Below are 115,343 nucleotides of genomic sequence, written 5' to 3'. Positions count from 1 at the left end.
CGAAGCGGGATGAAAACGGAGCGCCGCGACATCGCGCATCGCGCTGCCAAAAAGCAGGGTTAACCCATCGGCCCGGGCGCTGGCCCGCTGTCGGCCCGGGTGTGGCGAAGCATCGTTCGCCGGTTGTCTCCATGCACCGTCGAGGCAATCGCGTCTCCCCTTTGGAATCGTGGCGCGCACCGTGCGGGTGCGTGCCCATTGGAATGCCGAAACCGCTACAGGTTCCAGTTCGCATTCGATCGCGTCGATCGCATCGCTGTCTCCCCGTCGCGGTTGCCCGCGCGGCGGCATCCGTCGGCCACCGTTGTCGGTACACCAGCAAATTGCGGGCCACATGCGACGGGGCGAGCGGAACGATGGTCGGACGGTCGACGAAGAAGGCGGTGGACGAACGGCATTCACCGACGACAGCCGACGGCGATGAGGGGAAACCGCAATGCGCGAGGACGTGCGCGCGAGCGACAATCGATCGAAGGAGGAGAGGCGAAACGGCGAAGGAGAGGAGAGGAGAGGAGAGGAGAGGAGAGAGCGGAGAAGAGCGAGACAATGAAAACGCCGGGCGTCAGCACCCGGCGCGTCGTGCTGCCAGCGCATTGCCGGCAGCGGCATATCTCGGATCAGATCGTCGGAAGCGAATCCTCAGATCGGATCCCAGTTGATGACGTCGGGCGAGCGCTCCAGCGGATAGAAGCTGTTGCGCATCGCCGGGATCGCGATCTCGGCGATCGACTCCGGCGTCCACCCCTCGCTGGCATGCACCGAGCGCACCGGCCGCGGCTGGCTCATCAGCATGATCTCGTTGGCGCGCACCGCGAAGATCTGCGCATTGACCTCGCGCGCCGCCTCGCTGGCGAGGAACACCGCCATCGGCGCGACCTTGCCGGCCTCCATCTTCTGCAGCTTGGCCACGCGCGCCTGCTCCTCCGGCGTCTCCGACGGGATCGAGCTGGTCATCCGGCTCCAGGCGAATGGCGCGATGCAGTTCGAGCGGACGTTGAAGCGGGCCATGTCCAGCGCGATCGATTTGGACAGCGCCGCGATGCCCAGCTTGGCGGCGGCGTAGTTGGCCTGGCCGAAATTGCCGATCAGGCCGGAGGTCGAGGTCATATGGACATAGGCGCCGCTCTGCTGGTCCTTGAAGTAGGGCGCGGCGGCGCGGCTGACGAAGAAGGTGCCGTGCAGATGCACGTCGATCACCGCGCGCCATTCCTCCTCGTTCATCTTGAAGAACATGCGGTCGCGCAGGTTGCCGGCGTTGTTGATCACGGCGTCGATGCGGCCGAACCGATCGAGCGCGCACTGGACGATCGCGTTGGCGCCCTGCCAGCTCGACACGCTGTCGGTGTTGGCGACCGCCTCGCCGCCGGCGGCCTGGATTTCCTCGACCACGCGCTGCGCCGGTCCCGCATCGCCGCCCTCGCCGCTCAGCGACACGCCGATATCGTTGACCACCACGCGCGCGCCCGCGGCGCCCAGCGCCAGCGCGATGCCGCGGCCGATGCCGCCTCCCGCGCCGGTCACCACCGCGACCTTGCCCGCCATCGTGCCAGCCGTCGAGTCTGCCATCGCGCCTGCCGCCGATCCTTCCACCTTCGCCGTCATCATCGGTCTCCTGTCCCACCTACGAGGTTCTATTGAAGCGGCATATACGATAAATTGCCGGCAGCGAAAGGGGAATTCGCCAATCCCAAAAGACGCCTTCCGCCTGCCGAAACCCTCCGTTCGATCCCGCCAAACCCATCACGACACGATGCATTACGACCTGACCGACCTGCGCCTGTTCCTGAACGTAGGGGAAACCCATAACCTGACGCGGGCGGCCGAACGCAGCTTCCTGTCGCTGCCGGCGGCGAGCACCCGCATCAAGCAGCTGGAGGAAGCGTTCCAGACCCAGCTGCTGATCCGCCAGGTCAAGGGGGTGCGCCTGACGCCGGCCGGCGACGCGCTGCTGCGGCACGCGCGCGAGGTCTTTCGCGAGCTCGAATGCCTGCATGCCGATCTGCGCCCCTACGCCAAGGGCGTCAAGGGCAAGGTCCGGCTGCTGGCCAACACCACCGCGACCAACTCGTTCCTTGCCAACGCGCTGTCGCGCTTCCTGTCGGAGAACCCGGACGTCGACATCGAGCTGGAGGAACACCTGTCGCAGGAGATCGTCTCGGCCATCGGCGCCGGCGCGGCGGACCTGGGCATCGTCGCCGGCGAGGTCGCCACCGAGGACCTGGACGTGATGCAGCTGTGCAGCGACGAGCTGATCGTGATCGCGCCGGTCAACCACCCGCTGCCGCAGTTCAAGCGGCTGCATTTCGCCGATCTGCTCGATACCTGCCGCTTCGTCGGCCTGAACCAGTTCAGCGCGATCCAGTCCTTCCTGGACCGCATCGCCAGCGGCATGGGCAAGCGCATCAGCCTGCGCATCCAGGTCGGCAGCTTCGACGCGGTCTGCCGCATGGTCGAGGCCGGCGCCGGCATCGCGATCGTGCCCAACAGCTGCGCGCGCCGCTACGCCAGCCGCAAGGTGCTGCGCTTCATCACGCTGGAGGACGACTGGGCCAAGCGCGAGCTGCGCCTGGTGCGCCGGCCCGGCCGCGAGCTGCCGCAGTTCGCCGAGACCCTGGTGCACTACCTGATCGACGCGGCGCGCGAGCCGGTCTGAGCGGGCGCGTCCGGCATCGCGGACCGCCGGGGGCCACGACGTGCCACCCGCATGCCACCGCCAGCCATCGCTGGCCACCGAGGCCCCGGCGGGTCCCAGCGCGCCACATCGGCCCACGGCGGCCAGGGCACCGGCAAGGTAAGGCCCGCCCTAAGCCGCTCTTTGGCAAATGCGAATGTCGGTCCGTGGCGGGCTCGGGAATAATGGCCGCATTCCCGTGATTTCCCGCAAAGGCCCCTTGATGACGATCGACCAGGCGCACGATGCGCATTACCCCGAAATCCGCGAGGCCGTGCGCGATCTGTGCGCCGGCTTCGATTCCGCCTACTGGCAGCGCGTCGAGGAGCAGGACGCCTTCCCCGAGCAGTTCGTCCAGGCGCTGACGCAGGCCGGCTGGCTGTCGGCGCTGATTCCCGAGAACTACGGCGGCTCCGGCCTGCCGCTGACGGCCGCCTCGGTGATCATGGAAGAAATCAATCGCAGCGGCGGCAATTCCGGCGCCTGCCACGGCCAGATGTACGTGATGGGCTGCCTGCTGCGGCACGGCTCCGAGGCGCAGAAGCAGCGCTGGCTGCCGGGCATCGCCGCGGGCGAGCTGCGCATGCAGTCGATGGCGGTGACCGAGCCGACCACCGGCACCGACACCACCAAGCTCAAGACCACCGCGGTGCGCCAGGGCGACCGCTATGTCGTCAACGGCCAGAAGGTCTGGATCTCGCGCGTGCAGCATTCGGACCTGATGCTGCTGCTGGCGCGCACCACACCGCTGGACCAGGTCAAGCGCAAGTCCGAGGGCCTGTCGGTGTTCGTGGTCGACCTGCGCGAGGCGATCGGCAACGGCCTGACGGTCCAGCCGATCCGCAACATGGTCAATCACGAGACCAACGAGCTGTTCTTCGACAACCTGGAGATCCCGGCCGAGAACCTGATCGGCGAGGAAGGCAAGGGCCTGAAGTACATCCTCGACGGGCTGAACGCCGAGCGGATCCTGATCGCCGCCGAATGTATCGGCGACGGCTACTGGTTCGTCGAGCGCGCCAGCCACTATGCGCGCGAGCGCGTGGTGTTCGACCGGCCGATCGGCCAGAACCAGGGCATCCAGTTTCCGATCGCCCGCTCCTACGTCAACGTCGAGGCCGCCAGCCTGATGCGCTACAAGGCCGCCGAGCTGTTCGACGCCGGCCAGCCCTGCGGCAAGGAGGCCAACATGGCGAAGCTGCTGGCCGCCGATGCTTCGTGGGAAGCGGCCAACGTCTGCCTGCAGACCCACGGCGGCTTCGGCTTCGCCGCCGAATACGACATCGAGCGCAAGTTCCGCGAGACGCGTCTGTACCAGGTCGCACCCATCTCGACCAATTTGATCCTGTCCTATGTGGCCGAGCACGTGCTGGGACTGCCGCGGTCCTTCTAGGCCGGCGTCTTCCTCAGCGCCGTTGCCACCGCCTTGCGCCAGGCCTTCCGCGCCAGACCGATACGCACCAAGCCGATACGCACCGAGCCGATACGCACCAAACCGATCCACGCCAAGCCGATCCCCGCCAAACCGATGCCAAGCTCCTATCCCACGCGCGAACTCTGCGAGTTCCTTGCCCGCTTCACGCTGTCCGACGTGCCGCCGCACGTGGTCGAGCGCACCAAGGACCTGTTCCTCGACTGGATCGCCTCGGCCCTCGCCGGCAAGGACGCTCCGGCGATCCGCCGGCTGCAGGAGTTCGCCGTGGCGATGGGCCCGCAGCAGGGCCCGTCCGAGGTACTGGTCGACCGCCGCCGCACCTCGCCGTGGTTCGCCGCGCTGGTCAATGCCGCGGCCTCGCATGTGGTCGAACAGGACGACGTGCACAACGGCTCGGTGCTGCATCCGGCCGCGGTGGTGTTTCCCGCCGTGCTGGCCGCGGCCCAGGCCGAGGGCAAGAGCGGCGCGCAGCTGCTGACCGCGGCGATCGCCGGCTACGAGGCCGGCATCCGCATCGGCGAATTCATGGGCCGCTCCCACTATCGCGTATTCCATACCACCGGCACGGTCGGCACACTGGCGGCCGCGGCGGCGGTGGCCAAGCTGTACGGGCTCGATGCCGAGGGCATCAACCAGGCGCTGGGGTCGGCCGGCACCCAGGCCGCGGGCCTGTGGGAATTCCTGCGCGACGCCGCCGATTCGAAGCAGCTGCATACCGCCAAGGCGGCGGCGGACGGGCTGATGTCGGCCCATCTGGCGCGGGCGGGCTTCACCGGCGCGCGCCGCATCCTGGAGGGCGCGCAGGGCATGGCGGCCGGCATGTCGAGCGACGCCGATCCGGCGCGGTTGACCGACGGCCTGGGCACACGCTGGGCCACCGCCGAGACCTCGTTCAAGTTCTTCGCCTCGTGCCGCCACACCCATCCGGCGGCCGATGCGCTGAAGGCGCTGATGCAGCGCGAGCGCCTCGACCCCGAGCAGATCGCCAGCGTGACCGCGCACGTGCACCAGGGCGCGATCGACGTGCTCGGCCCCGTGGTCGATCCGGTCACGATCCATCAGGCCAAGTTCTCGATGGGCACGGTGCTCGGGCTGGTCGCCTGGCACGGCCACGCCGGCCTGGGCGAGTTCGAGCAGCATGGGCTGCGCGATGCGCGCGTGGCGGCCTTCCGCGACAAGGTGACGATGGCGCTCGACGCGGAGATCAACGCCGCCTATCCGCGCCAGTGGATCGGCCGCGTGACGGTGGCGACCACCGACGGCCGCACGCTGGAGGCCCGCGTCGACGTGCCCAAGGGCGATCCGGACAACACGCTGAGCCGGCCCGAACTGGAAGCGAAGGCGCTGCAACTGGCGGCCTTCCGCCAGGGCGCCAGCGAGGCCGAGATGCGCACCATCATCGCGCGCGTCTGGGCGCTCGAACACACGGAAAGCATGGCGGACTGGTTGCCGGCCGCAGCCTGAACTCCTACGCTCGCAGAGACGGCGCGAAGACTGCCGTCCCTGCCGTTCCCCAAACCATAAGAGGATTCCCAACCGTGGCCCAACAACTCACGGCCGATCCGGCCGCCTCTGAAACCCATCTCGATACCGATACCAGCCTCGAAGCGCTGCGCCGGTGGATCGGCCGCAGCGAAAGCCGTACCGAAACGCTGGCGCTGCAACCGGTGCTCGGCCTCGCCGCCACGCTGGATCTGGACGGCGAGGCGATCGCGCGCGGACCGCTGCCGCCGCTGTGGCACTGGCTGTATTTCCTGCCGCGTGCGCCCCAGCACAGGCTGGGCCGCGACGGCCACGCGGTGCTCGGCGGCTTCCTGCCGCCGGTGCCGCTGCCGCGCCGGATGTGGGCCGGCAGCGAGCTCGAGTTCCAGCGTCCGCTGCGCGTCGGCGACACCGTGACGCGTACCTCTACCATCGAGGAGGTGCAGCAGAAAACCGGCCGCAGCGGCGAGCTGTGGTTCGTCTCGGTCCGCCATGTGCTGACCGTCGACGGCGAGACGGCACTGAGCGAGCGCCACGACATCGTCTATCGCGCGATGCCGGAGCCCGGCCAGGCCCAGCCGGCGCGCCCGCGGCTGCCGCACCAGCCGCAATGGCAGCGCCAGCTGCATGCCGATCCGGTGCTGCTGTTCCGTTTCTCCGCGCTGACCTTCAACGGCCACCGCATCCATTACGACCATGACTACGTGCGCGACGTCGAGGGCTATCCCGGCCTGGTCGTCCACGGTCCGCTGCAGGCGGTGCTGATGGTGGACCTGCTGCGGCGCGAACTGCCGCAGGCGAACGTCAAACGCTTCGGCTTCCGCGGCATGGCGCCGCTGTTCGACCACGACCTCGTCACGGTCGGCGGCCGCCGCGATGACCAGCAGCCCGGGCGCGTGCTGCTGTGGACTGGCGACGATGCCGGCGGCCAGGCGATGGAGGGATGGGCGGTGGTCGAGGAATAACCGCCTGCCCTGCGCCACCGCCTGCGCTGCACCGCCACACGTGCCTCCGTCGTTCCCGCATTCGGGGAACGACGGAACTGCATCACTCCACCTCGATCTTCGCCGTCTTGACCACCCCGCCCCACAGCCGCAGCTCTCGCTCGATCCGCTCCGCCAGCGGCTTGGGGCCGGTGATGTTCAGGTCGTAGCCGCCCTGCGTCATCCGCTGGCGAAAGGCCGGATCGTCGCCGACGGTCTGCTGCGCCTTGACCAGCGTGTCGACCACCTCGGCCGGCAGCTTCGGCGGTCCGATCAGCGCGTACCAGCCGGTCACCGCATAGTCCTTCAGCCCGGACTCGACCATGGTCGGCACGTTCGGCAGCGCCGCGTTGCGCTCCTTCGACGTCACCGCCAGCGGCCGCACCTTGCCGCCCCGGATATGGCCGATCGCGGTGCCGGCGATATCGAACATGAAGGCGATCTTGCCGCTGATCACGTCGGTCATCGCCGGCGAATTGCCCTTGTACGGCACGTGCAGCATCTTGACGCCGCTCATCTGCGCCAGCAGTTCGGCCGACAGATGGTTGGACGCACCGACGCCGGCCGAGCCGAACGCCACGCCCTGCGGGTGCTTGCGGGCGTACTCCACCAGCTCGCCGACATTGCGGGCCGGGAAGTCCTTGTTGATCAGCAGCACGTTGGTGTAGTCGGTGATCAGCCCGATGTGGCTGAAATCCCGGCTCGGATTGAAGTTGACCGCCTTCTGGATCAGCGGCGTCATCGTCATGGTCGGGCTGGCGACGAAGTACAGCGTATAGCCGTCGGGCGGCGCCTTGGCCGTGATCTCGGCGGCGATCGCGCCGCTGGCGCCGGCACGGTTGTCGACCACCACCGGCTGCTTCAGCACTCGTCCCAGGTGATCGGCATAGACGCGCGCCGCGGTATCGACGGGACCGCCCGGCGTATAGCCGACGATCAGCTTGATCGGCCGCGACGGATAGGCGTCGGCCGCCGCGGCGCCATCGCTCAGCGCCAGCGAGGCCACGCCGGCCAGTGGAACCAGCGCGCCCAGCACGGTCGCCAGCATGCCGGCGGGCCGCCATCGTGTTTGCTTCGTTGCCATGCGTCTCCTCCTGTGGTGAACGGTCTGGCTCGGCCGGCGCACTTTCTTGGTTTGCGCAGGTCTTTTCCGCATACGTCCGTATACATATAGAGGGAAGCCCGGGCGCTCCCGCCGATGCCATCACCGCAGTGTGTGGGCGCGCCGGGGCGCTCGCCATTTGCATTTGGCTAAGGCGGCCTTTTGCACGGCCGTGGGTGCGGTGCGGCAAATCATGGATCGCGAGCACGGATCGCGAGTACGGATCCGGAGCGCTGATCAGCAGCGCAGCCGGGGCGCCCCGATGGCGCGCAGGGACCTCGCGAAAGGATGGGGCACACGGACGGGGGGCACGAAAGGAGAGCACGGTAGCGCGCTACACCATGCCTCCGCGGCTCAATAGCAGCGCACCTCGTCGTCGCGCACTGCCGGCTCCGGCTCCGGCGGGAGTGCCGAGAGGAGGCACCGCGGACCTTCCAGTTCCCGCCTGACCGCTTCGACGCCGTGAGTGGCCGCCCGGTATCCTTCCCGGCGCTTCCCCTCGCCGCTCATCCGCACGACCACCGCCGCGCGCCCGTCGCGCGGCATCGGATAGACCTTCAGCTGCGCCCTGCCGGCGATCTCGCCGCGGCGAGGCATCGGCAGACGAAACAGCCGGGTCAGCAGCATCAGCAACGCGCCGCGCCAGTCGCCGGCGGCGAGCCGATCACGTACACCGGGGCCGGGTATCGGCACGGCCTCGTGCATGCGCCGCGCATCCCCGACGCGCACCGGCCGGATGCGGCAACGGAGCAGCACACGCCGTGGATCGCCGCGGCGCGGGCGCACCGTCCGGCGCCACGGCTCGATCCGGAAGGCCAGGCACGCGTCCATCTCGGTAGCCTGTGTCACCGGACCATCCGCACCGTCTGCACCCGCACCAAGGGCACTGTCGGCGCTATCCGGCCTGCCGGTGCCACCCGTGCGATCGGTCCCCCGCTCCGGCTGCCGCTGCCAGCGTGTGAACTTGTGCAGGCGAATCTCGCCGCCTGCGCCCGCGCAAATCGACAGGCAGCGCTGCACCGGTGCAGCGTCGGCCTTTACGGCACGCTCGTCGCGGCAGATCAGCGCCTCGTCGGCAATCGCCGCCGCGCATTCGAGCAGCGCGGCGCGGCGGGCGATATGGTCGCCATGCGCGTCGCGCTGAACGTCGGGCTGTGCGGCGCCCCCTGCGTCGTCCCGTACGTCGCTCCGTACGCCGTTCCGTACGCCGTTCCGTACGCCGTCCTGCGCCCCGAACAGGGCGCCGAGGCAATCGCTCAGCCGCATCAGCACCTTGATGCCCATCTCGAGCTCCAGCGCGGCATGGGCTGCCTCGGGATCGGGTGCGCGGTCGCAGCTGCGTCCGCCGATGCGGTATTCCCGCTCGATGTCGGCGAAGACCGAACGCAAGCGTCCGCCTCGATCCGCGGCCAGCGTGACGTCGATGCTGCCTTCGCCGAGAAACAGCGTGGCCGCGGTGCGCGCCACCTGCGCGGCATCGCGCGGCCGCAGCGGCGCCTGCCATGCGCGGGATCGCGGGTCTCCGATACGTGGCGTCGGGGGAAGGAACGATGGGATGGGACGGGCGGACAGCGTCATGATGCGGGCAGGCTCAAAAGGACAAGGCAGGGGCGTGGGCGAACCACAGGCCGAGCGGCAGCGTGAACGATCCACGGGCCGAGCGGCAGCGCCTTGCCGGTCCGCGATTCGCCCTCGCACTCTCTAGACGAGTGGCGCGGCGCCATCGTTGACGGCCAATGCCGACTTCGCGAGTCTTCGACGGGACCTGGTGTCGCAAACGAAAAAATGCGGACGAACGCGTTAATCGTCCGTCCGCATTGCCTTGCGCGCTTGCGTACCTGCCTGACGCCTGCTGCGGCATGTCGTCGCAGCATCGGTTCGGCAGTCGGGGCCGCTACAGCGCCGCCGCGGTTCCCAGAATCGCGGTCGACTGGCTCGACAAGGTGCCGCCGTTGCCGTGCACCAGCGCGATCTCCGCACCGCCGACCTGGCGTTCGCCGCATTCGCCGCGCAACTGGCGCACCGCCTCGATGGTGATGAACATGCCGTACATGCCGGGATGCACGCACGACAGTCCGCCGCCGTTGGTATTGACCGGCAACCTGCCGCCCGGCGCGATGGCCCCGCCGCTGACGAAGGGGCCGCCCTCCCCCTTGGCGCAGAAGCCAAGATCTTCGAGGAACAGCAGCGTGTTGATGGTGAAGGCGTCGTACAGCTCGAGCACGTCGACATCGGCCGGCTTGACGCCCGCCATCGCGAACGCGCGCTCGCCCGATTCCTTCGCCGCGCTGACGGTCAGGTCCGGCATGCTGGAGATCTGCCGGTGCCAGGTCGCGGTGGCGTTGCCGAGCACATAGACCGGCGGCTTGGCGAGGTCCTTGGCGCGTTCGGCGCGGACCATCACATAGGCGCCGGCGCCGTCGGTGACCAGGCAGCAGTCGCGCACCGACAGCGGGTCGGACACCATGCGCGCGTTCAGCACGTCGTCGATGCTCAACGGATCGCGCATCAGCGCATCGGGATTGAGTTGCGCCCACTTGCGCGCGGCCACCGCCACCTCGGCCAGATGCTCGCGCGTGGTGCCGTACTGGTGCATGTGCCGCGCGGCCGCCAACGCGTACGAGGTGATCGGCTGCATCGGCTGGTAGGGGTTCTCGTACGGCTGCGGGTCCAGCACCGAACGCACCTTGGCGATGCCGGCGCGGCCGACCGTCGAGGTGCGCTGATTGCTGCCGTAGCAGACCAGCACCGCGTCGCACAGGCCGGCCTCGAGCGCCAGCATCGCGGGCAGCATATGCGCGACGAAGCTGGAGCCGCCGATCATCGTGCTGTCGACGAACTTCGGATGGATGCCGAGGTATTCGGCCACCGGCATCACCCACATGGTGGCGCCGACGCTGGCGGTGGCGATGCCGTCGATCTCGCGCATCGACATGCCGGCGTCCTTGACCGCGGCCTTGGCCGCCTCCGCCAGGATTTCCATTTCGGTCTTGCCGTGTGCCTCGCCGAGTCCGGCCTGGCCCACGCCGACGATGGCGACGCCACCGCGCAACGATTGTGCTGGCATCGCGTCAGCCCTCCATCGGATCGAACACCACCATCGCGGGAACGCCGTCGCCGGCGGCGGGCGCCACGCGCGCCCTGACGCGCATGCCGATGCGCACCGCCTGCGGCGCCACGCCCTCGACCCGGCTCATCATGCGCACCCCTTCGTCCAGGTCGATCAGCGCGACGTTGTAGTCGCCGCCGGCGTCCGGCTTGCGGCGCACGACGCTGGTCGAATAGACGGTGCCGGTGCCCTTCGGATCGGCCCAGTCCAGCGCCTCGCCGCCGCAGTGCGGGCAGAGATTGCGGGGATAGAACACGTGGCGGTCGCAGTCGCGGCAGTGCTGGATGCGAAAGCGCCCTTCGTTCAGCAGGGCCGCGTAGAGGCGGTCCGGCCCCTGCTCGGCCTGCGCCTCGGTGGTGGGTGTTGTCATGCTGTCTCCTGGCTCGGTGCCTTCCGGGGGCAGCTTGCCGCAGTCATTGGCGGCTGCACAATTCGCTTGTCCGGAAGGGTGGATTATTCAATCGCGAATGGGGCCGCCCTTGCCCTCTCCCCGGCCCTCTCCCGCAAGCGGGAGAGGCAGAACACCACCGGTCGTTCGTCGGCGCGGCGGTTTGCTCCCCTCCCGCATGCGGGAGAGAGGCTGGGGGAGAGGGCAAGCGGCGCCTCATCGCCCCTGTCAAATCACCAGCTCGATCAGGAACGGCCCCTTGCGCTTGTTCGCCATCGCGAACAGGTCGGCGAAGCTCTCCATATCGACCGCACGCGCCCCCTCGACGCCCATGCCGGCGGCGAGCTTGACCCAGTCGAGGTCGGGATTGCCGATATCGAGCATGTCGAGCGCGGTCTTGCCGGGGTTGGCGCCCACGCCGGCCAGTTCGCCCAGCAGGATCGCGTACTTGCGATTGGCCAGCACCACCACCGTGACGTCGAGCTGTTCGCGCGCCATCGTCCACAGCGACTGCACGGTGTACATGCCCGAGCCGTCGGCCTGCAGCGCGACCACGCGCCGATCCGGCACCGCCACCGCGGCGCCGACCGCCAGCGGCAGGCCCGCGCCGATGGCGCCACCGGTCAGCTGCAGCCAGTCGTGCGGGGCGGCATGCACCGTACCGGGATAGAAGGCACGGCCGAAGCTGACGCTCTCCTCGACCACCACCGCCTGCTCGGGCAGCAGCGCGCTCAGCGTCTGCGCGACGGCTTCCGAGGTCACCGCGCCCTTGGCGATGCCGGCGGGTGCGACGGCGTCCGGCACCGGCACCGCGGGCGCGCCGAGCGCGTCGGCCAGCCGCGCGAGCGCATCGGCCAGGTCCTGCTCGGGGCGCGCCAGCACATGGACCTGCGCGTCCTCGGGATAAGGGCGCGGCGACTTGCCGGGATAGGCGAAGAAGGTCACGGGCGGCGGCGCGCCGACCAGGATCACCTGGCGGATGCCGGCCAGCCTGGCGCGCGCCGCATCGCCCGAGTAGGGCACGCGCTCGACCGCGAAACGACCGCGGCCGCGCGACACGCGCGCATTGGACATCGGCGTGATCAGCCGCGCGTCGGTGGCGGCGGCGATGCGATGCGCGTCGGCCAGCGGCGCCTCGCGCAGCGCCGTGCCGGCCAGCACCAGCAGCGTCGGCTGGCCCGAGCGCAGCCAGCGCGCGGCCTGCTCGATCGCGTCGGGCGAGACCTTGGGCGCGCTCAGCGGCGGCAGCGGCGCGGCAACCTGCCCGCCCTCGTCCCAGCACACATCCGACGGCAGGATCAGGCTCGCCACGCCGCCAGGCGCGGCGCAGGCGGCCTGCACCGCCGCCGCGGCATCGGCGCCGACCTGATCGGCGCGCTGCGCGGTGCGGGTCCACACCGAAACGGGACGGGCCCAGCCCTCGGTGTCGGCGGTCAGCGGCGCATCGAGCGGCCGGTGATAGGTGGCCTGGTCGCCGATGATATTGACGATCGGCGTCTGCGCGCGCCGGGCGTTGTGCAGGTTGGCCAGGCCGTTGGCCAGACCCGGTCCGCAATGCAGCAGCGTCGCCGCGGGCTTGTCGGCCATGCGCGCATAGCCGTCGGCCGCGCCCGTCACCACGCCCTCGAACAAACCCAGCACGCAGCGCATGCCGGGGATGCGGTCGAGCGCCGCGACGAAATGCATCTCGCTGGTGCCCGGGTTGGCGAAGCAGGTATCCACCCCGCAGGCGAGCAGGGTCTTGACCAGGCTCTCGGCGCCGTTGAGCGTCTGCCCGGGTTGCTGGGATTGGTTGGTCTGCATATGCGCGCTTCCTTGGTCTGGGGTCGGTCGATTCGAAATCAGGTGGGGTTCGGTTGTGCCAGCGCTGGCGATGCGTCGGCGATGGTTCGTGATGCCTTCGTGATGCGCCGCCGTTCAGCCCGCCGGCCCGCCCGGGTCGAGCAGGTCGAAGTCCAGGCAGACGTATTCGGTCGGAAATTCGATGCGGGCGTAGTAGACGATCACGCCGTCGGCGCAGGCATGGCGGCGCAGTTCGGCGACCGGCGCGCCGACCGGCAGCGCCAGCGCCGCGGCCGACTCGGCACCGGCGGCGATGATCGACAGCCGCTGCCGCGCGCTCGATACCCGCAGCCCGGGAAAGCGGTCCAGCACCGGCACCGACGCGCCCTGCCGGAACGCGCGCGGATTGCGCGCGAACAGGCCTTCCTCGATATAGACCTCGCCGATCGCGAAGGGCCGGTCGTCGAGCCGGTGCAGCCGGCGCAGGAAATGGTAGGCGGGCGCGCGCTCGGCCTCGCACGGCATGCCGAGCTCGTCCGGCAGCGGCACGCTGCCCGCCGACTCGACCAGCGCCTCGGTGCCCAGCTGCTCGCCGACCTCGACCGCCTGGCCCCAGGTGACCGGCAGCGATACCGGCCGGCGCCGCTTGCCGCCGCCCTTGACGAAAGTGCCGCGGCCGCGCGAGCGCGCGACCAGCCCTTCGTCATCGAGCACCGACAGCGCGTGATGCATCGTCATGCGGGCGACGCCGTATTGGCGGCACAGGTCCTCCAGCGAGGGTATGCGTTCGCCGGGACGCCAGGCGCCGCTCTCGATGCGGCGGCGAAAGATGGTCGCCAGCTGCAGATAGACCGGCTCGCGGCTGCGCGACAGCAGTTCGATCGAGGACAGGGATGCGGGCATCGATGGCGGCAGGCGAAGGGACCGGTGCGCGGCGCCGTGCCGCGGATGGACGCGAGACAAACGAAGGCCGTGCGTCCCTCGAAATGGGGGTTCGGCGAACTGCCACTGTAATAAGGTCTAGTTACCTATACCACTAGGGTTTACCGCGGGTTGGTGCGGCATCCCGCAGTCAACGAAGGCCCGGCAATGGCAAGTTCCGCTTACGTGTGCCGGCCCCTGGTCTACCCGCAAAGGTGGGTGACGTTCGTGGAGGGTCTCCGGCCAGAATGCGGCATGCCCCCCTCTCCCCCGGGGCAAGCGCGGCTGCCGCTCGCAGCCATTGATCCAGGAGCTTTTCCATGTTGATGCGAGACGTGATCCCCCACATCCTGAACCGCGGCACCGGCCAGCTGGCGCAGGATCAGGTCGAGACCCCACCCCGCAAGACGTTCCACCACACGATCGACATCTATCTGAAGGATTCCAACGCCTTCATGAACACCTACTTCGCGCGCTATTTCGAGTGGCAGGGCATCTGCCGCGAGCGCTGGTTCCACGAGTGCATCCACGGCAATCTGCTGGCCGCGGGCGGCGTCTTCGTGACCAAGCGCGCGCACCAGGAATATGTCGAGGAAACCTTCCCGTTCCAGCGGGTGGACTGCTACCTGAACACGTTCCAGGTCAAGCAGTGCTCGGCGTATCTGCTGTTCCGCTTCTGCGTCGACGAGCGGCCGGTCTCGCTGGGCTACCAGCAGATCGTGTTCGCCGACAAGGAGAAGCGGATCGCGCGGTTCCCGAAGGAGATCGTCGAGCGGGTCAAGGAGTATGAGGTGAGCGCGCCGGTGCTGGCCAACTAGCGCCAACCAGTGCCAGCCGGGCCGGCCATGCGAGCCGGTCCGGGCACGGCCGCCGCGTCAGGCGGCCGTGCCCTGGCCCAGCGGCTGCATCGGCTGGAGCGACTGCATCGGCTCGATCCGATCTATCCGCTCCAGCGTCTCGAGTGGACCGAGCGGGCCGATCGACGTGGCCGCGTTCGCCGAGGCCGGCGGCTCGGCCGCCAGCGCGACCGGCAGATGCAGCGTGAAGACGGTATGCCGGCCGGGCGCGGATTCGCACTCGATGCGGCCGCCGAAGGCCTCCATCACGCGCCGGCAGAAGGCCAGGCCCATGCCGGCACCGCTGCCGTGCGGCTTGGTGGAGAAGAAGGGATCGAAGATGCGCGGCAGCACATCGGGCGGAATGCCCGGCCCCGTATCGCGCACGCGCAGCTGATAGAAGCCGCCCGACTCGCGCGCCGAGATCTCGATGCGGCCGCCGTCCTCGCGCGCGGCCGGGTTCGCGCCCTGGTGCGCGCCCTGATGAGCGCGCATGGCCTGCAGCGCGTTCTTCAGCAGATTGAACAGCACGTAGACCAGCAGCGTGTCGGAACCGCGGAAGCGCCAGCCGGCCGGAATCGCATGCACGGAGACCCGTTCGCGTTCGCCGGCGCGGAACGGGTAGCGCTCCAGCGCCGAATCGACGCATTGCGCCACGCCGTGCGGCACGAAGCTGCCGCGGTCCAGCCGCTCCAGCGTGATCGAGGCCAGCGCCATCTCGATCACCGCCTGCGTGCCGTCGACCTCGCTGCGGATCGCCGCCAGCAGCGTGGGCAGCCGCTCGAGCTGGGCCGGGCGCAGCTGGTCCTCGATCAGGCCGTGTTCGACGGCGCGGCGGTAGCCGTCCAGCACCGTGGGCCAGGCCACTGCCAGCTCCTGCGTCTGCATGCGGATCGTCGCCAGCGGCGTGCGTACCTCGTGCGCCACGGTCGCGGCCAGCGAGTACGGATGCATCAGGTCGTAGCGGACGATCGACAGCGCGATCAGGCCCAGGCTGACGGCGATGAAGACCACGCCGGGCGGGTAGAAGTCGTGGCCATAGTTGGCCGCATAGTCGATCGCGGCGAGCGAATACAGGCCCAGGCTCCACAGGCACAGCGTCAGGCGCTGGCGCTTCTCGCCCACCGCGCTGCGGCGCGCGTCGCGCAGCAGCCAGCCGCTGCGCAGCGCCAGCAGCACGGTCTGCGCGACATGGAGGGGATGGAGGACGCCCGCGCGCGGGTAATTGCCGAAGCTGTAGAGGTAGTAGTCGGAGACCAGGCGATCCGACGTCAGCAATACCACCGCCAGCAGCAGCGACATGCCGTACGACACCAGCAGCCATGGCCGCTCGCCGCGGCGCTCGGTCACCTCTGTCATGAAGTGATAGAAGGTGGTCGGCAGGAACAGGATGAACAGATAGCCGACCTTGGCCAGCAGCAGCGCCACATCCGGATGCACGGTCTGGAACAGGAAGGCCCAGGTGCCCTGCCACGCGAACGTGGTGGCGCACATCAGGAAGAAGGACGTGGTCAGGCGCGTGACGCCCTTCGTCACCAGCACGTAGAGGCCGTAACCGAGAAAGATCGACGAGACGAAGGCGGGCAGGATGGCGTACATGGCGTGACCGTTTGAGCTGCCAGACCGGCGGAAAGCGGACATGGTATGCCCTAACGCTGCGCCGCCGTACTGATTTCGGTTGCACTCTGCGGTAACCGGGGTTGAATACGCCATCCCCGATCGGGGGTAGCACGCCGGTAGGGTTGCGAGCCGCAATCCCCGCGCGGAAAACAGGGCCGGCCCCATGCTGTGCCGCGGCAGGCGGCATAATGCGCGCTCCACTTGCTACGCCGCCGCGTCCGCGGCAAGGGCCATTGGCGACGCTGCCCCGAGGCGGTACCACTGCTTCGGGCCCGCGTCGCCCACATCGACGCCCGAGCCCGCGCGCCTTCCGACCGCATGTCCTCCTCTCCGATCGCCGGCTCGCGCGCCGGCTGGCTGACCCTCTTCCTGCTCGCCTTCCCGCCGCTGAGCTGGGCCGGCAATGCGATCGTCGGCCATCTGGCGGCCGGCGCCGTGCCGCCGATCACGCTGAACTTCCTGCGCTGGCTGCTGGCCGGCCTGCTGCTGACGCCGCTGGCATGGAACGGCGTGCGCGAGCACGCTGCCGCGTTGCGGCGCCATGCGGGCCTGATCCTCGCGCTCGGCGTGCTGTCGATCGCCAGCTATAACGCGCTGCAATATCTGGCGCTGACCACCTCGACGCCGATCAACGTGACGCTGATCGGCGCCTCGATGCCGCTGTTCCTGCTGGCGGTCGGCGTGACCTTCTTTCGCGAGCCGGCCACACGCAGCCATATCGCGGGCGCGCTGCTGTGCCTGGTCGGCGTGACCTTCGTGCTGGTGCGCGGCGAACTGGGCCGGCTTGCGCAGCTCGACTTCGTGCCGGGCGACCTGTTCATGCTGGCGGCCACGCTGGCCTGGAGCGGCTATACGTGGCTGCTGCGCAAGCAGCGGCCGGCGCTGCCGCTGATCGTGCTGCTGTACGCGCAGATCGTCGCCGGCGTGGTGGTCAGCGTGCCGTTCGTCGCCTGGGAGCTGGGCATCGACGGCCAGGCCATCGTCTGGAGCACGAAGACGGTTGGCATCCTCGCCTATGTCGCCACGGTTCCGTCGCTGCTGGCGTATTTCGCCTGGGATCGCGCGGTGGCGCGTGCCGGCGCGCAGCTGCCGGTGTTCTTCGTCACGCTGACGCCGGCCTTCGCCGCGATCCTCTCCACGCTGCTGCTGGGCGAGTGGCCGAACTGGTACCACGGCGTCGGACTGGCCGCGATCGTGGCCGGGATCTGGGTCGCGCAACGCCGCTGATCGGCGCACCGGTTTGCAGCGCGCAGGGCATCGCGACAGGGGCGATCGCGAAGATGGTGGCATCCGCGCGACACATTGCACGGTCCAACCGCCAAATCGCGCCGAAAACCCCTTGAAAATAGGCACCGTTCGCGCGTTTTGCTATTCTGTGCGCGGCGCTGCCCGGCGGCTTCCGACGGTACTGCGCTCCAACATTGAACCTGTTCACGACATCGATATGGCCACCAAAGCTAAACCGACCGCGAAGACTGCAGCAACCAAGACCGCCGCCAAGGCGCCCGCCAAGAAGGCCGCCGCTCCGGTGAAGGCCGCCAGGAAGGCAGCGCCGGCAGCGCCGACGCCCAAGCCGCTGAAGGACACCTTCAACAAGTCGAGCCTGGTGTCGCACCTGGTCGCGCAGACCGAACTCGATCCGAAGACGGTCAAGACCGTGCTGGCCCAGCTGGAAAACACCATGATCGGCGCGCTGAACAAGAAGGGCGCGGGCGAATTCACGCTGCCCGGCCTGCTGAAGGTCACCGCCGTGCAAGTGCCCGCCACCAAGAAGCGTTTCGGCAAGAACCCGTTCACCGGCCAGGAGCAGTGGTTCGCTGCCAAGCCGGCGTCGGTCAAGGTCAAGGTCCGCGCGCTGAAGAAGCTGAAGGACGCGGCGCTGTAATCGGCCTGCGTTTGCCGCTGCGCCGACGCGACTCCCGCGCCGGCATGCAAAACCCTCGCCTCGTTGAGGCGAGGGTTTTTTATTGCGCGCGCGCCCAGGGCGGTTAGAATCGCTCCCGCCGCATGCCCAACGATGTCCCGGGCGCGCGGTCGTAAGCGTTCACGTGAACCAACGCATCACCAGCGGCACCTCCGGCCGGCTGGCGGTGTGTGTCGACCGCTTGCGTCATGCCTCGCGTCTGCATCGTTCCCCGCCTGTCGATCGTTCCGGTGCCGCCCTCTCTCTGAAGGAGCGGCGGTCGATGTCGAACGTCCTGCAAGATTCTTCCCTGCGCCGGCTGGTCTGGATGACCGTGGCGCTGTTCCTGACTTACCTTGCCGTCGCCATGGCGATGCCCGCCGTGGCGATACACGTCTCCGATGCGCTCGGCATGGGCAATGTCGCCTCCGGCCTGGCGGTGGGCATTGCCTTCCTGTCGACGATCCTCAGTCGCGGCTGGGCCGGACGGCTGGCGGACGAACGCGGCGGCAAGGCCGCCATGTTCCGCGGTCTCGCGCTGTACGCGCTGGCCTCGCTGTTGTGCTGGCTGTCTTCCTGGCCGTCCCTCGGCAGCGGCACGGCCTCTTACGTGGTACTGCTCGCGGGCCGGCTGCTGCTGGGGCTAGGCGAAAGCGCCGCGCTGGTCGGCATGCTGGCGTGGGGCATGGGGGCGATGGGGCCAGCGCGCTCGGGCCTCGTCATGGCACTGGTCGGCGCGGGCATGTATGGCGCGTTCGCCGCGGGCGGACCGTTGGGTCTATGGCTGCTGCAACGCTGCGGCTTCGCCGGGCTGATGCTGGTCTGCGTGGCGATGCCGCTGCTCGGCGCGCTGATGCTGTGGCGGACCGCCCCGGCGGCGCCGCCGCAAGCGGGACGCCGTCCGCCGTTCGTCCAGGTGCTCGGGCGCATCTGGCAACCGGGCGCGGTGGTGGGCCTGCAAGGCATCGGCTTCGCCGCGCTCGGCGCGTTCTTCCCGCTGTATTTCCTGGCCAACGGCTGGCACGGCGCCGGCTACGGGCTGACCTGTTTCGGCCTGGGCTTCGTCGCGGTCCGCCTGCTGTGCGGCACCTTGCCGGACCGGCTCGGCGGCGTGCCCGTGGCGCTGGTCTCGCTGCTCATCGAGGCCGCGGGGCAGTGCCTGCTGTGGCTGGCGCCCGGGCCCGCCGTGGCGATGCTCGGCGCGCTGCTGACCGGCATGGGCTGCTCGATGGTGTTTCCGTCGATGGGGCTGGAAGCGGTCAGGCGCGTGCCGGCAAATCTGCGCGGCACCGCGATCGGCGGCTTCGCGGCGTTCCAGGATCTGGCTTACGGCGCGACCGGGCCGTTGGCCGGCTGGATCGCCGACCATTTCGGCCATGCGCGCGTGTTCATGGTCGGCGCGCTGGCAGCGCTGCTGGCCGTGCTGATGACCGTGCTGATGACCTTGCGGCCGCGCGCCGATCGTTCTGTGCCCGGGCAGGCCGATTCTGCTGCCGCGATGCACAAGGACAACGCACAAGCGGACAACGCGTAAGGAGACGGTCCATAAGGAGCCGGCGCGCAAGAAAAATGCCGGCCAAACCGGCCGGCATTTCCTGGCAGCGATGGCAAGACCGCGATCCCATTGCTCAGCGCGTCCAATACCCCGGACGCCGCACGACATGCCCGTGCGAGTCCCTGACCCAGCGCTCGGGCACGTAGCGGTGTCCCGGGCGCGACACGTAGTGGCCGTGGCCATGGTGCGGACGGGCGTAGTAGCGATGGTGATGGTGGTCATGGCGGTAGTGGTGGCGCCGCACATGCGGCGGCGCCGGACGGTAGTGCTCGTGCCGATGGTAGCCATGCCGATGGTCGTGGCGGTCCGAATGCGCCTGGGCGGGCGACACCAGCCCGAACAGGGCGCCGGCGGCCAGGGTTCCGAGTGCGATCAGCAATTGGCGAGTCATGTTTTTCTCCTGATGCGCTGCCCGGCTTGGCGGCGCGTTGAACATGGCTCGACTGTAGCGATGCGTCGCGCTCTCGGACGGATGCAGTTGTAAGACCGTCTCACAAGCGGGCGGGCGCTGGAGACCGGCTTCGACACACGCTGGAGAGCGCCCAGGCCCTTGCCGGGGCGAGGCTGGCGGCCGCTGCGCCCGCCTTCCCGTCATGCTGCCGCCCGTACTGCCGCCAGCGCGGCCGCGTTCGTCGCGTAATGCGGCGTTACAGCCGAAATAACTGCTTGCGACGATCGCGGCGTCCATCGCTGCGGCTATCGCGTCGCGGCGGCCTCGCGCTCGCGGGCCTCGCGCATCGCCAGCGCCTTCTTCTGCAGCGCGTGCTCGCGCATCAGTGTCTCCACCGTGGCGCCGTCGCGCGCCAGCAAGGCGGTGACGAAGCGCTGGTGGTCTTCGACGCCGTGGGCCCATTCGTCCCGGTCCTGGTTCGAGCGGAAGCGCAGGTTCTGCACGCGCAGATTGAGGCGGCGATGGGTGTCGGCCAGCGTCGGGTTATGGGCGGCCGCGCTGATCGCCAGATGGGTGCCCATGCTGGCCTCGTAGTAGGCGTGCAGGTCGCGCGCGGCATAGGCGTCGAGCATCGCGCGATGCAGCCGGGCGATCTGCGCCAGTTCCTCGTCGCTGGCCTTCTCCGCGGCGAGCCGTCCGGTCAGTCCTTCCAGCACGGCCAGCACGTCGAACAGGTCGGCGACGTCGCGCTCGGACATCGCGATCACCTGCGCGCCGCGCTTGGGCAGCAACATCACCAGCCCATCGGCGGCGAGGATGCGATAGGCCTCGCGCAGCGGCGTGCGTGAGACGCGCAACCGTTCGCACAGATCGCGCTCGTTGAGCCACACCCCCGGCACCAGCGTGCCGTTGATGATCAGTTGCCGAAGCCGCTCGGCCACCACCGCGGCCAGCGTCGGATGCGCGATCGCCAGCGGGTCGTCGCCGTCTGCCGACAGGCCGGCTGCGGCGCTGGCGGCGGTGGCGGGTCCCGTGCGGCGGCCGCGCTCGCCGCCGGTGCGCGCCTGGGGCAGGTCGGGCGCCAGCGTTGCCGGCGCGTCTTCCGGGTTAACCATGGGCGATGCTTCCTTGGTATGTGGCGATGATTTGGGATATGGTATACCAAATCAACGATGCGGCAAGACACCATGTCGCCAACCTGCCAGGAGCGCCCTCGATGACCGTGATGCCCGCCTCCGCTTCTCCCGATTCCGGACCCGATTCCGGACCCGATTCGCACCCGGAAGCCCGACCGGATTCCCGGGTCGATCCCCAACCGGGCGGCACCGACGACAGCCCCGTGCTGACGATCCGCGACGGCGCCATCGCCACCGTCGTGCTGAACCGCCCCGCCAAGCTCAACGCGATGACGCTGTCGATGTGGCAGCAACTGGGCGACGCCTTCCGCGCCCTCTCCGCCGACGACGGCGTGCGCTGCGTGATCGTGCGCGGCGCCGGCGAGCGGGCCTTCTCGCCCGGCAACGACATCGGCGAGTTCGCGCAGGCGCGCTCGAACAAGGCGCAGGCCACCGCCTACGGCAAGGTGATGCACGCCACCGCGCAGGCGCTGCAGGACTGCCGCCATCCGGTGGTCGCGCAGATCCACGGCATCTGCGTCGGCGGCGGGCTGGAGATCGCCGCGATGGCGGACATCCGCATCTGCGGCCAGGGCAGCCGTTTCGGCGCGCCGATCAAGAACCTCGGGCTGGTGATGGCCCATGCGGAAATGGCCCCGGTGATCCGGCTGATCGGCGAGTCGCGCACGCTGGAGCTGCTGTTCGAAGGCCGGATCGTCGGCGCGGATGAGGCCCATGGCATGGGCCTGGTGTCGCGCGTGGTGCCCGACGACCAGGTCGCCGCCGAAGCGGCCGCGACCGCGCAGCGCATCGCCAGCGGCGCGCCGCTGGTCGCCCGCTGGCACAAGAAGTTCGCGCGCCAACTGGCGGCCGGCACGCCGCTGAGCGAGCGCGAGCGCGACGAGGCCTTCGACTGCTTCGACACCGAGGACTTCCGCACCGGCTATCGCGCCTTCCTCGCCAAGCAGACGCCCGAGTTTCACGGCCGCTGAGCGGCCTCCACCTCGAAGGACAGCGATGGCTTCCCCCATGCAATCCGAACGTTCTCCGCAGGCCGGCGCCCTCGCCGGCATGCGCGTGCTCGAGCTGGCGCAGATCATGGCCGGCCCGACCTGCGGCATGATGCTGGCCGACCTCGGCGCCGACGTGATCAAGATCGAGAAGACCGATGGCGGCGACGATGCGCGCGGCTATCGCGATCCGCGCATCAACGGCGTGTCGGCGCCCTTCCTGATGCTGAACCGCAACAAGCGCGCGATCGCACTCGATCTGAAGACGGCCGAAGGCAAGGCGGTGCTGCTGCGGATGGTGCGCGACGCCGACGTGCTGATCGAGAACTTTCGCAAGGGCACGCTGGAAAAGCTTGGTCTCGGCTACGACGTGCTGTCGGAAATCAATCCCGGCCTGATCTATTGCGCGATCTCGGGCTATGGCCGTACCGGCCCGGCCGCCGACAAGGGCGGCTTCGACCTGATCGCGCAGGGCTATACCGGGCTGATGAGCATCACCGGCGAGGAAGGCGGACCGCCGCTGCGCACCGGCAACTCGATCGCCGACATCAATGCCGGCATCCTGGCCGCGTTCGGCATCCTGGCGGCCTACCAGCACAAGCAGAAGACCGGGCGCGGCCAGATCGTCGAGACCTCGTTGATCGAAGCCGGCCTGCAGCAGTTGTACTGGCATGCGGCGATCCATTTCGCCACCGGCGAATCGCCGGGGCCGAGCGGCTCGGCGCATGTGCTGGCGACCCCGTACCAGGCCTTTCCGACGCAGGACGGGCACATCATCGTCGGCGGCGCCAACGAGAAGAACTGGGAACGGATCGCGCAGGTGCTGGGCCGGCCCGAATGGCTGACCGATCCGCGCTATCGACTGAACTCGGACCGCATGCGCCACCGCGACACGCTGCTGCCGGCCATGGCGGAGATCCTGCGCACCAAGCCCTCGGCCGAATGGCTGGCGGCGTTCGACGCGGCGGGCGTGCCGGCCGGGCCGGTGCATTCGATCGGCGAGGCGCTGTCGCATCCGCAAACTCTCGCGCGCGAAATGGTGGTCGAGCAGCAGCATCCCGAGGCCGGGCCGGTCAAGAGCATCGGCCTGCCGATCAAGCTGTCGGAGACGCCGGCGCAATACCGGCGGCCGCCGCCGCGGCTGGGCGAGGACACGCGGGCGCTGCTGGCCGAGTGCGGGTATGGAGAGGCCGAGATTGCGCGGATGCTGCGGGCTGGCGTCGTGCGGGACGTGACGGCGGCGGAGGGATAGCGAACGCCGTTGCCCTCCCCCGCCCTTTCCCGCCGGCGGCGCAGGCGGTAGAGAGGCGGCAATCAAACCACCGCCTCGTCGTCCCGTCGCACCCCTGCTGCCCCCGCCGCAACCTCATCTTCCTCCGCCGCCTCATCCGGCCAGCTGCGGCTGACCATCCATTCGTACAGCGTCGGCAGCACGATCAGCGTCAGCACGGTCGCGGTGATCAGCCCGCCGATGATCACGATCGCCAGCGGGCGCTGCGTCTCCGAGCCGATCGCGCGCGAGACCGCCATCGGGAACAGGCCCAGCATCGCCAGCAGCGCGGTCATCAGCACGGTGCGCAGGCGGTCCATCGACCCGGCCAGCACGGCCTGGCGCAGCGGCAGCCCCTGCTCGCGCAGCTGGTTGAAGTAGGTCACCATCACCACCCCATTGAGTACGGCCTGGCCGAACAGCGCGATAAAGCCGATCGCCGCCGACACCGACAGCGGAATGCCGGTCAGGAACAGCGCGAACACGCCGCCCACCAGCGCAAACGGGATGTTCGACAGGATCAGCGTGGCGCTCTTGAACGACTTGAACGCCTGGAACAGCAGCAGGAAGATCAGCAGCACCGACAGCGGCACGACGATCGACAGCCGCGCCATCGCGCGCTGCTGGTTCTCGAACTCGCCGGACCAGCCGATCTTGACGTCGTCGGCGCGCACGTTCTTCGCCACCAGCGCCTGCATGTCCTTGACCACGCTGCCCATGTCCCGGTCGTGAATGAAGACGCCGATCGACGTGGTGCGCTGGCCGTTCTCGCGGCTGATATTCATCGCGCCGGACGCCGCATGGAAATGCACCAGCTGCGACAGCGGCACCTGGGCGCCCTCGGCGGTCTGCATCAGGATGTTCGGCAGGTTCGGCAGTTCGCGTTCGCCGGGCGCGAGCCGCACCACCACGCTGAAGTGCCGCTCGCCCTCCCACAACTCGGTGGCGGCCTTGCCCGCCAGCGCGGTCTCCATCAGGTCCTGCACGTCGGCCACGTTGATGCCGTAGCGCGCGGCCTGGGCGCGGTCGAAGTCGAGCACATACTGCGGCAGCTCGCCGTCGCGGTCGATGAAGGCCCGCATCACACCGGGCACGGTCTGCACGTTGGCGAGGATCTGGTCGGCGACGCGCTTGTTCTGCTCGAGGCTGTCGCTCTGCACCTTGATGACGATCTGGCCCTTGATCTGCGAGATGCTCTCGAGGATGTTGTCGCGCACCGGCTGCGAGAAGTTCGGCTCGATCCCCGGCAGCTTGCGCAGATTGGCGTTGATCTCGCCGATGATGCGGCGCTTGTCGAAGCCGCGGCGCCACTCCGCTTCCGGCTTCAGGTCGACCAGGATCTCCACCGTATTGATCAGCTTCGGGTCGGTGCCGTCGTCGGGACGGCCGACCTTGGAGATGGTCGACTTGACCTCCGGCGTTTGCCGGATCGTGCGCCGCAGCCGCGCGGCCTGCTCGCGCGCCTCGTCGGTCGACACCGAGGCCGGCAGGTCGAAGCTGACCCACATCGCGCCCTCGTCGAGCTCGGGCAGGAATTCGCTGCCCAGCAGCTTGCCGACGCCGGCAGTCACCACCAGCAGCGCCACCGCGCTCGCCACCACCGCGCGCTTGTGGTCCAGCGCCCACGCCAGCATCGGCGCATAGGCGCGCTTGCACAGCCGCACCACCGCGTTGTCGTGATGGGCGATGTCCTTCTTCAGCAGCAGGTAGCACAGCAGCGGCACCAGCGTCAGCGACACGATCAGCGAACCGACCAGCGCGCCCGTCACCGTGTATGCCATCGGCGCGAAGATCTTTCCTTCGTGCCGCTGCAGCGTGAAGATCGGCAGGTGCGCGGCGATGATGATCACCATCGAGAACACCGTCGGGCGGCCGACCTCGGTCGTCGCGCGCGCGATCGCGTGCAAGCGCGCGCGGCTGTCGCGGATCTTCTGCTCCTTCAGTTCGCCCAGCCGCTTGAAGATGTTCTCGACCACGATTACCGCGCCGTCGACGATGATGCCGAAGTCCATCGCTCCGAGCGACAGCAGGTTGGCCGGAATGCCGACCCAGGTCAGGCCGATGAAGGTCGACAGCAGCGCCAGCGGGATCACCAGCGCGACGATGGCGGCGGCCCGCACGTTGGCCAGGAACAGATACAGCACCGCCATCACCAGCAGCGCGCCCTCGACCAGGTTGCCGAACACCGTGTGCAGCGTCTTGTCGATCAGGTCGGCGCGGTCGTAGTACGGCACGATCTCGACGCCGCGCGGCAGGATCTGCTCGTTGAGCTGCGCGATCTTGGCCTTCAGTGCGGTCAGCACCTCCGACGGGTTCTCGCCCTTGCGCATCACCACGATGCCCGAGACGATGTCCTCCTCGTCGTCCTGCGCCATCAGGCCCTGCCGCGGCGCGGCGCCGACGCGCACCTCGGCGATGTCCTTGACCAGGATCGGCGTGCCGTTGACCTCGGACACCACCACGTTCGCGATATCGGCCGAGCTGCGGAAGCTGCCGAGCGAGCGCAGCAGATACTGCTGCCGCCCCTGCGCGACCGCGCCGCCGCCGGCGTTCGAGTTGCCGCGCTGCAGGGCCTCGAACAGCTGCGCCAGCGAGATATGCGCGTCGCGCATGCGGGCCAGATTCGGGTTGACCTCGTACTGCTTGATGGTACCGCCGATGGTCACCAGGTCCGCGACGCCCGGTACCTGGCGCAGGTTCTTCTCGACCACCCAGTCCTGCAGCGTGCGCAGCTCCTGCGGCGTGTGGCCCTTGCCCTTCAGGCGGAAGCGGTAGATCTCGCCGATCGCGGTCGACAGCGGCGCCAGGTCCGGCTGCACCCCGTCGGGCAGATCGACGCCGCGCAGGCGCTCGATCACCTGCTGGCGCGCGGTGACGTCGGTGGCCTTGTCGTTGAAGGTCACCATCAGGTAGGACAGGCCGAACTGCGTGTGCGAGAACACCCGCACCGAATTGGGCGTGCCGGCCAGCGCGGTCTCGATCGGAATCGTGACCTGGCGCTCGACCTCCTCCGCCGCGCGGCCGGGATACAGCGTGATCACGTTGACCTGCACGTCCGAGACATCCGGGAAGGCCTCGATCGGCAGGTTCTTGAAGGCCGCCAGGCCGCCGGCGACGAACAGCGCCAGCCCCATCCAGACGAACAGCTTCTGGTGCAGCGCGAAATGGACGATGCGCGAGATCATGACGCGGCCGCCCTCATCGAGCTTGCTGGCGCAGCGCGGCCTGCGTCGCGCTCGCATCGCGCAGGATGTCCTGCAGATACAGATTGCCGTCGGTCACCACCTGCATGCCGGGTTCGAGCCCAGACACCACCTCGGTCACGCCCGGCAGGCTCGCACCGACCTTGACCTCGCGGCGCTCGAAGCGATGCGCGTCGACGCGCACGAACACATAGTGATGATTGTCGGCCAGGAACACCGCCCGGGCCGGCACCGCGATGCCGTCGAAGCCGGCGGCCTGGATGCGCGCGGTGACGAACATCTCGGCCTTCAGCCGCCGCTCGGGATTTGGCACCGACAGGCGGACCTTGATGCTGCGCGCGGCCGGATCGACGTAATCGGCGATCTTGACGACCTTGGCCGGGAAGGACTCGCCCGGATAGGCGGTCGAGGTCAGCGTCACGCTGCCGCCTGGGCGGAACAGCGCCAGATCGGCCTCGGCCGCGTCGAGCTGCGCCCACAGGTCGGAAGGGTCGGTCAGCAGGAACAGCGGCGCGGCCGGCGGCTGGTCGGGCCGCAGCTGCATGCCGGGATTCAGGTTGCGTTCGACCACCAGGCCGGCGATCGGCGCGCGCAGTGCGAAGCGATCCGGGGCGCCCACACCGATCGCGCCCGGCTTGCCCAGTTCGCCGCCGACCTGCCGCAGGGCCGCCTGCGCGCGCTGCAGTTCGGCGCTGGCCCGTGCGGCCTCGGCCTGGGCCTGCTCGAGGTCCTTCTGCGCGACGATGCCGGCGCCATACAGCTCGCGTTGCCGCGCCAGGCCCTTGGACGCCAGCGCGGCATCGGCGGCCGCCTTGCGCGCGTCGGCCTGCGCCGCGCCGAAGTCGGGCGAGGACAGCAGCGCCAACGGCTGGCCCGCGGCGACGGTGGTGCCCGGCTGCACCAGGATCTCGGCGACGCGGCCGGCGAACGGGCTCATCACGCGCACGGTACGGTCCTCGTTCCAGACCAGCCGGCCGGGCAGCGTCAGCACGCGCTCCGCGCCGCGCCGCACCGGTTCGGCGGCAATGCCGGGCAGCGACTTGACCGTATCGGGGAAGACGACGGCCGCGCCTTCGACGCGCGGCGACTCGGACTCCGGTTCGGCCTTCCGGCCGCATCCGGTCAGGCTCAGCGACGTGGCAAGCAGGACGATCGTCAACAGGGAACGGAGGGTCATGGCGACGGGATCGGGAAAGCCGGAACGTGTCCGGCTAGTGGACGGAAAGGTAAGGGGGCGACGTCCTGCAGCGGCAGATCGGCAGCACCGGCCGGAGCCGCGGCGGCCGCTTCATCCGCAGTGCGCGTGGCGGCCAGATAGGCGGACAGCGCCTTGGCATAGGCGCCGCGCGCCTGCGCGGCATCGAGGCGCGTCTGCCGCAGCGCGCGGCGCGCATCGAGCAGTTCGAGCACGCCGATCGCGCCCTTGCCGAAGGCGAACTCGGCATCGGCGGCGACGCGCTCGGCCGCGGGCAGCACGGCCTCGTCGATCTGGCGCAGCGATTCGCGCGCGGCATCGAGTGCCGTGCGCAGCCGGCCGACCTCGTTGCCCGCGGCCAGCAGCACGCGGTTGCGTTCGTCGAGCGCCGCGTAGTAATCGACCTCGGCGCGCTGCGCCTCGCCGCCATAGCTGTGGCGCAGATACAGCGGGATGCTGACGAACACGCCGAAGCTGTTGCCGCTGCCCTGCTGGTTGGTGGCCGAGGCCGGATAGCGCTCGGCTTGCGCGCCGACGGTCACGTCGGGCACGCGTGCCGCGCGCGCCAGCTCGCGCGCGGCCGCGGCGGCCTGCAGACGCGCCTGCGCCACGGCGACATCGGGCCGCGCCTGCAAGGCCTGTTCGTCCAGCGACGGCACCGGCTCGGCCAGGCCCGGCCACCGCGGCGACAGCGCGACGTCCTGCAGCGTGCCCGGGATGCCGATGCGCTGTGCGAGTTCGGCCAGGTCGCGCTGATGATCGGCCCGTGCCTCGCGCCAGTCCGCGCGGGCGCGCAAGGCATCGAGCTCGAGCCGGGTCACGTCGGCGCGCGCCAGGTCGCCGGCCTTGTAGCGGGTCTTGTTGGCCTGCTCGGTGCGCTCGTACAGCGCCAGCGTCTGCGCCAGCACGTCGACCCGCTGCTGACTGACCGCCGCATCGAAGAAGGCCTGCTCCAGCGCGGCCATCTGCTGCACGGTGGCCGCCTGCACCTGCCGGCCCGCCGCCACGCTGGCCGCCTGCGCGGTCTTGACGCGCAGGCCGGCCTTGTTGGCGGTCTCGATCACCTGGTCGATGCGCACCGTCGAATCGACGGTCTTGTTGCGCCAGCTGCCGGCGCCGACGCCGGCATGCGGGTTGATGTTCTCCACGCCCAGGCTCAGCACCGGGTTCGGCCGCTGCCCGGCGATCCGGATATCGGCCTCGGCCGCCTGCACGGCGCGGCGAGCCGCGAGCAGGTCGAGATTGCAGCGCAGCGCCAGCGCGCGCGCCTCGGACAGCGTCAGCGTCGCGCCCGCGCCGGGCGCGCGGCATTCGCCATCTGGCTGCGGTGCGACGGCTGCCGGCGGCGGAGCGGCGGCGGCGAAACGGGCCGGCGCGCCGAGCAGCAGCGAGGCGGCGATCGACGCGAGCAGCAGGCGGAGGTGGGCAAAGCGATGACGACGGACATGCACGATGACAGGCTCGACTCAGGCAACGCAGACACGAAGCGCGCCGGCAAGGCCGGCGCGACGCGACCGTGCGGCCCCTTTGGCAACGGGCCCGGCACGATCTCCGGCGGCATTGGAGCGAAACCGGATTTCAATCGGCTTTCAAGATCTTGACGATTAGCTTGCAGCGCGCGATTCCGCGGGAATGTCCTGACGTCCAGCGTGTGGGCGATGTCTCCATGTTTTATGATCGATACTTTTGCGCGAGGCCGCCACGGTGGCGCCCGCCCCCTCCACTCGATCGACGATGCCCGATATTCCGCTGCTCCCCGCGCTGTTGACCTTCCTTCTCGGCGGTGCGCTCGGCGCAGTCGGCGGGCTCTTCGGCATCGGCGGCGGGCTGATTGCGATCCCCGCGCTCGGCCTGCTCTACGGCATGGACCAGCAGCTGGCGCAGGGCACCGCGCTGGTGATGATCGCGCCCAATGTGCTGATCGGCTTCTGGCAGTACCGCCGCCGCGCGGACATCGCGTTGCGCACCGCGCTGGTGCTGGGCCTGTCCGCGGTGCTGGCGACCTATGTGGGCGCGCGGCTGGCGACGGCGATGGATGCGGTGCTGCTGCGGCGGATCTTCGCGCTGTTCATGATCGGCATGGCCGTGTATTTCCTGTGGCGGCTGTTGCCTGGCCGCGCGGTCACGGTGCAGAAGGACCGGCTGTCGTCGCGCTGGATTCCGGCGGTCGGCGTGGTCGGGGGCGCGTTGTCGGGATTCTTTGGCGTAGGGGGCGGCGTGGTGGCCGCGCCGGCACTGGTCGGTCTGTTCGGCTTCCGCCAAGCGGCGGCGCAAGGGCTGGCACTGGCGCTGGTCACGCCGGGCGCGGTGGTCGCGCTGGCGACCTATGCACAGGCCCGCCACGTCGACTGGGCCAGCGGCATCCCGCTGTCGCTCGGCGGCATGCTGACGATCTCCTGGGGCGTGGCGCTGGCGCACCGCATGCCCGAACGCCATCTGCGGGCGTGGTTCTCGCTGTGCCTGATCGCGACCGCGGTGGTGATGCTGGTGCGGGGTTGAGCCAGTGTTGATGCTGGCGCGCGGCCGACGCGGTTGGTGATGCTGGCGCGCGGCGACGCGGCGTGATGCCCGCGCGCGGCTGAGGCGGGCGTGATGCTGGTGCGGGGCTGAGGCGGCGGTAATGCTGGCGCGGGGCCGAGGCAGTGTTGGTGCCGGTGCGCGGCCGAGGCGTTTGCCGCTGCGGCCGGTCTTTTTGCCGCAGGCTAGTTCTTCCTGAACACCACGCTGAAGTTGTTGGCCGGCATCGGCACCGCTTCCTCGAAGCGCAGCCCGACGCTGTCCCCCAGCGCGATCACGGCCTCGATATCGCGCACGCCCCACGAGGCGTCGCTCGCGCGCAACTGCTCGTCGAAGATCGCGTTGCTCGGCGACGTGTGCTGGCCGTCGCGACGGTAAGGTCCGTACAGATAAAGCACGCCACCGACGGGCAACAAGCGCGCCGCGCCCGCGAACAGCGCCTCCGTCGCCTGCCACGGCGAGATATGGATCATGTTGATGCAGACGACGGCATCGGCATGCTCGATGCCCCAGTCGGCCTGCAGCACGTCCAGCGCCAGCGGATCACGCAGGTTCGGCAAGCCCGCCTCGACCTTCCACGCCGAGATCGACCGCCGCGCGGCGGGGTCCGGATCGCTGGGCTGCCAGATCCACGCCGGATTCGCGGCGGCGAAGTGCCTGGCATGCTGACCGGTACCGCTGGCGATCTCGAGAATGCTGCCGGCCGCCGGCAATACGCGCCGCAACACATCAAGAATCGGCTCGCGATTGCGTTCGGCAGCGGGGGCGATGCGGCGGTGGTTGGGATGGACGTGTTCAGGCAGCATGGGCATCGGTCGGTCGGGCAGCCGGTTCGAACGGCGAGACTGACAGCCTACCAGCAACGGTCCCGCTGTCGAGCCGAATCGCCACTGCGATACACTGGCCCCGCCGTTGCCATTTCCCCGCCGTAGCCCCCTTGCCCACGTACACCCTTTCCGCCGCCGTTCACGCCGAGCTCGATATCCGCAAGAGCCGCTTTCTCGCCGTCGCCATGCCCGTCGCCGATCGCGACGAGGCGATGCGCGTCGTGCAGTCGCTGCGCGCCGAACATCCGACGGCGACGCATGTCTGCTGGGCGCTGCTGGCCGGCGGGCAGTCCGGCATGTCGGACGACGGCGAGCCGTCGGGCACCGCCGGGCGGCCGATTCTCGAGGTGCTGCGCCATCACGAACTCGATGGCGTGCTGGCCGCGGTGGTGCGCTACTACGGCGGCATCAAGCTCGGCGCCGGCGGGCTGGTGCGGGCCTATACCGATGCGATCGCCGCCGCGCTGAAGACCGCCGAACGGGTCGAGCGCATCGCGTATGCGAGCCTGGCGGTCGAGGTGGACTATGCCGACGAGGCGCGGGTGCGGCGCTGGCTCGAACAGACCGGCCACACATTGGCCGACAGCGCCTATGGCTCGACGGTGAAGCTCATCGTCAGGCTGCCCGCCAGCGAAGCCGACACCGCGCGCGCGGCGCTGCGCGATGCCACCCATGGCCGCGCGCAGTTTCCGCGGGCGGACCCGGACAACGAGGGATGCCGATGAGCGAGCCCATGGGCGAGGTGAAAGGCGATCCGAGGGACGATGCGATGGGCGAACCAAGGAGCGGCCCGGACACGGCATCGCCGCTGCGCGTGCGTATCGCCCCATCCGGGTTCGAGTTCACGGCGGAGCCGGGGCAATCCATTCTCGAGGCCGCGCTGCGCGCCGGCATTCGCCTGCCCAGCTCGTGCCGCAACGGCACGTGCCGCGCCTGCCTGTCCCGGCTGGTGTCCGGCAGCATCCGCTATCGGATTGAATGGCCGGGCCTGAGCGCCGACGAAAAGGAAGACGGCTATCTGCTGCCTTGCGTCGCCTGCCCCCAATCCGATCTGGAGATCGTCGCACCGGGCGCGCGGCGGCAGGACTAAGCCCGCGACGCTCAGGCGACCGCGCGCCTGCGCACCGGCGCCGGCGCAACCGCGGCAAAGAACGCCAGCGCGATCCGCAGCGCATCGGGCCCCGCCGGATCGGCATAGGCCTGGCTGGCCGCGCCGCCGCTCCATGCATGGCCCAGCCCTTCAACCCGTACCAGCCGCACATAGAGCCTGCCGTCGCGGCGCCAGTCATGCACCGCAACCGGGCGGCGCTCTCCCCGCCGCAGCACGCGCACCGAGGGCTGGGCCGCCGCGGCCGGCAACGCGCCCGGGGTCGACAGCGACAACCACAGCGTCGCGCTGGCGATGGCGTTGTCGTAGGCGACGACACGGTCGGCATCGCCATGGATCAGCAGCAGCGGCGGCGGCATCCTGCCCTGCAATTGCAGCCGCAGCGCCTGCAATTGCGCGGCCGTATGTCCGTTCAGCGCGCCGCGCATGACGCGGCCGGCCTGCGTGGCGTTGCGTGCGAGATGCGGGGCCGCGCCCGAGTGCGAGCCGACGGCGACGAAGCGGTCGGGATAGCGCAGCGCCAGCATCAACGCCATCGCGCCACCCGCCGACAGGCCGAGAAGATGCACGCGATCGGACTGCACCGGATGCGCGCGGCAGACATGGTCGATCATTCCCATCAGCAGGCTGGCCTCCGCCGCGGCCTGCGCCTCGCTGCGGAACCAGTTCCAGCATCGATGCGCATTGGCGCGCGAGGACTGCTCGGGCAGCAGCACGATGCAGCGGCGTGCGCGCGCCAGCGCCGCCACGCGCGTGCAGGCGGCGAAGCTGGCGGCATCCTGGCCGCAGCCATGCAGCAGCACCAGCAAGGGCGCGGGCCGCGATGTGCCGACACCTGATGGAATGAACAGCCGATAGTGGCGCTGCGCCAGCGGACCGAAGCCCCAGACGCCCTCCTGCCATCGGCCGCCGCCGCGGCTGGTCGGCGCCGGCACCGGCGAGGTGACACCGGACAGCACGCGCCGCGCTTCCCGGCCCTGCTGGGCCGCATGGCCGACCGACTGCGCCACGGTATGCGCGACGGTCTGCGCCACCGTCTTCGTGACGGACTTCGTCACCGAGCGCGCGACCGCGCGCTGCATCTGCTGCATCTGGCGGGCAGCGGTCTTGCCAAGCTTGGCCCAGGGATTGACGGTGCGGCGGCGGCGTGGGGTCGGCATCGGTCAGCCTTGCGCTTTACGCATTGCGGTCCGCGGGTCGGGACCGAGGCCATTATGCGGCAAGCCGGAGCGCGGCATGCCGATGCGGTGCAGACGCCGATACCGTTGCCCTTGCCCTTGCCCTTGCCCTTGCCCTTGCCCTTGCCCTTGCCCTTGCCCTTGCCCTTGCCCTTGCCCTTGCCGTTGCAGTTGCAGTTGCCGACGCCGATGCCGATGCCGCTGCCAGTACGGTGCCGTTGCCGGGCAAGCCGGCCCTCAATGCCAGCCGCGCCAGGCCAGGTCCGCTCCCAGCAATAGCAGCCCGATAAAGAACAGCCGCCGGAACAGCGCCGCGCTGATCCGGTTGCGCAGCCGCTGGCCCAGCCACATGCCGGCCAGCGCGGGCACCAGCGTCGCCAGCGAGGCGCCCAGCACCGGCGTCTGCGCCAGCACGCCATGCATCAACAGATTGATCGCCAGCGCCACCGTCGACACGGTGAACGACAGGCCGAGCGCCTGCACCAGTTCCTCGCGCGCCAGGCCCAGGCCCTGCAGATAGGGCACCGCCGGAATCACCAGCACGCCGGTCACCGCGGTGATCGCGCCGGTGGCCAGGCCGATCAGCGGCGCCAGCCAGCGCTCATGCGCCGCCGGCACGTTCAGGTGCCACGACGACAGCCCTACCGCCGCATAGGCGATCAGCGCGATGCCAAGCGCCGCGGTGGCCTGCTGCATGGCCGACGGCGGCGCCAGCGCACCGGCCACCAGCGTGCCGACGACGATGCCGAGCAGCATCGGCCAGAGCCGCATCACCAGTGCGCCGAAGCGCGGACCGGCGGCCAGCTGGACCACGTTGGTCACCATCGATGGCGCAACCAGCAGCGCGGCGGCCTGCATCGGCGGCATCACCAGCCCAAGCAGGCCGACGGCGACCGTCGGCAGGCCGAGTCCGACCACGCCCTTGACGAAGCCCGCCAGCAGAAAGGTCAGGCCGATGAACAGCGCCTGTGCGCCCAGCGTGTGAGCATCCATGCCGCGTTCCCTTACTGGTCGCCGGTACGGGCATCGTGCACGGCGCGGCTGTCGCCCGGCGCCTGCTCGCGCCGATGCATGCCGTAGTCGCGCAGCACCTGCGCGACGCGCAGCCGGTAGTCGGCAAACACGCCGCCGCGGCCCGCGGCCTGGGCATGGCGGTGCTCGACCGTATTGCGCCAGGCCTGCACCGCGGCCTCGTCGCGGAAGAAGGACAGCGACAGCACCTTGCCTGGCGTGCTCAGGCTCTGGAAGCGTTCGACGGAGATAAAGCCGTCGATCGCTTCAAGCGTGGGGCGCAACTGCGCGGCGATATCGAGATAGGCGTCCTTCTGCCCTGGGGCGAATTCGACTTCAAAGATCACGGCAATCATCGGGGCGTCCTTGAGTTGTGTTGGGTGGTCCTGTGCGGAGATCGGGATCCGAAAAGATGGGGATCAGAGGAAATGCGGGATCCGTGCGTTCAGCGATGGCCGGTAACGATACGCCTTTGCCAAGGCGGCCGGCTCGATGCCGCGCGCCAGCAGCGCGGCGACGGTGGCTTCGGCCAGCGTCGCCGCCAGCGCGTCGCCGGGACATCGATGCGCGCCATGGCCGAAGGTCCAGGCCCGCTCGCCGGAATTCGGCGGCCCATACACCGAGGCACTCACCGAGGCACTCACCGGGGCACTTACCGGGGCATTCACCGGGGCATTCGCCGAGACACTGGCTGGTCGGCCTTCCGATGCGGCGGCCGCGGCCAGCAGCACCAGGATCCCATCGCCGCGCCGCAGCGGCACGCCGCAGACGTACGCATCCTCGGCCATGAAGCGGCGCGTGTTGTGGATCGGCGGATCGGTTCGCAGCACGCCCGCCACCGTCGCCTGCAGATCGTCGGCCGCGGCCGCATCGCGTGCGAGCCGCAGCAGCGTATTGCCGATCAAGCCTGCGGTGGCCTCGCAGCTCTGCACCATCAACCCCAGCAGATTGGCGGCGATCGCGGCGGCGTCGACCCCGGCCGTGCGCGCCTGCTCGCGCAGCGCCTGCGTCCACGGCGTATCGGCACGCAGGGGCTGGGCCTGCAGCGCCGCGGCGGCCTCGATGCCGGCCGCGATCTCCGCCGGACCCGCCAACGGCGACATGGCGGCGGCAAAGCTGGCGATCTGCGTGGCCATCCGGCCGGCCGTGGCCTCGTCGTCGGTGGCCGTGAACCCGAGCAAACCCGCGATCGCGATCACCGGCAGCGCGCTGCTCCAGCGATTCGCGGTCGCGCCGTGATCGTGCGTCACCGCAAGGACACGCGCCCATGCCGAGGCGGCAGCACGCACGTCGTTCAGGTCCAGCGTCGCCAACTGCCGCTGCAGCACCACCTTCAACGGCGCATGGCCCGGCCCGTCGTTCATGCGGATCAGCCGCGCGAACAAGGTCCCGGCGGGCGACTGCGCGAGCGGCGGCGGCACCGGCTGTCCCGGCGGCCGCACCCGGCACGCCGGATGCGACAGCACCGCGGCCACCTCGTCCGGTCCCGCGGCGACCCACAGCATCAGCATCGCGTCGCGGTGAAACGGCTGCGCGCGTGCGAGTTCGCGATAGTAGGGATAGGGGTCGGGATGCGTGGCGGCGGCCAGCGGATCGGGAGGCGGCTTGGTCGGGTACAGGGTCATGGGGATCACAGGGGGTTCACGGCCGCGTTGCGACGGCATTACCTCGGCATTGCCGCGGCATCGGGGCGGCGCTACGGCGGTATTGCCGCGACATTGCCGCGGCATGACCGCCGACAAGGCATGGTTGATATCGGCAAGTATCGGCCTATACTGCGATCGTTGTTTCACCGTGGAATGAACTATGGAATACGCTCCCAGCATCAGTCAGTTGGCCGGCCTGCTGGCCGACCCGGGCCGCGCCGCGATGCTGTGGGCGTTGATGGACGGCAGCGCGAGACCGGCCGGCGAGCTGGGGCTGATCGCGGGGCTGTCGGCCTCGTCGACCAGCGGCCATCTGGCCCGGCTCGCCGAGGGCGGCCTGCTGGCGGTCGAGACGCATGGCCGCAATCGCTACTACCGGCTGGCCGCGCCCGAGATCGGCGTGGCCATCGAGGCGCTGGCCGCTGCCTCGCTGGCAAGCCGCCCGCCCCGCCTGCGTGCGGTGCCGCCCTCGCGCACCGCCCCGGCGACGCTGCGCCACGCGCGGACCTGCTACGACCATCTGGCAGGCGAACTGGCGGTCGACCTGTTCGCGCGCATGACCGATTCGGGATGGATCCTCGTGCGGGACAGCGCGGTGGAATTGTCCGAGCACGGCGCGCACGGCATGGCGCAGCTCGGCGTGGATCTGGACGGCGCACGCCGCAAGCGCAGGCAATTTGCCTGCACCTGTCCCGACTGGAGCGAGCGCAAGCCGCACCTGGGCGGCGCGCTGGGCGCGGCCTTGCTGGACGCGATGCTGCAACAGCGCTGGGTCGAGCGCACGCCATCGTCGCGCGCGCTGCGGGTGACGCCACGCGGGATGCGGGAAATCGGGCAACTGGCGAATCAGGTTGGCCGCTGGGTCGGCACGGCGGATCAACGCGGTGAACCGACGCAGTGGACCGGCACAGCGGACCGACACAGTGGACGGCGGTCCGGCACACTGGATGTTTTGCATGGGAAGCGGGAGGGCAAGCCGTGAATGGAGTCATCGACGACGAGTCGCGCCAGGCGGTCGAACGGCTGCTCGGCATGATCAATTTCGACGACGGCGCAATGGTCGAGAAGCAGTTGGCGCTGCTGGACGAGGCGCTGGAGGAAGCCGACGATACGGTGGAAGGCACCGAACTGCTGTCGGTGGTGCAGGACGTGGTGGACTGGGAAGCGGGCTTCCAGGTCGAACAGAATGACACCGCCACCTTTATCGACTGCATGAACCAGCTGGCGGCGCGCGTGGCGCTGGTGCTCGATTGGGGCGTCGACGACCCCGAGGACGAGGACTTCCTGGGCAGCACCAGCGTGCCCGAACTGATGGAGCAGGCGCACGAGCAACTGCGCGCGGCCGGCATCACGCTATGGCACTGGGAGATCGGCTCCGGCGTCTACGCGGGCTGGATCGCGCGCGCCGAGGACGATGACGAGATCCTGGCGATCGGCGAAACGCTGGGCATCGAGCTAAGGACCGGCGACCAGTCGTTCTGAGCGCAGCGGCCGCGGCCGCATCAAGCCTTGATATCGGCCTTGGTGTCGGACCTGATATCGGCCTTGGGGTCGGCCTTGGGGTCGGCCTTGATATCGCCCTTGGTATCGCCCTTCGCCTCCGCCTTCCCCGCCCGCCGCACTCCTCGCGCCGGCGCCGCGGCCCCCACCGTGTGCTCCATCACATCGAGCAGCGCCCGCACCGCGGCAGGCATCAGCTTGCGCGCGGGCATCAGCACGTAGACCTTCAGCGGCGACGACGCATAGGCGGGCAGCACGCGCACCAGCTGGCCCTGGCGCACCTGCTCGTCGACGAACTTCGGCGACAGGCGCGCGACGCCCAACCCGTCGGTGGCGGCCTTCAGCCGGATCTCCGCGTTGTGCGTGCGAATGCGCGGGTCGACCGGCAGCACGGCCACCTCGGCGCCGTCCTGCACGAACTCCCAGCGCCGATCGTCGGCGTTGCCGATCACGGGCCAGCCGTTCAGATCGCTGGGCGAGCGCGGCAGCCCGCGCGCCTGGATCAGCGATGGCGCGGCATAGAAAGCGCGCTCGACCAGCACCACGCGCTTGCTGGCGAACGAGCTGTCGTGCAGCGTGGTGTTGGTCATCACGAAGGCCAGGTCGTAGCCGTGCTTGAGCAGGTCCGGCTGGTCCCAGGTGACGTCGATCTGCACCTTCAGGTTCGGATGCAGCGACAGAAGACGCGACAGGCTCGGGGCCAGATGCTGCGAGCCGACCTCGTACGGGGTGGCGATCCGCAGCGTGCCGCTGACCTGTTCGCTGGCCGAGGCGGCCTCGGCGCTGATCTCGCGCAAGGCGGCGAAATGCGGCGCGACGCGTTCGTACAGCCGCTGGCCCTGCTCGGTCACGCGCACGCGGCGCGTGTTGCGCTCGAACAGCCGTCCGCCGAGCTGCGCTTCAAGCCGGGCGATCGCCGCGCTCGCGGATGACTTCGGCACCTCGGCCAGTTCGGCCCCATGCGTGAAGGTGCCTGCCTCGACCACGCGGCAGAAGATTTCCCAATCCTTCCATTCGATCGTCTTCATCGTCCCGTTCGCCGGCGCCTGAGATGCGGCGCGCGAGCGGGATTTTCCCACAGCGCGGGCGGCATCGCAGGTCCGGCGCTCTGCCGCGGCCGGACTAATGCTCGAACAGGATCACCGAGCGCGCCAGCTCGCCGCGCCGCAGCTCGTCGAAGGCCTCGTTGATGCGCTCGAGCGGCAGCCGCTGCGCGATCAGCGCATCGAGCTCCAGCCGGCCCGACAGATAGAAGTCCACCAGGCGAGGCATGTCGATCGGGAAGCGGTTCGAGCCCATCATCGAGCCCTGGATGCGCTTTTCGGCGAGGAAGTCGGTGCCCTTGAGCTCGACCTTGACGCCCGGCGGCAGCATGCCGATCACGGTGGCGGCCCCGCCCCGGCGCAGCATGGCGAACGCCTGCTCGGCCGTGGCCTTCAGCCCGATCGCCTCGAAGGCGTGATGGACGCCGCCGCCGGTCAGCGTGCGCACCGCGTCGACCGGATCGGCCGCGCTGGCGTCGACCACATCGGTGGCGCCGAAGCGCCGCGCCAGCTCCAGCTTGCCGGGCAGCCGGTCGATCGCGATGATGCGGCCCGCGCCCGCCAGCGCGGCGCCGTTGATGGTGGCCAGGCCAATGCCGCCGCAGCCGATCACCGCGACGGTCTCGCCCGGCCGCACGCCGGCCGTATGCGTGACCGCGCCGAAGCCGGTCGTCACCGCGCAGCCGATCAGTGCGGCGCGATCCAGCGGCATGTCGCGCCGGATCGCCACCAGCGCATGCTCGTGGATCAGCATCTGTTCGGCGAAGGCCGACAGGTTCAGGAACTGGTTCATCGCCGCGCCGGCGGCGCGCAGCCGCGGCGGCTCGTCGTCACGGCGGCGCGTATCGGGCGCGACGCACAGCGACAGATGCCCGCTCAGGCAGTGTTCGCAGTGGCCGCAATAGGCCGACAGGCAGGTGATCACATGATCGCCGGGCTTGACCGTGCGCACTTCGGCGCCGACCTGCTCGACCACCCCGGCCGCTTCGTGGCCCAGCACCACCGGCATCGGAAACGGGTAGGCGCCGTCGAGAAAATGCAGGTCCGAATGGCAGACACCGACCGCCGCAGTGCGGACCAGCACCTCGCGCGGGCCGGGCTTGTCGATGGCGAGGTCTTCGATGACCAGCGGGGTCCTGGGCTGATGCAGCACGGCAGCTTTCATGGTGTCTCCTTGTTCCGCTTGATGGGCTATCGGGAAATCCACTGCGATGTTGCGCCCGCCGGCGCATCGCCCGGGACGGGTCCGGGTCCCAGCGCTGGTTCCGCTCTGGCTCTGGCTCTGGCTCGGGCTCGGGCTCGGGCTCGGGCTCGGGCTCGGAGCGAAGCCTACTGCAGCATGCGCCAGTCGCCCTGCGCTTCCTGCGCCTGTCCATCGGCCTGCAGCTTCAGCAGGTGCGCCAGCAGCGAGCGCTGCGCGACCGGCAGCATGCGCGGCGGCACGTCGTCGTAGACGCGCGGCAGCAGCGTTTCGATCGGCGCCGGCCCGAGCTCGCGCAACGCATTGACGACCTTGGCCTCGCGATGCTGCCGATGGCGCATCAGCAGGCGGATCGCGTCGCGCGGCCGCGGCATCAGGAAGCCATGGCCGGGCGCGAGCCATTCGAGATCCTCGTCCAGCAGCGCGGCGAGCGAGGCCAGATAGGCCCGCATGTCGCCATCGGGCGGGCCGATCACCACGGTCGAGCCCTGCATCACGTGGTCGCCGGTAAACAGCAGCTTCTCTTCCTCGAGCAGGAAGCACAGGTGATTGGACGCATGGCCCGGGGTATGCACCACGCGCAGCGTGATGGCGTCGCCCGGTACATCCGTGTCGCCGAGCACGATGCGCTCGCCGTGTTCGAGCACGCGGTCCGGCGCAAAGGTCGGGTCCTGCCGCTCGGGCCGGTTTGCGATGCGCCCCAGCACCTGGGCCCCGGTCGCTTCGCGCAGCCGCACCGCGCCCGGCGAATGATCGATATGCGTATGCGTGGCGAGGATCCAGCGGATCGGACCCGGCGCGGCGGCCAGCACCGCGCGCTGATGCGCCTCGTCGTCGGGGCCCGGATCGATCACCGCCCATTCGTTGCGCTTGCCGCCGCCGACCAGGTAGGTGTTGGTACCTGGCCCGGTCATCGCGTTGCCGTTGTCGGCGGTCACGCGCCAGACGCGTTCCGACAGCCGCACCGGCACGCCAGGTTCGAGCGCATAGCGGCCGTGGCCGGCGCCGTCCGGATCGATGCGCGCGATCTCCGCGTAGGGCGGCTCGTCCGGCTGCACCGGGCGCACGCCCTTGGGGCCATTGGCCAGCCGCGGCATGATCAGCGCGATCTCGCGCAGGCCCTGCGCGTAGTCGAAGCAGGCCTGCGCCGTGGGGAAATGCGCGATCGACGCCAGCATGCGCCGCGTCACGTTGACCAGCGTCATGCCGCTGTCCGGCGCGATCGCCTCGGCCGGGCGCACCCAGCGATGATCGACCGCCTCGATGCCGTCGTGCATCGCGCTCTGGCCCGGCGGCAGCACCGCGACGAAGAAGCGCGTATCGAAACGCTTGGGCAGGCCCGGCGGCGTCAGCCAGTGGCTGATATAGGCCATCCTGTCCATCGCCAGCCGCAGATCGAAGCGGCGGCAGACCTCGGCGATGCCCGGGCCGCCATAGCGGACCGCCTCGCGCAGCCAGGCCAGCTGGGCGTCGTCGAAGCGTTCGAGCGCGACCATCTCGCCGTCGCGCTGGTAGGCGAACAGCAGACCGGCCTCCTCGCAGCATTCGCGCACCGCGCACAGGTAGAAGTCGAGCCCTCCGGCCGGCAGGCGCAGCCGCGCGCTGGCGGCGGCATCGTCGAGCCCTTCGCAGAGGCCGTGCAGCTGGTTGTCCTGCGGATCGAGCGTGCCGCCGGGGAACACATAGGCGCCGCTGCTGCGGTCGTCCTGGCGTTCGGGCCGGCGCACCAGCAGCACTTCCATGCCGTCGGCGCCGTCGCGCAGCACCAGCACGCTGGCCGCGTGGCGCAGCGAAGGAGCGCGCGGACGCTTCGCTGGCGCGGCAGATGAGGCGCCAGCGGCGGCGTCCGGAGTGGGATTCGATGGATTCATACGGGTCGAACAGATCGGGTGGGCGGCGCGCGGACATGGCGCGGGCCGTCATCGGATCGCCCTAGTGTAAGGGCAAGCGTCGCGGCGGTCATGGCGCACTGCGCCAGTGGAGCGGCAGCGCTGTGCGGTCACCGGCCGCAAGCCGGGCTGCGAACCGGGCTGCGAACCGGGCTGCGAACCGGGCTGCGAACCGGGGCCGCGAGCTGGGCCGGTATGCCAGGCGCGTTACAGGGCAGGCAATCAGAAGGCAGGCGACGAGGCAGGCGGCCCGCTGGCGTCCGGCGCGCCCGGGCCGCCGGCCGTGCCAGGGCGTCCGGCGCGGGCCATCCGCGCGCGGTCCTCGGCGGCCTCGCGCTGGTCGGCTTCCGTGGCGGCCTCGGCGGCCGCATCGGCGCCGGCCTCCTTGCTGTCGCTCATCCGCTGCCGATAGAAACGCCGGATGATCTGCTGCGCCACCGGCAGCCGCCCGCCCACCGGCGCGGGGAAGCGCACGATCGCGTCGAGCCGGTCGGTGCCGACCGGTTCGAACATCACGCGCGGCGCGAACTGCGACAGGTCCAGGAAGCGCGTGTCGCCATAGCGGCGCAGGCTCTGGCCCGCGGCCTCGAGAAACGGCTCGCAGGCCTGCTGCGCGATGTCGAGCAGTTCCGCCTCGATGCGGTCCGGGTCGCACTGCGCCGCCAGCGGAATGCGCACGGTGTCCAGCGTGTATTTGCCCGCCTGCGAATGATTGCGCACCGCCACCGTCAGCAGCAGGCTGTTGGGCACCTGCACCGTGAAGCCGGTGAATTGCCGGGTCGGCGCGACCTCGACCAGCGTCGTCGTCAGCGCGTCCATGTCGATCACCTCGCCGGCGTACTGGCCGATCTCCACCAGGTCCCCCAACTGGAACGGCCGCGTCAGCATCCGCATGAACGCGCCGAGGAAGCACATCACCAGCTCCTTGCCGGAGATCATCAGCGCGGCGGCAAACGCGGCCAGCGAGATCGCGACGCTCTTCAGTTCGGAGACCCAGATGCCGAGCAGCAGCAGGAACACCACCGCGCCGATCAGGTTGCGCGAGGCCACGGTCCAGGTGCGATAGCTGCGCAGGTTGTCGCGATCGGCGAGCTGGCGCGAGACGAAGAAGCGGTTGCTGAGCTTGACCAGCAGCACGCCCACCAGAACGATGAGCACGCTCAGCACGATATGCAGCAGGATGCTGTCGTTGAAATCCAGATTCAGCTTCATGGTGTCGGGACCGCGGCGCCGCAGCGCCGCTCGGCCGCGCGGGCAGGGAAGCCACGATTCTACCGAGTTGGCGGCCCGGGTATCCCGCCGTCTATCCCGCCGGCGGGTTTTCTTATAGGATGCCGCCCCATTGCTGGCCTTCCTGTCCTGACCATGACCGCTTCCCAAGACACGCGCGCCGCGGCGGCCGCCGACACCGCGCGTCCGACCTTGCAGCGCAAGCTGCGGGCCCGCCATCTGAGCATGATCGCCATCGGCGGCTCGATCGGCACGGGACTGTTCGTCGCCTCCGGCGCGACCATTGCCCAGGCCGGCCCGGGCGGGGCGCTCGCCGCCTACCTGCTGATCGGCGCGATGGTCTATTTCCTGATGACCAGCCTGGGCGAACTGGCCGCCTATATGCCGGTGGCCGGCTCGTTCTCGACCTACGGCTCGATGTATGTCGAGGAGGGCTTCGGCTTCGCGCTCGGCTGGAACTACTGGTACAACTGGGCGGTGACGATCGCGGTGGAGCTGGCCGCAGCGCAGCTGGTGATGCAGTACTGGTTCCCCGACACGCCGGGCATTCTGTGGAGCGCGCTGTTCCTGGCGCTGATGTTCGGGCTCAACGCGATCTCGGTGCGCGGCTTCGGCGAGGCCGAATACTGGTGCTCGCTGGTCAAGGTGGTGACCGTGATCGCGTTCATCGCGATCGGCACGCTGATGATCTTCGGCATCCTGCGCGGCGACGTGCCGGCGAGCCTGGCCAACCTGACGCTGGGCGATGCGCCCTTCGTCGGTGGGCTGCCCGCGATGATCGGCGTGGCGATGATCGCCGGCTTCTCGTTCCAGGGCACCGAGCTGATCGGCGTCGCCGCCGGCGAATCGGCCGATCCGGCGCGCAATATCCCGCGCGCGGTGCGGCAGGTGTTCTGGCGCATCCTGCTGTTCTATGTGCTGGCGATCGCGGTGATCGGCGTGCTGATTCCCTATACCGATCCGAGCCTGCTCAAGAGCGATGTGCAGACCATCGGCGTCAGCCCGTTCACGCTGGTGTTCCGCAATGCCGGGCTGGCCTTCGCCGCCGGGCTGATGAACGCGGTGATCCTGACCGCGGTGCTGTCGGCCGGCAATTCGGGCATGTATGCGTCGACGCGGATGCTCTACAACCTCGCCACCGAGGGCCGCGCGCCGCGAGTGTTCGCCCGGCTGACGCGCAACGGCGTGCCGATGCCCGCGCTGCTGGCCACCACCGCGGTCGGCGCGCTGTGCTTCCTGACCTCGCTGTTCGAGAGCAAGACGGTCTATCTGTGGCTGCTGAGCCTGTCCGGCATGACGGGCTTCATCGCATGGCTGGGCATCGCCATCAGCCACTACCGCTTCCGCAAGGGCTGGACCCGGCGGGGCCTGGACCTGTCGCGGCTGCCGTACCGCTCGCCCTTCTTCCCGTACGGCCCGATCTTCGCGTTCGTGCTGTGCCTGGTGATCGCGCTGGGGCAGAACTTCCAGGCCTTCCTCAGCGGCAATATCGACTGGTGGTCGGTGGCCGCCACCTATATCGGCATTCCGATCTTCCTGGCGATCTGGCTGGGCTACCGCTGGACGCGCAAGACGCGCTTCGTCAGGTACGAGGACATGCGGTTTCCGGGCGTCGAATGAGGGCCGGTGAAGGGGCCAGTGAAGGGGCCAGTGAAGGGGCCGGTGAAAACAGTCCGTGAAGCGGCGGGGGATCCCGCTCAGTAGACGTCGCGCCGATAGCGCCCGTTCTCGGCCAGCGCCGCCAGCGCCTGCGTCCCCAGCACCTCGGCCAGCGCATCGTTGACGCCCGCGGCCATGCCCTGCAGGCTGCCGCAGACGTAGATCGCCGCGCCGGCCGCGACCCATTCGCGGATCTGCGGCGCGGCGGCGCGCACGGCGTCCTGCACGTAGCGCAGCGGCGCACCGTCGCGCGACCAGGTCCGGTCCAGCCGCGGCAGCGTGCCGTCGGCCTGCCAGGCCTGCAATTCTTCCCGATAGAAGGCGTCGTGCGCCGCGCTGCGTTCGCCGAACAGCAGCCAGTTGCGCCGGTGCCCGGCGGCGGCGCGCGCCTTCAACAGCGCGCGCAGGCCCGCCATGCCGGTGCCGTTGCCGATCAGCAGCAGCGGCCGGTCGTCGGCCGGTGCATGGAAGGCGCGGTTGGTGCGCACGCGCAGCGCAATCGGCGCGCCGAGCGGCGCGTGTTCGGTCAGCCAGCCAGACGCGAGCCCGAGCCGGCCATCCTCGTGGCGGGTCTGGCGCACCAGCAGGTCGAGCCGGCCATCGGTGGGCAGCGAAGCGATCGAATATTCGCGATGCGGCAGCGGCGGCAGCGCGTCGATCAGCGCCTGCGGGGACAAGCCGCGCATCGCTTCGGCATGCGGCGCGGGCAACGGCATGCGGGTGGCCAGCGCGTCCGCCAGCGGCATCGCCTCGCCATCGCAGCGCACCGCGGCGCCGCCATCGAGGGACAGGTCACGCAGCAGTTGCGCGACCTGCGTGGAGGGCAGGCGCGGGCCGATCTCCGCGATATCGCCCGCCTGCCAGTCGAGCGCGGCCGGCGACTCGGGCTCCAGCGCCAGATGGAAGGCCGGCGCACCGGCGCTGCCCGGATTCATCAGCCGGCGTTCGACCAGCCGCCAGCGGCCGTAGCGCGGCGCCTCCCAGTCCGCGATCTCGGCGCCACCGGCCAGCGCGGACAGGTGGTTCTGCCAATGGCGCAGCGCGCCGGTGTCGCCGTTGTCGACCTCGACCAGGTCGAACAAGGGCTGCGCCTGCGCGCGCTGCAGCGCCGCGCTCAGTGCATGACCGTAGGCGCAGAAATTCGCGTAGCTGCTGTCGCCCAGCGCCAGGATGCCGTAGCGCAGGCGGCGCAGCCCGTCGCCGCTCGCGGCGGCCAGCTTGCGCGTGAAGCCCGCCGCGCTGTCGGGCGCATCGCCCTCGCCGGTGGTGCTGGCAACGAAGAGCGCCTGCCGGCAGCGCGCGAGCGCGGACGGATCGAGCTCCCCAAACGAGGCGACCCGCACCGGCAGGCCGGCGTGCTGCAGCGCCTGCGCCGTCTGCAGCGCCAGCTGTTCGGCAAACCCGGTCTGGCTGGCATAGGCGATCAGCGTGGCATCGTCGGCGGTCGACGCGAAGGCGGCGCTGCCCTGGCGGCGACGGCGATGCAGCGCGAGGATCGCGCCGCAGAAGCCGGCGTAGGCGAGCGCGACGCCGCCCGCGGTCGGCCATTTGCCCGCGCCGGCCAGCGACAGCGCCAGGCCGGACGCGCCGGCCACTCCGCTGATGGCGGTGAGCACGCCGAGCGCGCTCGTCAGTGAGGGCAGGCCGAATCGTCGCGGCGCGTTCATGCGAGCATCGCCGCGAAGGCGGGCGAAACGCGTTCGGCAAAGCCGTGCGGCGTGCGCAGCAGCATCCGCGCCGCGATGCCGCGTTGCGTGGCGAAGGCCATGCCGGCCTCGGGGCCGAGCACCGTCAGCGCGGTCGACAGCGCGTCGGCCATCATGCATTGCCGATGCAGCACGGTCACCGAGGCCAGCGCATGGCTGGCCGGATAGCCGGTACGGGGATCGAGCGTGTGGGCGTACCGGCGGCCGCCGCTGTCGAAATAGCGGCGGTAATCGCCGGAGGTCGCGACCGACAGGCCGTGCAGCGCGACCACGGTCGGGGCGGCGGCATCGCGGGCGTGCAAGGTGGCATCGCCGCCGCGGGCGTCATCCGTGGCCGGCGGGCTTTCCAGCTCGACCCACCACGGCATGCCATCGGGCTTGACGCCCTCGCCGCTCAGCTCGCCGCCGATCTCGACCAGATGGTGCGAGACGCCGCGCGCCGACAGCCATGCCGATACGGCGTCGACCGCATAGCCCTTGGCGATCGCGCACAGATCGATCGACACGCCGCCGGGCTGGCGCGCGCGCTGTCCTTCCTCGTCGAGCTCGATGCGCGCCCAGCCGCAGCGCTCGCGCGCCGCTTCGACTTCGTCGGCGGTCGGCGGCAGCGCGCGTGCGCCGTCGGGGCCGAAGCCCCACAGCGACACCAACGGGCCCGCGCTCGGATCGTAGGCGCCGCCGCTGTCGCGCGCGACCGCCAGCGCCGCCTGCAGCACGGAAAAGCAGGCGGGCGGCAACGAGACCCAGCTGCCGGCGGGCGCGCCGTTGAAACGGCCGATATCGGAGTCGTCGAGCCAGTTGCTCATCTGCCCGACGATCTGTGCGAGCAACGCGTCGATGCCGGCCTGGATCGTTGCGGCATCGACAGCGGCATCGATATCGGCATCGCCATCGGCATCGAAACCGGGCGCGTCATTGCCCGCGTCATTGCCCGCGACTTTGCCTGCGTCATTGCCCGCGTCTTTGCCCCTGTCATCGCCAGCATCATCGGCGGTCAGCAGGCAGCGCACCGACCAGGTCGTCCCCATCGTCTGCCCGCCGCATCGATGCAGCACCACCGCGCCTTCGGGCGGCGACGGTGGCGCATCGAAACGCAGCGGCACCAGCACGCGCCGCGCGGCGGATAGCGGCGCGGATGGTAGCTCGGATGACGGCGTGGACCGCATGCGAGCCGCCGCGGCGGCGGACATCGGCAGCATCGGAGGACCCAACTCGACCCAACGCGCCGCGCTTACTGCGGCAGCACCTCGAAGGTCGCCATATAGGCCGCGCGGCGCGCCTTGGCGGGCTTGATCGAAACCTTGTCATCGCGCACCTCGGCCTCGATCCAGTACATGCCCGGCGACGGCCACTTGACGGTGAACTTGCCGTCCGCATCGGTCTTGACCTTCATCTCGCCGAGCTGGTCGCGATAGCGATTGCCGCCCGGCACCACCTCGACCTCGACGTTGGCCGCCGGCTTGCCGTCGAGCAGCAGGCGGAAATTGGCCGGCTCGCCCGCGAACAAGTCGTTCGGATGCGTGACGGGGGCCAGCTCCAGCCCGCGGCCGGTGGTCTTCAACGCCTGGGTGGTCGGCTTGCCGGCGGTCACGAAGGTTTCGAGCCGGCTCTCGGACTGGGTCACCTGCAGGTCCTGGGCGTTGGCCGGCACCTTCTGCGCGAAGTCCTCGGCCGAGCCGCGCCAGCGCTTGGTCTGGCCGTTCTCCTTGTAGCTGGCGAACAGGCCGTTGTTGACTACCGCCAGCTTGTAGGTGCCCGGCGCGGTCAGGTGCACGTCGAAGGTGCTGCGATAGCGGCCGGTGCTCTGGTTCTCGGCCTTGGCCGGGCTGCCGTCCGGTGCGCTGACGCTGAGGTTGTCCAGGCGCAGCGGGAAATGCTCGAAGTAGAACAGGTCGTTGGACACCGCCGCATCGACGGTCACCCACGGATCGCTGCCCGACAGCACGGTGGCCGACGGCAGCAGCCATTGGCGGTGGGCATGCGCCGACAGCGGCAGCAGCGCAACCAGGGCCAGCGCGGACAGCCTGGCGGAGAGGGACATCGCGGAACGGTTCATCGAGGGCTCCAGGGCACGGGATCGGAAATGGACGGATGGAATGCGGCGGGCGGCGGCGCGGGGCACGACGCTCACGGCTTCAGGCTGACGGTGACGGCGCCCAGCTCGTGCTGGCCCTTGGCTTGCGCCGACTTGGAACCTTCCGGCGGCCAGGCGAACGGCACGCGCAGCAGTTCGCGGCCGCCGACTTCGCGCGCGGCCTCGACCACCAGCTGGTATTCGCCCGCGGGCAGCTTGGCCAGCGGCGCCTTGCCGTCGGTGAAGGTGACGGTGTGTTCGCCCGGTGCGCGGGTCGCGCCGGAAATGCCGTCGGCCGGCATCCGCAGATCGCGGCCGGCCTTGCGCCACCACTGGCGCATGTCCTTGAGCCACTTGGTGCCCTCGGCGTTCTTCAGCTTGACGTCGTACCAGACCGACAATGTCGCCACCGGGCTCTGGTCGGCGCGCTCGAGCCACATCGCCACATAAGGGCGGTGGTATTCGGCGACGCTCAGGCGAGGGATCTCGACCTTGACGTTCATCTCCGCCGCCGCGGCGGGCGCGGCGAACGAGACCGCCGCCAGGCCGCTCAGGCCACTGAGGCCGCCCAGGCCGGTCATGGAGACGTTAAGCAAACGACGCATACAGGGAACCTCGTCAATGGATAAACAGGATGGCCAGCAGCAGCGGTGCCACCAGCCCCAGGCCGACCAGCGGCCAGGTGGCGACGCGGGCGCCGGCGTGCAGCTTCAGCAGGAACAGGCCGGTCACGCAGAACACCAGGCAGGCAAACGCGAACAGGTCCAGGAACAGGCTCCAGGCGCCGCCGGTGTTGCGGCCCTTGTGCAGATCGTTCAGGTAGGAGATCCAGCCGCGCGTGGTCAGCTCGTACTGCGTCTCGCCGCTGTCCAGTGCGACGCTGACCCAGGCATCGCCGCCCGGGCGCGGCAGCGGCACGTAAATCTCGTCGGGAGACCATTCGGCCTCGCGGCCATGCGCGTCGATATCGAATTCGCGCTGCAGCCAGTCGGCGAGTTCGGCGGGAACCGGGCTCTTGTCCTGGGCGGCGTTATTTCCGCGGTTGCCGGTATCGCCGTTTTTGCCGCTATTGCCGCTATTGCCGCCGTCGCTGCTATCGCCGTTCGTGCCCGCCAGGGCCGCCTTGCGGGCCTGCAAGGCCGCCAGCACCGGGGCCGGCGCCTCGGCATTGCGAACCACGACCTTCGGCTCGGCCTCGATCTGTCCGGCATGGTTCAGCGTGAAGCCGGTCACCGCGAACAGCAGCATGCCGATCAGGCAGAGCGCGGAGCTGATCCAGTGCCATTGGTGAAGGTGCTTGAGCCAGAACGCCCGGCGCTGCTGCGCCGCGCCCATATGGGATTCCATACGCGGCTCCAAAGGGGGTTCCAGGCGGGATTCGGTCATGACTGTGTTCCGGCGCTACTGCGTGTTGCTCGTCGCCGGGGCAATGCGGCGTGCGGGACGGCGGCGCAGCGACTTGCCGCAGGCTCTCTCGCCGTCCGTCGTCGGCCCGTCGTAACGGGAGTTTCAGGAGACCGAAAGAATAATTGTTCTCATTTGGTCCTGCAATGCGCGCGTGATTAATAAGTATTACAGCGCATTTCACGCGAGCCTAACTTGTAAGTAAGTGCATGTAACTTTACGCGTACTGCCACGATTGTGCCCGCATTTGCACTCATGGAAAGCCCTAGGCCCTCCTCGGTCAAGTTTGTCCGCCGGTCCGCCGTTATGCCGCGGACAAACACAATTTTTACGGTGGACCACGGGGAAACACGATGCTGGAACGTCTTAGCTTGAGAAAGAAATTGCTGCTGCCATTGGTGCTCAGCTGGGTGTGCCTGTTGGCGCTGCTGTTGTGGGATGCCTGGCAGATGCGCAACATGCGGCTCGACGAGCGGCGCACCGACCTCGTCCATGTCACCGAGACCGCGCTGTCGGTGGTCAAGGCCTACGAGGCCGAGGCGAAGGCCGGCAAGATGACCGTCGAACAGGCCAAGGAATTCGCCGTCGACAAGGTGCGGGCGATGCGTTTCGGCAGCGACGGTTACTTCACGCTGATGCGCTCGGACACCGTGGTCGTGATGCATCCGATCAAGTCCGAGATGAACGGCAAGAGCATGGCCGACTTCAAGGATCCGGCCGGCACCTACCTGTTCCGCGACATCGCCGAGATCGGCAAGGGGCCGGGCACCGGCTTCGTCCACTACCTGTGGCCCAAGCCGGGCGCGGAGGCGCCGCAGCCCAAGCTCAGCTATGTCGCCAACTTCAAGCCGTGGGACTGGAACTTCATCTCGGGCGTCTATCTGGACGATATCGACGCGGCCTTCCGCGCCTCGCTGTGGCAATCGCTGGGGCTGCTGCTGGTGATCGGCACGCTGATGAGCCTGGTCGTCGTCCGGATCGCGAACGGCCTGCACAAGCAGCTTGGCGGTGAGCCGGCGCTCACCTCGCATATCGCCAGCCGGATTGCGGAAGGCGATCTGGCCAGCCGCGTCGAGGTCGCGCCCGGCGACCAGCGCAGCGTGCTGTTCGCAATGGCCCAGATGCAGCAGCGGCTGACCGGCGCGATCGGCACCATCCGCGGTTCGGCCGATTCGATCGCCGGCGCGGCCAAGCAGATCGCCGCCGGCAACGCCGACCTGTCGCGCCGCAGCGAGGAGCAGGCCGCCTCGTTGGAGGAGACCGCCGCCAGCATGGAGCAGCTGACCAGCACCGTGCGCCAGACCGCCGACAACGCCCGCCAGGCCAGCCGGCTGGCCGAAGGCGCGTCGGAGATCGCGGTGCGCGGCGGCGAGATCGTCCATCAGGTGGTGTCCACGATGGGCGAGATCAAGGACGCGTCCGGCAAGGTGGTCGACATCATCGGCGTGATCGAAGGCATCGCCTTCCAGACGAATATCCTGGCGCTGAACGCCGCCGTCGAAGCGGCCCGCGCCGGCGACCAGGGCCGTGGCTTCGCCGTGGTGGCCGGCGAAGTGCGCAGCCTCGCTCAGCGCAGCGCCACCGCCGCCAAGGAAATCAAGGCGCTGATCGGCAACTCGGCGCAGCGCGTCGAGGACGGCTCGGCGCTGGTCGAGAACGCCGGCAAGGCAATGGGCGAGATCGTCGAGGCGGTCAAGCGCGTCACCGACCTGATCGGCGAAATGTGCGCCGCCACCGAGGAACAGACCGGCGGCATCGAGCAGGTGAACCAGGCCGTCACGCAGATGGACCAGATGGCGCAGCAGAACGCCGCGCTGGTCGAACAGGCGGCCGCCGCCGCGGCTTCGCTGGAAGACCAGGCCGACGCGCTGCACCGCGCGGTGGGGACGTTCCGGTTGGCGGCGTGATCTGGAAGACCCAGGCGGGAGGGTGACTTGGCATGTTGACGGGACGTGCTGGGTGCCTCTGGATGGCCTACCGTGTCGTGTGTATAGTCCACGCTCTGCGCTTGACGTAAGCCGGTGAACATCCGGCCCGCGAGCGCAGGGACTCAATACCAACAAGGACAGTTGCACACGGCCGCGCGCTCACAAGGCGACGCGAAGCCATCCATTCAGAGGAGCATCATGGCCCGTACCACCACCCTTCACCCCGTCCGTCCGATCGCCGCGCTACTGCTTTGCGCCGGCCTGCTCACCGGCGCCGCCCACGCACAGACCGTCGTCGCACCCGCCGCACCCGCCGCGACGACGGCTCCGGAAGCCGCCACGGCCCCTGCGGCGACCGCGCCGAGCCAGGTCCGCAAGGCCAATATCGTGATCGTCGGCACCGGCGGCACCATCGCCGGCGCCGGCGCCTCGGCCATCAATACCGCCGCCTACCAGTCCGCGGTGGTGCCGGTCGACAAGATCATCGCGTCGGTTCCCGAAATCTCGAAGGTCGCCAACGTCAAGGGCGAGCAGATCTTCCAGATCGGTTCGGAGAGCTTCAACAACGAGCGTCTGCTCAAGCTCGGCAAACGCGTCTCGGAACTGCTGAAGCAGCCGGACGTGGACGGCGTCGTGATTACGCACGGCACCGACACCATTGAAGAGACGGCCTACTTCCTGAACCTGACGCTCAAGAGCGACAAGCCGGTGGTGGTGGTCGGCTCCATGCGTCCGGGGACGGCGCTGGGCGCCGACGGCGCGCTGAACCTGTACGACGCGGTGCTGGTCGCTTCCAGCCCGGAGTCCAAGGGCAAGGGCACGCTGGTGGTGCTGAACGACGAGATCCACACGGGCCGTGACGTCACCAAGAGCAACACCTTCAAGACCGAGACCTTCCGCTCGCCGTTCGGCCCGCTGGGCTACGTGGTCGAGGGCCGCACGCTGTATTACCGCCTGCCGGCTCGTCCGCACACCACCGCGACCGAATGGGACATCGACCGGATCGACCGCCTGCCTGAAGTGGCGATCGTCTATGCGTACGGCAACGCCAACCCGGGCAGCGTCGACGCAGCGGTCAGGAACGGCGCCAAGGCGATCGTCTATGCCGGCACCGGTAATGGCAGCGTCGGCGAGTACATGGTCGAACCGCTGAAGGCCGCACGCGCCAAGGGCGTACAGATCGTCCGCGCCTCGCGCACCGGCAGCGGCGTGGTCATCCGCAACGGCGAGCAGCCCGACGACAAGTACGACTGGGTGGTGGTGGACGACCAGCTGCCGCAGAAGGCGCGCATCCTGACCGCGTTGGCCTTGACCAAGACCAACGACACGCGCGAGCTGCAGAAGATTTTGTGGAAGTACTGAAGTCTCGAAACGCTGACGCGCCGAGGGTGGCTGCCCGTCTGCCCTCGGCGCCCTCCATCAAAGGAGGAGTAACAGGATGTATCTCCCCCAATCAATACTTGTAATGAGATCAATTCTCATTTACTATCGCATCACTGTCTGACGACGCCGACACCCGAGTTTCACGGTGGCGTCGCAGACCAAGCCGGCAGCGCAACGCTCGCGCCCGCCGCACGAATTCCGCGACGCCGCCTGGCGGTGTCCGACAACCGTCTTTTGTGGGGACCGCTCCGTACCGCGGAGCGTTTGGCAGTAGCCAGTCGCCGGAGGATCAGGGAAGCAACCAGACCCCGCTTTCTTGATCGCCAAACTCCGTCGGCAAGCAAAGCCACCTTTTTATTCCTGGCGCCGTGCTTCTGCACGGCGTGTCTTTCCGGGCGCCCGTCCAGGGCGCGGCAGCCGGAACTTCCGTCGCCCGGCGCGCTTCTCGCGCCGGCGCATCGAGCGCCTTCCACTGGCTGTCCGCCGCTTCGCCATGCCGGCCCACCCGATGGCACCGATGGAGCTTCGCGATGGAACGCCTGTTCAAGCCGTTGACCGAACTGAAACGCATCCTGGCGCGGCAGTTGCGCGAGCAGCCGGGTTGCCATGATTGCCAGCTGCGCGCGGTGTGCGTGCACCGGCCGGACCATACCGGCTGCAACTGGAGCGCGGAAGTCGACTTTCCCGAACGATGCGACGACGATGCCGTCCGCGACCTGCGCCATGCGCGGCAGGTCATCATGCTGGTGCGCGAACGCTATAACGTCACCGCCGCCAGTCTTGCGGGCCAGGGCGGCCGCGCGGCAGGGGCGACTCCCGCCTAGGCGAGCCGACGCCTTCTCATTCGATCACGATCGCAGACCGCTCACGGCCGCCCGGCGGCCGGCACCGCCGGCACCGTCGCCGGCCTCAACACCAGCCACAACGCCACGCCGATCAGCGCCCCGCCCACCGCGTGCGCCCAGGACAGCGACTCGCCCAGAAACACCGCGCCCCACACGATGCCGAACGGCGGAATCAGGAAGGTCACGCTGAGCGCCCGCACCGGTCCGATATCGGCGATCAGCCGGAAGTAGAGGATGTAGGCCAGCGCGGTACAGACGATGCCCAGCGCCGCCATCGCCGCCCAGACGCCGGCACTGACCGCGGGCAGCGTGTTCTCGCGGACCAGGGCCGCCACGCAAAACGGCAGCAGGAACAGCGTCGCGCCGACCATGCTGCCCGCTGCCACCAGCCGCGCATCCAGCCCGCCCTGCTGGCTGATCCAGCGGCGCGTCAGAAAGCCGGCCAGGCCATAGCAGGCGGTGGCGGCGAGGCAAGCGAGCGCACCGAAAAGCACTTCAAGACTGAACGCGACCGGTCCGGTCCGCGTCAACACCGCGACGCCGGCCACGCCGATCAGTACGCCCGCGCCCTTGGCCAGCGTCATGCGTTCGGCGAAAAACAGCGCGCCGATCAGCACGCCCATCAACGGCGTCATGGCGTTGAACACCGCCGAATAGCCGGCCGGCAGCCACAGCGCGGCCACCGAGTACATCACGAAGGGGATGCCGGAATTGACGGCGCCGAGCACCATCACGCGGCCCCATTTGCCGCGCATGTCCCAGCGGATACGCAGCGCGGCGAGGATTACCGCCAACGCCAGCGCACCGATGACCACGCGCACGAAGGCGGCGGTCAGCGGACCGAGCACCGGCGCGCCGACACGGATAAAGAGAAAGCTGGCGCCCCAGATGGCGGACAGCGACAGCAGGCGGAGGAAATCGGCGGGAGTCATGACGGGATCGGCGCTTGTGGCGCGCGGTGAATGCGCGGTGAATGCGCGGGGGTGTGCGTCGAGTGCGCGACTGTGCGCGGATGGGCGGATTTGACCCCTGTCGTCCGCCAATGGCAAGCCGTTTTCGGACATGCGCATCGCCCCGGGACGGCGATCGGCGATGTAAGGACGCAACTGTTGCGCGACGGCATCAGCTTGACCCCACAACGGAAAGGGTAAATATTACAAGCAGTGACAAAACGCCTTAAGTGAATTAAACTCTGACCTGCGCCAGAGTTAATTGACCCCTCCGACGCATTCCCGACGAGCCGCCAGGCAACTGGCGGCTTCTTTTTTTGGTGCCGGGATTGCCGGGATTGCCTGATTGCGGAGATCGCGGAAGGCTCGGAGACCGCGAACCCCCGAGGGCCGCACCGTACGATCCGCCGCCGCGCGCCCCACGCCGAAACGTACCCGTTTCTGCGAACCCCCTCGCCAACGCGGCGCTACACCGGCTGCAACGTCACGCCCTGCTCGCAGCGCTCGATCAGCTCCGCCAGCGGCACGCCGGCACCGAACAGGAAGCCCTGCACCGCGTCGCAGCCCTGCTCCCGCAGGAAGTGGAACTGGTCGGCGGTTTCGACGCCCTCGGCCACCACCTGCAGCCGCAACTGATGGCCGAGCGCGATGATCGCCGCCACCACCGCGCGGTCTTCGTCATTGCTGTCGCCGCCGGCGAGGTTGGCGACGAAGGAGCGGTCGATCTTCAGCTTGTTGATCGGCAGCCGCGTCAGATAGCTCAAACCCGAATAGCCGGTGCCGAAGTCGTCGATCGACAGGCCCACACCGAGCGCGCGGATGCCGCGGAACGCCTCGATGGTCTGCGGCGTGCCCTCGATCAAAATGCCCTCGGTGACTTCGATCGCCAGATTGCGGGCCGGCAGCCCGCTTTCGCGCAGGCAGCGGTCGACCAACTCGGGAAAGTCCGCCTGCTGCAGATGCGGCGGCGAAATATTGACCGCGACCTCGAGGTCGATGCCGGTGCGCATCCGCAGCGTCTGGATTTCGCGGCAGGCGGTCGCCAGGACCCATTCGCTGATCGGCACGATCAGCCCGCACTGCTCGGCGATCGGGATGAACTGACCCGGCTGCATCGCGCCACGCTCCGGGGTGTGCCACGACAGCAGCGCCTCGACGCCGACGATGCGCTGGCTGGCGGTGTCGACCAGCGGCTGATAGCGCAGCGTGAATTCCTGCTCGACCAGCGCGCGCCGCAGCAGGCCCTCGATGGTGAAGCGGGCCAGCGACGCCTCCTTCATGTCCGGCGAGAAGCGGCGCACCTGGCCGCGGCCGCCCTGCTTGGCGGCATGCAACGCCGCATCGGCCGCCTGCAGCAGGTCGGCGACGGTATTGCCGTCTGCCGGGAACAGCGCCATGCCGATCGACGGCACGACGCGCAGCCGTACGCCGCCCAGCCGCAATTCCTCGGACAGCCGCGCGACGATCTTGGCGGCCGCCAGTTCGGCCTCGCTTTCATCGGCGATGTCCGACAACACCACGGCGAACTCGTCGCCATCCATCCGCGCCGCCAGGTCGGCCCGGCGCACGGCGGCGCGCAGCCGGTCGGCCATGGTGCGCAGCACGTCGTCGCCGACATGGTGTCCGAGCGAATCGTTGATGCGCTTGAATTGGTCGAGGTCGATCAGCAGCAAGGCAACCCGTCCGTCACGGGCACCGATCGCCTGCAGCAGCGCGTCGGCACGGCCGCTCAGATAGTCGCGGTTGGGCAGCCCGGTCAGCGTGTCGTGGTGCGCGAGATGATCGATATAGGCATCGGCGCGCCGGCGCTCGGTCAGATCGTGGGCAATCGCCAGGTAGCCGCCGGCGCCGTCCTCTCCCGCGTCGCCTTGGTGCCTGCCGGCGTCGCCACCGGCCCCCGGCAGCGGCAACAGCGTCAATTGCACGGGCAGCGTCGAACCGCCCTTGCGCACGTAATGCCAGGTGTGCTCGTCGACCAGCCCGAGGCGCGGCTTGGCGATCAGCGCTTCGAAACCCGGCGCCACCGGCTGGCCCAGTTCGGCGGACAGTGCGCGGGCCCGCGCGGCGAGTTCTCCCGGTTCGTGCAGCGCGCTGTACGGAATGCGTCCGACCAGTTCGTGCGCCTGGTACCACAGCATCTGCTCGCCGGGGCGATTGATCGAGGTGATCGTGCCGTGCCGGTCGAACCCGATCACGCAGATCGGCGCATGGTCGAGCAGGCGCGCGTGCCGCTGCGCCACCACGTCGGCCGACTGCCTGGCACGTTCGGCGTTGCGGCGCCGCGCGGCCAGATGCCACACCAGAGCGCCGAGCAGCACGGTGCCGAGCGTGCCGGCCGCGATCACCAGCGGTACCGGGGCGGGGCCGCCGTCTTCGAAGGCGGGCAGCGTGCTCGCGCGCACGGTCCAGGTCTGGCCGCCGAACGACAGCTCGCGATCGAGTTGGCGCAGCGGATGCGAATGCGTGCGCGGCGCCGCCTCGCCGCCCGCCCGGGCCAGCAGCACGGTGCTGGCGGCGGAGGGCCGCCCCTGATACAGCGACAGCGAGAGCTTGCCGCCATGGATCGCCGCGGCATCGGCAAGCAGGTCGCCGAGCCGGTAGGCGGCATAGACATAGCCGAGCACGGCGTGCCGGCGCTCATCCACCGCGTTCAGCGGCATGCCGTTGCGGTAGACCGGCAGATACAGCACCGTGCCCTGCAGCGCGACGCTGCGATGGGCCTCGCGCAGCAGCGTCACGCGGGAAGTCATGCGCGCCTGCATCGCGTCGCGCGCCGCTTCTGCCGCCGCGCGGCGGGCCGGGTCGGACAGATGGTCGAAGCCCAGCGCGCCGATGGTGCGGCCGGCGAAGGGCTCGACATAGATGCCAGGCGCGTAGACCTCGCGCTCGCCGCGCGGAAACACGTCGAAGGCGGGCAGGCCGTCGGCGCGGACGGTGTCGATCAGCGCCTCCAGCCCGGATGCATCCGTCAATCTGGCATAGCCGACCGAGTGGATGCCGGCCGGCAGATCGTCGACCTGCGTGGCAAGCATATAGGCGCGCCATTGGTCGCGCGTGGTGTCGGGATCGGCCCCCAGCAGGCCGCTGGCTCCGCGCAGCAGACGCTCGCCGGTGTCGAGACGCTGGCGCACCGCCATTACGCTCGCCGTCAGCATCGCATCGAGGCGCTGCGCGGCGGCCCGCTCGCTCCACGCGGCGGTCTGCACGGCGGCCACCGCGGTGACGCAGGCGCCGGCGGCCACGACCAGCAGAGCCAGGACGGCAGGAGGAAGCGAAGGCAGTTTCATCGCGGTAGCAAGGCGGCGGGGCGGCGGGGCGGCCTGGATTGGGGCGCCGGAGCGTGGCGCCAGAGCGGTGACCGGCACCGATGCCGCTGGCGTCCAGGCTCCGATCACGGCTTGGACTATACCGCGCGAAATGCACTTTGCGACAGCCGCCAGGCCCGCCCCGGCTACTCGCACCATGCCGCTCGATGTGATACGGTGACGCCTACGGAACCCGCCGACCCCGGGGAACGCCCTTGCGGGCACGCATGCACCCGTCCCCCTTGCTCGACGCCTCGCCCAACGCACCGCAGAAAGGACCGCCCGACACACCGAACGACGATCGCCGCGCGCAAGCGCCCGCGGCACAGACACGTCGTCCGCGTTTCGCGCTGTCGTTGACGACCCGCATCGCGCTGGTCACCGCCGGTCTGTCGACCGTGCTTGGCGCCGCCATCGTGGTCGGCTCGCTGCAATCGGCCCACGCCGATCTGCGTGACGCCCTGCAGGCGCAGCAGGATTCCGTGGTCAAGCTGACCGCGGAGCAACTGGACACGGCGGTCAGCGATCGCCTGATCTTGCTCGAACACCTGGCCCCGCAATTCAAGACCATGATGGACGCGCCGCCCGCCCAGTTGCAGGCGATGCTCAGCCGCGCGCTGCCGATTCCCGGCACCTTCAACAGCGCCGTCGTGGTCGACGCCAGGGGCATGCTGCTGGCCCGCGACGGCACCGTGGTATCGGTCGCGGACCGCACCTACTTTCGCGAGACCGCACGCACGCTGGCGCCCGTGATCAGCCCGCCGATCCGGGCGCGGGCCGATGGTTCGGTCGGCGTGCTGCTGGCCGTGCCGATCGTCTCGGACGACAAGACCTTCCTCGGACTGGTAGGCGGCTGGATCGACCTGGGGCGCTCCAACTTCCTGGTGGAGGTGCCGCACAGCCCGATCGGCAGCACCGGCTTCTATTGCCTGGTCTCGGCCGGGCCCCAACCGGTTTACGTGCAGCACCGGTTGCAGCAGCAGGTGGGACGACCGGCGCGCGCGCAGGGCGAGACCTGCGGGGTGCAGGCGCAACCGGCCACGTTCGAATTCCTGACCCCGCGCCAGCCGGTCATCGCACGGTATCTGATGGCCACCACCGGCTGGGAACTGGTCGCGGTGCTGCCGGCCAAGGAAGCCTTCCAGCCCTTGCACGCGATGCAGCAGCGCTTCCTGCTGTGGTCCGCGGTGGCCGTCGGCATGGTGGCGATGCTGAACTGGTTCGCGGTGCACTGGATGTTCGCGCCGCTGGCGCAGTTGCGGCGCGTGGTGCGCGACAGCGCGCGCGACCTGTCGGCCTTCGAGCGGCTGTCGACCGATCGCCACGACGAGATCGGCGTGCTGGCGCGCGCCTTCGCCCGGCTGATGCGCGACGTGCGCGAGCGCCGCGAACAGCTGCATCGCAGCGAGGCGCGCCTGCGCGCGGTCACCGACACGCTGCCCTCGCTGCTGGCCTTCATCGACACCGAAGAGCGCTACGTCTTCAACAACCTCGCCTACGAGCGCACCTTCGGCATTCCGCTCGATCAGCTGCGCGGCATGACGCTGCGCGAGCTGCTGGGCGAGGCCCGCTACGCGCGCATCCAGCCGTATCTGCAGCAGGCGCTGGCCGGCACCGCGGTCACCTTCGAGACCGAATTCCACGACCCCGACTACCACTGCACCGAGACCAATTTCCGGCCCGAGTGGAGTGCCGACGGCAGCCGCGTCGAGGGCGTGCATGTCCACGTGCAGGACATCACCGCGCGCAAGCTCGAGACGCTGCGGCTGGCGCAGATCTCGCGCCTGGACCACCTGACGCAGCTGCTGAACCGCAGCGCCTTCGAGACGCGGCTCGCCGAGGCGATGGCGCGCAGCCGTTCGCAGGAGCGCTTGATGGCGCTCCTCTACCTCGACATGGACCGCTTCAAGGCGGTCAACGACCACTATGGGCACGCGGCCGGCGACCAGCTGCTGCAGAGCTTCGCCAAGCGCGTGCAGCGCTGCGTGCGCGAGCGCGACGCGGTGGCGCGCCTGGGCGGGGACGAGTTCGCCATCGTGATGGAGGACATCGACCGGCCCGATGTCGCGGTGCGCGTGGCCGGGGCGATCCTGCATTCGGTGGGCCGGCGCTTCTTCATCGAGGGCGCCTTCGTCGACGTCAATGTCAGCATCGGCATCGCGCTGTACCAGGGTGCCCCGATCACGTGGCAGCAGCTGGCCAAGGAGGCCGATGCGCTGCTGTACCGCGCCAAGGACGGCGGACGCGGCCGCTTCGAGATCGGCCCGCCGGAGCTGGCGAACCGGTCGCGCGAGGCGCGCTCGTAGGGCCGCCTTTGCCGCCTTCGCCGCCTTTGCCGCCTTCGCCGCCTTCGCCGCCGGGGCCGCCCTGCGTCGGCGCCACGGGCGGATCCGGCAGCGGCGGCACCGGCGGCAACCCGAGCATTGGCGGCGTATCCTAGAAGACCGATTCGTACCGTTCGTTCACAGGAGCCAGTCATGTCAGACCAGCAGCCCCCAGCGACCCGCATCGAACAGGACAGCCTGGGCCAGGTACCCGTCCCCGCCGACCACCTGTGGGGCGCGCAGACCGAGCGCTCGCGCCAGAACTTCCGCATCGGCAACGAGAAGATGCCGCCGGCGCTGATCGAGGCATTTGCGATCCTGAAGCTGTGCGCGGCACGCGCGAACCGCGAGCTGAACGTGCTCGACGCGGGGCTGGCGCAGGCGATCGAACAGGCCGCGGAGGAGATCATCGCCGGCCAGTGGCCCGACGAGTTTCCGCTGTCGGTCTGGCAGACCGGCTCGGGCACGCAGACCAACATGAACCTGAACGAGGTGATCGCCAACCGTGCGATCCAGCTGCTCGGCGGCGAGGTCGGCAGCAAGCGGCCCGTTCATCCCAACGACCACGTCAACGCGAGCCAGTCGTCGAACGACAGCTTCCCGACCGCGATGCATATCGCCGCGGCGCGCGCGGTGCAGCGCCAGCTGCTGCCGGCGCTGGAGACGCTGCAGAAGACGCTGGGCAGCAAGGTCGAGGCCTTCGCCGATATCGTCAAGGTCGGCCGCACCCATCTGCAGGATGCCGTGCCGCTGACGCTGGGCCAGGAGTTCTCCGGCTACCAGGCGCAAGTCGCCGACGCGCAGGCGCGGCTGCACCATGCCGTGCTGCGCGCGATGCCGGTGCCCCAGGGCGGCACCGCGGTCGGCACCGGCCTCAATGCGCCGGCCGGCTTTGCCGCCGCCTTCGCGCGCGCGCTGGCCGACTACACCGGCCTGCCGTTCGAGCCCGCCGCCAACCGCTACGCGCTGCAGGCCGCGCACGACGCGCTGGCCGACCTGTCGGGCGCGCTCAATACCACGGCTTCGTCCTTCCTGAAGATCGCGCGCGACTTCATGCTGCTGGGCTCGGGCCCGCGCGCGGGCTTTGCCGAGCTGCAGCTGCCGGCCAACGAGCCGGGTTCGTCCATCATGCCGGGCAAGGTCAATCCGACCCAGGCCGAGGCGCTGGCGATGGTCTGCTGCCGCGTGATCGGCAACCACACCACCATCACGCTGGCCAACGGGCTGGGCACGCTGGAACTGAACGCCTACAAGCCGGTCATCGTTTACAGCCTGCTGCAGTCCGTTACACTGCTGGCCGACGCGGCGGCCAGCTTCGCCGAACACATGGTGGCCGGCGTCGAAGCGGACCGGGCGCGCATCGCCGAGCTGCTCGAACGCTCGCTGATGCCGGTCACCGCGCTGAATCCGCATATCGGCTACGACAAGGCGGCCGAAATCGCCAAGCTCGCGGTGGCCCGCAACCTGTCGCTGCGCGAGGCGGCGATCGCCTCCGGCCATGTCACCGCCGAGCAGTTCGAGCAGTGGATCGATCTGAAAGGGATGACGCGCGAGGTGTAGCGCCGCGGCGCACCGGTGCTGGCGGACACGTCCACGACCGCGCATGCGGCCGCCCACACATGGAACGACCCTATCGACCGGCCCCGCGCTGCCGCGGCGGCCGGCGACAAACCCGCTTGAGACGGGCAGACGACGATCGGGGATAACAACGATCGCATTGACGAGATGATTCCTGCTCCCATTCCCGCCGATGACCAGCGGCGCCTCGACGCGCTGTACTCGCTGAACCTGCTCGATACCGCCGCCGAAGAGCGCTTCGACCGGCTGACCCGCCTGGCCAGGCGGCTGTTCGACGTGCCGATCGCGCTGGTCAGCCTGGTCGATGCCAGGCGCCAGTGGTTCAAGTCCTCGTTCGGCCTGGCCGCCCGCGAAACGCCGCGCGAGCAATCGTTCTGCGGCCATGCGATTTTGCGCGACGACCTGCTGATCGTGCCCGATGCGCTGCAGGACCAGCGCTTTCACGACAACCCGCTGGTCACGGGCGCGCCCGGCGTGCGTTTCTATGCCGGCTGCCCGCTCGCGGTACGGGGCGGCGCCAAGGTCGGCACGCTGTGCCTGATCGACACCGAGCCGCGCGAGTTCGACAAGGACGATCAGGCGCTGCTGCACGATCTGGGTCGCCTGGCCGAGCAGGAACTGGAGTCGGCGCAACTGGCCTCGATGGACGACCTGACGATGCTGTCGAACCGCCGCGGCTTCTCGGCGCTGGCGCAGCATGCGCTGGCGGTCTGCCAGCGCCAGGGAATGCCCGTCACACTGCTGTTCTTCGACATGGACGGCTTCAAGGCCATCAACGACCGCTTCGGGCACGCCGAGGGCGATCTGGCGCTGGCCGCCTTCGCCGACCACCTGCGCCAGGCCTTCCGCGAGTCCGACCTGATCGGACGCCTGGGCGGCGACGAGTTCGTCGTGCTGCTGGTCGACGCCTCGGCCGACCAGTGCGACGCGATGCTGGCCCGGCTGCGGCAAGTCGTGGACGCGTACAACGCGCAGAGCCAGCGCGGCTATGCGCTCGATTTCAGCGCCGGCGCGGTCGCCTTCGATCCCGCCCGGCACACCGGCATCGCCGACCTGCTGGCGCAGGCCGACCAGGCGATGTACGCCAACAAGGCACGCAGGAAGGGAACGCCGCCCGCCGCGCCACAGTAACTCGCGTTGCGGCCGCCGCCGCGCCGTGTTACTGTCCGCCCATCCAGGAGAAAGCGAGCCTGCGGCGCGACAGCGCGGCGGCAGCGCTGCCGAAGGCGTACCCCCGAAACGCTCAGGTACCGAAGACTGGAGACGACAACGAACTGGAGAGCGCCGCCATCATGGTTCAGCGATGACGGCCGCCGAAGGGGCAAACCGGGTCCGGGGCGGACGCGGTGAATCTCTCAGGCAAAAGGACAGTGGGGGCAGCCGGGTTGGCATCGACGATGCCGGCCGGCTGCCCCTTTTTGCATCCTGGAGCCTGAAATGAAAGTCATCGTGATGGGGGCCGGCGTGATCGGCGTGGCCTCGGCGTGGTATCTGTCCAAGGCCGGCCATGAGGTCGTCGTGCTCGAGCGCAATGCCGGCGCGGCACGCGAAACCAGCTTCGGCAACGGCGGCCAGATCTCGGTCAGCCATGCCGAGCCCTGGGCCAACCCCTCGGCGCCGCTGAAGCTGCTCAGCTGGCTGGGACGCGAGGACGCACCGCTGCTGTTCCGCCTGCGCGCCGACCCGGCGCAATGGTCGTGGGGGCTGAAGTTCCTGCGCGAATGTCCGGCCCGGCGTTCCACCCGCAACATGATCCAGCTGCTCAACCTCGGCACCTACAGCCGCGCCAGCCTGCAGGCGCTGCGCGCCGAGACGGGCATCGAATACGATCATCTGACCCGCGGCATCCTGCACTTCTATACCAGCCAGAAGGAATTCGACGCGGCCATCGAGCCGGCGCGCATCATGCGCGAGCTGGGCTGCGAGCGCCGCGTGATCGGTCCCGACGAAGTGGTGAAGCTCGAACCGGCGCTGGCCTCGATCGCGCCGCGGCTGGCGGGCGCCACCTACACCAGCGAGGACGAGTCCGGCGACGTGCACCGCTTCACCACCGGGCTGGCCGCGCTGTGCGAGGCGCGCGGCGTGCGCTTCCGCTACGGCGTGCGCGTGCAGCGGCTGCTGGCGGAAGGCGGTCGCATGCGCGGGGTCGAGATCGCCGACGAGACCGGCGCCTACACCGTCGAGCAGGCGGACGCCTACGTGCTCGCGCTCGGCAGCTTCAGCCCGATGCTGGCGCGGCCGCTCGGCGTCAAGCTCGATATCTATCCGGCCAAGGGTTATTCGGCCACGCTGCCGGTGCTCGACCCGGAGCGCGCGCCGAGCGTCAGCCTGACCGACGACGAGTACAAGCTGGTGTTCTCGCGTCTGGGCGACCGGCTGCGCATCGCCGGCACCGCGGAGCTCAACGGCTATTCGATGGAGCTGAACCCGGTGCGCTGCGAGGCCATCGTGCGGCGCACGCTGGAGATCTTCCCCGGTGTCAGCCGTCCCGAACTGGCGCGCTACTGGACTGGCCTGCGACCCGCGACGCCGGGCAACGTGCCGTATATCGGCGCGAGCGCGGTGCAGGGGCTGTACCTGAACACGGGCCATGGCACGCTGGGCTGGACCCACGGCTGCGGCTCGGGACGCGCGATCGCCGAGCTGATCAGCGGCCGCGTGCCGGAGGTGGACTTTGGCTTCTGCGGTCCGCTGCCGGAGGCGCCACGGATGGCGCGGCCGCTCGCACCGGTGGTGGCGGCGCGTGCCGCCGCGTCGGAGCCGGCAGAGGTTTGATCCGGGGTTTGATCCGGGGTCTTATACGGATCTGATACGGATCTGATACGGGCCTGAAACAACGACACCGGCGCGGCATGGCATCGCCATGCGCGCCGGTGTTTTCGTTTCATCGTTGGCGTGGATGCGTCCGGGCACGCCTCGGGCACGCCTTGGAGATGCATCAGGACAAGTATCGGAACACGTGCCGAGCATGCATCGCGCACGCACCGGGCCCCGCATGCCGGCGAAAGCGTACCCGTTTCTGCGTGCCCCTCGCGCAAACCGTACCCGTTTCTGCGTACCCGTTCGCGAGCGTCGATGGGCCGGCTGATTGCGATGAAACCGCCGGTAAAACCGGCGTGCCGGCAGGCGATGGATAGCGGCGCCGTACCCGTTTCTGCGTCGCGCGAACTCAATCAATATGGACGCCGCGCGCAAAGCGTACCCGTTTCTGCGTGCCTGGCAGCGGTGCGAAACCAGGTCCGGCATGACGGTGCGATGCACGGCATCGCACCGTCACGCCGTCGCACCATGGCACCGTCGCATCATCCCGCCATCGCCAGGCTCAGGCGATGGTATCCACCACGCCACCATCGACCCGCAACGCGGCACCGGTGGTCGCCGATGCCTGCGGCGAACAGACGTAGACCACCATGTGCGCGACCTCCTCCACCGTGGCCGCGCGCTGGAGGATCGAGCTGGGCCGATGCGCCTTGACGAACTCGGCGGCCGCCTCCTCGATCGACAGCCCCGCCTTCTGCGCGTCCTCCCGCAGCATCTCGCGCAGGCCGTCCGACAGCGTCGGCCCCGGCAAGACCGCGTTGACGGTCACGCCGGTGCCGCTGAGCCGTTTGGCGAGGCCGCGCGATACCGCCAGCTGCGCGGTCTTCGAGAAGCCGTAATGGATCATGTCCTCCGGCGTGTTCAGCGCGGACTCCGACGAGATGAACACCACGCGGCCCCAACCGTTCGCCGCCATCGCCGCCGTATACGCCCGCGCCAGCCGCACGCCCGACATCACGTTGACATCGAAGATGCGGGTCCAGTCCTCGTCGCTCAGTTCATAGAAGTCGCGCGGACCGTAGATGCCGGCGTTGTTGACCAGAATGTCCACCGCCGGCTCGGCGGCCACGATTGCATCGCAGCCCTCGGCGCCGCCGACGTCGGCCGCGACGCCGCGCACCGTGGCGCCCGGCACCTCGCGCACCACGTCGGCAATGGCGCCCTCGACGGTGTCCTGCTTGCGGCCATTGACGATGACGGTGGCGCCGCTGCGCGCGAGGCCGATGGCGATGGCCAGCCCGATGCCCGCGGTCGAGGCGGTGACAAGGGCGGTCTTGCCGGTGAGATCGATCTGCATGAGTACCTCCTGAATCAGTGGGACAGCAGGGCAGAGGATGCAAACGGTTGGCGAAAGCCGTACGCAGAAACGGGTACGCTATTGGAGAAAATCGCCACCACCGCCGTATGCCGCGGACTAGTGGCGGCGTTCGCCTCGTGCGTCGCCCGCTGCGGGAAACACCACGCGCACCCGCAGCCCCGGCTCGTTATCTTCCAGCGACAGCGTGGCGCGATGCACCTGGGCGATCTCGTCGACGATGGCCAGGCCCAGGCCGCTGCCGCCGCTCGGTGCATCGGGCAGGCGGTAGAAGCGATCGAGCACGCGGGCGCGCTGCTCGGGCGGGATGCCGGGACCGTTGTCCGCGACCATCAGCGCGACGCGGCCCGCATCCGCGCGCTGCACGCGCACGTCGACCTTGCCGCCGGCCGGCACATAGCGCAGGGCGTTGTCGATCAGATTGGTCAGCAGGATGCGCAGCGCGTCGGGGTCGCCCTGCACGGTCAGCCCGGCCGAGTCTCCATCGCGGCCATCGTGACCGTTGTCGCCATCGTGACCAACCCGACCATGGCGACCATCCCCACCATGGCGACCATCGGCACCGCCGTCGCCATCGGTAGTGTCGAGCCCCAGGTCGATATGCCGATCGAGGGCGGCCTGCGTCATCTCGCCGACCACCGTTGCGGCCAGCTCGCGCAAGGCGACCGGCTGATGGCCAGCGACGGCCGCGCCGGGCTCGTGGCGCGCGAGGGTCAGCAACTGCGTCACCAGATGCGTCAGCCGCTCGAGCCCGTCGCGCAGATTGCCGACCGCCTCGCGGCGCGCCGGCTCGCTGTCGGCGCGTTCGACCAGTTGCGCCTGCAGCTGCAGCGCGGTCAGCGGCGTGCGCAGCGCGTGCGCGGCATCGGCGATGAACGCGCGCTGCGTGTCGATCGCGTCGGACAGCCGCGCCAGCAGCAGGTTGAGCGCCTCCGTCAGCGGCGCGATCTCGGCCGGCATCTGCGCCACCGCCAGCGGCGACAGCGCATTGGCATCGCGCTTGCCGACCTGCCGCGCGATCTCGCGCACCGGCCGCAGTCCGCGGCCCACCGCCAGCCAGACCATCCAGCCCAGCAGCGGCAGCAGCAACAGCAGCGGTGCGACGGTGCGCAGCGCCATCCGCGCCGCCACTTCGCGGCGCGCGCTCATCGGCTGCGCGATCTGCACCACCGCCGGCCCGAGCTGCACGCTGTAGATGCGGAACTCGCCGTCGTCGGTGCGCACATTGGAGAAGCCGAGCTCCGCGCGCGGCGGCAGCGACGGCCGCGAATGCGACAGATAGAGGCTGCGGCCGGTGCCGTCCCAGATATGGATGACCACGTCCTCGTCGGAACGGAACAGATTGTCGGTGCCGGGCGGCAGCGGCGGCGGCAGCGATGGCATCGCCGGGCCGCTGAACTGGCTCGGCAGCGCGAGCGCGACCTGGCGCATCTGGTAGTCGAACAGCGCGTTGGCCTCCTGCCGGGCCTGGCCGTAGATCAGCGCGGTGGCCGCGGCGATGCCGGCCAGCAGGCCGAGCGCCAGCCACCACAGCAGGGTCCGCTGGATCGATCGCATCAGCGCGCTCCTCCAGCGGCTTCATTGTCCTTGCCGCCGTCTTTCTTGCTGCCCGTCTCGCTGCCCGTCTCGCTGTCCTTCTCGCCGCCGTTGTCCCCCTGCTGCACGCCTTCATCGAGCTTCGGGCAGACATAACCGACACCGCGGATATTGCGGATCAAACCCTGGCCGAGCTTCTTGCGCAGCGCGTGGATATAGACCTCGACCGTGTTGCTGCCCACCTCGTCGTCCCAGCCGTACAGCTTCTCCTGCAGCTGCGGCACCGACCAGACCTTGCCCGGACGCGCCAGCAGCGCCGCCAGCAACGCGTATTCGCGCGCCGACAGATGGACCGGCTCGCCCGACAACGTGACTTCGCGCGTGGCCGGATTGAGCACGATGGCGCCGTAGCGGACCAACGGCTCGGCGCGGCCCTGCGCGCGCCGAGCCAGCGCGTGGATGCGGGCCACCAGCTCCTGCAGGTCGAAGGGCTTGACCAGATAGTCGTCGGCCCCGGCGTTCAATCCGGCGACGCGATCGGCGACCGCATCGCGCGCGGTCAGGATCAGCACCGGCGTGGCGACGCCGCGCGCCCGCATGCCGGACAACACATCAAGACCGGATCGGCGCGGCAGGCCGAGATCGAGCAGCACCAGATCGTGCTGCCCCTCGGCCGCGCCGCCGGCGGCGACGCCGGGCGGTTGCGTAGCGGCCGACAGGCCGGCCTCGCCGTCGCGTACCCAGTCCACCGCGAAGCCTTCCTGACGCAGCGCCAGCCGCACGGAATCGCCGATCATCGTGTCGTCCTCGATCAGCAGCACACGCATCGCTTCGCTCCGTTCGTTCGCCCCGCCGGGCGTGCGCAGCGGCTCATCGCCGGTCGACCGCTTCGGCCAGCGCGTGCGCCAGCCCGGGCAGCGCCGGAAAGCGCGCGGTGATGACCTGCACCGGCACCGGCTCGAGGAACGCGCGCATGCGCCCCTTGTCGACGAAGCGCGCGTTGAAGCTCGACGCCGCCAGCGCCTCGACGAAGCGCGGCACGATGCCGCCGCCGATATAGACGCCGCCGCGCGCGCCGAGGATCAGCGTCACATCGGCCGCGACCGACCCGAGCAGGCCGCAGAACACCGCGAGCGCGCGCTGGCACAGCGCATCGCCGCGCTGCAAGGCGCCCTCGGTGACCTCCGCCGCGGTCAGCGGCACGCGCACGGGCGTACCCGTTTCTGCGGCCAGCGCGGCATGCGTGTGCGACAGCCCCATGCCCGACAGCAGCCGTTCGGCCGAGACGCGGCCGTGCTCGCGATGCGCGGCATGCCAGGCAATCCACTCGTCGTCGGTGGCCGGCATCAGCTCGACATGCCCGCCCTCCCCCGCCAAGGCCACGGGCCCCGCGCCGTGGCGGCCGGGGATCAGCCCCGATACCCCGAGCCCGGTGCCGGGGCCGATCAGGGCCAGCGGCGTGTCCGTGGCGGGCGTGCCGGCACGCACGGGCGCGAGCTCGCCAGGCTGCAGGTACGGCAGGGCCAGCGCCAGCGCGGTGAAATCATTCAGCGCCAGCAGTGTCTCCAGGCCCAGCGCCTGGCGCACCGCCTCGATCGAGAAGGCCCAGGCGTGGTTGGTCAGCTTGACGCGATCGCCGGTGACCGGATTGGCGAGGCCGATCGCCGCGTGGCGCGGCTGCGGGCCGGGCAGCTGCGACAGGTATTGCCGCATCGCCGCTTCCAGCGACGGATAGTCGGCGACCTTCAGTGCCGTGACCGGTCCGATCGCATCGGGCGCGGTCTGCAGGGCGAAGCGGACATTGGTGCCGCCGACATCGGCGAGCAGGCGTGGGTAGGTAGTCATCGCAGGGCGGAAAACATCGGGCGAAATTCGGGCCGTGGTGGCAACGCGTGCATTCGGGCTACGTGTTCGGGCTACGTGTTCGGGGGCGTGTTCGGGCGGTGTGTTCGGGCGGCGTATCGAAGCGGCGTATCGAGTCAGCGTAGTCAGGCCTCGCAGTCAGGCAGTGAACACATCGAACCCATGCCGATGCCGGCTGGCCACCAGCCCCACCGGCAACGCGGGCCCCGGCTCCTGCAGCGCGCGCTCGAACACCTCGGCCTTGGCCGCGCCGGCAAACGCCAGGAAGACGCGCTCGGCCGCCAGCAACGCGGCCAGGTTCAGCGTCACGCGCGCATGCGGCGCGCTGGCCGGGCGTGTCACCACATAGCAGGGCGTATCGCCGTTCAGCGCTTCGCCGAGCTCCGGCGCATCGGCGAACAGCGACGCGGTATGGCCGTCCTCGCCCATCCCGAGCACCGCCACGTCGGGCTGGCGAAACGCGGCATTGAGGCGCACCACCGCCCGCGCGGGCTCGGACGCCTCGACCGCATCGGCGATCAGCGGCACGAAGCTGGCGGCGGCCGCGGCATCGCGCAGCAGGTGTTCCTGCACGAGGCGCGCATTGCTGTCCTCGTGTCCGGGCGGCACCGCGCGCTCGTCGACCAGCGTGATGGTGACCGCGTCCCAGCGCACCGGCCGATAGCGCAGCCGCTCGAACATCGGCACCGGCGAGCGCCCGCCCGAAACGGCCAGCACCGCGTGTCCGCGGTCCTGGATGGCGAGGTCGAGCGCGTGACTGACGGAGGCGGCCAGCGCTTCGGCCTGGTCCAGCAGCGAGGGATGTTCGAAGCGGCGCATGGCGATTTCCGGGTCAAGGTTCGTTGGAGCGGAGCGGCGGGCCGATTCGCCAAAGCGGGCGAGCCGGCGTCAGACCTCCTCGTGCCACAGCGCGTTGTCGCGCGAGAGCAGCGCGGAGGACGCGGCCGGTCCCCAGGTGCCGGCGGTATAGGGCTTTGGCGGCAGCGAACTCTCGGCCCAGGTGTCGATGATCGGCTCGACCCAGCGCCATGCCTGCACCTGTTCGTCGCGGCGCACGAACAGGCCCAGCCGTCCGCGTATCACGTCGAGCAGCAGGCGTTCGTAGGCACCGGCGCGGCGCACCTTGAACGAGTTGGCGAAATCAAGGTCGAGCGAGGTCGGCGTCAGCGCGACCGTGTCGCCGGGCTGCTTGACGAGGAAATACAGCCGGATGCTTTCCTCGGGCTGCAGCCGGATCACCAGCCGGTTCTGCGGCGACAGCGTCAGCGGACGGGGAAAGATCGCATGGGGCACGTCGCGGAAATGGATCACGATCTCGGCCACGCGCGACTGCATCCGCTTGCCAGTACGCAGGTAGAACGGCACGCCGGCCCAGCGCCAGTTGGCGATCTCGGCCTTGATCGCGACGAAGGTCTCGGTGCGGCTGTCCGGCGCGATGCCGGGCTCTTCGAGATAGCCGGGCACCGGCTTGCCGGCGATGGCGCCAGCGCGGTACTGCCCCCGCACCGTCTTCTCGGCCACCTCCTGCGGCGAGATCGGCTTGAGCGCCTTCAGGATCTTGATCTTCTCGTCGCGCACCGCGTCTTCGGTCAGGCTGGTGGGCGGTTCCATCGCGACCATGCAAAGCAACTGCAGCAGGTGGTTCTGCACCATGTCGCGCAGCGCGCCGGTCTGGTCGTAGAAATCGCCGCGGCCCTCGACACCGAGTTCCTCGGCGATCGTGATCTGCACGTCCTGCACCCATTCGCGCCGCCACAGCGGCTCGAACAGCGCGTTGCCGAAGCGGATCGCCATCAGGTTCTGCACCGACTCCTTGCCCAGGTAGTGATCGATCCGGTAGATCTGCTCCTCGGCGAAGTAGCGCGCCACCGCCGCGTTGATCGCCTCGTTCGAATCCAGATCGTGGCCCAGCGGTTTTTCCAGGACCACGCGGACCTTCGGATGGTTCAGGCCGGTGCGGCCGAACTGCTCGCAGATCGGCACGAACAGATGCGGCGCGGTGGCCAGGTAGCAGACCACGACCTCGGGCTGGCGGTCCAGCACCTTGCGCGCCAGCGCATCGAAATGCTCGGGCTTGCGGGCGTCGGCCTGCACGTAGCACAGCCGCGCGACGAAGCTGGCCCAGTCGCCCGGCGGGGCGTGTTCGAGGCCCGGCCGCATGCCCTGCTCGAGCGTGGCGACGTATTCCTCGGTGGTGGAAGGATGGCTGCCCGTGGCCAGGATGCGCGCCGCGGGATGCAACAATCCGGCGCGATGCGCGTCGAACAAGGCCGGCAGCAGTTTGCGCCTGGCCAGGTCACCGGTGCCGCCAACCAGCACCATGTCGAAATCGGGCATGCTCACCCTGACCTCCTTGTCGCTTGATAGAGACCCCGTAGCGCGGCCGTTGCGGCCAGTTTACGTGAGTCGCGGGCGCTTTGCGAGCCACGCGGCAGCCAGCGGCGGCCGTGGTCGTGGGTGTGGCGGCGCGTGTGGCCACGAGAGGCGGCGCGGCGGGCATGCTCCGTGCAAGCCCCTGCAACATGCGCTAGGCTGAACTGCGACATGCCAGGCATTGAAGAATCCGCTGGAGAGAGCCCCATGCCCCATCCCGTACTCGAACAAGTGACGGCCCGCATCGTGGCCCGCAGCGCGCCGACGCGCCAGGCCTACCTGTCCCGCACGCAGGCCATGGCCGGCAGCAAGGTGCAACGCGCGCAGCTGTCCTGCACGAACCTCGCGCACGGCTTCGCCTCGATGCCTGAGCCCGCCAAGATCCGCCTGAAGGCCGAGGAACGGCCCAATGTGGCGATCGTTTCCTCGTACAACGACATGCTTTCGGCGCACCAACCGCTGGGAGAGTTCCCCGCCTGGATCAAGGAAGCCGCGCTGGAGGCCGGCGCCACCGCGCAATTCGCCGGCGGCGTGCCGGCGATGTGCGACGGCGTGACGCAGGGCCAGGACGGCATGGAGCTGTCGCTGTTTTCTCGCGACGTGATCGCCCAGGCCACCGCGGTCGCGCTGTCGCACCAGATGTTCGATGCGGCGCTGTATCTGGGCATCTGCGACAAGATCGTGCCCGGGCTGGTGATGGGAGCGCTGTCGTTCGGCCATCTGCCCGCGGTGTTCGTGCCGGGCGGCCCGATGCCGACCGGCATCCCGAACGAGGAAAAGGCCCGCATCCGCCAGCTGTATGCGCAGGGCAAGATCGGCCGGGAGGAACTGCTCGAGGCCGAGAGCAAGTCGTATCATTCGCCGGGCACCTGTACGTTCTACGGCACCGCCAATTCGAACCAGATGCTGATGGAGATCATGGGCCTGCATCTGCCGGGCACCGCCTTCATCAATCCCCACACGCCGCTGCGCGAGGCGCTGACGCGCGAGTCCGCGCGGCATGTGCTGCGGCTGGTGCACCAGGGCGAGCGCTATACGCCGATCGCGCAGGTGCTCGACGAGCGCGCCTTCGTCAACGGCATCGTCGGCCTGCTCGCCACCGGCGGCTCGACCAACCACACGCTGCACCTGATCGCGATGGCGCGCGTGGCCGGCATCGTGCTGACCTGGGACGACTTCGACGAGCTGTCGGCGGTGGTGCCGCTGCTGGCGCGGGTCTATCCGAACGGCCAGGCCGACGTCAACGGCTTCCAGGCGGCGGGAGGCCTGGCGCTGGTGATCCGCGGCCTGCTGGCGCGCGGGCTGCTGCATGACGATGTCACCACCATCGTCGGGCAGGGGCTGGAGGACTACACGCGCGAACCGGCGCTGCGCGAGGGCAAGCTGGTCTGGATCGACGGGCCGACCGAATCGCTGGACGCGTCGGTGGTGCGCGGCGCCGGCGAGCCGTTCGCGCCGGACGGCGGCATCAAGGTGCTGGACGGCAATATGGGCCGCGCGGTGATCAAGACCTCGGCGGTCAAGGCCGAGCATCAGGTGGTGCAGGCACCGGCGCGCGTGTTCCATCATCAGGACGACATGCTGGCCGCCTTCAAGCGCGGCGAGCTGGAGCGCGATTTCGTCGCGGTGCTGCCGTACCAGGGACCGGCGGCCTGCGGCATGCCCGAACTGCACAAACTGACGCCGACGCTGACGGTGCTGCAGGACCGCGGCTTTCATGTGGCGCTGGTGACCGACGGCCGCATGTCGGGCGCCTCGGGCAAGGTGCCGGCCGCCATCCACGTCTGCCCCGAGGCGCTCAAGGGCGGCGCGATCGGCAAGGTCCGCGACGGCGACATGATCCGCGTCGATGCGCCGGCCGGCATCCTGACCGCGCTGGTGCCGCAGGCCGAATGGGAAGCGCGCACGATCGACGTGCCGGACCTGAGCCGCCATCGCCATGGCGTCGGCCGCGACCTGTTCGGCAACTTCCGCCGCAACGTCAGCACGGCGGAGGAAGGCGCCTGCACGCTGTTCGCGGACGAGGCCTGAGCGGCGGCGAGGGCCTGAGCGGCAGGGGCGCGGCCCCTGCCTGCCACCGCTAGGCGTGTCGCTGCTCGCCGCCCGGCGCGGACTGCGGCGGCTGGGGCCGCTGGGCCGGCTGCGGCGTATGGGGCTGCGGCGTATGGTTCAGCACCAGCGCGGTCTGTTCGCCCTGACCGCCATTGCCCGGCACGCGCAGCTCCTGCACCGGCACCGCGATATCGATGCCGACCGCCTGCAGCTCGCGCTTGACGCGCTCGTAGAAGGCGAAGCGCAGGTTCCAGTAGTTGTCGTTGGAGGTCCAGCAGCGCAGGTTCAGCGTCACGCCCTCGCTGGTGAAGTTGACCACCATCGCCTCGGCCGCCGGCACCTCGAGCACGCGCTCGTCGTCGGCCAGCATATGGCGCAGCACCCGCAACGCGGTCTGCACGTCGGCGCCGAACGGCACCGTGACCTCGATATCGAGCCGGCGCGTCGGATTCTCGCTGTAGTTCGTGATCGCGCTGCCCCAGATCTTGTTGTTCGGCACGCGCAGGCAGACGCCGTCGAAGGTCGTCAGCTCGGTCATGAACAGCCCGGTCTCGCGCACGGTGCCGGCGATGCCCTGCGCGTCGATGTACTGGCCGACGCGGAACGGCCGCAGCAGCACCAGCATGATGCCCGCGGCGATGTTCTGCAGCGTGCCCTGCAGCGCCAGCCCGATCGCCAGGCCCGCGGCGCCGAGCATCGCGATGATGCTGGCGGTCTGCACGCCGAACTGCGACAGCACCAGGATCACGGTGACGACGCGCACCACCCACTGCGTGACGCTGCCCAGCATCGGCCGCAGCGTCGCGTCGACATGCGGGCGGTCGAAGGCGTGCAGCACCGCGTTGCGCGCGCGGCCGCTGAGCCACCAGCCCACCAGCAGGATGGCGAGTGCGGCCAGCACGTTCAAACCCTGGTGCACAGCCAGCTGCAGCAGATAGGCCCAGGTGGCCTGCAGCTTGTCGGCGTCGATGAAATTCAGATCCATGGCGTCGGCTCCGGAAAGGATGGCATCACGAAGGCGTCACGGTGCATCACGACGAACCTTCGCGGCGGGTATGCACCAGTTCGCCGGCATCGGGCAACGGCGTCTCGCTGCGCGTCAGCTGGCGCGGATCGAGCTGATGCGAGAAGCCCGCCACCGAGCCCATGCGGCGCTGGCGGTCCTCCGGCAGCGTCGGCCCGCTCTGGATATAGACGGTCAGCAGCTCGGCCAGATTGACCAGCACGTCCAGATGGGTCCGCTCGTAGCCATGCGAGGCATCGGCACCGAAGCACAGCAGCGCGGTGCGCACGTCGTGGCCCGCGCTGACCGCGGCGCCGGCGTCCGAATGGTAGAAGCGGAACACGTCGCGATGGCTGGGGATGCCATGCTCGTCGCACAGCCGCAGCAGGCGCCGCGTCAGGTGATAGTCGTGCGGGCCTGCCGAGTCCATCAGCGGAATCGTCACGCCTGCCTCGCGCGCGCCCTGCCCCGGCGCCACCGGGCCGATATCGATGCCGATCACCTCGCTGACGTCGTCCTCGATCACCGCGGTCGCGCCCGAGCCAACTTCCTCGGTCAGCGTAAACACCGCATGGCAGTCCATCGGCACTGAGGCGCCGCTCTCGCGCACCGCCTTCAGCGCGGCCAGCACCGCGGCGACGCCGGCCTTGTTGTCCAGATGCCGCGAGACGACATAGCCGTTGTCCAGGATTTCGGGGTTGGCGTCGAAGGCGACGAAATCGCCGACCTGGATGCCAAGCGCGCGGATCTGCTCCGGCGTCGCCGCCGGTTCGTCGAGCCGCAGTTCGAGCTGGTCCCAGTTGACCGGCTGCGTATCCACCGCTTCGTTGTAGACGTGGCCCGAGGCCAGCAGCGGCAGCACCGAGCCGCGATGCCTGCCATGTTCGGTAAACAGCGTCACGCGGCCGCCTTCGGCCCAGCGGCTGGACCAGGTGCCGATCGGCGCCAGCGCGAGCCGGCCGTTGGGCTTGAGCTCGCGCACCATCGCGCCGAGCGTGTCCAGGTGCGCGACGATCGCGCAGTCGGGCCCCATGCCGCTGTTGGCGCGGTTGCCGCGCAGCGTCGCGCGGATGGTGCCGCGCCGGGTCAGCTGGTAGGGAATGTCCAGACCATCGAGCACGTTGGCGGTGTAGTGCACGATCTCGTCGGTCAGCCCGGCCGGGCTGGGGATGGCGAGCAGCTCCAGCAACGCGGTCTTCAGGTACAGCCGGTCGATGTTCAGTTTCTGCATGGATGTCGATGCCTGGCGCCGCGCGCCCGGGACATGGCGCGCGAATCCGCTCAGGAATTGGCTCAGGAGGTGAAGGGGAACAACAGGTCGACGAAGCGCTCCGCGGTCGGCTGCGGCTCGTGATTGGCCAGGCCCGGCCGCTCGTTGGCTTCGATGATCACGTACTCGGGCTGGTCGGCGGCCGGCACCAGGAAGTCCAGGCCGACCACCGGGATGCGCAGCGCTCGCGCCGCGGTCTGCGCGGCCTCGCGCAGCACCGGATGGAGCTGGCCGGTGACGTCGTGCAGCGTGCCGCCGGTATGCAGGTTCGCGGTCTTGCGCACCGGCACGCGCTGGCCGGCGGCCGGCACCGATTGCAGCGTCAGGCCCTGCGCCGCCAGGCAGCGCTCGGTCTCGGCATCGAGCGGAATGCGGCTCTCGCCGCCGGTGGCGGCGCTGCGCCGCGCGCTGTGGCGCTCGATCAGCGTCTTCAGGTCGGCCTGCCCATCGCCAACCACCTCGGCCGGCTTGCGGATCGCCGCGGCCACCACCTCGTAGCCGATCACCACGATGCGCAGGTCCTGGCCCGGGCAGAACGATTCGAGCAGCACGGTGCCGCCCTCCTGGTGCGCGGTGTCGATCGCGCTGCGCAGATGGTCCTCGGTGCGGACGTCGACGCTGATGCCGCGGCCCTGCTCGCCGAAGGCGGGCTTGACCACCACCGAGCCGTGCTCGGCGAGGAAGGCCAGGTTCTCGGCATCGGTGCCGATCTGGCGCTGCGCCGGCACCTTCAGTCCGACCTGCTCCAGCCGCTTGCGCGTCAGCGCCTTGTCCTGGCACCACGTCATCGCCACCGCGCCGGTCAGCTCGGACAGCGACTCGCGGCACAGGATCTCGCGCCCGCCATAGCGCAGGCTGAAGATGCCGGCATCGGCATCGATGATCTCGACGCCGATGCCGCGCCGGCGCGCTTCCTTGACGATCAGCGCGGCATACGGATTGAGGTTGTCGCACTCGCTCGAGCCGGCGAACAGCGGCTCGTTGATCGCGTTCTTGTGCTTGACGACGAAGCCGTCGACCTGCACGAAGCCGAGCTTGTGGTACAGGCCGATCGCATGCTGGTTGTCGTGCAGCACCGACAGATCGAGATGCTTGCGTCCGCGCGAGGCGAACAGCGCGATCAGCTCGCGCACCAGCGCCTGGCCGACGCCGGCCAGATGCGTCTGCGGATCGACCACCAGGCACCACAGGCTGCTGCCGCCGCGCTCGTCGCCGAAGGCCAGCAGATGGTCCACGCCCATCGCCGAACCGATGATGTCGCCGGTCGATTCGTCCTCGGCGATCAGGTAGATCACCGCGTCGTGGTCGCGCTGGCGCCAGACCGTGGCGGGATCGAGCGGCACCATGTGGCGCGCCGCGTAGAGGCGGTTGATCGCCGCGATATCGGCGCGTGTCGTCAGGCGCCGGATCGTGACGCCGGCCGCGCCGGTTGCTGCGGCCGCGGCGGCATCGCCGTCCTCGAGCGTGCGGCGAAACAGCAGCGACGGGTCGAGGAACAGCGTCTGCGGCGCCTCGGCCAGCAGCAGCTGCGGCGCTTCCACATAGAGCGCGATATCACGCCGGCCCGGCGCTTCCTGCTGCAGCTCGGCGGCCAGCCGCGCCGGCGATTCGAACGACGGCGCGAACATCAGCCGGCCCCAGCCGCAGTCGAGCATCGCATTCGGGCGCGCCGACACCGGCGCGGGAGCGGGGCTCGGCTGCACGGCGGGTTCCTGCTGCACCGGCGCGCCGCCGGCGTCGTGCATCACGGCGCGCGGGGGCTGCCCTTCGGCGCCGGTGGGCGCGCCGAGATGGAGCGAATCGGCCAGTACCGACGGCTTGGCCGACTGCTTGGCCGACTGCTTGGCCGACTGCGTGGCCGACTGCTTGGTCGAAGGCTTGGTGGCTGGACGGACTTCCGCATTGACGGTCGACATTCGATCTTTCTCCTCGTTGTTGTCCGGGTTCTGGCCGCGGTCGTGGCCGACACGGGACTGCGGCCGCGCGCGGCGGCCGTTGGCGTCATCGTCAGAGTGGGGGGCTGCCGGTCCCGGTCTGTTGCCAGTCATGGCAGCCCTCACAGGCCATGCGACTGCAGCCAGCCCTCGAGCAGCGCGACTTGCCACAGCTTCGAGCCCTTGAGCGGGGTGATGTGGGCATCGGGGTCGGCCAGCATCGACTCGACCACGCCGGCCCGGTACAGGCCGCGCTGGCGTGCCGCGTCGCTGTCGACCAGGCCGCGCACGTAGTCGAGGAAGGGACCGCGCAGGTACTTCAGCGCCGGCACCGGGAAATAGCCCTTGGGGCGGTCGATCACCTCGGCGGGGATCACCTGCCGCGCGGCTTCCTTCAGCACGTGCTTGCCGCCCGCGGCGATCTTGTGGCGCGCCGGCATACGCGCGGCCAGTTCCACCAGGCGGTGATCGAGGAAGGGCACGCGCGCCTCCAGCGCATGCGCCATCGTCATGTTGTCGACGCGCTTGACCGGGTCCTCGACCAGCATCACGGTCGTGTCCAGCCGCAGCGCGCGATCGATCGCGCTGTCGGCGCCCGGCATGGCGAAATGCGCCGCCAGGAAGCGGCCGCTCGGATCGTCGGCCAGCCATTGCGGCGACAGCAGCTCGGCCATCTCCGACTGCGTGCGGTCGAAGAACACCTTGCGATAGGCAGCGACGCCGCCGTCGGCATCGGTATTGGCCGCCAGCGGCGGATACCAGTGGTAGCCGCCGAACACCTCGTCGGCGCCCTGCCCGCTCTGCACCACGCGGCTATGGCGCGCGACCGCCGCCGACAGCAGATAGAAGGCCACGCAGTCGTGGCTGACCATCGGCTCGCTCATCGCGTGGATCGCATCGGGCAAGGCGTCCAGCAGATCGGCCGCGGGGATCATCATCTTCTCGTGGCGCGTGCCGAAATGCCGGGCCACCAGATCGGAATAGTGGAACTCGTCGCCGGCCTCGCCGCCGGCCGCCTCGAAGCCGATCGCATAGGTGCGCAGGTCGGGCGTACCCGTTTCTGCGAGCAGGCCGGTGATCAGGCTGGAGTCCACACCGCCCGACAGCAGCACGCCGACCGGCACGTCGGCGACGGTACGCAGGCGCACCGCGTCGCGCAACGCGGCCAGCGTCATGTCGCGCCATTCCTCGAAGGTGCGCGCCTCGTCGGCGGCGTCGTGGACGAAGTCGAGCCGCCACCAGGTACGGGTTTCGGTGCGGCCATCCGCATGCACGGTCATGTGCGTGGCGGGCGGCAGCTTGCGCACGCCCTGGACGATCGTATGCGGGGCCGGCACCACGGCGTGCAGCGTCAGGTAGTGATGCAGCGCGACCGGATCGAGCGCGGTATCGATGTCGCCGCCGGCCAGCAGCGCCGGCAGCGTCGAGGCAAAGCGCAGGCGCCGCGCGTCCTGGCTGTAGTACAGCGGCTTGATGCCGAGGCGGTCGCGCACCAGGTGCGTGATGCCGGTGTCGCGCTCCCACAGCGCGAACGCGAACATGCCGGCCAGGCGATCGAGCGCCGCGGGGCCCCAGGCGTGCCAGGCCTTGATGATGACCTCGGTGTCGCCGGTCGACGAGAACGTGTAGCCGCGCGCGCTCAGTTCCTCGCGCAGCGCGTGGTGGTTGTAGATCGCGCCGTTGAAGACGATGCCCATCCCCAGCGCGTTGTCGATGAAAGGCTGATGGGCGCGCTCGGACAGATCCATGATCCGCAGGCGCCGATGCCCGAAGGCGCGCCGGCCCAGGCCGAACAAGCCTTCGCCGTCAGGGCCGCGCGCGGCCTGCACCCGCGCCATGTCGGCCACGGCGTGAAGGTCCGCCATTTGTTGATCGAAACGTATTTCTCCTGCGATACCGCACATCGATGGTCTGCTCCCTTGCCCGCAGGCGCGCGGGACACCCTTGCTTATCGCACGGGGCGATGCCAGGGTCTGCCCGCGCTCATCCGACGCAATGTCGGAATTCGCCTACAGATAATCGAAATTGACAATATTTTCGGGACAGATCGATGGAGAAATGGTTTCCGTGAATATTTGGCAGGGCCCGGGCGAACGGGCGCGAGCCCTTGCCGGGCAAGGGCTGCAGCGGATTGGAAAAATTTCGCAAAGAGTGCCGCCGGCGTCGCTTTCAGCGGCATGGCGGCACGCAGAAACGGGTACGGTTCGGCTGGGACTCCGGTCGAACTCCGGTCGAACTCCGGTCGAACTCCGGTCGAACTCCGGTCGAACTCCGGGCGGACTCCGGCCGAACTCTGGTCGAACTCAGGGCGGAATCTGGCGGGATTCAGGTGGCCCCGGGGCTGTCGTGAAGCCGGTTGCGGTTCGCCAGCGCCGGGAACAGCCGCATCCACACGGCCACCACCACCAGCGTGCCGATGCCGCCGAGCAGCACCGCGCCGACCGGACCCAGCCAGGCCGCCGTCACGCCGGATTCGAATTCCCCAAGCTGATTGGAGGCGCCGATAAAGACGGAGTTGACCGCGCCGACCCGCCCGCGCATGTCATCCGGCGTATCGAGCTGGACCAGTGTCGAGCGCACCACCACGCTGATCATGTCCGAGGCACCCAGCACCACCAGCGCCAGCATCGACAAGGGCAGCAGCGTCGACAGCCCGAAGCAGATCGTCGCCAGGCCGAACAGTGCCACCGCGCCGAACATCACGCGGCCCACCTTGCGTTCGAGCGGATGACGGGCCAGCCAGATCGCGGTGGCCAGCGCGCCGATCGCCGGCGACGAGCGCAGCAGCCCCAGGCCCCACGGACCGGTATGCAGGATGTCGCGCGCGTAGATCGGCAGCAGCGCAGTCGCGCCGCCCAGCAGCACCGCGAACAGGTCCAGCGAGATCGCGCCCAGCAGCACCGGCCGGCTGCGGATATAGGCAAACCCGGCGAACAGCGTGCTGATGCTGACCGGGGCGGTCAACCGCTGCGGCCGCTGCCGCAACTTCAGCAGCGTGATCAGCGTGGCGGCCGCCAGGAACAGCAGCGCGCCGATGCCGTAGACCACGCCGGGGCCCGCCACATAGGCAAAGCCGCCGAGCGCCGGGCCGACGATGATCGCCGTCTGCGTCGCCGAGCTCGACAGCGCGACCGCGCGCGGCAGCTGGCGCGGCGTCACCACGCTGGGCAGCAGCGCCTGCAGCGTGGGGGTTTCGAAGGCACGGGTCGCGCCGAGCAGTGCGACGAACACAAAAATGTGTTCGTGCCGGACCCAGCCGGCGAGACTGGCCGCCGCCATGCCGAGGGCAATTGCCGCTTCGGTCAGCTGGCAGATCCGCACGATCTGGCGACGGTCGAAGCGGTCGGCGACGTGGCCCGACATCAACAGCAGCACCACCGACGGCAGGAACTGCACCAGGCCAACCAGGCCCAGCATCAGCGGGTCGCCGGTCAGGTCGTACATCTGCCAACCCACCGCCACGGTCAGGATCTGGTAGCCGATCGTCGTACAGAGACGGGCGCACCAGAACATGCGGAAACCGGGGTCGCGAAAGACCGAATCCGGATCGGAGGCGGACGGCGTGCTGCTGGCAGGGGTGGGAGGCATGGCGGGAGAGGGAAGCGGCGCCGCCTTGTGCGGTGGCGGCTGCCGGGACAGCGGAAGGCCGGTGTAGCGGGCCATGAGAGGCCCATGGCCCGCCCCGCCGGCAAGCCGCAATTCTAGCGGAGCGGCGCCAGGCGCGCTGGACGTTACATGAATCCCCGTTACATGAAACCCTGCTGGCAGCGCGGTGTTGGCGTCACGCAACGTCGACCATGACGACGGGGCCGGTTTGCGGCGCCTGAGAATGCTTCGCATTTATAATTCGCCGCTTCTTGGGTGACGCGGAGGCCGTGATGCCGCTTTCACCTGGTCGCGGTCCGGTCGCCGCGCCATCGCGCGGATCCGACCCCGCTTTCGCCGCTTTCCCGCCTCTGTTCAGGATCCGATCTTGCAAGCCGCCTTCCGCCTGACCGCCGCAGCCGCCGGCGTCGCCCTGCTGTGCCTGTCGTCCCCGGCCCGTTCGGCCGAGCCCATCGTGATCGCCCAGGCGTCGCCGCAGGCGCACACGCAACTTCAGGCGCAAGCTCAGACGCAGCCCCAGGCAGTTCAGGCGCAAGCCGCCCCGGCCGCCGCGGACGCCGACAAGACGCTGAGCACGGTGACCGTGGTCGGCAACTGGCTGGATCAGCCAAACGAAACCAAGGTGCTGGAGCACCCGGGCGCGCGCTCGATCGCCGACCGCCGGACCATCGAGGAAAGCGGCGCGACCAATGTGCGCGAGGTGCTGCGCCGCATGCCGGGCGTGCAGGTGCAGGACAGCAACGGCACCGGCGGCAGCGACATCTCGCTGAACGTCGGCGTGCGCGGCCTGGCCTCGCGCCTGTCGCCCCGCTCGACCGTGCTGCTGGACGGCGTTCCGCTGGCGGTCGCGCCCTACGGCCAGCCGCAGCTGTCGATGGCCCCGCTGTCGATGGGCAATATCGACACCATCGACGTGGTGCGCGGCGCGGGCTCCGTGCGCTATGGCCCGCAGAACGTCGGCGGCATCATCAACTTCGTGACCCGGCCGATTCCGCAGACCTTTGCCGCGCAGGCCTCGGTCGAGACCGAGGTGGCAACGCACGGCGGCAATGTGAAGACCATGCCGAGCGTCTTCATCGGCGGCACCAACGACAACGGCCTCGGCGGCGCGCTGATGTATTCGGGCGTGCACGGCGACGGCTATCGCCGCGGCAACGACCGCGTCGATATCGACGACCTGATGCTCAAGGGTTCGTACCGCATCTCCAGCACGGACCAGATCACCGCCAGCTATCACTACTACGAGGCGCTGGCCGACATGCCGGGCGGCCTGACCGCCGCGCAGTACGCCGCCGATCCGTTCCAGTCGGTGCGGCCGTACGACACCTTCGCCGGCCGCCGCAGCGACGTCTCGCTGAAGTATTCGCACCAGGACAACAACCGCAAGTTCGAGGTGCTGACGTACTACACCGACAGCTTCCGTGGCAGCCAGATCGAGAGCGAGAGCGCCGGCCGCCGTCGCCTTGGCTCGTTCCCGCGCCACTACCACACCTTCGCCGTCGAGCCGCGCTATTCGCAGCTGTTCCGCGGCGCCAACATGAGCCACGAGGTCAGCGTCGGCTACCGCTACCTGCGCGAGGCCAGCGACGAGCAGGCATCGCGCACGGCGTTCTACACGCCGGGCACGGTCGATCCGACCACGATCGCCTCGCCGATGTACCAATGGCGCAGCGGCGGCACCACGGCGAACGCGGTCTATATCGACGACACCATCAACGTCGGCAACTGGACCATCACGCCGGGCCTGCGCTATGAAATGATCCGCTCGAACATCACGGACCATTTCACGCAGCGCCGCACCGACATCAAGTCGGACGAGCCGCTGCCCTCGCTGGCGGTGATGTACCACGTCAGCGACAACTGGAAGCTGTTCGGCAATGCCGGCGTCTCGTTCGGGCCGCTGCAGTACTTCCAGATCGCGCAGACCACCAACGGCCTGGCGCCGGAAAAGGCCAAGACCTACGAGCTGGGCACGCACTTCAACGCCAACGGCTGGGGCGGCGAGCTGACGCTGTTCAACATCGACTTCGACGACGAGCTGCAGCTGCGCGGCGGCACGATGGGCAGCCCGGACGCGTGGACCAATCTCGGCGCGACGCGCCACCGCGGCGTCGAGAGCTCGCTGCGCTACGACTTCGGCACGCTGTCGAAGGCGCTGGCCGGCCTGTCGGCGTATGCGGGCTATACCTATACCGAGGCGACCTACAACCACGGCACCTTCGCCGGGCGCGACCTGCCGTTCTACTCGCGCCATGTGGCCACCGCCGGCGTGCGCTACAGCCGCAACCGCTGGACGCTGAACGTCGATGGCTTCGCGCAATCGCGCCAGCATTCGCCCGGGGATCCGACCGACGGCACGCCGTACCAGACCGCCGAGAGCGCCAACGGCGCGCTGGGGGACATCCCCGGCTACGCGCTGGTGCACATGCGCCTGGGCTACGACTTCGGCAAGTCGATGTCGAACCTGAAGCTGGCGGTGGGCGTCAAGAACCTGTTCGATCGCCGCTATTTCACGCGCTCGACCGACAACAACCTGGGCAAGTACGTCGGCATGCCGCGCACGTTCTACGTGCAGGCGACGCTGGCGTTCTGAGGGACTTGAGCTGGGCGGGGGCGGGGTTTGAAGCGAGGCCTGCCGGGCGCTTGCCCGGGGCACGTTGCGTGTCCGCGGGCAAGACGCTGAATCCCCGCCTGCGCGGGGACGACGATGCGGCGCGCGCCGCCTAGACGATCTCGCGCGTTTCCATGAATTGCAGGTTCGGGAAGCGTTCCTGCGTCAGCCGCAGGTTCACCATGCTCGGCGCCAGATAGACGTGGTCGCCGGCGCCGTCGAGCGCGACGTTGTGGCCGGCCTTCTCGATCAGCTTCTCGATCTCGGCCGGGTCACCCTTGAGCCAGCGCGCGGTCGCGCACTCGTGCGATTCGAAGATCGCGTCGACGCCGTACTCGTGCTCGAGCCGGTGCGCCACCACGTCGAACTGCAGGATGCCGACCGCGCCGAGCACCAGCTCGTTGGAGGCGATCGGGCGGAACATCTGCGTCGCGCCTTCCTCGGCCAGCTGCTGCAAGCCTTTCTGCAGCTGCTTGACCTTCAGCGGATTGTTCAGCCGTGCGCGGCGGAAGTGTTCCGGCGCGAACGACGGGATGCCGGTGAACTTGAGCGCCTCGCCTTCCGTGAAGACATCGCCCAGGCGGATCGTGCCGTGGTTGGGCACGCCGATGATGTCGCCGGCGTAGGCCTCCTCGGTGGTGTTGCGGTCCTGCGCCATGAAGGTAATCGCGTTGTTGATCGCCACCGTCTTGCCGGCCGACACGTGCAGCAGCTTCATGCCGCGCGTGAAGCGGCCGGAGCAGACCCGCACGAACGCAATGCGGTCGCGGTGGCGCGGGTCCATGTTGGCCTGGATCTTGAACACGAAGCCGCTGAACTTGGCTTCCTCGGGCTGCACCGTGCGGCTGTCGGTCGCCCGCGGCTGCGGCGAGGGCGACAGGTCGCACAGCGCGTCGAGCAGCGACTGTACGCCGAAGTTGTTGATCGCCGAGCCGAAATAGACCGGGGTCTGCTTGCCGGCCAGGAAGGCGTCCTTGTCGAAGGCGTGCGAGGCGCCGCGCACCAGCTCGATCTCGACGCGCAGTTCCTCGGCCTGCGAACCGAGCACGCGGTCGAGCTCGGGATTGTCCAGTCCGTCCAGGATGGCGGCGGTGCCCTTCTCGCCGTGCGGATCGAACAGCTGCACCTTGTCGTCGATCAGGTGATAGACGCCGCGGAACGCCTTGCCCATGCCGATCGGCCAGGTCATCGGCGCGCACTGGATCTTCAGCACGTCCTCGATCTCGTCGAGCAGCTCGATCGGCGAGCGCCCTTCGCGGTCCAGCTTGTTGATGAAGGTCAGGATCGGCGTATCGCGCAGCCGGCAGACGTTCAGCAGCTTGATCGTCTGCGCCTCCACGCCGTTGACCGAGTCGATCACCATCACCGCCGAGTCGACCGCGGTCAGCGTGCGGTAGGTGTCTTCCGAGAAGTCCTCGTGGCCCGGGGTGTCGAGCAGGTTGACGATGTGCTCGCGGTACGGGAACTGCATCACCGACGAGGTCACCGAGATGCCGCGCTGCTTTTCCAGTTCCATCCAGTCGGAGGTGGCGTGGCGGTCGGCCTTGCGCGCCCGCACCTCGCCAGCGACCTGGATCGCGCCGCCGAACCACAGCAGCTTTTCCGTCAGCGTGGTCTTGCCGGCGTCGGGGTGGGAAATGATGGCAAAGGTGCGACGACGCGCAATTTCGGATACGAGCGAGCTCACGGTAGGACGTTCGGATGGCAGGCGATTGGATCGGGACCCGGAGGGCGCGGCAGAGGCGATGGCGAAGCCGATCGCGCCGCGCCTGGTGTGTCGCGTTCCGCGGCGGCCGGCTTGGGATCGGCTGTCGCGGCGGAGCGCCCGAGGGAATGGGCCGCTATTCTACCGGTTCCCGGCGCCGACCGGTGCCGGCGCCTCGCCGCGGCGCTGCCGCTCCCGCAGGCTGCCGAATTGCAGCGCGTACTGATGGGTCAGTTCGGCGCCGAAGAAGAAGATCTGGGCCGAGTAGTACACCCACAGCATCAGGGCCACCACCGAGCCGGCCGCCCCGTACGAGGACGCCACCGCGCTGTTGCCCAGGTAGATGCCGATCAGGCGCTTGCCGACCGAGAACAGCACCGCGGTGATCACCGCGCCCATCGTCACGTCCCGCCAGGTCACGCGCACGCGCGGCAGCATCTTGAACACCACCGCGAACAGCGCGGTGACCACGGCGAACGAGAAGCCGTTGGAGATGGTGGTCGCGACCGGGGCCAGCCACGACTCGAACCACATGCCGTCCCAGAAGCGCTGCACCACCGCGATCGCGGCATTGACCACGAGCGACACAAGCAGCGTGAAGGCCAGCACCAGCACCAGGCTGAACGACAGCAGCCGCGTGCGCACCAGCGAACGCCAGCCGCTGGCCGGCGTCGCATCGGCCTCCCAGATATCGTCCAGGCTCGCCTTGAGCTCGGCGAAGGCGCTGGTCGCGCCGACGATCAGGATGCCGGTGGCGATCAGCGCCGCCACGCCGCTGCCGCCGGCGCGGTGCGTGGCGGCCAGGATTTCCTGGATCGCCGTCGCGCCCTGCGTGCCGAGCAGGCCCTCGAGCTGCTCGAAGATCTCGCCGCGGGCCGCTTCGGCGCCGAAGAACAGCCCCGCGATCGAGATCACCAGCACCAGGATCGGCGCCAGCGAGAACAGCATGTAGAACGACAGCGCGGCGCCCTTGCTGGCGGCGCGGTGCGCAAACCAGGCCTGCACGGCGCCCGTCACCACCATCGCGGTGCGGCGCAGGGTATGGCGGTCGGGCAGCATGCGGGCCAGGCCGTGCCAGCGGCCGTCGCGGTGCTCGGGGTCGGGTTGGTACATCGGCAAGAAGGCGCTCCCTGGCTTGGTCGGTGGGCTGAGGTCCGGAGGGGCTGGGGGTCGTGCCGCCGCAGGGCGCGGCCGGCGGGGCAGTGTTCAGGATACCGCGCCTGGCGGCTGTGCCCAAGCCGCGTTCGGGGCAAGGGCTCGCGCAGGCGGGCGCGAGCGGGCGCGAGAGCCGGTGCAAGAGTCGTTGCAAGAGCCGGTGCAAGAGCCGGTGCAAGAGCCGGTACAGGGGCGGGCGCAGGGGCGGGCGCAGGGGCGGGTGCAAGGGCTGGCGCGAGCGTCAGTACAAGAGGTTGCGCGAGGGCCTGTGAAAGAGCGGGCGCAAGGGCCGGCCGCGACCAACTGCTAGAGTAAAAGCGGGCGGCGCGCCATTCCGCCGCCGCGTCTTTCGTCTCTTCTCTCTCCTTCAGGAGGTACCGTGATCCGTTTTCCGATCGCATCCTTCCCCGCCCTCCGGCTCGGCACACTCGCGCTGGGCGTCGCCGCCATCCTGGCGACCGCCGGCTGCGACCGCAGCCAGCCCGGCCCGAAACCGATTTCGGGCGACACGCCCGCCGCCGACACCGCGCCTTCGACCAACCCGCCGGCTCGCAAGGAATGACGCCGAGGCGCGGCCTCGGTTTCGGCCTCGGTTTGGGCGTCGGTTTGGGCCGCGATTTGGCCGCGGTTTCGCCGCGGTTTGGCCCCGTCTGGGGCCGACGTTGGGGGGCCGCCGATGCTCGTCGCAGGCCGATGCGTACCCGTTTCTGCGGACGTTCGTGTGTGGGTTTCCGAGTGTTATGGACGCGTCGGGTGCCGCCGTCGCGCTTTTCGCCCGTCTGCACGCGTCCGGCACCCGTGCGTTAAGCCGGTGTAACCGCGCCGGCCTTGGCTGCGCGGCGCGGGCCAGGCAGGGGACTTCGGCCGTATCGGCGAGCCCGTCGCGCCGTTCCCTGCCCTGACTTCATCCGGAATTCCTCCTTTGGACGGATGCCGGCGCCCGTGCCGTTGTGCCGGCGCGCCGTTGGCCACCGTCCCGGCGTCGACGGCATGGCCGGGAGGGAAACACCGTGCGCGCAGCCGCCGCCACCCCGGTTTCAGGGCCGCAACAGAATCGGACCGGTCCGTCCAGGGCGATCCGTCGCGCGCGCGGCCAATCGCCGCAAACCCAACGGGGACAACGGCGGGCGCATCTTGGCACGCTTGTCGCAACAGGCCGTGGAGAGCCAGGACCCACGCTTCAGCCACGGGAGAGCGCCCCACCATGCGTCACCCTCCAGCACGCATGACGGCACGACGCCGCGCCCAGCGTCCGGCGCGCGCCGCGCCGTCGGTATTGCAACTGCTGTCGCCCCCGCTATTGGCTGCGCCGCGGTTGCCGCATCGGGCGACATCGTCGTTCTGCACGGAGTCCAACCGCGTCCTGCCGATCGCGGCCTTCCGCAGCCGGACACGGCGATAGCCGCCCTTCCGTGGATCGTCGGCGGCCACGGGCCGCCCACAGGTCGGCCTGTCCACGCGCCGCGGCGCGCCGGCTGGCCATCCGGCATCCGATCAGGGAGGAGACACAATGAAAACCAGGCTTTGCGCATTCGCTGCGTTGGCCGCGTTCTGTACCAGCGCCGCGGCCGGCAGCTTCAGCCATCTGGACCGGTCCGACGATGCCGAGATCCACAGCCATACGGCATGGAGCAACGATATCTACGTCAAGGGCTTCGGCTTGTCGCTGGGCCTGCTCGGCGCCGGCGCGCAGGACGACGAGGCGCCCGGCCAGCAGTCCGCGGTGGACGACGACGGCAAGACACGGCAGGTGGCCCGCCTGCCGATCGATCTGCTGGCGGCATCGGCCGATTCGGTCGGCTACGGTGGCGGCCTGGCATCGGGCTGCTGGAAGCCGGCCTCGTCTTTGGCGCCGCGGCGCTGAGCGGCAAGCGCCATGAAAAAAAGGGCCGACGAATCGTCGGCCCCGCTGATTGCCGCTGTCTCGGCGGTGCGCTACTCGGCGTGGCTCGACTGGCCTTCGACGCGGATATTGTGCTTGTGCATCAGCCGGTAGAGCGTGACACGCGACACGTTGAGCTCGCGCGCGGCGGGCACCACGTGGAAGCCGTGGCTCGCCATCACCGAGCGGATGGCCTCGCGCTCGGCCTCTTCGCGGATCGCGTCGAGGGTCTTGCGCGGCGCGTCGCTGTTGCCGTGCAACTGCAGGTCCTCGGCGGTGATCTTGCGATTGTCGGTCATCACGATCGCGCGGCGCACCCGGTTGATCAGTTCGCGCACATTGCCGGGCCAGCCGTACTGCATCATCGCCTGCGTCGCGCACGGCGAGAAACCGCGAATGCGCCGATGGGCCTCGTGGCCGTGCTCGGCGAGCACCGCGTTGGCCAGCAGCAGGATGTCCTCGCCGCGCTCGCGCAGCGGCGGGATCGACAGCGTCAGCACGCACAGCCGGTGGAACAGATCGGAACGGAAGCGCCCCTCGGCCTGCGCCGCGACCAGGTCCACGTGCGTCGCCGAGATGATGCGCAGGTCCAGCGGTATCGACTGATGGCCGCCCAGGCGCGTGATCATGCCCTGCTGCAGGAAGCGCAGCAGCGCGACCTGGCTCTCCAGCGGCAGATCGCCGATCTCGTCCAGAAACAGCGTGCCGCCCTGCGCCTGCTCGATCCAGCCGATCTTGCGCTGGTTGGCGCCGGTGAAGGCGCCCTTCTCGTAGCCGAACAGTTCGGACTGCACCAGGTGCGGCGGAATCGCGCCGCAGTTGATCGCGACGAAGGGCCCCTTGCGCCGGTTCGACGCTTCGTGGATCGCCTGCGCGGCCAGTTCCTTGCCGGTGCCGGACTCGCCCGAGATGAACACCGGGGCGTCGTTGTGCGCGACCTTGGCCAGCGAGCGGAACATCGCCCGCATCGGCGCGCATTCGCCGATCATCTTGCCCTGCACCGCCGTATCCGGCCCGCGGGCGGCGTGCAGCGCGGCCATGCCATGCGCGTGCTTGAGCGTGTAGGCCAGTTCGCTGTAGGAGAACGGCACGCGCACATAGTCGACGCAATAGTCGCGGATCAGGCGCCGCACCCGCTCGTCCTCGAGCCGCTGCGGCGAGGTGATCGCGACCCACATCACGTGCAGGCATTGCAGGCTCTGCTCGAGCAGCGCGATCTCGGCATCGGTGTATTCGGTCTCCAGGTCGAGCACGCCAGCCATCGGCGCGCTGCTGCGAACGACCCGTGGCAGGTCGCGCAACTGGTGATGGTGGCGGATCTCCCAGCCGGGTCCGAACTGGCTCGCGTCGATGCCGAAGTTCTGCTGTCGTGATACCACCAGGACCTGCGCGGCCCGCGATGTCGGCTTGTTGAGTCGGTCCATCCCGTTCTCCCGCGCGTTTGGCGTGGCCGCATGCCGCACGGTCTCGCTGCGCCGGCTGGCGGACGGGATCGGGCTGCGGTCCAGTTGTATGCGGTGCGGCTGGGCACCCAGGTGGGCGGCCGCCATTACACGCTCGAAACGCTGTGGGGAGGGAGATCGAACATCGCGGTCGGCGTCGTGCCGCTGCGCAGCTGTTCACGAATGGTGCGGCGCATGCTGTCCCGCTCGCGCATCAGGCGATCGCTCGGGGCATGCAGGGTCTGGCCGGAATAGCGGTGATAGAGGGCCTGATAGGTCAGCACGTTGACGATCCATTCCTCGCGCTGGGCGCGCAGGCGGGCGATGTCGGCTTCGAGCTGGCGGTGGCGTTGCAACAGGCCTTCGATGGCCTGCCGGACGTTCGGTGGCACGCTGTCGTCGGCCGCGAGCACGGCGGCCACGGCATCGGCGATGGATTCGTCGCGATGCTCGCGATGGGACTGGCTGGGAGCGTGTTCGGGTTTGGCGCCGGCGACATTGGCCAGATGGCTCCAGGCGCGGGTAATCGAAGGCGTGGCGGATCGAGTCGGCTCGAGAACGGGCCGATGGACTTCTCCTGCGGTCATGATTCTTCCCCGTTGAACAACATCCCCCGGCACTACACGTTCGCGATTACCACTTGTTCCGCTTATTGTTTCGGCACGCTTTGCGCATGCTCTCGTCGTGGAGGCGAAGCCGCCTGAAGGCGGTCTGTCTGTACGTCCGCTTCACGCGGATCGAATGGGTCTGCGTCGCGCCATGGGCGCACTCCGTTGCCCGGAGTCAACAAGGGGCGCTTCGAAGCGCCCCCGGAATAGCACGCCTCTAGTTCAGTGCATTTGGCTTCGTTTGTCTAGCCCCCACGCGGGGCATGCGCCCAAAATCATCCTTCGGTATGACCGTAACAACGGTGGCCCATCATGGTGCGGGAGGTAAATAAGTACTTACCTTGAACGCAGAAACGGGTACGGTGCCCGCGTTCCGCGCTGCTGCAGCGCACGCAGAAACGGGTACGGTCCGGTGACTTTGCAGCGAAATTTCGAACGTTCGGGGGCACGTCCCGGACGATGGCCATGAAAAAGGGCGGCCGTGGCCGCCCTTGCTGCAAGCGATGCCGCCAGGTCAATGGCCGGGCAGATAGTAGAACTTGAAGACGAAGACGGCGGCGATGATCCACACCATGAGCGGCACGTCCTTGGCCCGGCCGGTCAGCAGCTTCAGGCCCGCATAGGTCACAAAGCCGAAGGCCACGCCGTTGGCGACCGAATAGGTGAACGGCATGCCCAGCGCGGTGAGCACCGCCGGCACCACTTCGGTGGCGTCGTTCCAGTCGATGTCGACCAGCTCGCGCAGCATCAGGCAGGAGACATAGAGCAGCGCCGGCGCGGTGGCGTAAGCCGGCACGGTGCCGGCCAGCGGTGCGATGAACAGGCAGGCCAGGAACAGCACGGCCACCGTCACCGCGGTCAGGCCGGTGCGGCCGCCGGCCTGCACACCCGAGGCGCTTTCGATGTACGCCGTGGTCGACGAGGTACCGAGGAAGGAGCCGGCCATGATGGCCGTGCTGTCCGCCATCAGCGCCTTGTTCAGCCGATCCATCTTGCCCGCCTTGAGCAGCCCCGCGCGGTTGGCCACGCCCATCAGCGTGCCGGTCGCATCGAACAGCTCGACCAGGAAGAACACCAGCACCACATTGATGATGCCGATCGACAGCGCGGCGGTGATGTCGAGCTTGAACAGGGTCGGATCGATCGACGGCGGGGCGGACACGATGCCGTGGAAGGTGTTGCCACCAAACGCGAAGCTCAGCAGCGTGGTCAGCAGGATGCCGATCAGGATCGCGCCCTTCACCTTGAGGCGGTCCAGTGCGACGATCGCCAGGAAGCCGACGATGGCCAGCACCGCCGAGGGCTGATGCAGATCGCCGAGCGTGACAAGCGTGGCGGGGCTGGCGGTGACGATGCCGGCGTTCTTCAGCGCGACGATGGCCAGAAACAGCCCGATGCCCGCGGTGATCGCCACCCGGATCGAATGCGGGATGCCGTTGACGATCATCTCCCGCACACGCAGCAGCGTCACCAGCAGGAACAGACAGCCCGAGATGAACACCGCGCCGAGCGCGGCTTCCCACGGCAGGCCCATGCCCTTGACGACGGTGTAGGCGAAATAGGCATTGAGCCCCATGCCCGGCGCCATCGCGATCGGATAGTTGGCGTAGAAGCCCATGATCAGCGTACCGAGCGCCGCGGCCACGCAGGTGGCGACGAACACCGCGTCCTTCGGCATGCCCGCATCGCCCAGGATGGTCGGGTTGACGAAGATGATGTACGCCATCGTCAGGAAGGTCGTGACACCGGCCAGTATCTCGGTGCGCACGTCGGTCTGGTGCTCGCTCAGCTTGAACAGGCGTTCGAGCGGCGAGCGGCGCGCCGGCGCGGTCATGGCGGGTGTGTCGTTGGGTTCGGAAAGGGGTTCGGGCATCGACATGCTGTGTCTCCTGTATCGTTTTGTCCCGTCTCTCGCAAAAGGCAAGAGCCTCCTTCCGGCGCGTTGGCCAGGGAGGCACACGTAATGTCTTACACTTTTGTATACAGGTGCGCCGATACGGACAAATAGACTGTATGCAAAATGGGTGATGATCGCACGAGGGCACTCGCGTGATCTAGCCTGCAGCAGGGGAACACCGCTCTTGACGTGGGCTCCGATCCCCCGTATAAAGCGCGCTAGATTCAAGCGACGAGGCAACAGCACATTCGTTAGCCACCGTCATGGTACTTCGGTTGTCCATGGTGTCCTTTCCTTGAGTTGCTCTGCCGGAAGCGCCCTGAGCGCCTCCGTTTTTTAATTTTTTTTAGGAAATGCAAGACCATGAAAACCGGTATCGTCAAATGGTTCAACGACGCCAAGGGTTTCGGTTTCATCAAGCCGGACGAAGGCGGTGATGATCTGTTCGCCCACTTCTCGGAAATCCAGGGCTCTGGATTCAAGTCGCTGCAAGAAAACCAGCGCGTTTCGTTCGAAGTGAAGAACGGCCCGAAGGGCCTGCAAGCAGCGAACATCACCCCGCTGTAAGGCCTCGCGCTCCTCGCCTTCGGGCGAGAAGACACTGAAAGCCCCGCCCCGTGCGGGGCTTTTTGTTTTGTGGCGCGGCGAACTTCGTCGGTCCGCCAAGCGCTTGCCGCCGGGCGGCGCCGTCCGGGTTCGACGTCTCTCTTCGGGCCCTTCCCTCGCTCCTTCCCTGACTCCTTCCCTGGCTCCTTCCCTGGCTCCTTCCCTGGCTCCTTCCCTGGCTCCTTCCCTGGCTCCTTCCCTGGCTCCTTCCCTCGCTCCTTCCCTCGCTCCTTCCCTCGCTCCTTCCCTCGCTCCTTCCCTCGCTCCTTCCCTGGCTCCTTCCCTGGCTCCTTCCCTGGCTCCTTCCCTGGCTCCTTCACTGGCTCCTTCACTGGCTCCTTCACTGGCTCCTTCACTGGCTCCTTCACTGGCTCCTTCCCTGGCTCCTTCACTGGCCCTTCACTGGCCCTTCACTGGCCCTTCACTCGCCCCTTCACTCGCCCCGTCCTCCGCCCCTCCTCCTCGCCCCCCGTCCGCTCGACCCTTTCCCCTCGGCTCTCCCCCCTCCGCCGCGCCTTTGCTCAGGTCCTCCCCTTGGTTGCCCGCGCGCCAGAACAGTTTGGCGCACCGCCATCAGCCGGGCCTCACCACGCAGAAACGGGTACGGGCAGCGCGGATTGCCGTCCGCAGAATCGGGTACGGATTGGCATCGCTGGCCCTTTTCGGACTGCCGACAGCCGCAGAAACGGGTACGCCATGGCCCACCCCACAAGGATTTCGGCACGCAGAAACAGGTACGGATAGGCCGGCACTGAAGGCCGATCCGCGGTCCGCGCACGGGTCGCGTCCGCAGAATCGGGTACGGTTTGCCGGTTTTTTTGTCGCGACGCAGAAACGGGTACGTTTTCCCGGGTGCATCCCCTCGGGATCAATGCGGCACCGTTTCCCGCAGAAACAGGTACGCGGATCGCGCCGGTCGGACACGTACCAGACGCGCAGAAATGGGTACGGCCGTCTGGCAGTCCTCCGGCGATTTCTTCTGCGAGATCCGACCTCCGACGCAGAAACGGGTACGCCCTCAGGCATTGGCAACGTTTCCGGCCGGCAGACGTTTGGAAGCGCTCGCTTTTAACAGGATGTACGTATACGTGGGCCTTTGCCGTGAGCGGCGCGGCTTCACGGCCTGGAAGCTGCGCAGAAACAGGTACGCTCGTCGCTCCACCGATGCCCCATCGCGTACGCAGAAGTAGGTACGCTTTGCGGAGGCCGCTCACCCGCCTGTCGCTCGCAGAACTGGGTACGCCGCAGAAACGGGTACGCACTTCCCCCAATTAGTCCCACGCATCTTCACGCAGAAACGGGTACGGCCACGCCGGGATGCGTGCAATACCGGGTCCAATGCGCTTTATGAGGCGCTTTCCAGTCTTTTCGATCCCCACCGGCACGCCGATACGGCGCAGAAACGGGTACGCACCGGGCCCGCGGCCGCTGTGGATAAGCCTGTGCAATGCCGAAGTTATCCCCGCAGAAAGCGGTTCGCCGCTTTCGCTGAAACAGGTTCGGGTATACGCAGATTCGGGTTCGACGCTCCGCAGAATCGAGTACGCTGCGGCGCAGAATCGGGTACGAAGGGGGTCGGTTTACGTTTACGGTTCAACGGCTTAGGCGCCCGTATACGGTTTACGAGTAGTTAACCGTAAAGGTATGTATTGCTTGTAGTGGATGACCGCGCGGAAGTGGACAACCCTGCCGGGTTGCCCCCTGCCGCACGGCATGCGAGCTGGCAAGAGAGAGATATCGGCACAGAGCCAAGGGCTGACCAGGCCGGCGCGAAGCCGCTGCGAACGCGGGGTATACCCGGCCAGATTTCGCCACACGACGGGGTATACGCCCGAATCTCCGAACGTACCCGTTTCTGCGTGACAAGGGTGGCGGCATCAAGTAAAAAGGCGGGTAATTCGAAGCACGCCGATATGCCGATCAAACGTTCCCTGGCCACCCCGGACGACCGCACCGTCACTGACGTGGAAACCGGTCCCTCGCGCATCATCGTTCCCGGCAACGATGCGCCGTTGGTTCCGTCCGAAAAATTTCAGCGGCTGTTCGACGAAGCGCAAGCCATGGAGCGCGAAGACGCCTGGCAAAGTGGCGAGGTCGGCTTTCTGAGCCGCGCCAGTGTGCAGGTCACGCTTCCCTACCGGGCGCCGAAGGGCGCGCCGCCCGTCTGGACCCGGACCAGCGGCAACATCTCGCTGATGATCCAGCCCGGTTACTTCACGCAGCAGCGTTCCGAGCGCGCCAGCAACGGCCGCCAGAAGCTGGTGTCGGAAACGGTCTCGCTCGGGTATCCCTATGGCTCCTATCCGCGGCTGATGCTGGCCTGGATCGGCAAGGAGATCATGGCGAAGAAGAAGCGGGGCGAGTTTACCGGCACCGTGGACGACCGCCGCATCTCGCTGGGCAACTCGCTGTCCGAGTTCATGTACAACCTCGGCATCCCGATGGCCACGGGCGGCAAGCGCGGCACCATGACGCTGGTGCGCCAGCAGATGATCCGCCTGTTCTCCGCGACCATTGCGATCGTCCAGAACAAATCGGCGCCGACGCAGAACCAGACCAACAACCACGAGCCGATGTCGATCGATCGGGTCGGCTACCTGCTGGCAGATCAGCTGTCGACCTGGTGGGATCCGATGCAGCCGGGCCAGGGCTCGATGTTCGAAAGCTTTGTCGTGCTGTCGGAGCCGTTCTTCAACGAGCTGGTCAATCGCCCGGTGCCGGTCGATATGCGTGCGCTGAAGGCGCTGAAGCAGTCGCCGTTCGCGCTGGACGTCTATTCCTGGCTGACCTACCGCTTCTTCACCATCCAGCGGCGCACCGAGATCCCATGGGAAGCGCTGCAGATGCAGTTCGGTACCGAGACCGAGAGCGAGCGCAAGTTCCGCGCGTTGTTCCGCAAGGCGTTGAAGGACGTGCTGGTGGTGTATCCGGACGCCAAGGTCGACGCCGACTCGTCGAAGGCGCTGATTCTGCAGCCCTCGCGTACCAGCGTGCGCAAGCTGGCCTGAGCGACTGTCCTTGCAGGAACGCGCCGGGGCCCCTTCGCCTCGGCAATATTGGGCGCGGCAATAAAAAAAGCAGGTGTTGAACACCTGCTTTTTTGCTGGCTCCCGACGAGTGCCGTGAACCAGCGGCGACGCGGGCAATCAGGCCGGTTTGATGCCGGAAGCTTGCTTGCCCTTCGGACCTTCCTTGACTTCGAAGGTCACTCGCTGGCCGTCCTTCAGCGTCTTGAATCCAGTGCCCTGGATTTCCGAGAAATGGGCGAACAAGTCCGCGCCACCATCGTCCGGGGTAATGAAGCCGAACCCCTTGGTTTCGTTGAACCACTTAACCGTACCGGTTGCCATGTGAGTTTCCTTTCGACGCAAGTTCTTTGTACACGACGCAAACAACCGTTCAAGCACGTTGATTTCTCGCAGATACCGAACGGAAGCCGACGAGGGTGACACGACTTGACGCGACTGTGTTGGGCATCATATCCAGTTTGTCTAACCGTGTCATGTGCGGCGTACAACGCACAACCTCTAATGTAGGCCGATTCTCGACCGATTTTCAAGCACAACTTTTGAAGAAACTTGTGCGCCTTTTTGGCTTCCGGGCTGTAACGAATTCGTGTAATTGAAGAAATCGGTTGATAGCACCAAGGCGATTGACTAAAGTTTCGCCTACAGTCAAACCGCGCTTTCAGCGCTGAAAGAGAGAGGCCCCGGTGGCAGCGAAAATCATCACGGTGTTCAATCAGAAGGGCGGCTGCGGCAAGACAACGGTCAGCATGCATCTCGCGGGAACGCTGGGTTTGCGCGGCGCGCGCGCAATGCTGGTCGATATGGACGAGCAGGGAACCGCGACGCGTTGGGCGGCGCAAGCCTCGGACGAGCGCCCGTTCCCCGCTTCCGTCATTGGTTTGGCGGCCTCCGGCGGTGCGATGCACCGCGAAGTGCGCAAGTTCGTCCAGGACTACGACTATATCGTCGTCGACTGTCCGCCCGCAGTGCACTCCGCAGCGCCGTCCAGCGCCCTGCTGATCTCCGATCTGGCAGTGATCCCGGTTGTCCCATCGCCCCCGGATCTGTGGGCGGCGGTGGCGGCCAAGACCCTCGCGCAGCACGCGCAGGTCCAGAACGAAACATTGACCGTCCGCGTGATGGCCAATATGGTGCAACGCCGCGTTTCCATCGCGCGCCAGGCTATCGAAATCCTGGGCGATGACGGCGACTTTCCCCTGCTCCAATCGATGATCGGCTCGCGCTCGGCGTTCCGTGAGTGCCAGGCCATCGGTTGTACCGTGCACGGCGTACCCGGCGCACGCGAGGCGGTGCAGGAAGTCGACATCATGGTGGACGAGGTGTTGTCCCTGATCGAGTAAAGAGAATGGCAACGAAGATGAAGAATCTGCGGGCCGGCATGCTGGCCGGCATGGCGGCGGAAAAGAGCCGCGCCGACACGCTGGACCGCTTCGCGCGCGCGGAAGCGGCGATCGCCAAGCATCCGCACGGCCTGTTGCAGGCAAAGGGCGCCGAAACACCGCCCACTTTCAGCGCTGAAAACGAGGAGCGTTCGGGAGACGGCCGCGTCCTCAAGCGCATCCCGCTGGCGCAATTGCACGACAACCCGCTCAACGCGCGCCGGATTTACGATCCCGCCGTCGTCCAGGAGCGCGCCGCGTCGATCGCGACCCACGGCCAGAAGACGCCGGGTCTCGCGGCGCCAGATCCGTCCCGTCCCGGCCATTACATCCTGATCGACGGCCACTACCGCAAACGCGCGCTCGCGGCGGCCGGCAAGCTCGAGATGGAGTGCTTCGTCGAGAGCGACCTCAGCGACCTCGACTTCTACCGCCTATCCTTCCTGCTGAACGAACAGCGCTCGGACCAGTCGGCGCTAGACAATGCGATCGCGTGGCGCCAGTTGCTGGACGAGGGCAAGGTTGCCAAGGAAGAAGATATTTGCGAGCTGACCGGCATGTCGGCCGGCACGGTCAACAAGACGCTGGCGCTGCTGAAACTGCCCGAGTCCGTGCTGATGGTGATGCGCGAGCGTCCCAGCGCGATCGGCATCGCGGCCGGCTATGAGCTGACGCTGTACTACAAGCTGGCGGGCGAGGAGCGCACCCGCGAGTTGGCGATGCGCATCATGAACGACGGCCTGTCGAGCCGCGAAGTCGAGGCGATTCGCAAGCAGGCGCAAGAGGGCAAGGCGCGCAAGGTCAAGGAAATCAGCCGCCAGTACAAGATCCGCACCAGCGGCGGCGAGCTGCTGGGGACGATCAAGGAATGGGACTCGGGCCGTGTCGTGCTCGACGTCCAGCTGACCGATCGCGATGCCCGCGAAGCGCTGCTGGAAGCCCTGAAGGCGCGCTTCGGCCTGGACAAATCGCTGCTGTAGCAGCCTGCACGGGCGGCGCGCCGGTGGGCCATGAAGATGGTCCGCCCGCGCAGCACGCCATCACGGCTGCCCGGCGTGCCGCCGCACCAGCATGCGCGGCGTGAATCGGAGGTCGCGATGCTCGGCATGCTCGGGCAGCGCAACGAAATCCCGCCACGCCGCGCGAAGCAGCCGGTCCAGGCCGCTGGGGGAATAACCGGCAAGCGGCTGACTGGCCCGTTTGGCCTGGCCTCGCGACGTCGGCGGCAACATCAGCGGACCCAACAACGGCGCGGCGTGGGGTAGCCCGTCCGCCGCCAAACCGCGGTCTGCCCAATGCAGGGAGAGGGCGTTCCAGGCATCGTCGCTGAGCGTGGCGAAGCGCTTCTCGATGCGGCCCGGCTCAGGGTCCGACATCACGATTCCGGACCCACCGCGGTCGAACCGCGGGCGAACCAGACAGCGGCTGCCGTCGCCGAGCCGAAGATGGCCCCCGGTGACCAACACGGCTTCGCCGATCCGCATCCCGCAATCGCCGATCAGATACGCGGCGGCATTGGCCGCCCGCCATATCGGCGTGCCATCCGATCCATCGAGCCAGCGGCGAAATGCGGCCACACTCGTCCCCGCGCCGGCCGCCAGCCCGGGAGCCGTTTCCCGGTGACCGGCCAGCCCAGCCAGACCATCTGCCTGATCGGCTGCCTGATCCTCTAGCTCTCCGTCGGCCTTGTCGCTTGGCCGATCGTCGTGCAATGCCGCCGCCGCAGGCGGTATCGCAAAACCATCGAAGGGATGATGCGCCAGCACGCCGCGTTGGCGCAGCCAGCCGAACAGCGCCCGTATCACCCGCATGGCCGCCTGGCGAGAACTGTCCCGCAAGCCGCCCTCGAACGGCCGCCACGGCATCCGGTCGCGCGGGCCGGCGGGTCCCTGCCAGAATGAGGCCGGTTGCGGATCGGCCAGGAAATCCCAATACGCCGACAGATCTACCGCGTTCATGCCGCGCAAGGGCTGCCGTCGCCGCGCCGCCCACAGGAGCAGCCGTTCCGCCTCGCGCCGGTAGCTGGCCCAGGTGTGGGAGCCGTGCCGCTTGCCCTCCAACCATTGGCGTACCAACTGCAACTCCTCGCCAAGAACGGCTCGCCAGTCACCATTAAGTGCTGTACAGAGCATATATTCCAGCGGAACAGGCGCCGCCAGCCGTTCGTCCAACGGTGCCGGCGACATCCGCGGCCGCTGCGATGGCGCGACCAGCGCGCCCACCTGGGGCCCCAACACCGGTCCCCCATCGCTCGCCCGCAGCGTGTCGCGCTGCCGCTCGAGCCAGTGCCGTACCACGTCGGCCGACTTGGCGCCCAAGCGCGGCACCCCGCGCCACCAGGCGGCGCCGCGCCGGTTGACCCGCTCCACCAGGTCGCCGATGCGTTCGATGCCGCCCGCCGCGAGGCGGCGTGACAGGCTCGGTCCGAACCACAACGACACCGCGTGATCGAGCGCCGGCCGCCCCGGCGACAAGCGCTCCAACGACGACAGCGCGTCGACGCGCCGGTCCATCGCGACATTCGAGCGACCCTTGAGCGAGTCGAACATCGCCGCGATATCCGGCCGGTTGTTCTGCAGCGCGAACTGGACCAGCCGATCGCGCAGCCGCAGGATGCGCTGCACCGCCTGATGCTCGGTCAGCGCCTCCTCTTCGTCCGGGTCGAGCAGATAGCGGTTGGCGATATCGACCGCGGCCATGCCCTGGGCATACGCGCGTACCACGGCGAATTCGGTCCGGGTCAGTTTCGAGGGATCCAGCGTGTCGTCCCGCACAGACATCGGCAATCGCCCTTAAGTGATTGATTGATAACGACTTTGAGCAGACGAGTAGCGCAACCTGCCCAAATTGCTACCCGAAGTGTAATGTAAATTATTTTCTCGGCACAGCGTCCGAAAGGTCTACCCGTGCCAGCAGAGCATGGCGAAAAATCGCCGCGAACATCGCCTGAAACATTGACCGGACATCGGTCGAATACCGCCCAAACATCGGTCCGAACCCTAAGAACGCGGCCGCTTTGCGATTGACGTAAGGGAAAATCCTTACCCCGCCTCCAGCCTTGTGCTGCGTACGCATTCGCACAAAAGCGACTTACCCACCATCTGGCAAGCCTTGCTTTCCTGTTTTCGCATGCATATGCTGGACCGCAGAATAAGTGAAAGTTAAGTCTGTCTTTAGAGGGATCGAAAGCGTGCAAACACGCAAACGGGGCGATTGCATCACGCTTGACGGGAAGGGACGGCCGCGCTGAACGCCGCGCCGAACAGAAGCGGGATGGATCGTAGGGAGGGGCAGGGGCAACATAGCACCGCACTTCCGATCACACGGGCGACCGTCGCGGCGCACGTGTCGCAACAAGAACGAGAGCGGCATGGCCACCATTCTGTTGATCGAGCCTCATCCATTACTGCGATTGGGCCTGCGCCAGTTGCTGGCGCAATCCGAGCTTCCCGTCCACGTCATCGATGTCGAACCGGCCGCGCTGCCGTCGCCCGACGACGCCCGCCTGCGCGACGCCGACCTGCTGATCTACGGCTGGCACGACGATGGCAGCGGCACCTGGCAAGCGATGGAGGACGTGTGCCGCTATCTGGCGCCGCAGCGCGTGCTGGTGCTGGCCGATGGCCTGCCCGCCGCAATGGCGCAGGAATCCGTGCCCCCGATGGTGGCGGGCCTGCTGTCGAAGAACTGCTGCGCCGAGGTGCTCGACGCCGCCATCCGCCTGGTGCTGGCCGGCGGCGAGTGCTTTCCCGCGCTGGTCCACGCCCAGCCGACGCGGCAAACGGGGCTGTCCGGCCTGCAGAACACCGGCGGCAGGGAAGGGACGGCCACCCGGCCGGATGAACCGATCGAGTCGACCCGCGCCGTTCCCGGCTGGTCCGCGGACATCGCCATCCGCACCGCACCGCTGATCCAGCCCGATATCGAAACACCGTCGTTCGGCTCGCATCTGCTCAATATCACCGAGCGGCAATACGAGGTGCTGGCACTGCTGGCACGCGGCTACCCGATCAAGACGGTCAGCCGCGTGCTCAATATCTCGGTGGCCACCGCCAAGACCCACGCCTGCACGCTGTACCACCGCCTGCATGTGCGCAACAAGGGCGAGGCCGTCTACGAAGCGCTGCGGCGCGGCGCCAAGCTGAACTGGCCTGGACCCTCGACGCTGGGCGCGGTGCCGTTGCACGTCGACGCCATGCGATTGCCGGCGGTCTGCCAGGCGGCCTGAGTTGCAAGGCGCCGGTCACGGTGGCATGTGCTTGCGCGAACTCATCCTTTCGGCTGAGGGACTTCATTCCAATGGTCGAGGCGGCCCGGGAGGCGGCTTGCTAGGCTTATGGACATGCACGCCGGCAGTCACCTCGCCCCCCTGAGCTCGCCCGAGTCGATGACGACCCTTCTTCTGGCCAACAACGCGATCATGCTGCGCGCGCTGTCGCGCCACCTCGGCAAGCGTCAGGCCTCCTGCCCGTTGACCTTGCAGTCGCCGGAATGGCTGCTGCACGCATCCTCGGCCCAATTGCCCAAACAGCCCGTCGATTTCGCGCTGCTCGATTGCAGCAGCAGCGACGCGGATGCCGGCGCGCTGATCGACGCCTTGTGCCAGCGCATCGCGCCGCGCCGGTGGCTGCTGATCGCCAGGCCAGGCGCCACGGCGCTGACGCAGCGCGCCGCCCGGCTCGGGGCCGGCGGCTGCCTGCTGGCACCGGCTTCGCCCGACCTGCTTTCCGCGGCGGTGGCGCTGGTCGCCGCCGGCGGCCAATGCTTTCCGCGCGCCAGCATGGCGTGGCTGATGGCGCCTGCTCCCTCTCCCGCTGCGACCTCCAACTTTCTGCGCCCTGGTTCTACGGCAAGCGGCTGATGGTCGTCCACCGGCGATGCGGCCTATGCTGGCACTACGCTGCTGGCGTAGCCGGACCCGGGATCAGAAGGTCCGCCGCCGGCAGGAGCGGGGGGTCATATGAATGGAGGAGCGGCGGTCCTGATCGTGCGCGGCTTTGCCGTGCCGGAGGGCCGCAACAAGTGGGCGTGTTGTTATGAGATCCGGCTGGCGTCGGCATGCGATGGGCCGCTGGTCCATCGCGGCGAACTGCATGGCCGCGCGTTCTGCAGCGAGGATGCCGCGGTAATCGCGGCCCGCGAAGCCGGCGAGCGCGAAGCGCGGCGGCGCATTGCCGCGGGACTGGCGACATCGTTCCTGTCGGTGGCGCCCGGCACGTGCGCGGGCGATGGCCGCGACATCAGGACGCCGCGGCCGGACGATCGGTAAGCGATAGAGCCAGGCGAACGAACACGAAGGGGGGAAATAAGGCGCGTGCTCGGGGGAGCCGCATGTCGGATGACGAATCGAACGACATGCGTACACGCGCGTATCGGCTGCGGCGATCGCCCGGCCGGATCTGCGGACCACGGCGGAGCCGCCGCTCGACAGACGGCACGCCGGGGTCCTTTCTTTTTTGGGAAGAGCGCGGCCGTCGACGACGACCGCAGACGACAACCGCAGACGACGACCGCAACGCAAGGAAGGGGGAAAAAAGAAGCCCGCAGACCGGGGGACCATGCGGGCTCCAAAGTGGCAGGCCGATTCCGCCTGGCCCACCACAAGACTGACGATATCCAATCGATCTTGCGACTTCCATCAACCAAAAGGACCAAAAGCCCACGGTCGCGCCGCGGCGGCGCGGGGCATTCCGCGGGGCATTCGACACCATGTGGCACTGGCACTTGATTTCGCGCTTCGGCGACGCCGCGCTGCTGCTGCCGTGCGCCGCGCTGTTGCTGCTGTCGCTGTGCCATCGCGGCGAATGGCGCGCGGCGCGCGACTGGTGCCTGGCGTTCGCCGCCGCCGCCGGACTGACGCTTGCATCGAAGCTGGCCTTTATCGGCTGGGGCATCGGCGTGCCGGCGCTGGACTTCACCGGTTTCTCGGGCCACAGCATGATGGCGGCGAGCGTGCTGCCGGTGCTGCTGCATCGGCTCGCACCGGGACGGCGGCCGCGCCTCGGGTGGATCGCGGCAACGCTCGGCGCATCGCTGGCGCTGCTGGTGGGCTATTCGCGTTTGCCGCTGGGCGCGCATTCGCTCAGCGAAGTGGTGGGCGGACTGGCGCTGGGATTTGCCGTCAGCGGCGGCTATCTGCTGGCCACCGCGCCGCGGCGGCGCCAGCGGCGGCCACCGCGGTGGCGTCGATCGCGGCGCGCGCCGCTGCTGCTGCTGATCGGCGCCTTGCTGCTCGGGGTGCCGGCATCGGGCGCGCATGCGCCGACCGAGCAGTGGATCGAACAGATCGCGCTGTATCTGTCCGGCCGCGCGCGACCGTTTCAACGCGAGGATTGGCAGCGGCGCGAAGCGGCGACGATCGCGCCTCCGGCCGCGTCCACCTTCCCGTCTACCGCGCCGTCTTCCTCGCCCGTATAGCAGCCCCACCTGTGTGGGGGACCCAACAGACCCCACGCCGACCCGAGCGCGACGATGTTCCCGATATGCCGACGCACGGCATCGAACACGGCAGCAAGGGGAGAGGGTCATGGCAACGGCAAGCGCGCAGGCGATCGTCGAGCGGCAGACGGCGCTGCAACTGCTGTATCGGGTCTCGGATGCGTTGACGGTGGGCATCTGCGGCATCCTGGTCGGCGAATTCTGGTTTCCCGAGGGCGGTCTGGCATCGGCGGCGCCGATACATGGCTTCCTGACCGCGTTCTGCGCGGTCGCCACGCTGATCGTGTTCCCCGCCTGCGGGCTCTACGAATCGTGGCGCGGCCGCAGCCGCGCCGCACTGGGCGTGCGCACGCTGGCGGCATGGAGCCTGGTCGCGGTCAGCGGCCTGGTGCTGGCCTACCTGATGCATCAGATCGGCGCGGTGTCGCGCTTGTGGTCGACCACCTGGTTCGGCGCCGTCTCGCTGGCGCTGATCGGCTCGAGGCTGGTGCTGTACCAGCTGCTGGGCAATGTGCGGCAGCAGGGCATCAACGCCAAGCGCGTGCTGATCTTCGGCTACGGCCCGCTCGGCAACGAGATGTACCGGCGCGTGCATCGCATCCGCGAGGCCGGCTATCACGTGGTCGGCATCTACTGCGACCACGACGACGACACGCTGCCGTCCGGCGTGCCGATCCTGCGCGAAATGAGCGACGTCACGCGCTTCGTGCGCAGCCAGGACGTGCGCGAGATCTGGCTGACGCTGCCGATGGCGGCGTGCCGCGATCTGTGCGACGTGGTATACCAGTTCCGCAACGACCTGGTCGACATCCGCTGGGTGCCCGACATCATGTCGGTCGAGCTGCTGGGCCACCGCTTCAGCGAATTCCTCGGCCTGCCGGTGATCGACCTGAACAGTCCGCCCGATTCGCGCATCACGGGCCTGCTCAAGGCAAGCTTCGATCGCGTGTTCGCCGCGGTGGCGCTGCTGGGCATGTCGCCTCTGCTGGTCGCCATCGCAATCGGGGTCAAGCTGTCCTCCCCGGGCCCGGTGCTGTTCCGGCAGAAGCGCCTGGGCATCGACGGCAAGCCCTTCGACGTCTTCAAGTTCCGCACCATGGTGGTCCACCAGGACCGCGGTGTCACGCAGGCGGTGCGCAACGATCCGCGTGTGACCCGCATCGGCGCCTTCCTGCGCCGTACCAGCCTCGATGAGCTGCCGCAGTTCTTCAACGTGCTGCGCGGCGAGATGTCGGTGGTGGGCCCGCGCCCGCACGCGCTCGAACACAACGAGATGTACAAGGAGCTGATCGACCGCTACATGCTGCGCCATCGCGTCAAGCCCGGCATCACCGGCTGGGCGCAGATCAACGGCCTGCGCGGGCAGACCGACACGGTCGAGAAGATGCGCGCGCGCATCGAGTTCGATATCTATTACATCCGCAACTGGTCCTTCCAGCTGGACCTGCGGATCATCGCGCGTACCGCGCTGCATGGCTGGACCGGCAAGAGCGCGTTCTGAAAGAGTTCCGGCCCACGGCTGTGGCGAACGTGCGTTGGCAAGCGCACGGTGCCGGCGGGTACGGTCGAGCCAAATGGGGCATACCAAGACCCCAGCGGGAGGAGACCATGAAAGCCACCATACGCACGATCCTGGCGGAGGTGGGCCGGCTCGAGGTGCCAGCGGACACGCTGGACGATCACGCCGACCTCTATGAAGCCGGGCTGTCGTCGCTCGCCACGGTGCACGTGATGCTGGCCATCGAGAACGCCTTCGATATCGAGATTCCGGACCGCATGTTGACGCGCCAGCTGTTTCGCAGCATCCAGTCACTGGCCGACGCGATCGTGTATCTGCGCCAGCAGCAGGAGGCAGCATGAACGCGTTCACGGCGCAGGCGGTGCAGCCCCGCCCGCACGATGCCGGCACCGATGCGGCGCATGTCGATCCGCCGGACACGGCGCATCCACCGCGGGACATGCTGGCTGCCGCGCGCGAGGTGGTGCCGCCGGCGACGGCGCAGGCCGATCGCGTGGACCGCGAGGCGGCGTTCCCCGAGGCCGCCTTTGCCGCGTTGCGCGAGCGCGGCCTGCTCGGTGCGATGGTGCCGGTGGAACTCGGTGGCGGCGGCGCGTCGCTCGAAACCATCGCGGCGATCTGCCGCGTGCTCGGCGGCGCGTGCGCGGCCACTGGCATGATCTACGCGATGCATCAGATCCAGGTCGCCTGCCTGGTCGCGCATGCGCGCGGCAGTATCTGGCACGAGCGCCTGCTTGCGCGCATCGCCGGCGAGCAGCTGCTGCTGGCCTCGGCCACCTCGGAGCAGTCGATCGGCGGCGCGCTGCGCACCAGCGGCTGTGCGGTGGCCACCGACGGTGGACGCTTTCATCTGGTCAAGATGGCGCCGACCATTTCGTACGGCGCGCAGGCCGACGTGATCCTCGCCACCGCGCGCCGCCATGCGGAGGCCCCGCAGTCCGACCAGGTATTGGTCTGCGTGCTCGACGGCGACTGCACGCTGCAATGCACGAGCGGCTGGGACACGCTGGGCATGCGCGGCACCTGCAGCAACGGCTTCCGGCTGGAGGCGCGCGGCGCCTGCGAGCAGATCGTGCCGGTGCCGTTCGGCGAGATCGCCGACGCGACCATGACGCCGGTGTCGCACATGCTGTGGAGCGCGCTGTGGACCGGCATCGCCGCCGACGCGGTACAGCGCGCCAAGGCCTTCTTCCAGGGGCAGGCGCGCTCGCGGCCCGGCACGCTGCCGCCGTCGGCCACGCGGCTGGCGGAGGCGGCGGCGATGATCGACACGATGGAGGCGCGCGTGCAGATGGCGCTCGCGCATTACCGCCAGCACACACCGGGCCGATCCGTCTCCGCGGACTTTGCCTTTGCCGCCGAAATGAACGGCCTGAAGACCAGCGTGTCGGCGCTGGCGCTCGAGGCGGTGCAGATCGCGCTGCTGATCTGCGGCATGGCCGGCTACAAGCAGGGCACGCCGTTCAGCGTCGGCCGCCATCTGCGCGATCTGTGGTCGGCGCCGCTGATGATCAGCAACGACCGCATCCTGACCAATACCGCCAGCCTGCTGCTGGCCGAACGTTCGCATTGAGGAGAATCGGCATGGACTACCAGAGCGGCCAGCACGGTGGCGCCGTCGAGCCTGCCGACACCGCGGCGCCGCCGCAGCGCCTGTCACGATCGCCGGAGGAGGCCGCGCTGGCGGCGCAGCGGCGCTTTCGCCAGGCGCTGATCGAGGCCGGCCTGCTGATTCCGACCGGCGTCGATGGCCTGTATGGCCGCAGCGCCGACTTCGAGGCCATTGCCGACGGCCTGAACGCCACCATCGGCGCGCTCGGCGCCGACCAGCAGGCCGAGGTGATGCGCTTTCCGCCGGCGATGGCGCGGCAGGACTTCGAAGCCAGCGAATACCTGAAGAGCTTTCCGCAACTGGCCGGCACCGTGCACAGCTTCTGCGGCAGCGATCGCGATCATCACCGGCTGCTGGCCAGGCTCGATGCCGGCGAGGAATGGGCCGACCAGCAGCGGCCCACGCGCGTGGTGCTGACGCCGGCCGCCTGCTATCCGATCTATCCGGTGATGGCCGCGCGCGGACCGCTGCCGGCGCAGGGCCGAGTCGTCGACGTGCTGTCGTACTGCTTCCGCCATGAGCCCTCGGTTGATCCGGCGCGCATGCAGCTGTTCCGCATGCGCGAGTACGTGCGGCTGGGCACCGCCGAGCAGGTCGCCGCGTTCCGCGCGCAGTGGATCGAGCGGGGCAGCGCGCTGGCGCAGCAGCTGGCCTTGCCCTGGCAGCTCGACCTGGCCAACGACCCGTTCTTCGGCCGCGGCGGCAAGATCGTCGCCGACGGCCAGCGCGAGCAGAAACTGAAGTTCGAACTGTTGATTCCGATTCACGACGACGCCCCGCCCACTGCCTGCATGAGCTTCAACTACCACAAGGACCACTTCGCCGAAGTCTGGCCGCTGCGCACCGCCGACGGCGCGCGCGCCCACACCGGTTGCGTCGGCTTCGGCATCGAGCGGCTGATTCTGGCGCTGCTGCGCCACCATGGTTTTGCGCTGGCACGCTGGCCGAGCCAGGTGCGCGAGCTGCTGGGACTGCGCCATGTATGACGGCACCGGGCGGCTGGCGCCAGCCGTGCATGCCTCGCATGTCCTGCATACCGAGCAGGCGGTCTGGCCGCAGACCAACTGCTACGTCGACCTGTGGATCGAACTGCTGCACGGCTGGCAGCTCGATCCGCTGGCGGCGCTGCCGTTTACCGTCGCGCAGGACTTCGAGGGCGATCAATTCACCTTCTTCAAATACCCGGTCGACGACCTGGAGCGGCTCTATGGCGTGGTGGTGCAGGAGCTCTCGCTCTACGACGCGATGGAGCGCCATGTCGCGACGCAGACCGCGCGCGGCCATGTGGTGCTGCTCGAGGTCGACGGTTATTACCTGCCGGACAATCGCGCCACCTCGTACCGGCGCCAGCACACCAAGACCACCATCGGCATCGACGTGCTGATGCCCGAGGCGCGCGGCGTCGGCTATTACCACAACGACGGCTACCACGTCGCACGCGGCGACGACTATGCGGGGCTGTTCCGCTTGCTGCCCGACCTGCAGGCCGATCCCAATCTGCTGTTCCCGTATGCCGAGGTGGTGCGGCGGCGCTTTCCGCCGCTGTCCGGGCCGATGCTGCTGCGCGCGTCGCTGGCGCTGTTGCGGCGGCATCTGGCGCGGCGACCCCGGCAGAACCCGATCGCGGCGTACCGGCAGGTGTTTCCGCAGCATCTGGACGAACTGGCGGTGCGCGGCGAACCGGCCTTCCACCCGTACGCCTTCAACGTGCTGCGCCAGCTGGGCGCCAACTTCGAGCTGCTGGGCAAGTACCTGCGCTGGCTCAGCCTGCAGGGACAGCCGCTGCCGGCCGCGATCGCCACGGCCTGCCAGCGGCTGGCATCGGAGGCGATGGTGATGCAGTTCCGGCTGATCCGCTCGATCCTCGGCCGCCGGCCCGACGCTTGCCAGGATTGCCTGGACCAGATGGAAGCCTGCTACGAGGCCGCGGTACCGGCGCTTGCCGCCTATGTCGGCGAGGGCGAGCCCTGACGCCGCGGGCGCGCTCGCGACCGCGCCCACGGCCGTAGCGACGACCGCGCCCGATGTGTGCGAACGGATGGCGGCGGCCATGCCGCTGGGCCGGCCGCTGACGCGGCAGCCGCTGGCCGGTCCGTGGCGGATGCTGGAAACCGGGGCCGATGCGATCGCCAGGCCGTCGGAGTTGCCGGGCGACTTGCCGACTGACTTGCCGACTGACTTGCCCGCCGACTTGCCGCCCGACTTGCCGCCCGACTTGCCCGACGCCGTGCCGGGCAATGTGGGCTGGTTGCCGGCGCCGGTCCCTGGCACCGTCGCGCAGGCGCTGCAGGCGGCGGGCCGCTGGTGCGCCGAGGCGCCGCCCGCGCTGCACCAGCGCGACTACTGGTATCGCGTGCCGATCTCCGGCGAGGGCGCCCACTGCCTGCGGCTGCGCGGCCTCGCCACGATCTGCGAGGTGTGGCTCGACGACACCCGCGTGCTCGACAGCCGCTCGATGTTCGTCGAACACGAGATCGCACTGATGCTGTCCGGTGCTCACACGCTGACGCTGTGCTTCCGCTCGCTCGAGCGCGCGCTGCGCGGCCGGCGCGGTCCGGTGCGATGGAAGCCGCGGCTGGTGTCGCTGCCGTCGTTGCGGCATGTCCGTACCACGCTGCTCGGCCATATGCCCGGCTGGTGTCCATCGGTACACGCGGTGGGCCCGTGGCGCGAGATCGATCTGCTGCCGATGCGAGAGCCCGCGCGAGCGCTCGACGCCGCCCGCTGTGAAACGATCGCGCGCCTGGACGGCGACGACGGCATCGTATCGGTGCAGGTGCGCGGCGTCGCTGCGCTCGCGCAAGGGCCGCTGACGGTGATCGTCGACGGCCACGAGGCCGCGCTGACATGCCGGCACGACCCGCTACACGACGCGCAGCACGACCCGCAGCACGGCCCGCAGCACGGCCCACGACACGGCTCACAGCGCAGCCCGCAACACGACCTTGTATGGCACGGCAGCGTACGCGTGCCCCGCGTGCGCAAATGGTGGCCGCACACGCACGGCGAGCCGGTGCTGTACGACGTGATGCTGCGCGCCGGCGCGCAGACGCTGCCGTGTGCGCGCGTCGGCTTCCGGCACGTCGATGTCGACGAGCGCGACGGCGGCTTCGTCGTTCGCGTCAACGGCGTGCCGGTGTTCTGCCGCGGCGCCTGCGTGGCCAGCCTCGATCTGCATGGCCACGCGCCCGATGCGCGGACCTGCGCCGCGTGGCTCGAACAGGCGCGCGACGCCAACATGAACATGATCCGCATCAGCGGCGTGACGTGCTATCAGGGCGAGGCGTTTTACGCGGCCTGCAATGCGATGGGCCTGCTGGTCTGGCAGGACTTCCTGTTTGCCAACTTCGATTATTCGGCCAACGTCGGGCCGAGCGGCGGCATCAACGCAGCGGCCAATGCCGTGACCAATGCCGTGACCAATGCCGGGACTGACGCCGCAACCAACTCCGGGACCAGCGCCCAGGCCGGCTCCGCCGCCGAGCTGCTCGACGACGCACGCCGCGAGGTGCACCAATGGCTGGCCGCGCATGGCCACCATCCGAGCCTGGCCGTGCTGTGCGGCGGCAGCGAGGCGGAACAGCAGGCGGCGATGCTAGGAGCCCCGCGCGAGGCGTGGCGCCAGCCGCTGTTCGACACGGTGATTCCCGACTGCATCGCCGCGCATGGTGTTGCCGTGCCGTATGTCCGCAACTCGCCCAGCGGCGGTGCGTGGCCATTCCAGCCCGATCGCGGCGTCAGCCACTACTACGGCGTCGGCGCCTACCAACGGCCGCTCGACGATGCGCGGCGCGCGCGCGTGCGTTTTGCCGCCGAATGCCTGGCCTTCGCCAACGTGCCATGCGAGCGCACGCTGCGCGAGGCGATGGCCGGCGTCGCGCCGGTGCACGACCCGCGCTGGAAGCGCGCGGTGCCGCGCGATGCCGGTGCGAGCTGGGACTTCGAGGACGTGCGCGACTTCTATCTGCAATCGCTGTACGCCGTCGATCCCGCACGCCTGCGCAGGGAGGATCCGGCGCGCTATCTGCAGTGCTCGCGTGCGGTCGTCGCCGAGCTGATGAGCGAGGTCTTCGCCGAATGGCGCCGCGCGGGCTCCAGCTGCGCCGGAGGACTGGTGTGGCAATGGCAGGACCTGGCCCCGGGCGCCGGCTGGGGCATCGTCGATGCGCTGCGCCGGCCCAAATCCGCCTGGCATGCGCTGCGCCAGGTCTGGCAGCCGCGGCAAGTGCTGCTTACCGACGAAGGGCTGAACGGCGTGCATGTGCACCTGATCAACGAGACCGGGGCCCCGCAGCCGATACGCCTGCAGTTGCGCTGCCTGCGCGACGGACTGACGCCGCTGCTCGACGTGGCACGCGACTTCACGCTGGCGCCGCGCTCGGTGCAATGCGTCAGCGGCGCCGAGCTGGCGGGCGAATTCTTCGACTTCGCCCATGCCTATCGCTTTGGTCCGCGCCTGCATGACGTGGTGCATGCGGCGTGGTTCGACGCCAGTGGCTCGCTCGTCAGCGAAGCCTTCTATCTGCCCGATCGCAGTGCCAACGCGCTCACGCCGCCTGAGCTGCATGCGCAGGTCGAGCGCATCGACGGTCAGTGGTGGCTGACGATATCGGCGCGCCGCTTCGCGCGCTGGGTGCAGATCGACGATGCGAACCTGCAACCGGCAAGCGATTACTTCCATCTCGCACCCGGTGCGAGCCGCCGTGTGCTGCTGCGTGCCGACGAGGGACCACGTGATCGGGAGGGGCACGGCAATGAAGGCGGCGGAGAAGGCCTAAACCGTCTGGCGAACACCGCCATCCCGATGGGTGAGATTCGCGCGCTGAACGCGCCTCGTCCACTTGGCTACGGCGCGTAGCGCATCGTCGCGCAAGCCAATCCCCATCACAACGCGCGCGGGCATCGCCGCTGCGCCGTGCCAAAAGGTTGCACCGCTGTAACGCGGCTCCCTCCCGATTCCCACCTACCGAAGGATGAGCAGGTTTCAGCCGTGCGGCTACTGTTGGGCGTCCCACAGATGGAACTTAATGGAAGCACGCAAGCCGCACCGCGTCGCCGTCACGGTCAGCATCGCTGTCTCGTGGTTGTGACGGACGTCGTCGACGGGTCCTGGTGCGAGGCGGGGGAAAAACAGCAACAAAAAGGACAAGAAGGGAGAACAGAAATGATCGGTCAACGTTCGGATTTGCACGTCAACCACCTGCTGGCCTCGCTGCCGCGCAAGGAGTGGGAGACGCTGTCGGGTCATCTGGAGCTGGTGCGGATGCGCGCGGGACAACTGCTCACCGACTCGGGTCAACGCATCCACCATGTGTACTTTCCCACCACGGCGATCGTGTCGATGCTGTCGCTGCTGGAAAACGGCGCGACGGCCGAGATCGCCGCGATCGGCAACGAGGGCCTGGTCGGCATTCCGGTGCTGACCGGCGGCGACACCATGCCGTGCCGCGTCGAGGTGCGCACGCCCGGCTTTGCCTATCGGCTGTCGGCGGGCACGCTGCGCCAGGAGTTCATGCGCTCGCCGACGATCCAGCGCGCCACGCTGCTGTACGTGCAGGCCGTGCTGACGCAGATCGCGCAGACCGCGGTCTGCAATCGCCATCATTCGCTGAACAAGCAGCTGTGCCGCTGGCTGCTGCTCGCACTCGATCGCATGGCGACCAACGAGCTGGTGATCACGCAGCAGGTCATCGCCAACATGCTCGGCGTGCGCCGCGAGGGCGTGACCGAGGCCGCCGGCAAGCTGGAGGACCTCGGCCTGATCCATCACAGCCGCGGCCATATCACGGTGCTGGATCGTCATGGGCTCGAAGCGCATTCGTGCGAATGCTACAAGCTCGTCAAGCGCGAGTTCGACCGGCTGCTGCCGGCCCTCGCCGAAGCGTGAACTGCGCCAGTGCGTCAGGAGATTGCCGTGGACAGGTTGTCTTTCGCCGGAACGATGCCGGCTCCCAACGTGGTGCCGCAGCGGCCGGCCGGCTATGCGCGTGCGCTGCAGGATCGCGCCGGCCTGCTGGTCGGTGCGACGCTGGCCGGCGCCGCCGTGGCCGGACTGGCCGCGTTGACGGTGCCGCCGCGCTACGAGGCCGCGGCGCTGATCCAGGTCGCGCAGCCTGACGTTGCGGTCGCCGGCGCACCGGGCGCGCCGTCGACTCCCGCGGCCGGCTTCGACGCCAGCATTCTGAAGAGCCGCGCGGTGGCCGCGCCGGTGATCGAGCAGCTCAGGCTCGGCATCACCGCCGAGCCCGTGCGCGCGCCGCTGGTCGGCGCCCTGGCGGCACGCCTGTCCGAGCCGGGACAGGTGCGCGGCGCCTGGCCGCCGGGGATGGGCTATGCATGGGGCGGCGAGCGCATCGCGCTCGATACGCTGGCGGTGCCCGAGCGGCTGCTGAACAAGCCGCTGACGCTGGAGGTGCTCAGCGGCGGCGCGTTTCGCTTGAGCGATGGCAACCGTACGCTGCTCGAAGGCCGAGTCGGCGAGTCGGCGGCGGTCGATGGCGTCGAGGTGCTGATCTCGCGCATCGACGCGCGGCCGGGCACGCGCTTCACGCTGATGCGGCGCGATCCGGTGGCCACGGTCGACGCCGTCGCGAACCAGCTCAAGGTGAGCGAAATGCCGGGCGGCACGGTGCGGCTGTCCTGGCAGAGCGGCGATCGCAAGCAGGCCGCCGATCTGGTCAACGGCATCGCCGATGGCTATATCCGCGGCCAGACCAGCGCGCGGCGCGGCGACGCGGCCGAGTCGCTGGCCTTCCTTGCGGCCGAGCTGCCGCGCGTGCAGGCCGAGCTCGAACGCGCGGAGGCGGCGCTGACGCGTTACCGTTCGCGCTCCGGCTCGATCCAGCCGACGCAGGACGCGCAGTCGTATCTGCAAGGCAGCATGGAGTACCAGCGCCAGATCGCCGCGCTGCGGCTCGAGCGTACCAAGCTGCTGCAGCGCTTCACCACCGATGCCAACGAGGTGAAGACCGTCGACAGCCAGATCCAGCAGCTGATCCGCGAGCGGCGCGAACTCGACGAGCGCATGCAGAACCTGTCGCTGTCCGAGCGCGAATCGGTGGCGCTGACGCGCGACGTCAAGGTGGCCGAGGACATGTACATGACCCTGCGCCGCAAGATCGAACAGCTGTCGCTGGTGCAGGCCGACCGCAGCAGCGCGGTGCGCATCGTCGATGCCGCCGCGGCGTCGACCGTGCCGGTCGGCGTCGGCCCATGGCCGGCGGCGGTAGCCGGCGGCGCGGCCGCGCTGGCGCTGGCGATCGGCGGCGTGATGCTGCGCCGGCGTGTCAAGCCGGTGGTCGCCGATGCCAGCGAGGCGGAGGCGCGCCTGGGCCTGTCGATGCTGGGCGATGTCGCCTTCAGCGACGAGCAGGCGGAGCTCGAACGCCAGGCCGAGCTCGAACGGCGCTTC

General features: G+C 68.9%; 89 protein-coding genes, 1 pseudogene and 1 riboswitch. Of the genes and pseudogenes, 43 read left to right on the top strand and 47 right to left on the bottom strand.

Features of this window, described 5'->3' with window-relative positions; translation table 11 throughout:
• Window positions 1-639: 639 nt before the first annotated feature.
• Window positions 640-1,566 (bottom strand): SDR family NAD(P)-dependent oxidoreductase, encoded by a 927-nt coding sequence (locus F1599_RS04570; RefSeq protein WP_149318708.1) that lies wholly within the window; start codon window positions 1,564-1,566, stop codon window positions 640-642.
• Window positions 1,567-1,750: 184 nt separating this feature from the next.
• On the opposite strand from F1599_RS04570, the gene F1599_RS04565 reads away from it, so the two are divergent.
• From F1599_RS04565 to F1599_RS04550, 4 genes are all read left to right on the top strand, one after another.
• A complete protein-coding gene (locus F1599_RS04565) occupies window positions 1,751-2,653 on the top strand; it encodes a LysR family transcriptional regulator (RefSeq protein WP_149318649.1) in 903 nt (300 codons plus the stop codon).
• A 241-nt stretch (window positions 2,654-2,894) separates the two neighbouring features.
• A complete protein-coding gene (locus tag F1599_RS04560) occupies window positions 2,895-4,064 on the top strand; it encodes an acyl-CoA dehydrogenase family protein (protein ID WP_149318648.1) in 1,170 nt (389 codons plus the stop codon).
• 135 nt (window positions 4,065-4,199) lie between these two features.
• A complete protein-coding gene (locus F1599_RS04555; protein WP_150082333.1) occupies window positions 4,200-5,570 on the top strand; it encodes an MmgE/PrpD family protein in 1,371 nt (456 codons plus the stop codon).
• Window positions 5,571-5,716: 146 nt separating this feature from the next.
• Window positions 5,717-6,553 (top strand): FAS1-like dehydratase domain-containing protein, encoded by an 837-nt coding sequence (locus F1599_RS04550; RefSeq protein ID WP_190286305.1) that lies wholly within the window; start codon window positions 5,717-5,719, stop codon window positions 6,551-6,553.
• A gap of 82 nt (window positions 6,554-6,635) precedes the next feature.
• On the opposite strand, the gene F1599_RS04545 is transcribed toward F1599_RS04550, so the two are convergent.
• The 6 genes from F1599_RS04545 to F1599_RS04520 form a co-directional block, all read right to left on the bottom strand.
• Entirely contained in the window at window positions 6,636-7,619 is a 984-nt protein-coding gene (locus tag F1599_RS04545) for a Bug family tripartite tricarboxylate transporter substrate binding protein (protein WP_150082353.1), read from the bottom strand.
• 408 nt (window positions 7,620-8,027) lie between these two features.
• Entirely contained in the window at window positions 8,028-9,251 is a 1,224-nt protein-coding gene (locus tag F1599_RS04540; RefSeq protein ID WP_150082331.1) for a hypothetical protein, read from the bottom strand.
• Between the two features lie 316 nt (window positions 9,252-9,567).
• Entirely contained in the window at window positions 9,568-10,740 is a 1,173-nt protein-coding gene (locus F1599_RS04535; protein WP_150082330.1) for a thiolase, read from the bottom strand.
• Between the two features lie 4 nt (window positions 10,741-10,744).
• Window positions 10,745-11,152, bottom strand: a complete 408-nt coding sequence (locus F1599_RS04530) for a Zn-ribbon domain-containing OB-fold protein (protein WP_150082329.1) — start codon at window positions 11,150-11,152, stop codon at window positions 10,745-10,747.
• Between the two features lie 246 nt (window positions 11,153-11,398).
• Window positions 11,399-12,973, bottom strand: coding sequence for an acetolactate synthase large subunit (locus tag F1599_RS04525; RefSeq protein ID WP_150082328.1), 1,575 nt, complete (start codon window positions 12,971-12,973; stop codon window positions 11,399-11,401).
• A 114-nt stretch (window positions 12,974-13,087) separates the two neighbouring features.
• Window positions 13,088-13,855, bottom strand: coding sequence for a GntR family transcriptional regulator (locus F1599_RS04520; RefSeq protein ID WP_150082327.1), 768 nt, complete (start codon window positions 13,853-13,855; stop codon window positions 13,088-13,090).
• A 338-nt stretch (window positions 13,856-14,193) separates the two neighbouring features.
• Here F1599_RS04520 and F1599_RS04515 point away from each other — a divergent pair, with 338 nt between their 5' ends.
• Complete coding sequence (locus F1599_RS04515; RefSeq protein WP_006579723.1) at window positions 14,194-14,691, top strand: acyl-CoA thioesterase; 498 nt, start codon at window positions 14,194-14,196, stop codon at window positions 14,689-14,691.
• A gap of 57 nt (window positions 14,692-14,748) precedes the next feature.
• On the opposite strand, the gene F1599_RS04510 is transcribed toward F1599_RS04515, so the two are convergent.
• Window positions 14,749-16,308 (bottom strand): sensor histidine kinase, encoded by a 1,560-nt coding sequence (locus tag F1599_RS04510; RefSeq protein ID WP_150082326.1) that lies wholly within the window; start codon window positions 16,306-16,308, stop codon window positions 14,749-14,751.
• A 339-nt stretch (window positions 16,309-16,647) separates the two neighbouring features.
• Between F1599_RS04510 and F1599_RS04505 the strand changes: the two genes are divergently transcribed.
• The 3 genes from F1599_RS04505 to F1599_RS04495 all read left to right on the top strand — a co-directional run bounded on the left by F1599_RS04505 (window position 16,648) and on the right by F1599_RS04495 (window position 19,766).
• Window positions 16,648-17,556 carry a DMT family transporter gene (locus F1599_RS04505; protein ID WP_150082325.1) on the top strand — a complete coding sequence of 303 codons (909 nt, stop codon included), beginning with the start codon at window positions 16,648-16,650 and terminating at the stop codon, window positions 17,554-17,556.
• A 217-nt stretch (window positions 17,557-17,773) separates the two neighbouring features.
• The gene (locus tag F1599_RS04500) at window positions 17,774-18,214 is read left to right on the top strand and encodes an HU family DNA-binding protein (protein ID WP_149318638.1); all 441 of its coding nucleotides are present in this window, start codon (window positions 17,774-17,776) and stop codon (window positions 18,212-18,214) included.
• Window positions 18,215-18,515: 301 nt separating this feature from the next.
• Window positions 18,516-19,766 (top strand): MFS transporter, encoded by a 1,251-nt coding sequence (locus F1599_RS04495; RefSeq protein WP_150082324.1) that lies wholly within the window; start codon window positions 18,516-18,518, stop codon window positions 19,764-19,766.
• A gap of 94 nt (window positions 19,767-19,860) precedes the next feature.
• Here F1599_RS04495 and F1599_RS04490 read toward each other — a convergent pair whose 3' ends face one another.
• Window positions 19,861-20,178 carry a hypothetical protein gene (locus F1599_RS04490; RefSeq protein ID WP_149318635.1) on the bottom strand — a complete coding sequence of 106 codons (318 nt, stop codon included), beginning with the start codon at window positions 20,176-20,178 and terminating at the stop codon, window positions 19,861-19,863.
• 305 nt (window positions 20,179-20,483) lie between these two features.
• The gene (locus F1599_RS04485; RefSeq protein WP_150082323.1) at window positions 20,484-21,293 is read right to left on the bottom strand and encodes a GntR family transcriptional regulator; all 810 of its coding nucleotides are present in this window, start codon (window positions 21,291-21,293) and stop codon (window positions 20,484-20,486) included.
• Between the two features lie 101 nt (window positions 21,294-21,394).
• Here F1599_RS04485 and F1599_RS04480 point away from each other — a divergent pair, with 101 nt between their 5' ends.
• Window positions 21,395-22,285, top strand: coding sequence for an enoyl-CoA hydratase/isomerase family protein (locus tag F1599_RS04480; protein WP_223819459.1), 891 nt, complete (start codon window positions 21,395-21,397; stop codon window positions 22,283-22,285).
• Window positions 22,286-22,322: 37 nt separating this feature from the next.
• Window positions 22,323-23,555 carry a CaiB/BaiF CoA transferase family protein gene (locus F1599_RS04475; RefSeq protein ID WP_150082322.1) on the top strand — a complete coding sequence of 411 codons (1,233 nt, stop codon included), beginning with the start codon at window positions 22,323-22,325 and terminating at the stop codon, window positions 23,553-23,555.
• Between the two features lie 62 nt (window positions 23,556-23,617).
• Here F1599_RS04475 and F1599_RS04470 read toward each other — a convergent pair whose 3' ends face one another.
• The 3 genes from F1599_RS04470 to F1599_RS04460 are packed head-to-tail and all read right to left on the bottom strand — an operon-like array spanning window position 23,618 to window position 29,422.
• Window positions 23,618-26,758: an efflux RND transporter permease subunit gene (locus F1599_RS04470; protein ID WP_149318705.1), complete on the bottom strand. Its 3,141-nt coding sequence runs from the start codon at window positions 26,756-26,758 to the stop codon at window positions 23,618-23,620.
• A gap of 13 nt (window positions 26,759-26,771) precedes the next feature.
• Window positions 26,772-27,953, bottom strand: a complete 1,182-nt coding sequence (locus F1599_RS04465; RefSeq protein ID WP_149318632.1) for an efflux RND transporter periplasmic adaptor subunit — start codon at window positions 27,951-27,953, stop codon at window positions 26,772-26,774.
• Window positions 27,950-29,422: a TolC family protein gene (locus tag F1599_RS04460; RefSeq protein ID WP_223819458.1), complete on the bottom strand. Its 1,473-nt coding sequence runs from the start codon at window positions 29,420-29,422 to the stop codon at window positions 27,950-27,952. The genes F1599_RS04465 and F1599_RS04460 overlap by 4 nt, the downstream gene beginning before the upstream one ends.
• Window positions 29,423-29,705: 283 nt before the next feature.
• On the opposite strand from F1599_RS04460, the gene F1599_RS04455 reads away from it, so the two are divergent.
• A complete protein-coding gene (locus F1599_RS04455; protein ID WP_149318631.1) occupies window positions 29,706-30,470 on the top strand; it encodes a sulfite exporter TauE/SafE family protein in 765 nt (254 codons plus the stop codon).
• Window positions 30,471-30,673: 203 nt separating this feature from the next.
• On the opposite strand, the gene F1599_RS04450 is transcribed toward F1599_RS04455, so the two are convergent.
• On the bottom strand, window positions 30,674-31,294 hold the full coding sequence (locus F1599_RS04450) for a DUF938 domain-containing protein (protein WP_150082321.1): 621 nt from the start codon (window positions 31,292-31,294) through the stop codon (window positions 30,674-30,676).
• A gap of 131 nt (window positions 31,295-31,425) precedes the next feature.
• Here F1599_RS04450 and F1599_RS04445 point away from each other — a divergent pair, with 131 nt between their 5' ends.
• Together F1599_RS04445 and F1599_RS04440 are read left to right on the top strand one after the other, a co-directional pair.
• Window positions 31,426-32,040, top strand: coding sequence for an IMPACT family protein (locus tag F1599_RS04445; protein WP_150082320.1), 615 nt, complete (start codon window positions 31,426-31,428; stop codon window positions 32,038-32,040).
• 44 nt (window positions 32,041-32,084) lie between these two features.
• On the top strand, window positions 32,085-32,405 hold the full coding sequence (locus F1599_RS04440) for a 2Fe-2S iron-sulfur cluster-binding protein (protein WP_223819466.1): 321 nt from the start codon (window positions 32,085-32,087) through the stop codon (window positions 32,403-32,405).
• 11 nt (window positions 32,406-32,416) lie between these two features.
• On the opposite strand, the gene F1599_RS04435 is transcribed toward F1599_RS04440, so the two are convergent.
• The 4 genes from F1599_RS04435 to F1599_RS04420 all read right to left on the bottom strand — a co-directional run bounded on the left by F1599_RS04435 (window position 32,417) and on the right by F1599_RS04420 (window position 36,237).
• Window positions 32,417-33,583, bottom strand: a complete 1,167-nt coding sequence (locus tag F1599_RS04435; protein WP_149318627.1) for an extracellular catalytic domain type 1 short-chain-length polyhydroxyalkanoate depolymerase — start codon at window positions 33,581-33,583, stop codon at window positions 32,417-32,419.
• Between the two features lie 255 nt (window positions 33,584-33,838).
• Window positions 33,839-34,594 carry a sulfite exporter TauE/SafE family protein gene (locus tag F1599_RS04430; protein ID WP_150082319.1) on the bottom strand — a complete coding sequence of 252 codons (756 nt, stop codon included), beginning with the start codon at window positions 34,592-34,594 and terminating at the stop codon, window positions 33,839-33,841.
• Between the two features lie 11 nt (window positions 34,595-34,605).
• On the bottom strand, window positions 34,606-34,968 hold the full coding sequence (locus F1599_RS04425; protein ID WP_149318625.1) for an antibiotic biosynthesis monooxygenase family protein: 363 nt from the start codon (window positions 34,966-34,968) through the stop codon (window positions 34,606-34,608).
• A 63-nt stretch (window positions 34,969-35,031) separates the two neighbouring features.
• Complete coding sequence (locus tag F1599_RS04420) at window positions 35,032-36,237, bottom strand: cytochrome P450 family protein (protein WP_150082318.1); 1,206 nt, start codon at window positions 36,235-36,237, stop codon at window positions 35,032-35,034.
• 181 nt (window positions 36,238-36,418) lie between these two features.
• On the opposite strand from F1599_RS04420, the pseudogene F1599_RS04415 reads away from it, so the two are divergent.
• Window positions 36,419-37,099 (top strand): annotated as a pseudogene (locus F1599_RS04415) (ArsR/SmtB family transcription factor); the annotation flags it as partial.
• A gap of 137 nt (window positions 37,100-37,236) precedes the next feature.
• Window positions 37,237-37,740, top strand: coding sequence for a DUF6630 family protein (locus F1599_RS04410; protein ID WP_150082316.1), 504 nt, complete (start codon window positions 37,237-37,239; stop codon window positions 37,738-37,740).
• A gap of 20 nt (window positions 37,741-37,760) precedes the next feature.
• On the opposite strand, the gene F1599_RS04405 is transcribed toward F1599_RS04410, so the two are convergent.
• From F1599_RS04405 to F1599_RS04380, 4 genes are all read right to left on the bottom strand, one after another.
• On the bottom strand, window positions 37,761-38,786 hold the full coding sequence (locus F1599_RS04405; protein WP_150082315.1) for a LysR family transcriptional regulator: 1,026 nt from the start codon (window positions 38,784-38,786) through the stop codon (window positions 37,761-37,763).
• Between the two features lie 94 nt (window positions 38,787-38,880).
• The gene (locus tag F1599_RS04400) at window positions 38,881-39,966 is read right to left on the bottom strand and encodes a Zn-dependent alcohol dehydrogenase (protein WP_149318621.1); all 1,086 of its coding nucleotides are present in this window, start codon (window positions 39,964-39,966) and stop codon (window positions 38,881-38,883) included.
• Between the two features lie 164 nt (window positions 39,967-40,130).
• Window positions 40,131-41,873 (bottom strand): MBL fold metallo-hydrolase, encoded by a 1,743-nt coding sequence (locus F1599_RS04390; RefSeq protein ID WP_190286302.1) that lies wholly within the window; start codon window positions 41,871-41,873, stop codon window positions 40,131-40,133.
• Window positions 41,874-42,113: 240 nt separating this feature from the next.
• The gene (locus F1599_RS04380) at window positions 42,114-43,103 is read right to left on the bottom strand and encodes a mechanosensitive ion channel family protein (protein WP_223819457.1); all 990 of its coding nucleotides are present in this window, start codon (window positions 43,101-43,103) and stop codon (window positions 42,114-42,116) included.
• 153 nt (window positions 43,104-43,256) lie between these two features.
• On the opposite strand from F1599_RS04380, the gene F1599_RS04375 reads away from it, so the two are divergent.
• Entirely contained in the window at window positions 43,257-44,741 is a 1,485-nt protein-coding gene (locus tag F1599_RS04375; protein WP_149318620.1) for an amino acid permease, read from the top strand.
• A gap of 77 nt (window positions 44,742-44,818) precedes the next feature.
• Here the strand turns inward: F1599_RS04375 and F1599_RS04370 are convergent, their stop codons facing one another.
• The 5 genes from F1599_RS04370 to F1599_RS04350 all read right to left on the bottom strand — a co-directional run bounded on the left by F1599_RS04370 (window position 44,819) and on the right by F1599_RS04350 (window position 49,907).
• Window positions 44,819-46,447 (bottom strand): sulfite reductase subunit alpha, encoded by a 1,629-nt coding sequence (locus F1599_RS04370; RefSeq protein ID WP_150082313.1) that lies wholly within the window; start codon window positions 46,445-46,447, stop codon window positions 44,819-44,821.
• Window positions 46,444-47,652 carry an FAD:protein FMN transferase gene (locus tag F1599_RS04365; RefSeq protein ID WP_223819456.1) on the bottom strand — a complete coding sequence of 403 codons (1,209 nt, stop codon included), beginning with the start codon at window positions 47,650-47,652 and terminating at the stop codon, window positions 46,444-46,446. The genes F1599_RS04370 and F1599_RS04365 overlap by 4 nt, the downstream gene beginning before the upstream one ends.
• A 65-nt stretch (window positions 47,653-47,717) precedes the next feature.
• Complete coding sequence (locus tag F1599_RS04360; protein WP_150082312.1) at window positions 47,718-48,542, bottom strand: DUF4198 domain-containing protein; 825 nt, start codon at window positions 48,540-48,542, stop codon at window positions 47,718-47,720.
• A 71-nt stretch (window positions 48,543-48,613) separates the two neighbouring features.
• Window positions 48,614-49,165 (bottom strand): DUF2271 domain-containing protein, encoded by a 552-nt coding sequence (locus F1599_RS04355; RefSeq protein WP_150082311.1) that lies wholly within the window; start codon window positions 49,163-49,165, stop codon window positions 48,614-48,616.
• 13 nt (window positions 49,166-49,178) lie between these two features.
• Complete coding sequence (locus F1599_RS04350; RefSeq protein WP_223819455.1) at window positions 49,179-49,907, bottom strand: PepSY-associated TM helix domain-containing protein; 729 nt, start codon at window positions 49,905-49,907, stop codon at window positions 49,179-49,181.
• Between the two features lie 410 nt (window positions 49,908-50,317).
• Between F1599_RS04350 and F1599_RS04345 the strand changes: the two genes are divergently transcribed.
• The 3 genes from F1599_RS04345 to F1599_RS04335 all read left to right on the top strand — a co-directional run bounded on the left by F1599_RS04345 (window position 50,318) and on the right by F1599_RS04335 (window position 54,099).
• On the top strand, window positions 50,318-51,871 hold the full coding sequence (locus F1599_RS04345; protein WP_150082310.1) for a methyl-accepting chemotaxis protein: 1,554 nt from the start codon (window positions 50,318-50,320) through the stop codon (window positions 51,869-51,871).
• A gap of 219 nt (window positions 51,872-52,090) precedes the next feature.
• The gene (locus F1599_RS04340) at window positions 52,091-53,254 is read left to right on the top strand and encodes an asparaginase (protein ID WP_150082309.1); all 1,164 of its coding nucleotides are present in this window, start codon (window positions 52,091-52,093) and stop codon (window positions 53,252-53,254) included.
• A 551-nt stretch (window positions 53,255-53,805) separates the two neighbouring features.
• Window positions 53,806-54,099, top strand: coding sequence for a hypothetical protein (locus tag F1599_RS04335; protein ID WP_149318613.1), 294 nt, complete (start codon window positions 53,806-53,808; stop codon window positions 54,097-54,099).
• A 41-nt stretch (window positions 54,100-54,140) separates the two neighbouring features.
• Here F1599_RS04335 and F1599_RS04330 read toward each other — a convergent pair whose 3' ends face one another.
• Window positions 54,141-55,052: a DMT family transporter gene (locus tag F1599_RS04330; protein ID WP_150082308.1), complete on the bottom strand. Its 912-nt coding sequence runs from the start codon at window positions 55,050-55,052 to the stop codon at window positions 54,141-54,143.
• Window positions 55,053-55,537: 485 nt separating this feature from the next.
• Window positions 55,538-58,357 carry a bifunctional diguanylate cyclase/phosphodiesterase gene (locus F1599_RS04325; RefSeq protein WP_190286301.1) on the bottom strand — a complete coding sequence of 940 codons (2,820 nt, stop codon included), beginning with the start codon at window positions 58,355-58,357 and terminating at the stop codon, window positions 55,538-55,540.
• Between the two features lie 245 nt (window positions 58,358-58,602).
• On the opposite strand from F1599_RS04325, the gene F1599_RS04320 reads away from it, so the two are divergent.
• The 4 genes from F1599_RS04320 to F1599_RS04305 all read left to right on the top strand — a co-directional run bounded on the left by F1599_RS04320 (window position 58,603) and on the right by F1599_RS04305 (window position 65,052).
• A complete protein-coding gene (locus tag F1599_RS04320; RefSeq protein WP_223819454.1) occupies window positions 58,603-60,681 on the top strand; it encodes a sensor domain-containing diguanylate cyclase in 2,079 nt (692 codons plus the stop codon).
• Window positions 60,682-60,852: 171 nt separating this feature from the next.
• Window positions 60,853-62,259, top strand: coding sequence for a class II fumarate hydratase (fumC, locus tag F1599_RS04315; RefSeq protein WP_150082306.1), 1,407 nt, complete (start codon window positions 60,853-60,855; stop codon window positions 62,257-62,259).
• A gap of 165 nt (window positions 62,260-62,424) precedes the next feature.
• Window positions 62,425-63,408, top strand: coding sequence for a GGDEF domain-containing protein (locus tag F1599_RS04310; RefSeq protein WP_150082305.1), 984 nt, complete (start codon window positions 62,425-62,427; stop codon window positions 63,406-63,408).
• Window positions 63,409-63,541: 133 nt separating this feature from the next.
• Window positions 63,542-63,658, top strand: a riboswitch (glycine riboswitch).
• Window positions 63,659-63,714: 56 nt separating this feature from the next.
• On the top strand, window positions 63,715-65,052 hold the full coding sequence (locus F1599_RS04305; protein ID WP_149318608.1) for a D-amino acid dehydrogenase: 1,338 nt from the start codon (window positions 63,715-63,717) through the stop codon (window positions 65,050-65,052).
• Between the two features lie 547 nt (window positions 65,053-65,599).
• Here the strand turns inward: F1599_RS04305 and F1599_RS04300 are convergent.
• From F1599_RS04300 to zwf, 6 genes are all read right to left on the bottom strand, one after another.
• Complete coding sequence (locus tag F1599_RS04300; protein WP_149318607.1) at window positions 65,600-66,394, bottom strand: SDR family NAD(P)-dependent oxidoreductase; 795 nt, start codon at window positions 66,392-66,394, stop codon at window positions 65,600-65,602.
• 117 nt (window positions 66,395-66,511) lie between these two features.
• Window positions 66,512-67,969, bottom strand: a complete 1,458-nt coding sequence (locus tag F1599_RS04295) for an ATP-binding protein (protein WP_150082304.1) — start codon at window positions 67,967-67,969, stop codon at window positions 66,512-66,514.
• Window positions 67,969-68,775 (bottom strand): response regulator, encoded by an 807-nt coding sequence (locus F1599_RS04290; protein ID WP_150082303.1) that lies wholly within the window; start codon window positions 68,773-68,775, stop codon window positions 67,969-67,971. Before F1599_RS04290 ends, F1599_RS04295 begins: the two co-directional genes overlap by 1 nt.
• 43 nt (window positions 68,776-68,818) lie before the next feature.
• On the bottom strand, window positions 68,819-69,793 hold the full coding sequence (glk, locus tag F1599_RS04285; RefSeq protein WP_150082302.1) for a glucokinase: 975 nt from the start codon (window positions 69,791-69,793) through the stop codon (window positions 68,819-68,821).
• Between the two features lie 156 nt (window positions 69,794-69,949).
• Entirely contained in the window at window positions 69,950-70,630 is a 681-nt protein-coding gene (gene pgl, locus F1599_RS04280; RefSeq protein ID WP_150082301.1) for a 6-phosphogluconolactonase, read from the bottom strand.
• Window positions 70,631-70,699: 69 nt separating this feature from the next.
• Window positions 70,700-72,148 carry a glucose-6-phosphate dehydrogenase gene (zwf, locus tag F1599_RS04275; protein ID WP_187829214.1) on the bottom strand — a complete coding sequence of 483 codons (1,449 nt, stop codon included), beginning with the start codon at window positions 72,146-72,148 and terminating at the stop codon, window positions 70,700-70,702.
• Window positions 72,149-72,391: 243 nt separating this feature from the next.
• Between zwf and edd the strand changes: the two genes are divergently transcribed.
• A complete protein-coding gene (gene edd, locus F1599_RS04270) occupies window positions 72,392-74,215 on the top strand; it encodes a phosphogluconate dehydratase (protein WP_150082300.1) in 1,824 nt (607 codons plus the stop codon).
• A gap of 49 nt (window positions 74,216-74,264) precedes the next feature.
• Here edd and F1599_RS04265 read toward each other — a convergent pair whose 3' ends face one another.
• The 5 genes from F1599_RS04265 to F1599_RS04245 form a co-directional block, all read right to left on the bottom strand.
• Window positions 74,265-75,221: a mechanosensitive ion channel family protein gene (locus tag F1599_RS04265; RefSeq protein WP_223819453.1), complete on the bottom strand. Its 957-nt coding sequence runs from the start codon at window positions 75,219-75,221 to the stop codon at window positions 74,265-74,267.
• 46 nt (window positions 75,222-75,267) lie between these two features.
• Window positions 75,268-76,470, bottom strand: a complete 1,203-nt coding sequence (locus F1599_RS04260) for an osmoprotectant NAGGN system M42 family peptidase (protein ID WP_150082299.1) — start codon at window positions 76,468-76,470, stop codon at window positions 75,268-75,270.
• A gap of 62 nt (window positions 76,471-76,532) precedes the next feature.
• Window positions 76,533-78,425 (bottom strand): N-acetylglutaminylglutamine synthetase, encoded by a 1,893-nt coding sequence (ngg, locus tag F1599_RS04255; protein ID WP_223819452.1) that lies wholly within the window; start codon window positions 78,423-78,425, stop codon window positions 76,533-76,535.
• A 140-nt stretch (window positions 78,426-78,565) separates the two neighbouring features.
• Complete coding sequence (locus tag F1599_RS04250; RefSeq protein ID WP_150082298.1) at window positions 78,566-80,347, bottom strand: N-acetylglutaminylglutamine amidotransferase; 1,782 nt, start codon at window positions 80,345-80,347, stop codon at window positions 78,566-78,568.
• 421 nt (window positions 80,348-80,768) lie between these two features.
• Window positions 80,769-82,031, bottom strand: a complete 1,263-nt coding sequence (locus tag F1599_RS04245) for an MFS transporter (RefSeq protein ID WP_149318598.1) — start codon at window positions 82,029-82,031, stop codon at window positions 80,769-80,771.
• A gap of 385 nt (window positions 82,032-82,416) precedes the next feature.
• On the opposite strand from F1599_RS04245, the gene F1599_RS04240 reads away from it, so the two are divergent.
• Window positions 82,417-84,642: a TonB-dependent receptor family protein gene (locus tag F1599_RS04240; RefSeq protein ID WP_150082297.1), complete on the top strand. Its 2,226-nt coding sequence runs from the start codon at window positions 82,417-82,419 to the stop codon at window positions 84,640-84,642.
• A 130-nt stretch (window positions 84,643-84,772) separates the two neighbouring features.
• On the opposite strand, the gene F1599_RS04235 is transcribed toward F1599_RS04240, so the two are convergent.
• Both F1599_RS04235 and F1599_RS04230 read right to left on the bottom strand, forming a co-directional pair.
• Window positions 84,773-86,347: a peptide chain release factor 3 gene (locus tag F1599_RS04235; protein ID WP_150082296.1), complete on the bottom strand. Its 1,575-nt coding sequence runs from the start codon at window positions 86,345-86,347 to the stop codon at window positions 84,773-84,775.
• Window positions 86,348-86,506: 159 nt separating this feature from the next.
• Window positions 86,507-87,478 carry a YihY/virulence factor BrkB family protein gene (locus F1599_RS04230; RefSeq protein ID WP_150082295.1) on the bottom strand — a complete coding sequence of 324 codons (972 nt, stop codon included), beginning with the start codon at window positions 87,476-87,478 and terminating at the stop codon, window positions 86,507-86,509.
• A gap of 421 nt (window positions 87,479-87,899) precedes the next feature.
• Between F1599_RS04230 and F1599_RS04220 the strand changes: the two genes are divergently transcribed.
• Complete coding sequence (locus tag F1599_RS04220; RefSeq protein ID WP_150082293.1) at window positions 87,900-88,082, top strand: hypothetical protein; 183 nt, start codon at window positions 87,900-87,902, stop codon at window positions 88,080-88,082.
• 948 nt (window positions 88,083-89,030) lie between these two features.
• Window positions 89,031-89,384: a hypothetical protein gene (locus F1599_RS04215; RefSeq protein ID WP_150082292.1), complete on the top strand. Its 354-nt coding sequence runs from the start codon at window positions 89,031-89,033 to the stop codon at window positions 89,382-89,384.
• A gap of 71 nt (window positions 89,385-89,455) precedes the next feature.
• Here the strand turns inward: F1599_RS04215 and F1599_RS04210 are convergent, their stop codons facing one another.
• The 3 genes from F1599_RS04210 to F1599_RS04200 form a co-directional block, all read right to left on the bottom strand.
• Window positions 89,456-90,826, bottom strand: a complete 1,371-nt coding sequence (locus F1599_RS04210) for a sigma-54 dependent transcriptional regulator (RefSeq protein WP_149318698.1) — start codon at window positions 90,824-90,826, stop codon at window positions 89,456-89,458.
• Window positions 90,827-90,951: 125 nt separating this feature from the next.
• Entirely contained in the window at window positions 90,952-91,431 is a 480-nt protein-coding gene (locus F1599_RS04205) for a hypothetical protein (protein ID WP_223819451.1), read from the bottom strand.
• Between the two features lie 535 nt (window positions 91,432-91,966).
• Window positions 91,967-93,331, bottom strand: a complete 1,365-nt coding sequence (locus F1599_RS04200) for an NCS2 family permease (RefSeq protein WP_149318591.1) — start codon at window positions 93,329-93,331, stop codon at window positions 91,967-91,969.
• 381 nt (window positions 93,332-93,712) lie between these two features.
• On the opposite strand from F1599_RS04200, the gene F1599_RS04195 reads away from it, so the two are divergent.
• Entirely contained in the window at window positions 93,713-93,916 is a 204-nt protein-coding gene (locus F1599_RS04195; RefSeq protein ID WP_006576725.1) for a cold-shock protein, read from the top strand.
• A 1,952-nt stretch (window positions 93,917-95,868) separates the two neighbouring features.
• Window positions 95,869-96,963 (top strand): replication protein RepA, encoded by a 1,095-nt coding sequence (locus tag F1599_RS04185; protein WP_053823267.1) that lies wholly within the window; start codon window positions 95,869-95,871, stop codon window positions 96,961-96,963.
• Window positions 96,964-97,101: 138 nt separating this feature from the next.
• Here the strand turns inward: F1599_RS04185 and F1599_RS04180 are convergent, their stop codons facing one another.
• Window positions 97,102-97,305 carry a cold-shock protein gene (locus F1599_RS04180; protein ID WP_006576252.1) on the bottom strand — a complete coding sequence of 68 codons (204 nt, stop codon included), beginning with the start codon at window positions 97,303-97,305 and terminating at the stop codon, window positions 97,102-97,104.
• A 362-nt stretch (window positions 97,306-97,667) separates the two neighbouring features.
• On the opposite strand from F1599_RS04180, the gene F1599_RS04175 reads away from it, so the two are divergent.
• Together F1599_RS04175 and F1599_RS04170 are read left to right on the top strand one after the other, a co-directional pair.
• Window positions 97,668-98,324, top strand: a complete 657-nt coding sequence (locus tag F1599_RS04175) for a ParA family protein (protein ID WP_149318590.1) — start codon at window positions 97,668-97,670, stop codon at window positions 98,322-98,324.
• Window positions 98,325-98,329: 5 nt separating this feature from the next.
• On the top strand, window positions 98,330-99,343 hold the full coding sequence (locus F1599_RS04170; protein ID WP_149318589.1) for a ParB/RepB/Spo0J family partition protein: 1,014 nt from the start codon (window positions 98,330-98,332) through the stop codon (window positions 99,341-99,343).
• A 60-nt stretch (window positions 99,344-99,403) separates the two neighbouring features.
• Here F1599_RS04170 and F1599_RS04165 read toward each other — a convergent pair whose 3' ends face one another.
• Window positions 99,404-101,143, bottom strand: a complete 1,740-nt coding sequence (locus tag F1599_RS04165) for a phage integrase family protein (protein WP_150082291.1) — start codon at window positions 101,141-101,143, stop codon at window positions 99,404-99,406.
• A gap of 590 nt (window positions 101,144-101,733) precedes the next feature.
• Here F1599_RS04165 and F1599_RS04160 point away from each other — a divergent pair.
• The 12 genes from F1599_RS04160 to F1599_RS04105 all read left to right on the top strand — a co-directional run.
• Complete coding sequence (locus tag F1599_RS04160) at window positions 101,734-102,591, top strand: response regulator transcription factor (protein ID WP_149318587.1); 858 nt, start codon at window positions 101,734-101,736, stop codon at window positions 102,589-102,591.
• A 159-nt stretch (window positions 102,592-102,750) separates the two neighbouring features.
• On the top strand, window positions 102,751-103,224 hold the full coding sequence (locus F1599_RS04155; RefSeq protein ID WP_187829213.1) for a response regulator transcription factor: 474 nt from the start codon (window positions 102,751-102,753) through the stop codon (window positions 103,222-103,224).
• Window positions 103,225-103,323: 99 nt separating this feature from the next.
• Entirely contained in the window at window positions 103,324-103,632 is a 309-nt protein-coding gene (locus tag F1599_RS04150) for a hypothetical protein (RefSeq protein ID WP_150082290.1), read from the top strand.
• A 440-nt stretch (window positions 103,633-104,072) separates the two neighbouring features.
• Window positions 104,073-104,780, top strand: coding sequence for a phosphatase PAP2 family protein (locus tag F1599_RS04145; protein ID WP_150082289.1), 708 nt, complete (start codon window positions 104,073-104,075; stop codon window positions 104,778-104,780).
• A 109-nt stretch (window positions 104,781-104,889) separates the two neighbouring features.
• Entirely contained in the window at window positions 104,890-106,302 is a 1,413-nt protein-coding gene (locus tag F1599_RS04140; protein WP_149318584.1) for an undecaprenyl-phosphate glucose phosphotransferase, read from the top strand.
• Between the two features lie 107 nt (window positions 106,303-106,409).
• Entirely contained in the window at window positions 106,410-106,661 is a 252-nt protein-coding gene (locus F1599_RS04135; RefSeq protein WP_149318583.1) for an acyl carrier protein, read from the top strand.
• Entirely contained in the window at window positions 106,658-107,893 is a 1,236-nt protein-coding gene (locus F1599_RS04130) for an acyl-CoA dehydrogenase family protein (RefSeq protein ID WP_150082288.1), read from the top strand. Before F1599_RS04135 ends, F1599_RS04130 begins: the two co-directional genes overlap by 4 nt.
• Window positions 107,894-107,904: 11 nt before the next feature.
• Window positions 107,905-108,918: an amino acid--[acyl-carrier-protein] ligase gene (locus tag F1599_RS04125; protein WP_150082287.1), complete on the top strand. Its 1,014-nt coding sequence runs from the start codon at window positions 107,905-107,907 to the stop codon at window positions 108,916-108,918.
• Window positions 108,911-109,903, top strand: a complete 993-nt coding sequence (locus F1599_RS04120; protein ID WP_187829212.1) for a DUF1839 family protein — start codon at window positions 108,911-108,913, stop codon at window positions 109,901-109,903. Before F1599_RS04125 ends, F1599_RS04120 begins: the two co-directional genes overlap by 8 nt.
• 79 nt (window positions 109,904-109,982) lie before the next feature.
• The gene (locus F1599_RS04115; RefSeq protein WP_150082286.1) at window positions 109,983-112,790 is read left to right on the top strand and encodes a glycoside hydrolase family 2 protein; all 2,808 of its coding nucleotides are present in this window, start codon (window positions 109,983-109,985) and stop codon (window positions 112,788-112,790) included.
• A 306-nt stretch (window positions 112,791-113,096) separates the two neighbouring features.
• Window positions 113,097-113,819, top strand: a complete 723-nt coding sequence (locus tag F1599_RS04110) for a Crp/Fnr family transcriptional regulator (RefSeq protein WP_006577453.1) — start codon at window positions 113,097-113,099, stop codon at window positions 113,817-113,819.
• A gap of 27 nt (window positions 113,820-113,846) precedes the next feature.
• The coding region (locus F1599_RS04105) for a GNVR domain-containing protein (RefSeq protein ID WP_263363985.1) at window positions 113,847-115,343 on the top strand (1,497 nt) is incomplete at its 3' end.

Origin of the sequence: Cupriavidus cauae, from assembly GCF_008632125.1 — a bacterium.
In the GTDB taxonomy this organism is placed as follows: Bacteria; Pseudomonadota; Gammaproteobacteria; order Burkholderiales; family Burkholderiaceae; genus Cupriavidus; species Cupriavidus cauae.
Note: the sequence above shows the minus strand (reverse complement) of the source record. Positions and strands in the feature narration are given on the sequence as shown.

Excerpts from the sequence above, each read along its gene's own strand:
- F1599_RS04525 (WP_150082328.1), bottom strand. The coding sequence starts at position 12,973 with ATGCAGACCAACCAATCCCAGCAACCCGGGCAGACGCTCAACGGCGCC.
- F1599_RS04520 (WP_150082327.1), bottom strand. The coding sequence starts at position 13,855 with ATGCCCGCATCCCTGTCCTCGATCGAACTGCTGTCGCGCAGCCGCGAG.
- F1599_RS04120 (WP_187829212.1), top strand. The coding sequence starts at position 108,911 with ATGTATGACGGCACCGGGCGGCTGGCGCCAGCCGTGCATGCCTCGCAT.
- F1599_RS04495 (WP_150082324.1), top strand. The coding sequence starts at position 18,516 with ATGTCGAACGTCCTGCAAGATTCTTCCCTGCGCCGGCTGGTCTGGATG.
- fumC (WP_150082306.1), top strand. The coding sequence starts at position 60,853 with ATGTCAGACCAGCAGCCCCCAGCGACCCGCATCGAACAGGACAGCCTG.
- F1599_RS04260 (WP_150082299.1), bottom strand. The coding sequence starts at position 76,470 with ATGCAGAAACTGAACATCGACCGGCTGTACCTGAAGACCGCGTTGCTG.
- F1599_RS04150 (WP_150082290.1), top strand. The coding sequence starts at position 103,324 with ATGAATGGAGGAGCGGCGGTCCTGATCGTGCGCGGCTTTGCCGTGCCG.
- F1599_RS04455 (WP_149318631.1), top strand. The coding sequence starts at position 29,706 with ATGCCCGATATTCCGCTGCTCCCCGCGCTGTTGACCTTCCTTCTCGGC.
- F1599_RS04480 (WP_223819459.1), top strand. The coding sequence starts at position 21,395 with ATGACCGTGATGCCCGCCTCCGCTTCTCCCGATTCCGGACCCGATTCC.
- F1599_RS04510 (WP_150082326.1), bottom strand. The coding sequence starts at position 16,308 with ATGTACGCCATCCTGCCCGCCTTCGTCTCGTCGATCTTTCTCGGTTAC.
- F1599_RS04430 (WP_150082319.1), bottom strand. The coding sequence starts at position 34,594 with ATGGATGCTCACACGCTGGGCGCACAGGCGCTGTTCATCGGCCTGACC.
- F1599_RS04535 (WP_150082330.1), bottom strand. The coding sequence starts at position 10,740 with ATGCCAGCACAATCGTTGCGCGGTGGCGTCGCCATCGTCGGCGTGGGC.
- F1599_RS04530 (WP_150082329.1), bottom strand. The coding sequence starts at position 11,152 with ATGACAACACCCACCACCGAGGCGCAGGCCGAGCAGGGGCCGGACCGC.
- F1599_RS04475 (WP_150082322.1), top strand. The coding sequence starts at position 22,323 with ATGCAATCCGAACGTTCTCCGCAGGCCGGCGCCCTCGCCGGCATGCGC.
- F1599_RS04115 (WP_150082286.1), top strand. The coding sequence starts at position 109,983 with ATGCCGCTGGGCCGGCCGCTGACGCGGCAGCCGCTGGCCGGTCCGTGG.
- F1599_RS04375 (WP_149318620.1), top strand. The coding sequence starts at position 43,257 with ATGACCGCTTCCCAAGACACGCGCGCCGCGGCGGCCGCCGACACCGCG.
- F1599_RS04135 (WP_149318583.1), top strand. The coding sequence starts at position 106,410 with ATGAAAGCCACCATACGCACGATCCTGGCGGAGGTGGGCCGGCTCGAG.
- F1599_RS04130 (WP_150082288.1), top strand. The coding sequence starts at position 106,658 with ATGAACGCGTTCACGGCGCAGGCGGTGCAGCCCCGCCCGCACGATGCC.
- F1599_RS04365 (WP_223819456.1), bottom strand. The coding sequence starts at position 47,652 with ATGCGGTCCACGCCGTCATCCGAGCTACCATCCGCGCCGCTATCCGCC.
- F1599_RS04345 (WP_150082310.1), top strand. The coding sequence starts at position 50,318 with ATGCTGGAACGTCTTAGCTTGAGAAAGAAATTGCTGCTGCCATTGGTG.
- F1599_RS04405 (WP_150082315.1), bottom strand. The coding sequence starts at position 38,786 with ATGAAGACGATCGAATGGAAGGATTGGGAAATCTTCTGCCGCGTGGTC.
- F1599_RS04140 (WP_149318584.1), top strand. The coding sequence starts at position 104,890 with ATGGCAACGGCAAGCGCGCAGGCGATCGTCGAGCGGCAGACGGCGCTG.
- F1599_RS04380 (WP_223819457.1), bottom strand. The coding sequence starts at position 43,103 with ATGAAGCTGAATCTGGATTTCAACGACAGCATCCTGCTGCATATCGTG.
- F1599_RS04400 (WP_149318621.1), bottom strand. The coding sequence starts at position 39,966 with ATGAAAGCTGCCGTGCTGCATCAGCCCAGGACCCCGCTGGTCATCGAA.
- F1599_RS04125 (WP_150082287.1), top strand. The coding sequence starts at position 107,905 with ATGGACTACCAGAGCGGCCAGCACGGTGGCGCCGTCGAGCCTGCCGAC.
- F1599_RS04170 (WP_149318589.1), top strand. The coding sequence starts at position 98,330 with ATGGCAACGAAGATGAAGAATCTGCGGGCCGGCATGCTGGCCGGCATG.
- F1599_RS04310 (WP_150082305.1), top strand. The coding sequence starts at position 62,425 with ATGATTCCTGCTCCCATTCCCGCCGATGACCAGCGGCGCCTCGACGCG.
- F1599_RS04295 (WP_150082304.1), bottom strand. The coding sequence starts at position 67,969 with ATGCGATCGATCCAGCGGACCCTGCTGTGGTGGCTGGCGCTCGGCCTG.
- F1599_RS04325 (WP_190286301.1), bottom strand. The coding sequence starts at position 58,357 with ATGAAACTGCCTTCGCTTCCTCCTGCCGTCCTGGCTCTGCTGGTCGTG.
- F1599_RS04450 (WP_150082321.1), bottom strand. The coding sequence starts at position 31,294 with ATGCTGCCTGAACACGTCCATCCCAACCACCGCCGCATCGCCCCCGCT.
- F1599_RS04265 (WP_223819453.1), bottom strand. The coding sequence starts at position 75,221 with ATGGATCTGAATTTCATCGACGCCGACAAGCTGCAGGCCACCTGGGCC.
- F1599_RS04435 (WP_149318627.1), bottom strand. The coding sequence starts at position 33,583 with ATGCCGACCCCACGCCGCCGCCGCACCGTCAATCCCTGGGCCAAGCTT.
- F1599_RS04245 (WP_149318598.1), bottom strand. The coding sequence starts at position 82,031 with ATGCCTCCCACCCCTGCCAGCAGCACGCCGTCCGCCTCCGATCCGGAT.
- F1599_RS04570 (WP_149318708.1), bottom strand. The coding sequence starts at position 1,566 with ATGGCAGACTCGACGGCTGGCACGATGGCGGGCAAGGTCGCGGTGGTG.
- F1599_RS04360 (WP_150082312.1), bottom strand. The coding sequence starts at position 48,542 with ATGAACCGTTCCGCGATGTCCCTCTCCGCCAGGCTGTCCGCGCTGGCC.
- F1599_RS04305 (WP_149318608.1), top strand. The coding sequence starts at position 63,715 with ATGAAAGTCATCGTGATGGGGGCCGGCGTGATCGGCGTGGCCTCGGCG.
- F1599_RS04545 (WP_150082353.1), bottom strand. The coding sequence starts at position 7,619 with ATGCTGGCGACCGTGCTGGGCGCGCTGGTTCCACTGGCCGGCGTGGCC.
- F1599_RS04185 (WP_053823267.1), top strand. The coding sequence starts at position 95,869 with ATGCCGATCAAACGTTCCCTGGCCACCCCGGACGACCGCACCGTCACT.
- F1599_RS04485 (WP_150082323.1), bottom strand. The coding sequence starts at position 21,293 with ATGGTTAACCCGGAAGACGCGCCGGCAACGCTGGCGCCCGACCTGCCC.
- F1599_RS04335 (WP_149318613.1), top strand. The coding sequence starts at position 53,806 with ATGGAACGCCTGTTCAAGCCGTTGACCGAACTGAAACGCATCCTGGCG.
- F1599_RS04390 (WP_190286302.1), bottom strand. The coding sequence starts at position 41,873 with ATGAATCCATCGAATCCCACTCCGGACGCCGCCGCTGGCGCCTCATCT.
- F1599_RS04340 (WP_150082309.1), top strand. The coding sequence starts at position 52,091 with ATGGCCCGTACCACCACCCTTCACCCCGTCCGTCCGATCGCCGCGCTA.
- F1599_RS04160 (WP_149318587.1), top strand. The coding sequence starts at position 101,734 with ATGGCCACCATTCTGTTGATCGAGCCTCATCCATTACTGCGATTGGGC.
- F1599_RS04350 (WP_223819455.1), bottom strand. The coding sequence starts at position 49,907 with ATGGAATCCCATATGGGCGCGGCGCAGCAGCGCCGGGCGTTCTGGCTC.
- F1599_RS04250 (WP_150082298.1), bottom strand. The coding sequence starts at position 80,347 with ATGTGCGGTATCGCAGGAGAAATACGTTTCGATCAACAAATGGCGGAC.
- F1599_RS04155 (WP_187829213.1), top strand. The coding sequence starts at position 102,751 with ATGACGACCCTTCTTCTGGCCAACAACGCGATCATGCTGCGCGCGCTG.
- F1599_RS04210 (WP_149318698.1), bottom strand. The coding sequence starts at position 90,826 with ATGGACCGACTCAACAAGCCGACATCGCGGGCCGCGCAGGTCCTGGTG.
- F1599_RS04110 (WP_006577453.1), top strand. The coding sequence starts at position 113,097 with ATGATCGGTCAACGTTCGGATTTGCACGTCAACCACCTGCTGGCCTCG.
- F1599_RS04565 (WP_149318649.1), top strand. The coding sequence starts at position 1,751 with ATGCATTACGACCTGACCGACCTGCGCCTGTTCCTGAACGTAGGGGAA.
- F1599_RS04540 (WP_150082331.1), bottom strand. The coding sequence starts at position 9,251 with ATGACGCTGTCCGCCCGTCCCATCCCATCGTTCCTTCCCCCGACGCCA.
- F1599_RS04165 (WP_150082291.1), bottom strand. The coding sequence starts at position 101,143 with ATGTCTGTGCGGGACGACACGCTGGATCCCTCGAAACTGACCCGGACC.
- F1599_RS04505 (WP_150082325.1), top strand. The coding sequence starts at position 16,648 with ATGTCCTCCTCTCCGATCGCCGGCTCGCGCGCCGGCTGGCTGACCCTC.
- F1599_RS04370 (WP_150082313.1), bottom strand. The coding sequence starts at position 46,447 with ATGAACGCGCCGCGACGATTCGGCCTGCCCTCACTGACGAGCGCGCTC.
- F1599_RS04205 (WP_223819451.1), bottom strand. The coding sequence starts at position 91,431 with ATGACCGCAGGAGAAGTCCATCGGCCCGTTCTCGAGCCGACTCGATCC.
- glk (WP_150082302.1), bottom strand. The coding sequence starts at position 69,793 with ATGACTACCTACCCACGCCTGCTCGCCGATGTCGGCGGCACCAATGTC.
- F1599_RS04470 (WP_149318705.1), bottom strand. The coding sequence starts at position 26,758 with ATGATCTCGCGCATCGTCCATTTCGCGCTGCACCAGAAGCTGTTCGTC.
- zwf (WP_187829214.1), bottom strand. The coding sequence starts at position 72,148 with ATGCCCGATTTCGACATGGTGCTGGTTGGCGGCACCGGTGACCTGGCC.
- F1599_RS04215 (WP_150082292.1), top strand. The coding sequence starts at position 89,031 with ATGAAAACCAGGCTTTGCGCATTCGCTGCGTTGGCCGCGTTCTGTACC.
- F1599_RS04465 (WP_149318632.1), bottom strand. The coding sequence starts at position 27,953 with ATGACCCTCCGTTCCCTGTTGACGATCGTCCTGCTTGCCACGTCGCTG.
- F1599_RS04515 (WP_006579723.1), top strand. The coding sequence starts at position 14,194 with ATGTTGATGCGAGACGTGATCCCCCACATCCTGAACCGCGGCACCGGC.
- F1599_RS04195 (WP_006576725.1), top strand. The coding sequence starts at position 93,713 with ATGAAAACCGGTATCGTCAAATGGTTCAACGACGCCAAGGGTTTCGGT.
- F1599_RS04555 (WP_150082333.1), top strand. The coding sequence starts at position 4,200 with ATGCCAAGCTCCTATCCCACGCGCGAACTCTGCGAGTTCCTTGCCCGC.
- F1599_RS04425 (WP_149318625.1), bottom strand. The coding sequence starts at position 34,968 with ATGATTGCCGTGATCTTTGAAGTCGAATTCGCCCCAGGGCAGAAGGAC.
- pgl (WP_150082301.1), bottom strand. The coding sequence starts at position 70,630 with ATGCGCCGCTTCGAACATCCCTCGCTGCTGGACCAGGCCGAAGCGCTG.
- F1599_RS04320 (WP_223819454.1), top strand. The coding sequence starts at position 58,603 with ATGCACCCGTCCCCCTTGCTCGACGCCTCGCCCAACGCACCGCAGAAA.
- F1599_RS04500 (WP_149318638.1), top strand. The coding sequence starts at position 17,774 with ATGGCCACCAAAGCTAAACCGACCGCGAAGACTGCAGCAACCAAGACC.
- F1599_RS04200 (WP_149318591.1), bottom strand. The coding sequence starts at position 93,331 with ATGTCGATGCCCGAACCCCTTTCCGAACCCAACGACACACCCGCCATG.
- F1599_RS04145 (WP_150082289.1), top strand. The coding sequence starts at position 104,073 with ATGTGGCACTGGCACTTGATTTCGCGCTTCGGCGACGCCGCGCTGCTG.
- F1599_RS04230 (WP_150082295.1), bottom strand. The coding sequence starts at position 87,478 with ATGTACCAACCCGACCCCGAGCACCGCGACGGCCGCTGGCACGGCCTG.
- F1599_RS04560 (WP_149318648.1), top strand. The coding sequence starts at position 2,895 with ATGACGATCGACCAGGCGCACGATGCGCATTACCCCGAAATCCGCGAG.
- edd (WP_150082300.1), top strand. The coding sequence starts at position 72,392 with ATGCCCCATCCCGTACTCGAACAAGTGACGGCCCGCATCGTGGCCCGC.
- F1599_RS04180 (WP_006576252.1), bottom strand. The coding sequence starts at position 97,305 with ATGGCAACCGGTACGGTTAAGTGGTTCAACGAAACCAAGGGGTTCGGC.
- F1599_RS04330 (WP_150082308.1), bottom strand. The coding sequence starts at position 55,052 with ATGACTCCCGCCGATTTCCTCCGCCTGCTGTCGCTGTCCGCCATCTGG.
- ngg (WP_223819452.1), bottom strand. The coding sequence starts at position 78,425 with ATGTCGACCGTCAATGCGGAAGTCCGTCCAGCCACCAAGCCTTCGACC.
- F1599_RS04420 (WP_150082318.1), bottom strand. The coding sequence starts at position 36,237 with ATGACCCTGTACCCGACCAAGCCGCCTCCCGATCCGCTGGCCGCCGCC.
- F1599_RS04290 (WP_150082303.1), bottom strand. The coding sequence starts at position 68,775 with ATGCGTGTGCTGCTGATCGAGGACGACACGATGATCGGCGATTCCGTG.
- F1599_RS04440 (WP_223819466.1), top strand. The coding sequence starts at position 32,085 with ATGGGCGAACCAAGGAGCGGCCCGGACACGGCATCGCCGCTGCGCGTG.
- F1599_RS04490 (WP_149318635.1), bottom strand. The coding sequence starts at position 20,178 with ATGACTCGCCAATTGCTGATCGCACTCGGAACCCTGGCCGCCGGCGCC.
- F1599_RS04355 (WP_150082311.1), bottom strand. The coding sequence starts at position 49,165 with ATGCGTCGTTTGCTTAACGTCTCCATGACCGGCCTGGGCGGCCTCAGT.
- F1599_RS04300 (WP_149318607.1), bottom strand. The coding sequence starts at position 66,394 with ATGCAGATCGATCTCACCGGCAAGACCGCCCTTGTCACCGCCTCGACC.